Source organism: Methylobacterium sp. A49B, assembly GCF_053346215.1.
Genome location: NZ_JBKFBO010000008.1, coordinates 1 through 111,711, shown reverse-complemented (window position 1 = coordinate 111,711; position 111,711 = coordinate 1). Strand labels below are relative to the sequence as shown.

The window sequence follows — 111,711 nt, the reverse complement described above, 5'->3', positions numbered from 1 at the left end:
CTCCGGGCGCCCATGATCAGCGCCATCATGGCGCCGACCGACCCGGCGACCCGCGCCGCGTAGGCCTGGAGCGCCTCAAGATCGGCGTAGCGCCGCCCGTCCGCATCCCAGGCGAATCCCTCGATCAGGGCGCGCGGCAGGGCCTCGGGGATGGCGTGGGTGGTCACGACCTCCGCGAATGCGCGATCGGCCGGCGCGTCCACCGGCTGGCCGGCATAGGCGCGCCCGATCCGATCCGTCAGACGCGCCACCGCGTCATGCCGGTCGGCGGATCCCGCGGCCTCGTCGACGAGGTCGTCCGAGAGCCGGCAAAAGGCATAGAGACCATAGGCGGCCTCGCGCACGTCGCCCGGGAGCAGTTGCCCGGCCGCGAAAAAGCTCCGCGACCCGGCGCGGATCGCGGCGCGGCAGGCGGAGCGGTCCGCCGCGGCGGCGAATTCAGGCGGTAACGCGGGCATCGGGGACCACGCTGTCGAGGATGCGGGCGGACGAGAGCACGCCGGGAAGTCCGGCGCCCGGATGGGTGCCGGCACCGACCAGATAGAGGTTGCGCACGGCGCCCGACCGGTTGTGCGGGCGGAACCAAGCGGACTGGGTGAGGACCGGCTCCAGCCCGAAACCGGAGCCGCGATAGCTCCGGAAGTCGTCCTGGAAGTCCTGCGGCGTCGTCACGTGCGACGTGACGATGGCATCCGACAGGCCCGGCAGCACGCTGGTCTCCAGGATCCGCGCAATGCGGCGCCGGTACGGCTCGGCGAGCGCCTGCCAGTCTTGGCCGCCCGCGAGGTTCGGCACGGGTGCCAGCACGTAGAAGGCATCGCATCCCGGGGGCGCGAGGCTCGGATCGGTGGCGGTCGGCCGGTGGAGATAGAGGCTGGCATCCTCGGCAAGGACCTTGCGGTCGAAGATGTCGGTCAACAGTCCCCGGTAGCGGGGTCCCAGGAGGATCGTGTGGTGGTCCACCTGCGGGTAGCGGCGCTTCGTGCCGAAATACCAGACGAACAGACCCATGGACGAGCGGGCGCGGCGGAACCGGCCTGGGCTCCAGCGCTGGGCCTGCGGCAGGAGCTGCGCGTGGGTCACGGCGGAATCGGCGTTGGAAACCACGAGGTCGGCCGCGATGATCTCGCCGCTGGCGAGTTCGACCCCCGTGGCCGCCCCGCGCTCCACCCGGATTCGGGCGACGTCGACGCCCAAGCGCACCCGCCCGCGCTGTCCGCGGATCAGCCGCACCAGCCCGTCCACCAGCTGCCCCGTGCCGCCCAGAGCGAAGTGGACGCCCCAGCGCCGCTCCAGATCGGCGATCAGGCAGTAGATGGCGCTCGCCCGGAACGGGTTTCCGCCGATGAGCAGCGGGTGAAAACTGAAGACCGTGCGCAAGCGCTCGTCCCGAATGAACCGCGCCACCACGTCGTAGACCGAACGGTGCCCGGACAGGCGCAGCAAATCCGGAGCGATCTTCAGCATCGACGCGACGCTGCCGAAGGGGACGTGGCCCAGTTGCTCGAAGCCGATGCGGCAGACCGCCCGGCTGTGGGCCATGAAGCGCTCGTATCCGTCGACGTCCTCGGGCGCGAAGCGCGCCACCTCCGCGCGCATCCGCTCCAGATCGCCGCTGTAGGCGAACGACGTGCCGTCGGCAAAGCGGATCCGGTAGAACGGATCCATCGGCACCAGGGTCACGTCATCGGCCAGCCGGCGACCGGCCAGGGTCCAGAGTTCCTCGAACAGATGCGGTGCCGTGACGATGGTCGGCCCGGCATCGAAGATGAAGCCATCTTGGCGGTGAACCCGGGCGCGGCCGCCCGGCTGCTCCAGGCGCTCCAGAACTGTCACCCGGTAGCCGCGCGACCCGAGCCGGACGGCCGCGGCGAGGCCGCCGAAGCCGGACCCGATCACCACCGCATGGGGTCGCCGGTCCGTCTCCTGTGCTTCCCTCTGATCGACCGCGAGTGTCAGCATAACTTGACACTAGCGCGGCAAAATCCGGACACGCAAGTTCGAAATTGTCGACGTGGGCTCTCTCCGCCGCCGGTCCCACCCGCGGCGGGCGAACAGATCTCGCCGATCGGAGACTGCCCATCGGCATCGGCTGCCGCTCCCGCTCGACACCCTCCGCGGCAAGGCATAACGGGCACAGGAGCTTTCAGACCATCAATCGTCCGGATCGTTGCACCGCGCGCGTGCGAGCTCTCGATGGCGCTGCCGTTGCGCGGATGCCATGCGCCTCAGAAAACGCGTGATTGCGCGGCGATATCGCGCCCGGTGGAGGCTATAGAGCCTCGGCATGCTGCGCGCTCACGTGGGAACGGGAAGCAAAATGGACGGTCGGGGTCAGACCATCTTCGTGGCGGGCCATCGGGGGATGGTCGGTTCCGCGATCGTGCGTCGCCTGCGCGGGTCGGGCCATGAGCGGATCCTGACCGCAGACCGCAGCGCCCTTGACCTGCTCGACCAGGCGGCAGTCCACCGCTTCTTCGCCGAGCACCGGATCGATCAAGTCTATCTCGCCGCCGCCAAGGTCGGTGGAATCCACGCCAACAACACCTATCCGGCCGAGTTCATCCACGAAAATCTGCTGATCCAGTCGAACCTCATCCACGCGGCGCACGCGACGGATGTGGATCGGCTGCTGTTCCTCGGATCGTCCTGCATCTACCCCAAGCACGCCGCGCAGCCGATGCGCGAGGACGCGCTGCTCACGGGCGTGCTGGAGCCGACCAACGAGCCCTACGCCATCGCCAAGATCGCCGGCATCAAGATGTGCGAGAGCTACAACCGGCAATACGGGCGTCGCTACCGCAGCGTGATGCCCACCAACCTGTACGGCCCCAACGACAATTTCCATCCCGAGAATGCCCACGTCCTTCCGGCGCTGATGCGGCGCCTCCACGAGGCGAAGGAGGACGGGCGACCGACCGTCACCGTCTGGGGCACGGGCCGCGCCATGCGGGAGTTCCTGCACGTCGACGACATGGCCCGCGCCAGCGTCTTCGTCATGGAGATGGACGACGCCACGTACGCGGAGAACACGCGGCCGGACCTGTCGCATATCAACGTCGGCACGGGCGAGGACTGCACCATCCGCGAATTGGCCGAAGCCCTGGCCCGGGTGATCGGCTACGAGGGGACGCTGGCGTTCGACGCGAGCAAGCCCGACGGCACGCCCCGCAAGCTGATGGACGTGTCGCGCCTGAAGGCCATGGGCTGGCAGCCGGAGATCGGGCTGGAGAGCGGCCTGCGCCAGACCTACCGGTGGTTCCTGGAGAACCACGCGACGCTCCGGCGCTGACCGCGGCCTGATTGCGCTTGACCATCCGCCGGGGAGGAGACGGCTCATGGACCAGCAGCCGCCTGACGAGAGCGAGCGGGCGCGGCGGAAGTTCCTGAAGAACTTCCAGAGCTTCGACGCGAACATCCGCTTCCCCGCACCGTACGTGCAGTTCGCCGGGAAGCCGCTCGCGACCCTGGCCGAGACGGGCTGGCGCTACGACGCGCTCGGCTACCGCAACGACGTCCATGTGGAGGCGCGCAGCCCGGCGGAGACGCTGCGGGTGTTCGTGGTCGGCGACAGCACGCTGGTCGAGGGACAGGTCTTCGCCGACACGATTCCCGGTCGCCTGGAATCCGGCCTGAAGCGGGTCCACGGGCCCGGTGCCCGCGCCTATAATTTCGGCGTGACCTCAGCCTGCCTCAACCAGATGATCGCGCTGATCACCACCCGGCTGATGGATCTCGCGCCGGACGTGATCCTGATCGTCGGCGGCGGCACCGACATCTTCCAGCCCTGGAGCTTCGATCCGCGCGCGGGCTATCCCTACAATCACTTCGCCAACGAGTGCCTCTACGACTTCATCTTCGATCCCAGGAAGACCGGCGGCGACGCGCCCGAACTGTCCTACGAACGTCTGCAGGACATGATCTTCGGGCGGCTGGAGAACCTGCGGGCGTTGACCAACTGGCAGTCGGACATCTGGGAATGGGAGGTGGTGCGCCAGTTCGAGCTGGGGCTCAAGCGGCTCGCGCGCCTGGCGCCCGGGATCGGAGCCCCGATCCGCTTCCTGCTTCAACCCACCCTGATCCGGAAGACCGAGCGGGCGGGCGACGAGGCCGCGACCGCATCCGGTGAGTTCCTGGCCTATCTCGACCGGCAGTACACGCGCTTCGAGGGCGTCCTCGACCGGCTCGCCGCCGAGATCGGCCCGGAGACGCCGTTCGCGGTCCGCGACCTCAGCCGGATGTTCGCCGATGAGAGCCACGCCCTGTTCACCGATATCGTCCACCTGAACGGCGGAGGCCGGCAGAGAATGGCCGACCGGCTCCAGCAGGAAGTGGCCGACACCCTCGGCAAGCCGCTCGGGCCCGTCGCCTAGACCATGGATGGGCCGATCGTCTTCATCGGCGACTCGATAACCGAACTGTGGGGCTTCCATCGCGCCGCGACCTTCGAGGCGTATGACCTGATCCCCCGCGGCGGCTCCGGACAGACGGCGCGCTGGATCACCATGCGCTTCCGCCGCGACCTGGTGGAAACCGGCGCGCACGGCGTCCACCTCCTCTGCGGGGTCAACGATATCGGCCGCAACGAAGGGTTCTTCGTCTCCGCCGAGGAGATCGCACGGACGCTCGCCGGCATGCTGGACGAGGCGCGGGCCCTCGGGGTGAAGGCCTGGGTCGGCTCGATCATGCCGGCGGCGCGCATCCCCTGGAACCCGGAGGTCGAGAACGCACCGGCGATGATCGCCGCCGTCAACACGTGGCTGCGCGAGCACGCACACGAGCACGGCGCGACCTTCATCGACTATCACGCCGTGCTGGCGACGAAGGCCGGAGGGTTGCAGAAGCGGTACGGCACCGATGGCCTGCATCTCAGCCCGGCCGGCTACGCGGCAATCGAGACCCTGATGCTGTCGGCACTGGGCAAGGCGTCCGAAGCGGCACCCTCGCCCGCCGCGTCGTCGGGGCTCTGGCGGCGCGGTCTAGCACGCCTTGCGGCTGCGACCGCCGCTCTGGGTGTCCGCGTCCGGTGATCAGACCCGGCGCACGGCCCCGTGCGCCGCGCTGGTCGTCAGCATCGCGTAGGCGCGCAGGGCCGCGCTGACCTTGCGCTTGCGCGGGCTCGCCGGCTGCCATCCCGCCGCGTCCTGCGCGGCCCGGCGCCGCTCGAGCTCGTCCGGTTCAACCTCGAGGCGGATGCTGCGGTTCGGGATGTCGATGGCGATCGTGTCGCCGTCGCGCACGAGGCCGATCAGGCCGCCCTCTGCCGCCTCCGGCGAGACGTGGCCGATCGACAGGCCGGAGGAGCCACCCGAGAAGCGTCCGTCGGTGACGAGGGCGCAGGCCTTCCCGAGCCCCTTCGATTTCAGGTAGCTCGTCGGGTACAGCATCTCCTGCATGCCGGGCCCGCCGCGAGGGCCCTCGTAGCGGATCAGCACGATTTCGCCCGCCGTGACCTTGCCGTTCAGGATGCCGTCCACCGCCGCGTCCTGGCTCTCGAACACCCGGGCCGTCCCCGTGAAGGTCAGGATCGAGGCATCGACACCCGCGGTCTTCACGATGCAACCCTGCTCGGCAAGGTTGCCGAACAGTACGGCGAGACCGCCGTCCTGCGAGTAGGCGTGCGCCGCGTCGCGGATGACGCCGCCTTCGCGGTCGAGGTCGAGTTCGTCGAAGCGGGACTCCTGGCTAAAAGCCACCTGGGTCGGCACGCCGCCGGGGGCTGCCCGATAGAAGGTCTGCACCGACGCGCTGGGGGCCGCGCGCACGTCCCACCGCGCGAGAGCATTGCCCAATGTCCCGGCCGAGACGTTGCCGACCTCCGTGTCGATCAAGCCGGCCCGGTCGAGCTCGCCAAGGATGCCCATGATCCCGCCGGCGCGGTGGACGTCCTCCATGTGGACGTTGGCCACCGCCGGGGCGACCTTGCACAGCACCGGCACGCGGCGCGACAGGCGGTCGATATCGGCCATGGTGAACGGCACCTCGCCCTCGTGGGCGGCGGCCAGCAGGTGCAGCACCGTGTTGGTCGAGCCACCCATGGCGATGTCGAGGGTCATGGCGTTCTCGAACGCCTTGAAGTTCGCCACGGCGCGCGGCAGCACGCCCGCGTCGTCCTGCTCGTAGTGGCGCCGGGCCAGATCAACGATCAGGTGGCCGGCCTCGACGAACAAGCGCCGGCGGTCGGCGTGAGTCGCCAGCACCGAGCCGTTGCCCGGGAGCGCGAGGCCCAGCGCCTCGGTCAGGCAATTCATGGAATTCGCCGTGAACATGCCCGAACACGAGCCGCAGGTCGGGCAGGCCGAGCGCTCGATCACCGCGACGTCCTCGTCGGAGATCCGGTCGTCGGCCGCCGCGATCATCGCGTCGACGAGGTCGACCTTCCTGGCGATGCCTGGCAGCTGAACCTTGCCGGCCTCCATCGGGCCGCCCGAGACGAACACCGTCGGGATGTTGAGGCGCAGGGTCGCCATCAGCATGCCGGGGGTGATCTTGTCGCAATTCGAGATGCATACCATCGCGTCGGCGCAGTGCGCGTTGACCATGTACTCGACCGAATCGGCGATCAGTTCGCGAGACGGCAGCGAGTACAGCATCCCGTCATGACCCATGGCGATGCCGTCATCCACCGCGATGGTGTTGAACTCCTTGGCGACGCCGCCGGCCGCCTCGATCTCGCGGGCGACCAGCTGGCCGAGATCCTTGAGGTGGACGTGGCCCGGCACGAACTGCGTGAAGGAGTTCACCACGGCGATGATCGGCTTGCCGAAATCGGAATCCTTCATGCCGGTGGCGCGCCAGAGGCCGCGGGCACCGGCCATGTTGCGGCCGTGGGTCGTGGTGCGGGAGCGATAAGCGGGCATCGGAACGATTCGATCAGTTCGAAGGTGAGGCGGCTTCTGCGCCGGCACCGCCGCGGCTGCAAGCGTCGCCGAGGGGCACGCAGGCATGGCATGCTCCTGGCGGATGGCAGCTCCCGGCGGATGGCCGCCAATCAATGCGGGTGGCGCGATGACAGATGTGGATTTCCTCCGGCGCGCCATCGCGCAGGGGCAGGGCCGCGGCGAGGCCGACCTCGTGCTGAAGGGTTGCCGCTTCCTCGATCTCGTCACCGGCGACCTCGTGCCGTCGGACATCGCGATCTGCGGCGACCGGATCGTCGGCACCTTCGGCACTTATCGCGGGCGATGCGAGATCGACCTGACCGGGAAGGTCGTGGTGCCCGGTTTCATCGACACGCATTTCCACGTCGAATCCTCGTTGATGCCGCCGCAGGAATTCGAGCGCTGCGTCCTGCCGCACGGTGTCACCACGGGGATCTGCGATCCGCACGAGATGGCCAACGTCCTGGGGACCGAGGCCTTCGCGTGGTTCCTCGCGTCGTCCAGGACCCTGGCGATGGACCTGCGGGTTCAGCTCTCTTCCTGCGTTCCGGCGACCGACCATCTGGAGACCTCCGGCGCGCGGATCACGGCCGCCGACCTGATGCCCTTCGCCCAAGATCCGAAGGTGATCGGGCTCGCCGAGTTCATGAACTTTCCCGGCGTGCTGGCGGCTGATCCGGCCGTGCTGGCGAAGCTCGCGGCCTTCCAGGGCCGGCACATCGACGGCCACGCGCCGCTCCTGCGCGGCGAGGCGCTGAACGGCTACATCGCGGCCGGCATCCGCACGGAGCACGAGGCGACGACGCCCGCAGAAGCCCTCGAAAAACTGTCCAAGGGCATGACCGTGCTGATCCGGGAGGGCTCCGTCTGCAAGGATCTGCATGCCCTGGCGCCGATCCTAACCGAGCGCACGGCCCCGTTCCTCGCCTTCTGCACCGACGACCGGAACCCGCTCGACATCGCCGAGGAGGGCCACCTCGACTACGTCATCCGCACGGCCATCGCGCTGGGCGCGCCGCCGCTCGCCGCTTACCGGGCCGCGTCGTGGTCGGCGGCCCGCGCCTTCGGCCTGCACGACCGCGGCCTCGTGGCGCCCGGCCAGCGGGCCGACCTCGTGGTGCTCGACGATCTGGCCGCCTGCGCGGTCTCGCGGGTCATCAGTGCCGGGCGGCCAGTGGACGAAACCCTGTTTGCCGCCCGCACACCCGTGGCGCCGATCGGGCGCGGCAGCGTGCGGGCACGGCGCGTCGCGGCCGCGGATTTCGCCGCCCTGGGCTCCGGGCCGTCGACGCCCGTCATCGGCGTTGTCCCGGGGAAGATCATCACGCTCCGGTGCGACCTGACGCTGCCCTACTCCCACGGAGAGCGCCGTATCGATCTCGGCCAGGACGTCATCAAGGTCGCCGTGGTGGAGCGGCACGGCCGGACCGCACCCGGCGAACGCGGCATCGGGGTCGCCTTCGTGAAGGGTTTCGGGCTGCAGCGGGGCGCGATCGCCTCGTCGGTGGGGCATGACAGCCACAACATCACGGTGGTCGGCGCGGACGAAGTCGACATGGCCGTGGCGGTCAATCGCCTCGGCCAGATCGAGGGCGGTTTCGTGGTGGTCGCGGACGGTCAGGTCCTCGCCGAGATCGCCCTCCCGCTCGCCGGCCTGATGAGCCTGATGCCGTTCGACGTCATCCGGCGGGACCTCGTCACACTGAGGGCCGCCGCGCGCGGCCTCGGCGTCGTCCTGCCCGAGCCGTTCCTGCAGGTGGCCTTCCTGCCGCTGCCGGTCATACCCCATCTCAAGATCACCGACAGGGGGTTGGTCGATGTCGACCGGTTCACGCTGATCGATCCTTGAAATTAGATTGCGCGCAATTTAAATGGGGGTAGGCGGATGCCCGCCACACCCTAGATGCCGCCTACCAACCCGATACCGGAGTTCGCTATGTCCGTAGACGTAAAGTACCGCACAACTGCCACTGCCACCGGCGGCCGCGACGGCGCCGCGCGGACCGCGGACGGCAGCTTCGAGGTCAAGCTTTCGACCCCGAAGGAGCTGGGCGGTGCGGGCGGCCCGGGCGCGAACCCGGAGCAGCTCTTCGCCTCGGGCTACTCGGCTTGCTTCCTCGGCGCCATGAAGGCTGTTGCCCCTTCGCTGCAGCTCAAGGTCCCGGCTGATACCAGCGTCACCGCTGATGTCGGCATCGGCCCGCGCTCCGAGGGCGGTTTCGGCATCACCGCCGACCTCACGATCAGCCTGCCAGGCCTCGACCGGGCCGACGCGCAGAAGCTCGTGGACGCCGCTCATCAGGTGTGCCCGTACTCGAACGCCACCCGCGGCAACGTCAACGTCGGCCTGAAGCTCGCCTGAGATCAGGTCCTGCGGAGCCCGCCACTCGGGGGCTCCGCTCGACGACGCGGAGTTGCGCGTCGTCCCGCATGCCCCCGGCGGCGCATGCAGACCATCACCGTCATCGCGAGCGCAGCGAAGCAATCCAGTCGGCGCATCGTTCTCCCACGTGGCGCCGCTTTGGGTCGCTTCGCTGCGCTCGCCATGACGCCACGCGTCGTCGGCAGATCAGGCCGTCGTCTCTCCTTGCCGAGCTGCAGGGTATGTCCGGCATTCGCTAATCGGCCGACCGCCCCCGCATGCATACCCGGCCCGCCTCGTCGAGCGTGACGCCCTCGAAGCCCGCCCCGCTGAGCCGCCCGCAGACCCGGAAGGTCTGGTTGGCGGTCATCGGTGACACGCCGCGGTAACGGAAGATCCGTGGCACCCGACCCAGCAGCTTCGTCGCGAGGTTCATCAGCAGCGTCGCCTGCATCGGTCCGTGGACGACGAGGTCCGCGTAGCCCTCGACCTGCGTGGCGTAGGGCTGGTCGTAGTGGAAGCGGTGGCCGTTGAAGGTCATCGCCGAGTATCGGAACAGCAGCGTCGGTGTGGCCGGCACGGACCAGACCGCCGCGTAGGCTTCCGCGTCGTCGCGCTCGGCTTCGACGGCGCGACCGGTCTGCGCCGAGGCCGCCTCGCGGTAGACGATGTCCTGCCGCTCGCGAATCGCGATACCGCGCTCGGTCGCCACCGCGTGATCGACGGTGACGAAGCACAAAGCCCCGCTGCGCCCGTCCTTGAAGACGACGTCCCGCACGGTCTCGGTGCGCGTCACCAGTTCGCCCGCGCGCAGCTCCTGGACGGTCTCGATCTCCCCGCCGGCCCACATGCGCCGCGGCAGCGGGACAGGCGGCAGGAACCCGCCCTTCGCGGCGTGGCCGTCCGGTCCCAGGGAATCCGCGGGCGGTGTCTCGGGGGCGAGGCACCAGTGCAAGGCCGGCCAGGCATCGCCCTCGGCGACCGGCGCCAGATGCGGCGCGAGGGTCGCGCGGAACTCGGCCAGCAGGCGCGGCGTGACGAGGTCGGTTGCCGTGCGCGTCCGGCCGATCCAGGCGGCGAGATCCGTCATGATCAGTACGAGCGCGGCATGCCGAGCACGTGCTCGGACAGGTAGGCGAGGATGAGGTTCGTGGAGATCGGCGCAACCTGATACAGTCGGGTCTCGCGAAACTTGCGCTCGATGTCGTATTCCTCGGCGAAGCCGAAGCCGCCATGGGTCTGGATGCAGGCGTTGGCGGCCTCGAACGAGGCGTCGGCGGCGAGCATCTTGGCCATGTTGGCCTCCGCGCCCGGATTGGCGCCGCCCTCGTAGAGCGTCAGAGCCTCGCGGACCATCAGCTCCGCCGCCCGCATGTTGGCGTAGGCCTTGGCGATCGGGAACTGGACGCCCTGGTTGGCGCCGATCGGTCGGCCGAACACGGTGCGCTCGCCGGCGTAGGCCTTCGCCTTGTCGATGAACCACTTCGCGTCGCCGACGCACTCCGCGGCGATGAGGATCCGCTCGGCGTTCATGCCGGACAGGATGTAGCGGAAGCCCCTGCCCTCCTCGCCGATCAGGTTCTGCGCCGGAACCCGGAGGTTGTCGAAGAAGACCTCCGTGGTGGCGTGGTTCATCATCGTGCGGATCGGCCGGATGGTGAGGCCGCTGCCCTTCGCCTCGCGCATATCGACGAGGAGGACCGACAGGCCGTCGGTCCGCTTCATCCCGTCGGCGCGCGGGGTGGTACGGGCCAGCAGCAGCATGAGGTCCGAGTGCTCGGCGCGGCTCGTCCAGATCTTCTGGCCGTTGACGAGGAAGTGGTCGCCCTCGCGGCGCGCCGTCGTCTTCAGGCTGCTGGTGTCGGTGCCGGAGGTGGGCTCGGTGACACCGAAGGCCTGGAGCCGCAGGCGCCCCTCCGCGATCGCCGGCAGATATTCGGCCTTCTGAGCATCCGAGCCGTGCCGCAGGAGCGTGCCCATCGTATACATCTGCGCGTGGCAGGCGCCGCCGTTGCAGCCTGCCCGCTGCACCTCCTCCAGGATCGCCGCGGCGGCCGAGAGCGGCAGGCCGGAGCCGCCGTATTCCTCCGGTATCAGGACCGAGAGGTAGCCGCTCTCGGTGAGCGCGTTCACGAACTCCGTCGGGTAGGCCATCTCCCGGTCGAGGGCCCGCCAGTAGGAGCCCGGAAAGCCCGCGCAGAGCTTGGCCACAGCCTCGCGGATCTCGGTATACAACTCCATCGCGCGCTCCTCAGGCCGTGCGGCCACCGTCGACCGGCAGGTCGACCCCGGTGATGAACTCGGCCTCGTCGGAGGCGAGGAACAGGGCCGCCGCCGCGATGTCGCGCGCCTCCGACAGGCGCCCGAGCGGGATCGTGGCGATGAACCGCTCCCGGTTTTCCGGGGTGTCAGCCATGCCCATGAAGTGCTCGAGGAGGCCGGTGGCGCCCATCACCGGGCAGAGGGCGTTCACCCGGATCTTCCAGGGCGCAAGTTCGAGGGCCAGGGACTTCGAGGCGAGGCTCGCCGCTCCCTTGGAGGCATTGTACCACGTCAGCCCCGGCCGCGGACGCAGGGCCGCCGTCGAGCTGACGTTGAGGATGACGCCGCCGCCCGCGTCGCGCATCAGCGGCGCGATGGCGCGGACGTAGTGGAAGATCGACTTCACATTGACCCGGAACACGCGGTCGAAATCGTCTTCCGTCACCTCCATGAGCGGCTTGTTCCGGTGCGTCGTGCCGGCGTTGTTGACGAGGATGTGCGGCACCCCGAAGCGCTCGCGGGTGGCCGCGATGCTGGCTTCGACATCGGCGGCACTGCCGACATCCGCGCCGATGGCGAGGGCCTTGGCGCCGATCCCCGACGCGACACGCTCCGCCGCCGCCCGATCGATATCCACGCAGGCGACCGCGGCCCCCTCGGCCGCGAAACGCTCGGCGATGCCCGCCCCGAAGCCGCCACCGGCGCCCGTGACGATCGCGACCTTGCCGTCGAGCCTCATCGTCCCCTCCCGCTTTCTCTCGTGTCCCGAGTCTAGGTCTTCAGCGCGCGGAGGCGAACTCCGCGCGGATGCGCGCACTGTGCGCGCCGATGCCGGGCACCGGGCCCAGTGCCCGGACCTGCCCGTCGATCAGGACCGGCGGAGCCACGATGCTGGCCGGCCCGGCCGGGGTCTGGACTTCGGCGCGGATGAGGGCGGGATGGGTGGTGAGGTCGGCCAGCGTATTGACGAAACCGTAGGCGGTCCCCGCCGCCTTGAGCCGCGCGGCCGCCCCGTCGCGGGTCAGCCGCACCAGTGCCGAGCCGATGCGGAGGTCGACGGCCGCGCGATTCGCCACGCGGGCGTTGTTCGAGGCGAAGCCCTCGGCAGTCGCGAGGTCCGGCTCGTCCAGGACGCCGTCGCAGAAGCGCGCCCATTCCCGCTCGTTCTGGATCGAGATCAGCACGAGGCTGCCGTCGGCCGTCGGAAAGGCGCCGTACGGGCAGATCGTGGGATGGGCGAGCCCGACCCGCTGCGGGGCGCGTCCGGTCCCTTCGAAGTAGAGGAGCGGCACGTTCATCCAGTCGGCCGCGCCGCTGAACAGGCTGACCTCCAGGGCGCAGCCCTGGCCCGAGATCCCGCGGGCGATCAGCGCTTCCAGCACGGCCGCGTGCGCGTCCATCCCGCAGGCGACGTCGCAGACGGAAACGCCGACCCGCCCCGGACCCGCCGGGTGGCCGGTGATGCCGGCAAGCCCGCTCTCGGCTTGGACCAACAGGTCGTAGGCCTTCATGTCGCTGTAGGCATGCCCGGCGCCGTAGCCGGAGATGTCAACGGTGATCAGCCGCGGATGGCGTGCCCGCAGCTCGGCGGCGCCGAAACCGGCGCGGGCGGCTGCCCCGGGCGCGAGGTTCTGCACGAAGACATCGGCCTGCGCGAGGATCGCGTGGAGCAGCCGTGCGTCGGCCGGGTCCTTGATGTCGGCGACGAGGCTCTCCTTGCCGCGGTTGAGCCAGACGAAGTAGCTCGCCAGCCCGTTGACGGCCGCGTCGTAGCCACGGGCGAAATCCCCCTCCGGCCGCTCGATCTTGATGACCCGCGCGCCCGCATCGGCGAGCCGCGATGTGCAGTAGGGGGCGGCGACCGCCTGCTCCAGGGCGAGGACGGTCAGGCCTCGCAGCGGCAGGTTGTGGCTCATCCGCGTCCTCTGGCCGAATCCAAGCGCCGAATCCAAGCCCCACGGGGCCGGTGCGCGCTCAACTGGAACGCACTCGGCCCATGCCAAGCCGGACGCGATGACAGGGCGTCGCCGGCGTCGGCATCCGGAGAGCGACGACGGCCGTGCGGGCCGAAACCGGTAGGCCCGTTACTCCGCCGCGCGCAGCGCGGGCGGGCCGCGGACCTCCTCGACCGGCTCCGGATTGCCTCGGGTGGCATCCACCGCCTCGGGCTTGTCCCGGAAGGACAGGCGGTGCGCCAGACGATCGAGGTAGATGTAGATCACCGGTGTCGTGAACAGCGTCAGGATCTGGCTGACCGCGAGACCGCCGACCATGGCGTAGCCGAGCGGCTGGCGGATCTCCGAGCCGGTCCCGTGGGCGAACATCAGCGGGATGCCGCCGAGCAGCGCCGCCATGGTGGTCATCAGGATCGGGCGGAAGCGCAGCAGCGCCGCCTTCCGGATCGCCTCCTCGGGGCCGATGCCCTCTTCGCGCTCGGCCACGATGGCGAAGTCCACCAGCATGATGCCGTTCTTCTTCACGATGCCGATCAGCAGGATGATGCCGATCAGCGCGATCAGGCTGAAATCGAACCCCGCCGCCATCAGCACCGCCAGGGCGCCGACGCCCGCCGACGGCAGCGTCGACAGGATGGTGATCGGATGGATGAAGCTCTCGTAGAGGATGCCGAGGATCAGGTAGACGACGAACAAGGCCGCCAGGATCAGCAGCGGCACCGTCGAGAGCGACTGCTGGAACGCCTGGGCCGTGCCCTGGAAGCCGCTGACCACCGTCGGTGGTACCTGGAGGTCCCGCATCGCCCGGCCGATCGCCTCCGTGGCCTGCCCGAGGGCGACGTCGGGGGCGAGGTTGAAGCTGATCGTCACCGCCGGGAACTGGCCCTGGTGGTTCACCGAGAGCGGCGCGACCGGATCGGTGGTCCAGCGGGCGAAGGCAGCCAGCGGCACCTGCCCGCCGCCGTTCGGTGCCTTGATGTAGATCTTGTCGAGGCTGTCGACCCGGCCCTGAAGCACCGGCAGCACCTCCAGCACCACGTGGTAGCTGTTGAGCTGCGTGAAGTACTGAGCGATCTGCCGCTGCCCGAACGCGTCGTAGAGTGTGTCGTCGATGAGTTGCGGCGTGATGCCGTAGCGCGAGGCGGCGTCGCGATCGATCGCCATCGTCAGGGTGGTGCCCCGGGTCTGCTGGTCGGTCGCCACGTCGCGCAGCTCGGGCAACGTCTTCATCCGATCGAGGATGCGCGGCGCCCAGGTGTTGAGCTCGGTGAGATCCGGATCCTGCAGCGTGTACTCGAACTGCGTCCGCGAGGTGCGACCGCCGGTGCGCACATCCTGCGTGGCCTGGATGAAGGTGCGGATGCCCTCGACCCGCTCCAGCTTCGGTCGCAGCCGCGCGATGATCTGGAAGGCGTTGGCGTCGCGCTCATCCCGGGGCTTCAGCGTAATGTACATCCGGCCCGAGTTGAGCGCCTGGCCGTTGCCGCCCAGCGACATGCCGACGGTCGCGACGCCCGGATCGGCCTGGACGATCGCGCCGACCTTCTCCTGCAGCTCCTTCATCGCCGAGAAGGAGACGTCCTGCCCCGCCTCGGTGACGCCGATCATGAAGCCGGTGTCCTGCTGTGGGAAGAAGCCCTTCGGGATCGCCACGAACAGGTAGCCGGTGAGTCCGAGCGTCGCGAAGAAGGTGAGCAGCGTGATCCGGCGGTGGTGCAGGGCGACGTCGAGGGCGCTCTCGTAGACCGAGAGCAGCCAGTCGAACCCGGCCTCGCTCATCCGGTAGAGCCGGCCGTGGCGCTCGGCGCCGTGCGGCTTGAGCAGCCGTGCCGCCATCATCGGCGTCAGCGTCAGCGACACGAAGGCCGAGACCGCGATGGTCATCGACAGGACGACGGCGAACTCGCGGAACAGACGGCCGATGATCCCGCCCATCAGGAGCAGCGGGATCAGCACCGCGATCAGCGACACCGAGATCGACACGATGGTGAAGCCGATCTCGCCCGCACCCTTGAATGCGGCCTTCATGGGCCGCATCCCCTCCTCGACGTAGCGGCTGATGTTCTCCAGCACGACGATCGCGTCGTCGACCACGAAGCCGACCGCGATGGTGAGCGCCATCAGCGACAGGTTGTCGAGGGTGTAGCCCACCAACCACATCAGCGCGCAGGCGCCGAGCAGGGCGAGCGGCACTGTCACGCTCGGGATAACGGTCGCCCAGAAGCTCCTCAGGAAGACGAAGATCACCGCCACCACCAGCACGATGGTGAGCAGGAGGGTAAACTGCACATCCTCCACGGAGGCCCGGATCGTCTGCGTGCGGTCGCTGAGGAGATCGACCTTGATGCCGGCCGGGAGGGTCGCGGTCAGCCGTGGCAACTGCGCCTTGATGCTGTCGACGGTGTCGATGACGTTGGCGCCGGGCTGCTTGAAGATCACCAGGAAGACGCCGCGGCGCCCGTTCGTCCAGCCGGCCTGCTTCATGTCCTCGGGGCCGGCCACGGCTTTGCCGATGTCGCGCACGCGCAGGGGGGCGCCGTCTCGATAGGCGACGATGACGTCGTTCCAGTCCCGCGCCACCGTGAGCTGGTCGTTGGCGTAGATCGTGTAGCTGCGGCTCGTTCCGTCGATGCTCCCCTTCGGATTGTTGACCGTGGTGATGGCGAGCTGGTTGCGCACGTCCTCCAGGGACAGCCCCTTGGCGACGAGCTTGGCTGGATCGACCTGGATCCGCACCGCCGGCTTCTGCTGGCCGCCGATGAAGACCTGCGCGACTCCGGAGATCTGGCTGATCCGCTGGGCGAGCTGCACATCGACCGCATCGTCCACCTCGGTCAGCGGCAGGGTATCGGAGACCGCCGAGAGCAGCAGGATCGGCGAGTCCGCCGGGTTGACCTTGCGGTAGGTCGGCGGGCTGGGGAGGTTCTTGGGCAGCTGGCCGCCGGCGGCGTTGATTGCCGCTTGGATGTCGTTGGCCGCGCCGTCGATGTTGCGGTTCAGGTCGAACTGCACCGTGATGGTCGAGATCCCCAGGGAACTCGTGGACGTCATCTGCGACACGCCCGGGATCTGCGAGAATTGACGCTCGAGCGGCTGCGCCACGGACGATGCCATGGTCTCGGGGCTGGCGCCGGGGAGCTGCGCGGTCACCTGGATCGTGGGGAAATCCACCTGCGGCAGCGGCGCGACGCCGAGCAGCGGGTAGGCCACCAGTCCGAGGAACAGGATGCCGACCATGATCAGCGTGGTCGCCACCGGGAACCGGATGAACGGTGCGGAAATGCCGCCCTTCACGACCCGCCCCCGACCTGCCGCGACACGGCCATGCCTGCCTCCCGGCCCATCAGCGTTGCGCCTCCGCTTTCCGGCCGAGGTCCGGTTCGGCCGCCTGCGCGGTGTGCGCCGCGCGCGGATCGGCCACGAGGCTGCCGTCCTGAACCTTGTACTGTCCGGCCACGATGACGCGTTCGCCGGATTTCAAGTCGCCGCTCAGGATCTGGGTGCGGCCGGAATCCGAGCGGCCCGCTTTCAGGGCGACCTGATGCGCGCGGCCGGACTCGTCGACCACGAAGGCGAACAGGCCGGCAGGCCCGTGCTGCACGGCATCGTCAGGCACCGTCGTGGCCGTGGCGACCGTCCCGACCCGCATCTTGGTGGAGACGGATAGACCCGGCCACAGCGCGTGATTGCGGTTCTCGTACACGGCCTTGAGGCGGATCGTGCCCGTCGCCGTGTCGACTTGGTTGTTGAACAGGGCGAGCTTGCCGTCGGCGAGCTTGGCGAGCCCGTCCGAGCTCCAGGCTTCCACCGGCACGTCACCCGTCCGCAGGGCCGCGGTGATGGCGGGAAGCTGATCCTCGGGCGCGGTGAAGACGACGAAGATGGGCTCGACCTGCGTGATCGTCACGATCGCCGATTGTCCCGACGCGTTCACGATGTTGCCGATATCGACCTGCCGGAATCCCGTGACGCCGTCGATCGGCGCGCGGATCGTGGCGTAGCCGAGCTGCGTGGCCGCGTTGTCGATGGCGGCCTGATCGGAGGCGACCTGCGCAGTCAGCTGCGCGACCAAGGCCGTCTGCGTCTCGGTCTGCTGCCGCGACGCGTAGGCGCCGAGGCCCGTGTAGCGGGTCAGGTCGACCTTGGCGTTGTTGAGGTTGGCGGTGTCCTGCTCCTTCTTGGCCTTCGCCTGGTCCAGGGCTGCCTGATAGGGCCGCGGGTCGACCTGGACGAGGATATCGCCCTTGTGGACGGTCTGACCCTCCTTGAAGGCCACCTGCTGGATCTCGCCGTCGACCCGGGTGCGCACCTGGACGGTGTTGTACGCCTGCACCGTTCCGAGCCCGCTCGACACGAGGGCGAAGGGACCCTGTTCCACGGCTCCGAGCGTCACCGGGACGGGCAGCGGCGCCGCCGCCTTCGACTTCACCGCCGGCGCATTCAGCCGCGTATACCCGTAGGCGCCGCCGCCCGCGGCGCCGAGTAGGAGCAGAAGCAGGACCGATCCGCGGACGCGGCTCGGTTTCCGGCCTGCCTGAACCCGACGGGTGCCGCCCGCGTCCTGATACGCGGCGCTCTCGTCAAACCGAGACGTGCCGCGATGGTCCTCATCCTCGCTCAGCATGCGCCTGATTCCGCCCCCGTAACCGGCCGCTTCGCGATCCAGGATAATTTTGCATTCATTAGCATACAATCATCGGGACCGACACTGATCCGACCGGTCGCTTCGGTGGCGAGGCGCCGATGCGGGGCGTGCAACCGCGACCGTTGCGGGATAGCGTCCGCGCGATTGTGAACGGCCGACGGCCCCGCGCCGTGTCGGACGCGGGATGGATCTGAGACCTGGACGGCGCATGGCCCCGACGCTGGAAATCGACGGACTGAACGAACTGCGCGCTGCCCTCATCGAGGAACGGCAGATCATCGTCGCCTCGGTGCGCAAGCTGCGCGAGACGCGGCGGCAGAAGGGCACGTTCGTCATGGGAGACGGCTCGGAGGCCGGGCCCCGGATTTTGGCCGTGCAGCAGCAGATCGAAGTCGTCGAGTCCATCATCGCCAAACTGACGGGGTCACAGGGCTGACGCCGCCCGACCGGGCCGGCGCTTGGAATGACGCGCCGCCTCGGCACCCGAGCCGCTTCGGCAGCTTGGCACGGCTCGGTATCCGGGATGTTTCTGAGTTTCTCGAAGCTTAACGGCGTGCATGACGCCTGCTTCTGCCAATCAACTTCGATTCACTTCAATTCTCAACCCGAACTCAGTTGAGGAATATTGTTCTGGAGATACCTGAGGAAGTCCACGACGCGGAATGCCGCCAGTGCTGGATCGGTGCACCTGGAGTGTCGGCTGCTCGCGGACGGGGTCGCCGCGGCCGAATTCTTCAACCACTGGGTTCCGGCGCCAAAGCTCTCGGATGTCATGGGGCGCCTGCACGCCGCGCTCGTGCGTCTCGCACGAGACCTGACGAAACGGTGGCACACTGCTCGGGCCGAGCAACCGTCGAGCGCCCAGTTCCACAAGTCGCTCCAGCCCGCCGGCATCGTCGGCGTCATCGACGGCAAGACCCGCAAGAGGCCTGAGCGCCACCTGACCGGCCCTTGCCTCGACCCGAAGCGCTACCGTAGGCGCCATGGCCTGCCGGTCGACGACTTATCGGTCGCCCCCGCCACGCCGAGCAGCGCGCCGCCCTCGCCAAGGCGATGGGGCCGGGACAGACAGGCGAGAGGTCGCGATCGAGGTCAGGCGGGCGCCGCACGGCCGTCTGACCCATTCCGTGCGGTCGCGGCGTGACGATCCGTTCGAGATGTTCAGTCTCGGGCTGGACCGGATCGGGGATGTGCTGTTAGCGGACCGCAGCTCAGGGCGCGGGATCCCGAATATGGACGCCTTCGAACACGGCGAATCTTTTCGTGATGTCGCGGAGACCGACGACTTGCACCCGCGGGGCGAGTTGCTGGCGCTCTGGTCGGCCCTCGAGGCGGACCGCCGTGCCCGCGACGAGCGCACGGCGCGCCTGCGCGCCATGCGCCTGATCGGCGGCGACGACGAGGGCGGCTGATCAGTCCGCGGCGCTGCCGGCCAACGGCAGTTGCGCCGCCAGCGTGTAGCCGACCGCCATCGCCATGGCCTCCGCCTGCGCGATCAACGCCGGATCACCCGCATCCCGCGCCGCTTGGAGCAGGGCGATCGCGTGGCGACCGAGGCGCTGGAGCACCTCATCGTCGATGGCCGGCCGGTCGTGTTGGCCTCGGTCAGTCATTCGCGTGCGTCTGGTTCGATGCGACCGGTGCCGGCCTGAAAGGTGTGGAGCCGGAGATCCACGTCTCCGTGTCCATGACGTCCCCGAAGACGCGCATCACGGCGCTCACCGTGCGGTGAATGTCGCTGGCGGCGATGCCTTCGAGGTCGTGGCTCGCCGAGGCGTCGGAGAGGAACGTCACCTCCTGGCCGCGATGGAACCCGTCGACCGCCGTGGCCAGGCAGGCCGCCTCCCCGGCGAAACCCGCGATCACCAGCGGCGGAGAGCCGCGCTCCATGGCGTCGGCGAAGGCGGGACTCGCGTAGCAGGACGGCCGGTCCCGGTCGAAGATCATGTCGCAGCCGTGCGGCTCGAAACCCTCGATCCAGCGGGCGAACCGGGTGCCGGCCTGGAACAGCGGCGCGCCGATCCAGCGCACATATGCGACCTGGATGCCGGTCGCCCGGGCGTGGCTGAGGGCGCGCCGGCACTTGTCGAGGGCGGGCGCGATGCCCGGCAGAGCGAGCGGCCGTCCCGCGACCTCGTATTCCTGCTGCATGTCCACCAAGACCAGCACCGGCACGCTCCGCGGCCGCCGGTAGAGCGCCGGATTGAAGGTCCGGATCATCGCGCCGCCGCCTTCTGGTCGACGGAGGGGCGCGTGACCGCCCGCGCGCGGGACCGGTCGAGGGCTCCGGCGCGGTGCCAGCGACCCTCCGGCCGGATGATCACGTAAGGATCGACGCCGATGCCGATGGCCTGCGGATGCGGCTCGGCCTCCAGCAGCATCTCGATGTAGTCGAAATCCGAGAAGACGAGTTCCTGAGCGCCATCGAAGACGCGGAAGCCGAAGCGGCTCCAGAAACTGACGAGCCGCTTCTGCGCGTGGCCGTACAGGCGGCGGTAGCCCTTCACGCGGGCGAGCTCGATGCCGGCGCGGACCAGAGCGAACGCCATGCGGGTATTGCGATGCTCGGCCCGCACCGCGAGACGCTCGATTTTGGCGAAATCGGCGAAGAAACGGATGCGCAGGCAGCCAGCCGGCTCGTCGCCGACATAGCCGATCAGGTGCGTGGCCGAGAGATCGTTGCCGTCGAACTCTTCCTCGTAGGGGCAGGCCTGCTCGGCCATGTACACGGCGGCGCGGAGCGCGATGACCCGCGACAGATCCTCGAACGTCCGGGCGACGGCAACGCTGAGGCCGGTGGCCCCGGGCCGGTGACTGTCATAGAGCGGGAGGCGCTCGGCGGCCTCCGAGCGGTGGAACATGTGCAGCCCCGGGGCGCGCAGGCCCCGCCACGCGGCGCCCTGCGTGAAGCCGATTCCCTCCAGGTAGTCGGCGCCCTCGGCGGTGGCCGCACGGGCGAAGAGATCGACGTCGCGGCAGAGCGGCGTCGAGATCCGCTGCAGCATCAGGGCGACGGCGGCCGCGAGCCGTCTGCGGGCGTGAATTACCCACAGGTAGATGCCGGCCGGGCGCTCATGCTGCCGGGCGATGAAGTCCGTGTCCGGATCGCTCGCGTCGAAGGTACCGTTCAGCAGCGCCGTCATCCCGGCCTCGTTGAGGGGCAGGATCGCGGTCAGGCCCTCGCCGCGGGGGGCGAGCGCGTCGTAGGCGTCGCGCCGGGCGATCGCCAGGACGGTGTCGGGGTTGGCCGTCATCACGCGGCGGACCACGGCGATGTCGGCCACGCCCGGCAGAGCGGCCCGCGTCTCGTCGAGGAGCCGCTCCAGATCGCTCTGGGTCGGGGTGAACAGCACCAGATGACGCGCGAGGCGCGCCGATCTCAGGTCGATGATGTCGTGCCGCGCCTCCGGCGCCCCGTGCAGATGCGGCGGGTGATCGGGCGGGGATACGTGGACCGTCATCGCGTCGGCTACCGCAGATGATTGCGAACAGCCCCTGGCTTCGCATGGCCGAAGACCTGCGTCTGTGCAAAACTTGAAGTATGGGAGTCTCACAGATGGAACACGCGTCGGTCTTCGAGGCCGGAATGCCGGACTGGCAGGACCTGCGCCTGTTCCTGGAGCTGGATCGGCGCGGAAGCTTCCGGGCCGCCGCCGCCGTCGTCGGGCTCTCCATCAACACCCTGCGTCGGCGGATCGACGACCTGGAGGCGCAGCTCGGCGTGACTCTGCTGACCCGCCACGCCGCCGGAATCCGTCTCACGGCCGAGGGCGAGACAATACTGGCCGCGACGCGTTCCATGGAGAGCGCCGCCTACTCGGTCCTGCGCGCCCGGGACGCCGCCTCGGCCACGCCGGCCGGCGAGGTGCGGATCGCAGTCACCGAGGGTCTCGGGACGTTCTGGCTCGCGCCGCGCCTCGTCGAGTTCCAGCGCTCGAACCCGAGGCTCGTGGTCGATCTGCGCTGCACGATGGACCCGGCCGATGTCGCCCGCCTCGAGGCCGATGTGGCCGTTCAGCTGGTGAGGCCGGTCAATCCCGATCTGAAGGTGGTCAAGCTCGGTCGCCTGCACGCCATGGCCTTCGCGGCCCGCAGCTATCTGGACATCTACGGCGTTCCGGCGGGCGTCGAGGACGCGGCCCGGCACCGGATCGTCCTTCAGGTGTCGAGCCAGACCGTCAGCATGGCGGAGTACGACCGGCACACGCCGGGCATGCCGCAATCCGGCTACGTCACGCTCAAGACCAACGTGAGCAGCGCCCATTACTGGGCGGTGGCGAACGGCGCCGGAATCGGCTGGCTGCCCACTTACGCGGCGGCGATCGGCGCCCGGCTGGTCCCGCTGGACGGCCTCGTCCAGGTTGGCCTCGACATCTGGCTGACCTATCACCCCGATGCCGAGCGGATCGACCGCGTGCGTCGGGCGATCGACTGGATCCGCGCCAGCTTCGATCCGGCGCGCTATCCCTGGTTCCGCGACGCCTTCATCCATCCCCGGGACCTGCCGGCGACGCTCAAGGGCGCGCCCATGCCCGAGCTGTTCGCCGGTTTCGCCGGGATGGAGCGCTAGATCGGTGCGCGCGCATCCTTGACCGTGCCGCGCGCATGATCCTTGCTCCCGCGGCCGCAACGACGAGGTTTGCCGTGCTGCTGACGCCCCGTGAGAAGGACAAGCTGCTGATCGCCATGGCCGCGCAGGTGGCGCGCAACCGCCTCGCGCGGGGCGTGAAGCTCAACCATCCGGAGGCGGTGGCGCTGATCACCGATTTCGTGGTCGAGGGCGCCCGGGACGGGCGCACCGTCGCCGAGCTGATGCAGGCCGGCGGCACCGTGCTCACCGCCGAGCAGGTGATGGACGGGGTGGCCGAGATGATCCACGACATCCAGGTCGAGGCTACGTTTCCGGACGGCACGAAGCTCGTGACCGTGCATCATCCGATCCGCGGCGCGGCCTCTGCCGATATTCCGGGGGCGGTAACGACGCTGCCCGGCGAGATCGTCTTCAACGCGGATGCGGAGCGCACCGTCATCGAGGTCGCCAACACGGGCGACCGGCCGATCCAGGTCGGCTCGCACTACCACTTCTACGAGGTCAATCCGGGCTTGGTGTTCGCCCGCGAGCAGGCCCGCGGCAAGCGCCTCGACATCGCGCCCGGCACCGCCGTGCGCTTCGAGCCCGGCTCGACGCGGGAGGTCGCGCTTGTGCCGCTCTCGGGCGGCCGCACAGTCTACGGCTTCCGGGGTGACGTGATGGGCAAGCTTTGACCATGTCCAACACTCCGAAGCCCGCGAGCCTTCCCCGGTCCGCCTACGCCGACATGTTCGGCCCGACCGTCGGCGACCGCATCCGCCTCGCCGACACCAGCCTTGAGATCACGGTCGAGCGCGACCTGACCACCTACGGCGAGGAAGTGAAGTTCGGCGGCGGCAAGGTGATCCGCGACGGCATGGGCCAGAGCCAGGCGACGAACGCCGACGGGGCGGTCGACACGGTGATCACCAATGCCGTCGTGCTCGATCACTGGGGCATCGTGAAATGCGATGTCGGGATCGTTCGCGGGCGGATCTCCCGGCTGGGCAAGGCCGGCAACCCGGACGTGCAGCCGGGCGTCGACATCGTGGTCGGCCCCGGCACCGAAGTCATCGCCGGCGAGGGCAAGATCCTGACGGCCGGCGGCTTCGACAGCCACATCCACTTTATCTGCCCTCAGCAGATCGAGGAGGCGCTCTGCTCAGGCGTCACCACGATGCTCGGCGGCGGCACAGGCCCGGCGCACGGCACCTTCGCCACGACCTGCACGCCCGGCCCCTGGCACATCGCCCGGATGATCGAGGCGGCCGACGCCTTCCCGATGAACCTCGCCTTCGCCGGCAAGGGCAACGCGTCCCGGCCGGAGAGCCTCGTCGAGATGGTCCGGGCCGGCGCCTGCGCGCTGAAGCTGCACGAGGATTGGGGCACGACGCCCGCGGCGATCGACACCTGCCTGTCGGTGGCGGATTCCCACGACATCCAGGTCATGATCCACACCGACACGCTCAACGAATCGGGCTTCGTCGAGGACACAATCGCGGCCTTCAAGGGCCGGACCATCCACGCCTTCCACACCGAAGGCGCCGGCGGCGGCCACGCGCCGGACATCATCAAGGTGGCCGGGCTGCCGAACGTGCTGCCGTCCTCCACGAACCCGACGCGGCCCTACACGCGCAACACGATCGACGAGCATCTCGACATGCTCATGGTCTGCCACCACCTCGACCCGTCGATCCCCGAGGACCTCGCTTTCGCCGAGAGCCGGATCCGCCGCGAGACCATCGCGGCCGAGGACATCCTGCACGACATCGGCGCACTCTCGATGATGTCCTCCGACAGCCAGGCCATGGGTCGGGTCGGCGAGGTCATCATCCGCACGTGGCAGACCGCCGACAAGATGAAGCGCCAGCGGGGCGCCCTCCCCGGCGACGCCTCTGGCACCGACAACCTGCGCGCCCGCCGCTACGTCGCCAAGTACACGATCAACCCGGCCATCGCGCATGGGATCTCCCGGCATATCGGCTCTGTCGAGACTGGCAAGCTCGCCGACCTCGTGCTCTGGACGCCGGCCTTCTTCGGCGTGAAGCCCGACCTCGTGCTGAAGGGCGGCAGTATCGCGGCGGCGCCGATGGGCGACCCGAACGCCTCGATCCCGACGCCGCAGCCGGTCCACTACCGTCCGATGTTCGGCGCCTACGGCCGGACGCCCTTCGCCACCGCCGTCACCTTCGTCTCAGAGGCGGCCCTGGAGGACGGCCTGCGGAACCGACTCGGCGTCCGGAAGGAGCTTGTCGCCGTGGAGAACGTGCGCGGCGGCATCTCGAAGAAGAGCATGGTGCTCAACGACGCCACACCGGTGATCGAGGTCGATCCCGAGACCTACGACGTGCGTGCCGACGGCGAGCTTCTGGTCTGCGAGCCCGCCGAGGTGCTGCCGATGGCGCAGCGTTATTTCCTGTTCTGAGCGAAATGCGCACATGATCCGCGCCACCCGCATCCTTCGCCGCGAGACCCTGTCGGGCGGCGAGATCGTCGACAGGGTCGTCCTCGACCACGGTGACCGCCATCGCCGCCGCGTCGCCATGCGCGGTGCCGGCGGCTTGGGTTTCCTGCTCGACCTCCCGGAACCGACCGTGCTGGAAGACGGCGACGCCCTGGTCCTCCAGGATGGCCGCCTCGTCTGGGTCGAGGCGGCGCCGGAGCGGCTTCTGGAGATCCGCGCACCGAGCGACCACACGCTCAAGCGCCTGATCTGGCATATCGGCAATCGGCACATCCCGGCCGAGATCGGCGGGGACGCGGTGTGGATCGCCTACGACCACGTGCTCGCCGAGATGGTTCAGGGGCTCGGCGGAAGCGTGGAGACGGTGGAGCGGCCGTTTCGGCCGGAGGGCGGCGCCTATTCCGGCGGCCACGCGCACGATCACGATCATCCGCACGGCGGCCACCATCATCACCATGCCGCCGGCTGAGACGCTCGACGCGCTTCGCCTGATGGCGTGGCTGTCACCGGGCTATCCGGTGGGTGCCTATGCCTACTCGCACGGACTGGAATGGGCGGTCGAAGCGGGCGACGTGCGTGACGAGGCGAGCCTCATGGGCTGGATGGAAGACGTCTGCACCCACGGCGCCCTGCGCAACGACCTGATCCTCGCCGCGCAGGCCCACCGGCTCGCGCAGGCGGACGATGGGCCTGCCCTCGCCGATCTCAACGCGCTCGCCCTGGCCCTGGCGCCATCGCGCGAGTTGCATCTGGAGACCAGCCAGCAAGGCCGCAGCTTCCTCGACGCCACCCTCGGTGCGTGGCCGTGCGCACGGCTCAACCGGCTCGCGGCCTCTGTATCGGGCCCGATCGCCTATCCGGTGGCCGTGGGGATTGCAGCGGGCGCGCACGACATGGAGCGACCGGGCGCCCTGTCGGCCTACGGGCTCGCCTTCGTTCAGAACCTCGTCTCGGCGGCCCTCCGGGCAGCGCCCGTGGGTCAGGCGGCGGGCACGCGGGTGGTCGCCGCCCTCGTCCCGCGCATCGCCCGCATCGCCGCAGAAGCCGGGTGCGCGGAGCTCGACGCCCTCGGCGCCGCCACGTTTCGCCTGGACCTCGGTTCCTTCCGGCACGAGACCCAGTATTCCCGCATCTTCCGATCCTGAGCGCGCAGCATGACCTCCACGAACGGCCCCCTCCGCGTCGGCATCGGCGGCCCCGTCGGATCCGGCAAGACCGCCCTGATGGAGCAGCTCTGCAAGCGCTTCCGCGACCGCTACGAGATCTGCGCGATCACGAACGACATCTACACCAAGGAGGACGCCCGCATCCTGACCGTGGCGGGCGCGCTGCCGGAGGAGCGCATCCTGGGCGTCGAGACCGGCGGCTGTCCGCACACCGCAATCCGCGAGGATGCCTCGATCAACCTCGCCGCCGTCGCCGAGATGAACCGCCGCTTCCCCCGGCTCGACCTCGTGCTGATCGAATCCGGCGGTGACAACCTGGCGGCGACGTTCTCGCCGGAACTCGCCGACATCACCCTCTACGTCATCGACGTGGCAGGCGGGGAGAAGATCCCGCGCAAGGGCGGCCCGGGCATCACCCGGTCCGATCTGCTCATCGTCAACAAGACCGACCTCGCGCCGCTCGTCGGCGCCGACCTGTCGGTGATGGAAGCGGACACGCGCCGGATGCGCGGGGCACGCCCCTACGTCTTCGCGTCCCTGCGCGACGGCGCCGGCGCGGACGAAGTCGCGCGCTTCGTCGAAGAGGCCGGCGGCCTCGGCCGCTGATCCGGCCGCCTGAAATGCGCCTCAGCGCCCAGCCTCGGCGGACCGCGACCGCGCGCCGGTGGCCGACGGAACGCCCATCAACCGGTCGAGGCGGCTCATCCGCGCGCTGAAATCGTCCATGGCGACTTGGCGCGTCTTGATCGCGGCGTTCGGCGGCGCCTTGGCGTGCGCCCGGATCCCGCGCGCCTGTGCCGCCGGGGCGACGAGGAGCGCGGCCAGAGCCGCAATGGTCAGAGTGCGTGTCACGGGGCATGTCCCTCATGCGCCCGCCCGGACGGAGGGCGGCTGCCTCACGAGGATATGTTCGCATCAAGCTTGACTGCGTGCGCCAGCGCACAGCCCGCTCAGATGACCAATGGCCGGGTCCGTAACGGGATGCTGGATTGACAGCCGAGAACGACTGATCCAACCCGCGGTATTGGTGGCTTTTGACCAGTATCGCTCATGCGACATCTGCGGTGGCTCGCCACCCTGCCCTTCTTCGGCATCCTGATCGGCCCGTACTTCCTGAACCGGGTCGAACCATTCGTCCTGGGACTGCCGCTGCTCCTGGCATGGCTGGTGTTCTGCGTCATCGGAACTTCGGCAGTGATGGGCATCATCTACCTGACCGATCCCGAGCGGCGCGCGCCGGAGGATCCGCGATGAGCATCGCGCTCGTCATCGTCGCGGCCGGCTTCGCCCTGGCCATCGGCCTCGGCCTCTATGCCCGCCACGGCCGCGAAATGGGCCTGGAGCAGTGGACCGTCGGCGGCCGCGGCTTCGGCACGGCCCTCGTCTTCCTGCTGATGGCCGGTGAGATCTACACGACCTTCACGTTCCTCGGCGGATCGGGGATCGCCTACGGCAAGGGCGGTCCCGCCTACTACATCCTGTGCTACCTGACGTTGGCCTACGTCACCTCCTACTGGCTGCTGCCGCCGGTCTGGGCCTACGCGAAGCGGCACGGGCTCTACACGCAGCCCGACTTCTTCGCGCGCAAGTACCAGAGCCGAGGGCTCGGCATCCTCGTGGCGCTCGTCGGGATCGTGGCGCTGGTCCCCTACCTCGTGCTCCAGTTCAAGGGGCTCGGGATCATCGTCTCCACGACCTCCTACGGAGCGATCTCGTCGACGGCGGCGGTGTGGATCGGCGCGGCGGCGCTCACCGCCTACGTGATCGTGTCCGGCGTCCACGGCTCGGCCTGGACCGCGGTGATCAAGGACACCAGCATCCTCGCTCTGGTGATCTTCCTCGGAATCTACCTGCCCCTGCACTATTACGGCAGCTACGAGGGTCTCTTCCGCGCCATCGAGTCCGCGAAGCCGGGCTTCCTGGCCCTGCCGGAACGCGGGCAGAGCACGACCTGGTTCTCGACCACGGTCCTGCTCACGGCGCTGGGCGGCTACATGTGGCCGCACACCTTCGCATCCCTCTACACGGCGCGGGAGCCGAGCGCCTTCCGGCGCAACGCCGTAATCCTGCCGATCTACCAGTTGATCAACCTGTTCGTCTTCATGATCGGCTTCACCGCCGTGCTGCAGGTCCCGGGTCTCACGGGCCCCGATGTCGACCTGTCGCTGTTCAAGCTGTCGCTGCAAAGCTTCCCACCGTGGTTCATCGGGATCATCGGTGCCACCGGCGTGCTCACCGCCCTGGTGCCGGGCTCGATGATCCTGATCGCCGGCGCGACGCTGGTGGCCAACAACCTCGTCCGGCCGCTGCGGCCGGGCATGGACGACGCCGCGACGGCGCGGCTGTGCAAGGTCCTCGTCCCGGTCCTGGCTCTGGTCTGCGTCGGCTTCACGCTGTCGGGCGGCGACACCATCGTCCAGTTGCTGCTCATGGGCTACAACTTCGTCACCCAGCTGTTTCCCTGCTTCATCACCAGCCTGCTGCGGCGCAATCCGCTCGACTGGCGCGCCGCGATGGCCGGCATCGTGGCGGGCGTCGCCACCGTGGCGGCGACGGTGCTGAGCGGGTTCAGCCTCACGGCCTTCCCGTCCCTCGGGCCCCTGCAGGACGTCAACGTCGGCGTCGCGGCTCTGGTGGTGAACATCGTGGTCACGGCCGCGGCGGCGCAGCTGTATCGAAGGGACGCGGCGGCCCGAACCCAGGCCGCGGAATGAGCTGCTTCAAGCCGGGCCGCGCCGGGCTGTCAGCCAGGAAGCCAGCAGCACCGCCGCGCTGACGAACCCGACCAGCAGCGTCGAGGCGGCATTGATCTCGGGGTTCACGCCGAGACGGACCTGACTGTAGAGACGCATCGGAAGGGTGGTCGAGCCCGGACCCGAGACGAAACTCGCGATGACCAGATCGTCGAGCGACAGGCTGAAGGCGAGGAGCGCGCCGGCTACGACCGCCGGTGCCAGCAGCGGCAGGGTCACGGTGGTGAGCACGCGCCACGGCGTCGCGCCGAGATCCGCCGCTGCCTCCTCCAGGGAGCGATCCAGGCCGCGCAGGCGCGCCGCGACGACGACGGCGACGAAGCCGGTGCAGAAGGTGGCGTGCGCGATGACGATCGTGGCGAGGCCGCGATCGAAGCCGATGCCGATGAACATCAGGAGGAGCGAGAGGCCAATCATCACCTCCGGCATCACCATCGGCCCGAGGACGAGCCCGGTGAACAGCGCGCGCCCGCGAAACCGACCATGGCGCTCCAGCACTAGCGCCGCCGCCGTGCCGAGGACCGTGGCGACGAGGCTCGAGAGAACCGCCACCTTCAGCGACACCCAGGCAGCGGCCAGCAGGGGCGCGTCCGAGAAGAGCGCCTCGTACCACCGTGTCGAGATCCCGCCCCAGACCGTCACAAGGGGCGACGCGTTGAACGAGTAGGCGATCAGCACGAGGATCGGCGCGTAGAGGAAGCCGAGCCCGGCCACCAGGGCGGTGCGGGTCACCCAGGTCATGGCCGCCCGTCCTCGGTCTCGCCCGCGCGCAGGCTGTCGCGGAACAGCACCACGGGCCCGATCACGATGGCGAGGATGAGGACCGCGACCGCTGAGGCCAGGGGCCAGTCGCGGTTCGAGAAGAACTCGGTCCAGAGTACTCGGCCGAGCATCAGCGTCTCCGAGCCGCCGAGGAGGTCGGGAATGACGAACTCGCCCACCATGGGAATGAAGCACAGTCCGGCGCCCGCCAGGATCCCCGGCAGGCTGAGCGGCAGGGTCACGCTCCAGAACACCCGGGCTGGCGACGCGCCAAGGTCGGCCGCGGCCTCCCGCAGCGCGGGATCGAGCCGGTTCATCACCGCGTAGAGCGGCAGCACCATGAATGGCAGGTAGGCGTAGACGAGGCCGATCAGGATGGCGGCGTCGGTATTGAGGATCGTGAGCGGCGCGGAGATCAGGCCAAGCCGGAGCAGCACCAGATTGAGCAGCCCCTCGGGCTTCAGGATCGCGATCCAGGCGTAGATGCGGATCAGGAAGCTCGTCCAGAACGGCACGACGACGAGGGCGACGAGGAGCGGCTGCCAACGGGCGGGCGAGCGGGCCAGGGCGTAGGCGAGCGGGATGCCGAGGGCGACGAGGATCAGGCTCGCTACCGCGGCGTAGGTCAGGGAGCCGAGGGCAGCGTCGCGGTAGAGCGGATCGGCGTAGAGGGTCGCGTAGTTGTCGAAGTCCAGAGCTTCGAGGTTCGACGACCAGCCCTCAAGGCCGGCGCGCCAGTCGAGCACCGGCAGATAGGGCGGGATCGCCGTGGCCGGCTCCGACAGACTGATCTTCAGCGTGATCGCGAAGGGCACGAGGAAGAAGACCGACAGCCACGCGAAGGGCGGGAGCCGCACCAGCCGGGCGAAGCCGCGGCCGGATCTCGGGCGGGTCATGGGTGGCGGTTCGGGTTGCGCGGGCCGGTTCGTGGCCGCTGGTGCGGTCCGGACTTTCGCATGATCGGGCGCCGTCATGCCGGGAGGATCACCGCGGCCTGGGGATCGAAATTGACGCGCGATTCCGAGCCTGAGGCCCCATCCACGGCGTCGGGGCGCCCGCTCGCCCGCAGGGCGGTGCCGTCCGGCAGACGCAGCGTCCGGCGCACGCGGTCGCCCAGAAACAGGGCGTCGGCGATGACCACGGGAAGCCCATCGGACCCGAGGACAAGATCCTCCGGCCGGACCGCCACGACGACCGGCGCCCCCTCCCCCAGGGTCGTCGTCGCCACGCCGCGCACCGTGCCGTGCACGGTCTGGACCGCTCGGACGCCCCCCGGCTCCTCCGGCCCGAGGTGTCCCCGGATCAGGTTCACGTCCCCGAGCAGGCCCGCCACGAAGCGGCTCGCCGGTCGGCGATAGAGGTCAGCCGGCTTTCCGACCTGAACGAGGCGGCCCTTCTCCATCACGCCGATCCGGTCGGCGAGCATCATCGCCTCCTCCGGATCATGGGTGACGACCACGAAGGCGGTGCCGAGCCGGCGCTGCACGGCGCGCAGTTCGCCCTGGGTCTCCTCCCGCAGGCCACGGTCCAGCGCGCCGAGCGGCTCGTCGAGGAGCAGCAGCTTGGGCTCGCGGGCGAGGGCACGGGCGAGGGCAACCCGCTGACGCTGACCGCCCGAGAGCGTCTCGGGCCGTCGGTCGCCGAAACCGTCCAGACGGACCAGCCGGAGGAGATCGCCGACCCGCTCGGCCGCGGCCGTCCGGCCTAGGCCCTTGAGTCCGTAACCAACATTGCCCGCCACGCTCATGTGCGGGAACAGGGCGTAGGATTGAAACATCATGTTCACCGGCCGCCGGTGCGGCGGGAGCCCGGTCAGGTCTGCACTGCCCAGAAGGATGCGCCCCGCGCTCGGAATGTCGAACCCGGCGATCATGCGCAGCAAGGTGCTCTTGCCGCAGCCGGACGGTCCGAGGAGGCAGAAGAACTCCGCGGGCTCGAGATCCAGCGTGACGGCATCGACGGCCGTGTGCGTGCCGAACTGCTTGGTCAGATCCTGAAGCCGCAGGCGCGGCGGCGGCGCGCCGGTCAAGGGATCAGGAATCCTCGCGCAACGCCTCGGCGACGCGCGCTTCCAGAAGGTCGGGCCGGCGCAGCACGAGTGCGCCGCGGGTGCGGTCGACCAGCCCCTCCGCGGCCATCGCGGTAAACTCCCGCGTGACCTGCTCGCGGCGGCAGCCGATCCGGGCGGCGAGCACGTGATGGTAGGGCGGAGGCGACACGACCCGTTCACCCGAGGCGCCGGCGCGTGGAACCGACAGGCGCAGCAGCTCGGCGTAGAGGCGGTGCTTCAGGTCGAGCAGCGCGTGCTCCATCAGCCGGGTGTTCAGCTCGCGCACGCGCTTGGCGAGCAGCCTGAACAGCCGGTCGGCGATCACCTCGGACGCGAAGACCATCTGACGGAACACGGCGGCGGGTACCACGCACACTTCGCCGCGGGTGAGCGCCGTGACGTTGGCCGAGCGGCCGATCCCGTCGATCGCCGCCAGCTCGCCGAAAAAGGCGCCGCCGCGCATCTCCCCGAGGATCACCTCCTTGCCCGACTGCGTGCGGTTCAGGATGCGGACCTCGCCGGAGGCAATGAAGTAGACGTCCGTGGAAATGTCGTCGAAGTCGACTAGGACCTCGTTCTCGTCGAACCGCCGCCAGTGGCAGCGGGGTTCGAAGGTGCTGAGCTCGATGCCCGGGTCCTTGAAGAAGGGTATCGTGCCCAGCCGCGCCATCAGTCGTGTCCCCTCAACTCCGGCCTCCGTCCCTGCCCTGACGGGTGCCGGCCAGCAGATGGGGGACGGGAGCAGCCCGCACTGGAAATCCGAGCATCGCCGCTGCGCTGCTCGATCGGCCGGGCGGCCGCGATCGTGACGGGCGCAGGCAGAGCGGTCAAGCCGCGCTTGGCTGAACAGGAGTTTATTAGCGTGGATCTGGAATCGGCGATAAGCCCAAGCGCCGCGTGGGGGCGCGGCCATGATGGCAGACGAGATCACCTTCGCGGGGCACGCACCCTGTAAAACGATAGCATCGCCGCGGCGGCAGGCCACGCTCGCGGCGCCGTTCGAACGGTCCGGGCGCAGCCTGCATTCCGGACGTTACGCCACCGTGCGGGTCAGCCCGGCGCCGGCGGATCACGGCATCGTCTTCCGTCGCCACCTCGAGGACGGCCGCGTCGTCGACGTGCCCGCACGCTGGCATCACCGAGAATCGCAGCCGCTCTCGTCGGCGATCCGGCGCGAGGGCGTGCTCGTCCGGACGATCGAGCACCTGATGGCGTCCCTGAGCGCTCTGCAGGTCGACAACGTCCTGGCCGAGATCGACGCGGACGAGTTGCCGATCTTCGATGGCAGCGCTGCGCCCTGGTGCCAAGCGATCCAGGCGGCGGGTCGGAGCGAGCAGGCGCCGACCTGCCGCGTGATCAAGGTCCGCCGTGCCGTCTCGGTGGAGCGGGGGCAGCGCCTCCTTCGGATCGAGCCCGGTCCGGGCTTCCACGTGACAGGTCACATCGCCCTCGCCCATTTCGGTGCGATCGACTGGTCGGGCGCCATAACCCCGGAGAGCTTCGAGCGAGAGATCGCCCCGGCACGCAGCTTCGGCCGCTACGTCCGGGCGATGGCCGGACGCGCCTACGGATACTTCGCGCGCAGGGACTTCCTGCAGGGCGTCTCTCCCCGCTCGGCGGCGCTGCTCGTCCGGGGGCGCGTGCTTGGCGGGATGCAGGTGCCGGGTGAGCCGGTGCGGCACCGTATCCTCGACCTGATCGGTGATTTCGCTTTGACGGGACACCCCATCGAAGGGCGGGTGACCGCCCTGCACACCGGGCACGAACTGAATCACGCCCTCGTGGCCGCCCTGATGGAGGACGAAGGAGCGTGGGAGCTGATCTGAACGCCGGCGAACGGATCCTTCAGGCCGAAACCCGGAGTGGCGTCTCGCAGGCGAGCGCGACGCCCCCGAATGCGCGCACGAGGTCGCCGTCGAGCTTGGCTTCCATGGTCTTCAGGATCGCGTAGGCCTCGCCAGCGGCTTTCGGCGCCTTGTAGGGTCGGGCCTCGATGAGCGCCGCGAAGATGTCGCAGATCGTGATCAGCCGGACGAGATCCGGGATCTCCTTGCCGCAGAGCTTATCCGGATAGCCGGTGCCATCGAGGTACTCATGGTGCGAGCGGACCACCGCCAGGGTCAGCGCATCGTAACCCCCTCCGAGGAGCATGCCGTGTCCGAGAACCGGATGGCGGGCCATCTCGACCCGTTCCTCCGGCGTCAGTGGGGCCGGCTTGTTCAGGATGGCGAGTGGGATCTTGGCCTTGCCGATGTCGTGAAGCAGCGCGCCCTTGATCAGAAAGTTCGAGTCGGATTCGTTGAGCCCGAGTTGGCGCGCGAAGGCCGCCGCCAAACCGGCGACGCTCAGGCAATGGCGGTGGGTCACGTCATCGAACTTCGCCACCACGGCAAGCCAATCCCGGATCTTGGCCTCGCGGACCGCGCGATTGACCAGGACAGCCCCGGACTCGACGATCGCCGGCTCAGGGCAGCGATCGGCACGGAAGATGGCGGCGAAGGCTGTCCGCGCGCCTTCGATTCCTTCCCGCGGGATGGCGGCCGTCCGACCCGACGGCTCGCCGGTCAGGGACGCGACGGCGTTGAGCAGCATGGCCCCGGCCACAGAGGCCGGCAGGGCCCGGGTCGCCCCCAGGGCCGTGGCCTGGATCTCGCCGCGCTCTAGGTTGCCGTGGACCAGATGCAGGAAGGGCGTGCCGGTGCCGCGCGCCACCGCGAGGGCTTGGCGCAGACGGCGCACGGACTCGGACGTCAGCGCACTGACGTCGCTGATGATCAGCGTGGCGCCTGCGGGCGGCGCGGTATCGCCGTAGAGGTCGTGGAGCGTCGCTGACCCGACCGCGCCGAGGCTGCGGGCGAGCCGCTCGCCGCGGCTGAGGTCGTCGGTGAGGATCAGGGTCCGGCCCAAGATTTCGCTCCCGTCGTCCGCCCCCCCGAGCGCACGATACCGCAGGCTGCGGCGCGCCCACCCGACGGCGCGCCGAGACGCAATACTGATCCGCCTGCGTCCGCATTCGTACCCAGGGGACGACCACCGCGGTTGGACCGCAGGCTTGATGCGCGATACTGAAGCGGCTTTGATGCCATTCCGTTAAAATGCCGGCTTTTGCATCGCTTTTAGATCGATCAACAGAGACCGATCCCCTACGACTGCTTGTTGATCGGCGCAGATGGCCGGCACGCAGGCCGCGCTTGCCTCGCCGCGTCCGGACGGCCAGAACGCCGCCATGCTGCGCGTCAACGACCTTTCCTACCGCATCGGCGACCGTCTGATCCTCGACTCGGCGAGCTTTACGATCCCGGAGGGCGCCCGCGTGGGGCTCGTCGGGCGCAACGGCGCCGGCAAGACCACGCTGTTCAAGGCCATCCTGGGCGACCTTCCGGTGGATGCGAAATCCGTATCCCTGCCCCGGGGCATGCGGATCGGTGCCGTTGCGCAGGAGGCGCCGGCCGGTCCCGAGACGCTGCACGCCGTCGTCCTCGCCGCCGACACGGAACGCGCCCGGCTGATGGCGGAGGCTGAGCACGCCGACGGACTGCGCCGGGCCGAGATCGAGACGCGGCTTGTCGATATCGACGCGCACTCGGCGCCGGCGCGTGCGGCCGCGATCCTGCACGGTCTCGGCTTCGATGCGGCCGCCCAGGGCCGCCCCTGCTCGGACTTTTCCGGCGGTTGGCGAATGCGCGTGGCGCTCGCCGCCGTGCTGTTTTCCGAACCGGACCTGCTGCTCCTCGACGAGCCGACCAACTACCTCGACATCGAGGGCACCCTCTGGCTCTACGACTACCTGGAACGCTACCCGCGTACGGCGATCATCATCAGCCACGACCGCGACCTGCTCGACACCAGCGTCGACCACATCCTCCATCTCGATCGCGGCAAGCTGACGATTTACCGCGGCGGCTATACGAGCTTCGCCAAACAGCTGTCCGAGAAGCGGGTCCTGCAGGCCAAGGCCAAGGCCAAGCAGGATGCCGAGCGGGCGCATCTGCAGAGCTTCATCGACCGCTTCAAGGCCAAGGCCACCAAGGCGCGGCAGGCCCAGTCACGGATGAAGCGGCTCGCCAAGATGGAGCCGATCGCGGCGCTCCTCGAGGACGACGTGCCGGTGATCCATCTGCCGAGCCCGGAGAAGCCGCTGTCGCCGCCGATCGTCGCCATGGAGCGGGTAAAGGCCGGCTACGGCGACCGCATCGTGCTCACCGGGCTCGATCTCAGTCTCGCGCCTGACGACCGGGTGGCGCTGCTGGGCGCCAACGGCAACGGCAAGTCCACCTTCTGCAAGCTGATCGGCGGTCGGCTGGGGCCGCTTGCCGGCGAGGTCAAGCGCTCCTCCAAGATGGAGGTGGCCTATTTCGCCCAGCACCAGCTCGACGAGTTGCGCCCCGCCGAGAGCGCTTACGCGCATGTCCGGACCCTGATGCCGGACGTGCCGGAGGCGAAGGTGCGCTCAGCGACAGCCCGCCTCGGTTTCGGCGCCAACAAGGCCGACACGCCGGTGGAGAAGCTCTCGGGCGGCGAGAAGGCGCGCCTGCTGATGGGACTCGCCGCCTTTCACGGGCCTCACCTCCTGATCCTCGACGAGCCGACCAACCATCTCGACATCGAGAGCCGTCAGGCCCTGGTCGAGGCGATCAACGACTACGAGGGTGCTGTCATCCTGGTCTCCCACGATCGGTTCCTGGTCGAGGCCTGCGCCGACCGGCTCTGGCTCGTCTCGGATGGCACCGTGAAGACCTTCGACGGCGACATGGACGATTACCGCCGCCTCGTTCTGTCGGGCCCGGAGCGGGACGCGGAGCGCGACGCCGAGCCGTCCGGCGGTCAGAAGGCCGAGGCGCGGCGCGCGGGCGTCGAGCGCCGCGCCGCGCTGGCGCCGTTGCGCAAGCGACTCGACGCCATCGAGGCGCGGATGGCGAAGCTGACGGCGGCGATTCAGAAGATCGACGCGGCCCTGGAGGACGGCTCGGCCTTCCGCGAGAACGCCGCCAAGGCCGGCGAGATCGCCAAGATGCGGGCGGACGCGGCCAGCGCGCTCGCAGCCGCCGAGGAGGAGTGGCTGACCGTGAGCGCTGAGATTGAGGCGGCCTGAGCGCTTGAGGACGCGCCAGGGAAGCCTTGCGGAAGCCTTTTGGAAGCCGCCTATACGGCACTCTCGATCGCCTGCTCAAGGATGTCGACACCGAGGTCGAGTTCCGCGTCCGTGGCCGTCAGCGGCGGCGCGATGCGAAACACGCCGCCCATGCCCGGCAGCTGGACGATGTTCATGCTCAGCCCGAGTTCGAGGCAGCGCCGGGTGATCGCGTCGCCCAGTTCCGGCGCCGACACCTTGGAGGCCCGGTCGGCGATGATTTCCACGCCCTGCAGCAGCCCCCGCCCGCGCACGTCGCCGATGCAGGCAAAGCGTTGCTGGAGCGCGCGCAACCGGGCGGCCAGATGGGCGCCGGCCGCCGCGGCCCGCCCGACGAGCCCGTCGCGCTGAACGATCTCCAAGACCTTCAGGCCGACCGCCGCCGGGAGCGGATCGGAGACATGGGTCGTGTAGAACAGGAAGCCGCGGGCGTGGCAGAGATCCTCGATCTCCGGCGTGGTCATCACCGCGGCGAGCGGCAGGCCGGCGCCCAGCGTCTTCGACAGGGTGAGGATATCCGGCACCACCCCGTCGCGCTCGCACGCGAACATCAGCCCGGTGCGGCCGATACCAGTCTGGGCCTCGTCAAGGATCAGCAGCATGCCGCGCTCGGTGCATTTCTGCTTGAGCGCCGCGAGGTAGCCGGGCGGAAGCTCGATGATCCCGCCGGAGCTGAGGATCGGTTCGGCTAGGAACGCCGCGAGATTGCCGGTGGATTGACGGTCGACCAGCGCGAAGGCGTAGTCCAGCTCGGCCTGCCAATCGGGAGCGCCCCCCGTCTCGAAGATGGGGCGGTAGGCATTCGGCGCCGGAATCGCGAACGATCCGACCGGCGCCGGGCCGTAGCCCTTGCGACCCGCGCTGTAGGTCGCCGAAGCGGCCCCGGCCGTCATGCCGTGCCAGGACTGGGCGAAGCTCACCACCTCCCAGCCGCCGGTTGCGAGCTTGGCCATGCGCAGCGCGGCCTCATTGGCCTCCGCCCCGGTCGTCAACAGCATGGAGCGGTCGAGTTGCCCAGGCGCGAGCCGGGCGAGTTCGGTGGCGAGATCGACCACGGGTCGGCTCAGCATGCCGCTGAACAGATGGTCGAGGGTCCTCACGTGATCCGCCACCACCGCGGCGATTTCCGGATGGCCGTGGCCCAGGATCGCGCTCATCTGACCGGAGGTAAAATCGAGGATTTTCCTGCCGTCGGCGTCGATGACGAAGCTGCCTTCCGCCCGCTCGACGATGACGGGGGCGAACGCGCCGCCGTACCGCACCAAGTGGCGCCGGGCGCGATCCCAGAAATCTTCGTCGGCATTCTGCGTCATCGTCGCTCGTGCTCCGCGTCTGCCCAGCATGCTAAGGGGCGACCGGACCCACGCACCAGCTTATAGTTCTGAAACGAGAATTCAGAGATCCTGATGGGACGGACCCTCGATATCGACCTCCTGCGCAGCTTCGCCGCCGTGGCGGAGACCGGTGCACTCAGCCGGGCGGCCGAGCGGGTCGGCCGAAGCCAAGCCGCGCTGAGCATGCAGATGAAGCGACTGGAGGAACTCATCGACCGACCGTTGCTGACGCGGACGGGCCGGGGTGTTCTGCTCACCGTCCAGGGCGAGCGACTTCTCGTCCATGGCCGACGCATCCTCGCGTCGCACGACGATGCCCTCGCCGAATTCTCAGGCCGGAGCCTCAGCGGATCCCTGCGCTTCGGATGCCCGGATGATTATGCCCAAGCATTCCTGCCCGCGCTCCTGCGCGGCTTCGCTCAGCATCATCCGGCGGCGGCGATCGAAGTGGTCTGCGCCGCGACGCCCCGGCTCGAAGAACGGCTCGAACGCGGCGGCCTCGACCTTGCCCTGGTCTCCGTTCCCCGCGCGGCCGAGCGCGCCATCCTGAGGCGGGAAGAACTCGTCTGGGTGACGGCGAAGGATGCCACCGCACCGTGGCCGGACCCGCTGCCGCTCGCCCTCGGCGATCCCGACACCCTCGATCATCGGGCGGCGCGAACCGCCTTGGAACGGGCCGGGCGCGCCTACCGGATCGCCTACGCCAGCGGTAGCCTGTCGGGGCTGCTGGCGGTCGCGCGGTCGGGCCAAGCCGTTGCAGTGCTGACCCGGTCGGCGGTTCCGGCCGATCTGCGCGTCGAGTCGCGGGGGAACGGACTGCCGCCGCTTCCACGGATCGGCCTCACGCTCCGTCTGGAGGAGCAGCACGCCTCGCCGCTGACGCGCGCCTTTGCCGCGCACGTCCGGGCGGTGCTGCCGGGTCTCTAAGGGCGTGTGGGCGGAGGGGCGGCGTCTCAGACGCGCACGGCGTCCGTATCCGAGCCCGGTTCCTTCGGCCAGAACAGAAGGACATCGTCGTTATCGACGTAGATCCAGTTCACCTTCGTTTCCGGATGTTCCGCGCTGAAGATCCTGAACTTCTCGTCGTTGCACAGAAGGTAGATGTCCCTCTCCAGCCCACTGAAGCCGATGTTTTCCGCGGCCAGTTTGGCGAGCGAAGATCTGAGGTGCGTGTCCGACAGCTGGAGACCGCGGAACTTGCGGCCTGCGATATCGGGGAACGCCGCGCTCCAGGCCGCCATGACGCGCGGGTTGTCGTACTGGACGCTGAGGTCGGCGCCGACCTTCCTGGACGGGATGGCCTCCAGCCGCACATCCTCGGTCCAAGTCCGGTTGGCGGCACTCACCGTTTTGGAGGCTTCAGGGATAACGACCGACGTTGTCGCCATGGCCGTGACGATCGCGGCGCCGACGGCCGGGGAGCCATGGCCGGGACGGTTGTCGGACTCCGCAACTTGGATCGGCTGGATTCGGATCTGAGCCAGCGTCAGCACGACGTCGGCGGCTTCGGGGGACAGCGCGAAGATCGAGCGCGGGTCGAGAGCCGCGGTCGCTGTGGTCGCGACCGTAGCCGCCGCGGTGATTGTACCGGTTTCGGGCGTCTGACCCCTCTGTGTGGCCGCAACGACGGCGGCCATCGATGGTACGTAGTCCATTCCGCACTCTCCCCCGTCAAAGCCAAGCTTCCGATCGACCCGGGTCTAGACCTGCCTTTCACCGCGGATGCATGTCTGGCCGGATCGGTCCGGCTCAGAACGTCGCCCTCCGAGGAAGGCATGGCGGTTCCGGTTCGACGCCATTCCAACGGCACGGCCGCCCGCGCTTGCCGATCAGGCGATGCCGCGATCCGATGGTCGCACGCCTCCGATATTGACGCGGTTCCTCGACAAAGGGGTCGTGCACCCGCGCTGCGTAGCGGACCCGCCGAATTCCTTCGTCACGAAGCCACGGGTCTCGAAAGTGGCGTCATCAAAGCCGCGGGTACCATCCGGGGGTGACCTCGCGCCGAGCGCTGTCAGGAAGGCGTTCGCCTGCCTCAGACATCGGCCATCCGACGGTCGTCATGCCCGCCGATGCACCAGCGTTGAGCTTCATGCTCTACGCCGTCGACTGTGACCACCGAATAGCAGATCTGTCAACGACGCAAATACGGGCATCAACAATCTTATCGCCAATCATATCTTGGCGGCATCGATACTCAATTAAGTGCCAGATATTCTTTTCTATCCTCGATCATTGAAGCAAAAGTCCATTCCCGATCTTTGTGACAATCAAAGCGGGCCTTCAGCCCGGCAGTCAGGCCGCCGCTGAGCGCACCGCCTGGCCGCGACCGCGCCCGAGTCCGAGGACCAGCAGACACCCTGCACCGGAGAGAATGACCAGCGGCAGCAGACCAAGCGGATAGCTGCCCGTAACATCCTTGATCACGCCCAGCAGGTAGGTGCCCACGAAGCCGCCGATGTTGCCGATCGCGTTGATCTGCGCGATGCCGGCTGCCGCGGCGCCGGCCGACAACCACTCGGTGGAGAGCGCCCAGAACGGTCCCTTCACCATGTAGGTCGCGGTTACCGCGAGACACAGGATCAGGATCGTCGGCAGAAGTTGCGCCGTCGCGATCGACGCGGCGAGACTCACCGCCAGAAGGCCCAGCGGCAAAGCCGTGTGCCAGACCCGCTCCCGCTTCCGGTCGGATGACCGGCCCCAAAGGATCATCAGCACGGAGGCGACCCCGAAAGGAATCGAGTTGAGCAGCCCGGTCTCAAGATTGGTCAGACCGAAAGACTTGATGATCTGCGGTTGCCACAGGGACAGACACTGGCTCGCGCCCGAGGCTCCCGCGTAGATCAGCGATGCGGCCAGCACGTAGCGGTTGCGCAGGACTTCCCAGACGGTGAGGTGTCTGGCCGGCGCCGCCGCGCCTTCGACCACCGAAGCGCGCTCGGCGGCAAGGCGGTCCTGGAGCCACGCGCTCTGCTGGGGTGTGAGCCAGCGCGCCTCGCCCGGCCCGTCCGGCAGGAGCATGAAGGCGAGCAGGCCGAGGAGCACGGCCGGCGCCGCCTCCAAGATGAACAACCATTGCCAGCCGCGCAGGCCAAGCAGGCCGTCGGTGTTGAGGATCGCCGCGGAGATCGGCGAGCCGAGGAAGCTCGAGATCGGGATCGCCACCATGAAAACGGCCACGATCCGGCCGCGATAGGCGCGCGGGAACCAGTAGGTCAGATAGAGTATCACGCCTGGGAAGAATCCGGCCTCGGAGGCGCCCAGCAGCAGCCGCACCGCATAGAAGGATACGGGCCCGACGACGAAGGCCATGGCGGCGGAGACGAGCCCCCAGGTGATCATGATCCGGGCGATCCAGATCCGGGCTCCGAAGCGCTCCATGGCGAGATTGCTGGGCACCTCGCACAGCACGTAAGACACGTAGAACAGGCCACCGCCGAGGCCGAACTGCGCGGCCGAGAGGCCGATGTCGTGGTTCATCTGCAGAGCGGCGAAGCCGGCATTCACCCGGTCGACGAAGGCCACGAAATACGCGAGCATCAGGAACGGCAGGATCCGCCAGGTGACCCGGCGCAGGGTCGCCCGCTCGATCTCCGGAACCGCGTCCGGCGCTTGCGTCGGGGCCATGCCTGTCCTCCTGGATTATTCGGCTCGGCAGAACGTGGGCATGGAACAAGCCTGCGGGACAGGCCAGACGGTGCCGGAGACAGCCCCGGCCATCTGTCACGACGCGGGGTCCGCAACGCCACGCCGGGGCGATTACCGGTCAAGCGTCCCGGCGACCCATGGAGCTGTTTGCCCGCCGCCCGCGGACATGCGATTGAAGCCGGATGTTGACCGTCGATAGCCTCTGGCGCGCGCGGCACCGGCTCGCGCAGTTCGGGAAGAAGCGGACCGGGTCTCCGCGCATCCTCGTGATCGGCGTGTGCCAAGCCGGATCCATCGCCAAGGCGATGCGGTACCTCCTGCCCGGCGCGCAGGTGGATTTCGTCTCAGCCTTCACGGCGGCCCGCCGCTTCCCGCGCCTCGCCGACCTGATGGCGCATGCGGACGGCTACGATCACGTCTTCTCCAGCATCTACCTGCCGCGCTTCAAGGGCGGCGGTACGATCGACACCCTGCGCACGCATCCCAAGGTGCGGCTGATCCCGACGATCGTGTTCGGCGCCTACCATCCCGACCTCGTCCATGTCGGCGTGCAGGACCACAATACGCTCAACGGCCTGATCTCGGGGCCGATGGGGCATTCGCATTCCGCTGTGACACTCTTCGCGTATCTCGCGGGCTTCTCGCAGGGGCAGGCCCTGCGGCTGTTCGCCGAGCCGGTGTTCGAGCGCCTCGGCTACTACAATCTCTGGGACGAATCGGTCTCCTACCTGCGCGGATTGGGCGTCCAGGCCGGCTACGACCTCGACACGCATCTGACGCGCTGGGTGCGGCGCGGCTGCTTCATGCACTCGATCAACCACACGAAGCTCTATGTCGTGGCCGACCTCGCGCGGGGTCTGCTGACGAAGGCCGGTGTGCCATTCGAGGAATGCGATCTCGACGCGTTCCTGCCGGATGACCTGGGCGGTCAGGGCAGCTGGCCCGTCTATCCGGAGATCGGCCAGCATTACGGCATTCCGGGCAGCGCCCTTTTCTTCAAGGCGGAGACGCGCCGGTCGGGTCCGGCGCGGACCATGAGCCGGACGGAGTTCGTGGCGGCCTCCTACGCCAACTACGACCGGCGGGAGCGCAATCTCCTGATTTCCCAGCGCGTCCAGGGATGGCGCAACGATCCGCCGACGGTGGACTTCCTGCGCGAGGCGGCGGGCCGGAGCGATGCTCCCCTGCGGTCGATGGCCCAGGTGCCGGCGCTCAAGGCCGGCAGCTTCGCCGGGCACGCCTCTTAGGGATCCCGACCTCAGGCCCGATCGCCCGGGCACTTCCCGGCGCGACCGGCGTTGTCGCGCACCGCCCGCGGCCGCGGGATCGACCGCGAGGTGTTCCGATGTCTTCCCCTACCCGGCACAGGGCCGTCCGACCGGCGGTGGCTGCGGCCCTGACAGTCGTCGGCACGGCGGCCGGCCTCGTCGGCTGGAGCCGGCTGGCCGTAGATCGGCGCATGCCTCTGCCGCCCGCCCTGCCCGGCCGGCACGAGCGGCTCGGCACGAGGCGCGCCGGAGAGCTCTCACTGTACGGGACGGCCGACGTGCCGGGCGTTCCGCTGCTGCTGATCCACTCCATCAACGCGGCCGCGAACGCCTACGAGGTCCGTCCGCTCTACCTGCACTACCGTGGCCAGCGGCCAGTCTATGCCCTCGACCTGCCCGGTTTCGGCTTCTCCGAGCGGACACGCCGCCGCTACACGCCCCGGCTCATGGTGGAGGCGATCCACGCGGCCACCGAAGAGATCCGGGCCCGCCACGACGGCCTACCGATCGACGCCCTGGCGCTGTCGCTGTCCGCCTCTTTTCTCGCCCGGGCGAGTCTCGAGCGGTCCGATGCCTACCGCAGCCTCGCCCTGATCAGCCCGACGGGCTTCGACGCGCAGCTCTCCGGCGAAGGGCCGCCGGACGGGCATCGCGGGCGCGACTGGCTGCGGGACGCCCTGGACCGGCCGCCCCTGGGGCGCCCCCTCTACGATGCCCTCGTGACCCGGCCGAGCATGCGCTTCTTCCTGCGCAAGACCTTCGGCTCCTCGCGGATCGACGAAGGTCTGCTCGCCTACGACTACGCCTCGGCGCACCAGCCGGGCGCCGAGCACGCGCCGTGGTGCTTCATCGCGGGCCACCTGTTCCCGACCGATGCGACACGCCTCTACGAACGTCTGCGCCTGCCGGTCTGGATGGTTCACGGCGTGCGCGGCGACTTCGTCGATTACCGGCTCGTGCCCCGCGTGGCCGGTCGGCCCAACTGGCGGGTCGAGACGCTCCAGACCGGCGCCTTCCCGCATTTCGAGCGACTCGAGGCGGTGACGGCCGGTTACGACGCGTTCCTGGCGAGCATCACGCGCCTGCCGGCCGCTCGACCGGTTTGACCCGGAAGCGTCGCCAGACCACGCCCCCGGTCGTGGTTCGCAACCGGTGAGGTCGAGCCTGCGACTGGACAGGCGCGTTGCTCTGCAGCCGCGCTATGCGCTTCTTGGCGTCGCCGCTTGCGACAGGCTGGGCGATTCCGCTGACGCCACAGCCCGACGCGATCCGTGGCGCATCTTCGCCCCCGGCAGTGGACCGGTCGCGACCCGATCCATAAGGTCGCGACGGCCGCCCGGAGCGGTGCCGCGTTGGTATCCCATGATCGACCTGACTCTCGAGACCGCCCGCATCATCGTGGAGACCGCCCTGCGCGAGGCGCGGACCCGCGCGCTGAAGCCTCTCGCCGTGGTGGTCTACGACGCCCGCGGCGCGTTGAAGTTCGTCTCCGTCGAGGATGGCACGTCCCTGCGCCGGGCCGAGATCGCGTGCGGGAAGGCCAACGGCGCGCTGGCGCTGGGCCTCGGCTCCCGGGCGATCCACGCTCGGGCGGAGCAGCAGCCCTACTTCGTGGCGGCCGTGACCCACATTGCCGGCCCCGCCGCCCTAGTGCCGGTGCCGGGCGGCGTGCTGATCCGGTCCGGCGAGGGCCGGCTGCTCGGTGCCATCGGCATTTCCGGAGATACCTCCGACAACGACGAGATCTGTGCGGTGGCGGGCATCGAGGCGGCCGGCCTCGTGCCGGAGACCGGCGCCTGACCATGCGCCTTCGCCGGCGCGACTGGCTGGCCGGCGCGGCAGCCCTGGCCGCCGTGCGGCCAGCCGAAGCGGACGCCGCGGCCGAGCCGCTGTACCGGCGCGGCAACGACGCCGATCCCGAGACCCTCGACCCGCACCGGTCGTCGACGGTCGCGGAGGCGCACATCCTGCGCGACCTCTGCGACGGCCTCCTCACCTACGACAACCGGGGCGCCATCATTCCGGGCGCCGCCCGGGCCTGGTCTATCGGAGAGGACGGCCTGACCCTGCATTTCGACCTGCGGCCTGACGGTCGCTGGTCGAACGGCGAACCGGTGACCGCAGCGGATTTCGTCTACTCGCTCCGCCGCATCCTCGACCCGGCTACGGGCGCGAAATACGCCGAGGTGCTGTTCCCGATCCAAAATGCCGCCGCGGTGAACCGCGGAGAGAGGCCGCCTCATGCCCTCGGAGTCGTCGCGGAGGAACCTCTACGACTCACAATCACTCTGGAGCAGCCGACGCCGTACATCCTGGAGCTCCTGACCCATCAGACCGCCCTGCCGGTCCACCGAGCCTCGGTGGACCGGCACGGCGAAGCCTTCACCCGTCCCGGCAACTATGTAACCAACGGCGCCTACCGGCTCCGCGACCGGGTCCCGGGGGGCGCGATCAGCCTTGAGCCCAACCCGCACCATCCCGACGCGGCGAGCCTCGCGATCAGGCGGGTCGACTTCCTGCCGACCCCCGACATGGCCTCGGCCGTGCGCCGCTACGCGGCCGGGGAGATCGATTCGCTCGCCGACCTGCCGGTCGATCAGATCGCCGACCTGCGCCAACGCTTCGGCCAACAGGTGGTGCTCGGGCCGTCCCTCGGGCTGGCGGCGCTGGTGATCAACACCCGCAAGGCGCCGTTCTCGGACCGGCGCGTGCGGCAGGCGCTGTCGCTGGTCATCGACCGGGAGTACCTCGCCGACGGGTTGAACAGTGGCACCATGAGCCCGGCCTATTCCCTATGCCCGCCCGGCCTCGACAACTACCGCACGCCGCCCGAGGTCGAGGGGCGGCTGGGGCTCCCGATCGACCACGAGGCGGAAGCGCGCCGGCTCCTTGCCGAGGCGGGTTTCGGGCCGGATCGTCCGCTTACGGTGGAGTATCGGTTCAACGTCAGCGACAACAGCCGGATGATCGCGGTGGCGATCGGCGAGATGTGGCGCGACCTTGGAATCGTGACTCGCTACGTCTACACGGACGCGAAGACTCACTTTGCCTACTTGCGCGACGGCGGCGACTTCGACGTCGCGCGCTACAGCTGGATCGCCGACTATTCCGATCCGCAAAATTTCTTATTTCTGCTGCAGAGCGGCAATGACGGCATGAATGCCGGCCACTGGTCGGATCCCGCCTACGACGCGCTGATGGCGAAGGCCGCCGCCGAGCGCGACCTCGCCCGCCGCGCTGGCCTCCTCTACGACGCCGAGGCCATCGCCCTGCGCGAGCTGCCCTGGATCCCGCTGATGCATTACCGCTCCAAGGCGCTGATCGCACCGCGGCTGCACGGCTACCACCCGAACCTGCGCAACGCGGCGCCCACGCGGTTCCTGAGGCTGGACGCGTGATTCGCTTCATCCTGCGCCGCTTCGCGCAGTCGGTCCCCACGCTGCTCGCCGTCGTCACCGTCAGCTTCTTCCTGATGCGGCTCGCCCCCGGCGGCCCCTTCGACTTGGAACGGCCGCTGACGCCCGCCGCCATGGAAAACCTGCGCCGGGTCTACGGCCTCGACCGTCCGCTGATCGCGCAGTTCGGGAGCTATCTGGCGGCGCTGATGCGGGGCGACCTCGGGCCGTCCTTCTCGTTCCGCGACCAGAGCGTCCTGGACCTGATAGCCCGGGGCCTTCCGGTCTCCGCCACCCTAGGCATTCTCGCCCTGGCCCTGGCGGTGGCATTGGGCGTCGGCTTGGGCATCGCGGCGGCGCTCCGGCGCGGAGGCGCCGTCGACCGGTTGCTCGGGGTCGGGGCGGCGCTGACGCTCTCGCTGCCGAGCTTCGTCGTCGCGCCTCTCCTCCAGATCGCCTTCGGGTTGACGCTGCGCTGGCTGCCGCTGGGCGGCTGGGAGGGTGGCGCGCCGAGCCACCTCGTCCTTCCGATGGTGACGCTCGCCCTGCCGCAGGTCGGCGCCCTCGCCCGGCTCACCCGGACCTCGCTGGGAGAGATCCTGCGCACGCAGCCGATCCGCACCATGCGCAGCCTCGGCCTCCCGCCGTCCCGCATCACCCGCCATGCCCTCCGCGGGGCACTGCTGCCGGTAGTGGCCTATCTCGGGCCGCTCGCTGCGTCACTGCTCACGGGATCGGTGGTGGTCGAGACGATCTTCGGCTTGCCGGGCATCGGCCGCTACTTCGTCGAGGGCGCGCTCAACCGGGACTACACGCTGGTGATGGGCACGGTGCTGCTGGTCGCCAGTCTGGTGATCGCCCTCAACCTCGCGGCCGATCTCGCCTGCGCGTGGCTCGACCCGCGCCTGCGGGTCGCCACGTGAGCGCGGACTCCGCCGCGACGCGGTCGGCCCGACGCACGCTCGGCCGGCTCGCCCGGGAACGCGGCGCCCTGACGGCGCTGGCCGTGCTGATCCTGATCGCGCTGGCCTGCCTGATTGGCCCGGCGCTGACCGGACACGATCCCGAGCGCGCCTATCCGGATCTCCGTCAACTGCCGGCGGGCTTCGGCGCGCAACCGGATCCCGCTCATCTCGAGCCGGCTTTGCAGAGGCTCGCCTTCCGGATGCGCGCCAAGCTCGACGCGGTCACCCGCGAGGGTGACACGCTGCACCTGATCCTCGGATCCGACACGGGGGTCGACCGCCGCAGCCTCGTCTACCTGCCCCGCTCGGCGCTGTTCGGCACACCCAACGTCGTCGAGGATCGGGACGGCGGCCGGAGCCTCGTCGTGGCGGTTCCGGTCCGGCGCCTGCACTTCCTCCTCGGCACCGACGTACAGGGCCGCGATCTGCTCACCCGCTGCCTGGTCGCCGGCCGGATCTCCCTGGCGATCGGTCTCGCCGCGAGCCTCGTGGCACTGCTCATCGGCGTCGCCTACGGCGCCACGGCGGGGTTCGTGGGCGGGGCCTTCGATGCTGTGATGATGCGCTTCGTCGACGTGCTGTACGCGCTGCCCTTCGTATTCTTCGTCATCCTCCTGCTGGTGTTCTTCCGCCCGAGCCTGCTGCTCATGCTGGTGGCGATCGCCGCCGTGGAGTGGCTCGACATGGCCCGCGTGGTGCGGGCGCAGACCCTGTCGCTGCGCGAGCGCGACTTCGTCCGCGCCGCCCGCGCCCTGGGCATCGGCACGCCGCGGATCATCCTCCGGCACATCGTGCCCAACACCCTCGGTCCGGTGGTGGTGACCGCCACGCTCCTCGTCCCGCAGGTGATCCTCCTGGAGAGCTTCCTGTCGTTCCTGGGGCTCGGCGTGCAGGAGCCGCAGACGAGCTGGGGGGTCCTCATCGCAGAGGGCTCCCGCGCCATCGAGGCGGCCCCGCACATGTTGGCGGCTCCGGCGCTCTTCCTGATCGCGACCCTGGTGGCGCTCAACCTGCTGGGCGACGGCCTCGCTGACGCCCTGGACACACGCGCCGGCTAATCTCAGCTCAGCTCCCGGATGGGAGCGCCGGCGAGCCAAGCCTCGATGTCCTCCACCGCCTCGGTGAAGAAGGTCCGGTAGTTGTCGCGCGAGACGTAGCCGAGATGCGGCAGCGCCAGGACGTTCGGCAGGCGGCGGAACGGGCTGTCGGCGGGCAGCGGCTCGGTCTCGAACACGTCGAGGCCGGCGCCGCGGATCCAGTTCTCTTCAAGGGCGCGGACCAGGGCGGCCTGATCGACGATCGGCGCCCGGGAGGTGTTCACCAGGATGGCCTCCCGCCGCATCCGACGCAGCTCCGCCTCACCGAGGAGGCCGCGCGTCCGGTCGCCCAGGACCAGATGGATCGTGACGACGTCGCTCGCTTCCAGCAGCGCTTCCTTGGAGGCCGCGCGCTCGGCGCCGGCCGCGGCCGCGCGGGCGTCATCGAGGTTCGGACTCCACGCGATGACCCGCATGCCGAAGGCCCGTCCGATCGCGGCGACCCGGGCGCCGATCTTGCCGAGACCGAGGATGCCCAGGGTGGCGCCGGCCAGATCGGTCCCGATCGTGCTCTGCCAGGGACCGCCGTCGCGCAGGGTCCGGTTCTCCGGCACGACGTGGCGGGCGAGGCCGAGGATCAGCGCCCAGGTTAGCTCCGTCGGCGGCGTCGGGCTCGAGGCGGTCCCGCAGACCGTCACGCCGCGGGCCCGGGCGGCCGCGACGTCGATGGCGAGGTTGCGCATGCCGCTGGTGACCAGCAGCTTGAGGCGCGGCAGGCGCTCCAGGAGGGCGGCCGGGAACGGCGTGCGCTCTCGCATGATCACCAGGATCTCGGCCTGCTCGATCCGGCCGATCAGGTACTCACCGTCCGCGATGTGCTCGGAGATGGCCGCGACGGCGACGTGATCCGAGAGACGGGTCCAGTCGGCGAGCGCGAGGGCCGCATTCTGGTAGTCGTCGAGGATCAGGCAGGTCTGCATGTGATTGGGGTAGGCTTCACGCCGCGGAGCGTCAATCGAGGGTTGCTGCCGCGCCGCAACCGTCAATGCAGCGACCCGAAGATTCCGTTTTCCACGACGCTGCGCATGACAGTCCCGTCGTTCCCGGGCGCCGCAGGCGAGCCCGGAACCCAGAACCGCAGCGATGCCAGGATTGTGCGCGCCGGCGGCTCTGAATCCCAGGCTCCGCTCCGCAGCCCCGGGATGACGTCCTGATCGTCCGGATGCGCGCTGTCGGACGCAGCCTACGCCTCGGCCAGCGCCGCGAAGGCTATGGCGACCCCGGCGGCGCCCGGATCCTGCACGCCTGTGAGATCGCCGGCGGACAGATAGCTGGAGCGGCCGGCGCCGGCGCGCTCCATCTCCGCCGTGGCCTCGGCGCCCGTGCGGGCCGCCGACGCCGCGCCGGCGAGATCGCCGCCCTTCAGGGCGTCCACGGCCGGGACCAGGGCGTCGAGGAGCGTCCGCTCACCCGGGCGGGCACCGCCATAATCCTGCACTCGCGCCACGCCCTGGCTCAGGGCCTCGGGCCAGCCGGCACCGCCGATCAAGGACGACCCCGCCGCGGCGAAGAAGATCGAGCCGAGCACGCCGCTGGAGCCGCCCACGGCCCGGCCGATCCGCTCGGCGAGCGCACGGCACAGCGCCGCGTGATCGGCCTGCGGCAGCCGGTCGAGGCCGGCCAGGACGGCGCGGGCCGCTCCCGCGAAGGTCGTGCCGGCATCGCCGTCGCCGACCTTGGCGTCGAGGGCATTGAGCGTGTCCTCGGCTGCGACGAGCGCCTGCGCGACGGCGGTGATCCGCGCTGCCGCCACCGCATCGTGCGACGGGGTGAAGGCCTCGCCGGTCAAGCCCTCGGGCACCGGGCGCAGCGCCGGCGGCACGATCCGCACGGCCCCGGGCCAGGCCGGCACCGGCACGGGCTCCGCGAGTGCCGCCTCAAGCTCGTCGTCGAGCGGCAGGACCGACAGCGAAGCGCCGTGCATGTCGAGGGCCGTCATCAGCGGAGCGGGGCCGATCAGCAGGCGAACGCGCCGGCCGAGTTCGGTGGCAAGCACAGCCCGCGTTAGGACCTGCATCTCCAGGGCCGAGGCGGCGCCCAGATTATTCACCAGCAAGGCCAGCCGGCCGGCAGCGGCCACGGCGTCGGAGAGCCGGCCAGCCATCATGCGGGCGAGTTCGCCAGCCGGGGGCAGCGCGATTCGCTCGATGCCAGGCTCGCCGTGGATACCGAGGCCGAGCTCGGCTTGCCCCTCGGCGAGGCGCTCGCTGCGCGGCGAGCCTGGGATCGTGCAGGTCGAGACCGCGATGCCCAGGGACTTGGCGCCCGCGGCGCGGCGCGCGAGGGCGGCCACGCGCTCCAGGGGCGCCCCCATCTCGGCGGCATGGCCCGCGACCTTGTGGACAAACAGGGTACCGGCGACGCCGCGCGGCTGCTTCGCGTCCGGCAGGGCGATGTCGTCGGAGACGACGACGGTCTCGATCCGGCGGCCGAGCGCCCGGGCGCGCTCGGCGGCGAGGCCGAAATTCAGCCGATCGCCCGCGTAGTTCTTGATGACGAGGAGGCAGCCGGCCGGCCCGGTCACGGCCAGGATGCCGGCGAGGACCGCATCGACGCTCGGCGAGGCGAAGACGTCGCCGCAGACGGCGGCACTCAGCAGGCCCGGCCCGACGAAGCCCGCATGCGCCGGCTCATGGCCGGAGCCGCCGCCCGACACCACCGCCACCTTGCCCGTGTCGAGTGAAGCGCGCAGCACCACGCGGATGTCGGGGTCCCCGTCGAGCCGGGCGAGGCGGCCGCCGCTCGCCGCGACCAGCCCGTCGACGGCGTCGTTGACCAGGGTGGCACGGGTGTCGATGAAGTGGGCCATGGCGTGACCTTCGGTGGGGCCGGTCCGCGATTCACCGTCGGCGGCGGCGCTGGCATTGCCGCACACTCGGAGCACACGGGCAACGGCGGCCGATGGTGCGCCCGAGCGAACCGATGCCGCAGTGCCCCGCCCTGCGATGTCGGTTCATAGGCGGTCGCTAACCCTGCGCCCGCATTTACGCCAAGGTCGAGCCCGTCTCCGTCACTCCTTCACGGCGCCGGTCAGCGCGGAGACGTAGTACTCGACGAAGAACGAGTAGAGGATCACGAGCGGCAGCGAGCCGAGGAGCGCCCCCGCCATCAGCGAGCCCCACTTGTAGACGTCGCCGTCCACGAATTCGCTGACCACGGCGATCGGCACCGTCTTGTTCTGCGTCGAGGACAGGAAGGTCAGCGCGTAGATGAACTCGTTCCAGCAGAGCGTCAGCGAGAAAATCCCCGCCGAGATCAGGCCCGGGAAGGCGAGCGGCAGGATGATCTTGGTGAGGATCTGCCAGCGGCTCGCGCCGTCCATCAGCGCGCATTCCTCCAGCTCGTAGGGAATGGTCTTGAAGTAGCCCATCAGGAGCCAGGTCGAGAACGGGATCAGGATGGTCGGGTAGGCGAGGATCAGCGCGATCGGCGAGTCGAACAGGCCGTAGGCCTGCACGATCGTGGCAAGCGGGATGAACAGGATCGAGGGGGGCACAAGATAGGCTAGGAAGATCGCCGCGCCGACCCAGCCGGCGCCACGGTAGCGCACCCGCACGCAGGCGTACGCGGCGAGCACGCTGGCGAACAGCGACAGGACGGTCGCGGCCACCGACACGTACATCGTGTTCCAGAGCCAACGCGGATACTGCGTCTCGAACAGCAGCTTGTGGATGTGCTTGAATGTCGGATCCACGACCCAGAACGGGTTGAACCGCTCCATGTCGATCAGTTGCTCGTCAGGTTTGATGGCGGTGAGCGCCATCCAGTAGAACGGGAACAGCAGGACCGCGAGGATCACGAGCAGCGGCAGGTAGGTGGTCACCAGCCGCCGCGGCAGGCGCTCGAGATAGGCCATGCCCTCGGAATTGTCGGTGATCCCTGCCGGCTGCGCCGCCATGACCGGCGTGTGCAAGGGATCGGCGTGGGCGGGCGGTGCGGGGGCGCTCATCGGTCGGACTCCCCGGCCTGCCAGGCGCGGCGCTGCAGGCCAAACCACGAGATGCCGATGGCGGCGAGCAGGAACGGCACCATGGCGGTGGCGATGGCGGCGCCCTCCCCCAGCGTCCCGGAAAGGATGCCGCGCTGATACGAGAGAGTCGCCATCAAGTGGGTGGCGTTCACAGGGCCGCCCCGGGTCATGGCCCAGATCAGCTGGAAATCCGTGAAGGTGAACAGCACCGAGAAGGTCATCACCACGGCGATGATCGGCGTCAGCAGCGGCAGGGTGATCCGCGAGAAGATCTGCCAGTTGGAGGCACCATCGAGCGTCGCCGCTTCGTAGAGGGAGGGCGAGACCGTCTGGAGGCCGGCGAGCAGCGTGATGGCGATGAACGGCACGCCGCGCCAGATATTGGCGAAGATCACGCAGGCCCGGGCCATCGCCGGTTCGCCCAGGAAGTCGATGTTGCCGTCGATGATCCCGAGATGGCGCAACGACCACGAGATGATCGAGAACTGGCTGTCGAAGATCCACCAGAAGGCGATTGCCGAGAGCACGGTCGGCACCACGAACGGAATCAGCACGATCGACCGGATGATCGACTTGAACGGCATGTTCTTGTTGAGCAACAGCGCGAGGTAGAGGCCGACCCCGAACTTCACCACGGAGGCGACCACCGTGTACAGGCAGGTGTTGAACACCGAGAGCCAGAAGACGTCGTCGTCCCACAGCCACTCGTAGTTCTCCAGGCCGATGAACACGCCCTCGCGCCCGATCCGCGCGTTGGTGAAGGACAGCCAGATGCCCTTCAGCAGCGGGTAGGCCAGGAACAGGCCGAGGATCAGCGCGGTGGGCAGCATGAACCAGAAGCCCGCCCAACCGCGGCTCGCGCGCATGCGCTGCCAGGCCGAGCGGGTCGGAACCGCGACCGGGGCGGGCTGTGTCAGGGCCGTGTGCGCCATGGTCTCGGCTCCGCTTCCGGCTCAGGTGTTCCTGAAGATGCGCGTGGCGGCGCGCTCGGCGTTCTTGATCGCGCCCTTCACGTCCTCGCGCCCCGTGCAGTGGCTCGCGAACATGTCGACGATCACGAAGTCGGCCAGCACCGCGGCGATGCGCTCGCTGACCGGCGCCAGTCCGCCGGCCGCGAGGGAGCGCCGGCCTGCCTCGGCGAAGACCGCGTTCTTCGGGTCGCTCGTCCAGATCGGGTTCTTGGGATAGTTCGACAGCGGCTCGCACAGGTAGCCCTGCGCCGCCTCGAGCCACGGATTGTAGTTGGCCGCCTCCATCATGAAGGCGATGAACGCCTTACAGGCGTTGGGCGCCTTCGAGTATTTGAAGGCCAGGATCGGGAAGGCGAGCTGGAACTCGGTGGGCTTGCCGGCCGGGCCGATCGGCCAGACGGCGTGATCCATGTCCTCGGCGAGCTTCGGGTTGTCCTTCTTGGCCGCCGCGTAGATCGAGATGCCGTTGTTGGTGAGGTACAGGTCGCCCGCCAGGAAGGCCTTGTTGTTCGACGAGTCGTTCCACGAGACCGTGCCGGGCACGAAGGTCTCGTAGAGGGACTTGACGTATTCGAGCGCCTTGGCCGTCTCCGGCGAGTTGATAACGATCTTCTCGTTGGCATCCACGAGGTTGCCGCCGTGGGACCAGAGCGCCCAGTGGCACCACGTGTTGCCGTCGCCCGTGGCGTGGCCGAGGGCGAAGCCGGCGGGCGTGTTGTTCTTCTTCAGGCCCCGGCAGAGTTCGAGGAAGCCCGCCGTGTCGGTCGGAAACTTGTCGAAACCCGCCTTCTTCATGGCCGAGATGCGGTAGTTCGGGTAACCGCCGTTGAAGGCGACCGGAATCGCGATCCACTTGCCCTTGACCTTGCCGTAGGCCTCGGCGGACGGGAACCACGGCCCGTACTTCTTGCCGAGTGACTCCGCCACGTCCTCCAGCGGCAGGCACTTGTCGGGGAACAGCGCCGGGAACGAGAACAGGCCCCAGACCATGTCGGGGCCCTGGCCCGTATTGGCCGCCACCGAGGCCTTGGGCTGGATGTCGTCGAACGATTCGTTGCTCACCGTCACCTTGACGCCGGTCGCCTTGGTGAAGGCCTCGACCATCTTCATGAACGCGTCGTCCTCGCTCGGGACGAAGCGCTTCCAGCGCAGCAGCGACAGGCTCGCTCCCGGCTCGGGCTTCCACTCGGTGCTCTGCGCCCAAGCCTTGGCGAAGCCCAGGAGGTCGCCGCCGGCCGCGAGGCCGGTCGCGGCGGCACCCGCCAGGAGGGAACGGCGGTCGAGTACGGACATCGTAGGCTACTCCCTCGGTGATTCTCGTTCGTGGGCGCGGGCGTACCGCGCGGATGCGGATCAGCTCGGCAGGCGACGGCCGGACTCGGCGTCGAAGAAGTGGACGCGGTTCGGCCGCAGCGAGATCGTCTCGCCCGGCCGCTCGCGCACGCGCTCGCGCAGCACGCAGGTGAGGTCCTGGCCCACCGCCCGCACCGCCAGCATGGTCTCGGATCCGGTCGGCTCCACGACCACGACCTCGGCGGCGATCCCGTCGGGCGCGACGTCGAAATGCTCGGGCCGGACCCCCAGGATGAGGGGCCGCCCCTCGACGGAGGCCGGCGCCTCGGCCAGCGGGATCGTCAGGCCGGTCTCGGTGACGAAGGCAAGGCGCCCGTTCGCCCTGATCTTGCCGGGTATGAAGTTCATGGCCGGCGAGCCGATGAAGCCCGCGACGAACAGGTTGTCCGGCCGGTCGTAGAGTTCGAGCGGCGGCCCGATCTGCTCGACGATGCCATCGTGCATCACCACGATCCGGTCGGCCATGGTCATGGCCTCGATCTGGTCGTGGGTCACGTAGATCGTCGTGGTCTTCAGTCGCTGGTGCAGTTCCTTGATCTCGGTGCGCATGGCCACGCGCAGCTTGGCGTCGAGGTTCGACAGCGGCTCGTCGAACAGGAAGACCTGCGGATCGCGCACGATCGCCCGGCCCATGGCGACGCGCTGACGCTGGCCGCCGGAGAGCTGGCGCGGGTAGCGGTCGAGGAGATGGGTCAGGCCGAGGATTTGCGCGGCCTTGTTGACGCGCAGGTCGATCTCAGAGGCCGGCGCCTTCCGGATTCGCATCGAGAAGGCCATGTTCTCGCGGACCGTCAGGTGCGGGTAGAGCGCGTAATTCTGGAACACCATCGCGATGTCCCGCTCCTTCGGCGGCACATCGTTCACGACTCGCTCGCCGATGCGGATCTCGCCGCCGGAGATGTTTTCCAGGCCGGCGATCATCCGCAAAAGTGTCGACTTCCCGCAGCCCGATGGGCCGACCAGGATCACGAACTCGCCGTCCCGTATGTCCACGGACACGCCGTGCAGGACGTTCGTCGATCCGAAAGCCTTGCGAACCTCGCGGATTCCCACCGAGGCCATGCTTCCTCCCGAACAAGGCCGCTCTGTCGGCGGCTCTAGACGATGAGTACAAAGGAGCGTGTGGTAGAAAGCAAGCGGCCGCCACGGCAAAGCTGCAGATAATCTACCATCTGTCAGGCTATGCGTGACGGGCGGGTGACGAGGCCGTTCCGGTGAAACAAGCTGGTGGGATTAAGGACGACGCGCGATGCTAAGGGACCGCGCTCCGGTCGCGAGGCCGGAGGGACGATTCGCGGGCTTATGTTCGAGGGAAGTGAGCGCATGTCGTCATCGGGCCTGACCGCGCGGGACATCCTGCCCGCCGATGGATGCCGGGGAGCTCTCGCAGGAAGGCTGTGGCGGCCGGACGTGTCCGGCCCGAGCGTCGTGGCGATCCGGGACGATGCGGCAGGCGAGGCCCGGGTCGTCGACGTCACCGCCACCTTTCCCACGGTGAGTGACCTCTGCGAGTCGCGCGATCCCGGAGCCGCCCTGCGCGGCGCGGACGGCGTGGATCTCGGAAGCCTCGACGCGATCCTGGCCAACACGCCGCCCGACGGACGTGACGCAGGCCGCCCGTGGCTCCTCGCGCCGGTCGACCTCCAGGCTCTCAAGGCGGCGGGCGTCACCTTCGCCACCTCCATGCTGGAGCGCGTGATCGAGGAGCGCGCCCGGGGCGACCTCGCCGCCGCGGCGGCGATCCGCGCGGAGGTCGAGCGCCTCGTCGGCCGCGACCTGCGCCGGCTGAAGCCCGGCTCGCCCGAGGCGATGGCCCTGAAGGAGGTGCTGGTCGCGCAGGGGGCCTGGAGCCAGTACCTGGAGGTCGGCATTGGCCCGGATGCCGAGATCTTCACCAAGGCGCAGCCGCTCTCCGCGGTGGGCTGCGGGGCGGATGCGGGCCTCCATCCGGATTCGCACTGGAACAACCCGGAGCCCGAGGTGGCGCTCGCCGTCGCCTCCGACCAGCGCATCGTCGGCGCGACGCTCGCCAACGACGTGAACCTGCGGGATTTCGAGGGCCGCTCGGCGCTGCTGCTCGGCAAGGCCAAGGACAACAACGCCTCCTGCGCCCTCGGGCCGTTCCTGCGCCTGTTCGACGACACGTTCGGCCTCGACGATGTCCGTCGCACGACCGTCACCCTCGAGGTGACCGGGACGGACGGCTTCCGGCTCGAGGGCACATCGCCGCTCGCCGAGATCAGCCGCGACCCGGAGGAGCTTGCCGACGCGCTGATGGGGCGCACGCACAATTATCCGGACGGCGCTCTCCTTCTCCTCGGCACGATGTTCGCGCCGATCCAGGACCGCCACGGGCCGGGCCTCGGCTTCACCCATGCCGAGAATGACCGGGTCGTGGTGGCGAGCCCGGAACTCGGAAGCCTCGTCAACCGCATGCGTCCGTGCGACGCCTGCGAGCCCTGGACGTTCGGTGCGCGCGCACTGATGCGCAACCTCGCGGCGCGCGGACTTCTGTGACAGAGCGTCGGGTCGAGAGTTGCTCGACTCGAAGACCCACGGTCCATGACATCCGGGTGCCGCGGTTGGGATGCCCTGCGTCTCAGCAGAGGACACGCTGATCTTCCATCCCCCGCACCGTCATCCCGGGCCACAGCGGAGCCTGGATCCAGAGCCGCCGATGCGCCAAGCCTTGCACCGGCCGCGGCTCCAGATTCCGGGTTCGCCTTCGGCGCCCTGGAATGACGGTGCGAGCACGGGCGGAGCAGCACACTGCCGCCGACGGTGTGAGCACGTCTTGTTCCGCGAAGGTGGAGATGCTGTCGTATACCGTGACAATGCCTGATCCCTCCGAGATGATGCCGATGACCTCTGCCGCCCTCCTCGACCGCCTGACCGCGATCGTCGGACCGACCGGCCTCGTCACCGGCGACGAGCTGCGCGGCCGGTCGGCGAACTGGACCCGCCCGACCGAGCCCTGCGCCGCCCTGGCACTGGTCCGCCCGCGCAGCACCGCAGAAACGAGCGCCGTGATGACGGCCTGCCACGCGGCCGGCGTCGCGGTGGTGCCGCGGGGCGGCGCCACCGGCCTCGTCGACGGCACGCTCTGCGCGCCGGACGAGATCACCCTGTCCACGGAGCGCATGACCGGCATCGAGCCGGTGGATCCGCTCGGCATGACGGTGGTGGTCGGCACGGGCGCCACCCTCGAGAGCGTGCAGGACGCGGCCGCCGCAAGCGGCCTGTTCTTCCCCCTCGACCTCGGCGCCCGCGGCTCCGCGACGATCGGCGGCGCGATCTCCACCAACGCCGGCGGCCTTCGGGTGCTCCGCTACGGCATGATGCGCGAGATGGTGCTGGGCCTGGAGGCGGTACTCGCCGACGGCACGGTGGTGTCGTCCATGCGCCCGCTGATCAAGAACAACACCGGCCTCGACCTGAAGCAGCTCTTCGTCGGCACCGAGGGCACGCTGGGCATCGTCACGCGGGCGGTTCTGCGCCTACGCCCGGAGCCCGCGGGTTACGCCACCGCGCTGATCGCCTGCCCGGGGGTGGATGACGGGGCGCGGGTGCTGCGGGCGGCGCAGAGCGCCTTCCAGGGGCGCGTCTCTTCCTTCGAAGGGCTGTGGCCCGATTTCTACCGGCTCATGACGGCGCCGGGGCGCGCCACCCGGCCGCTCGGCCCCGATTACCCGTTCTACGCCATCATCGAGGTCGAGTGCGTAACCGAGGAGTCGGACCGCTTCCTCGGCCTGCTGGAGGGCCTGATGGGCGACGGCACGATCCTCGACGCCGCCGTGGCCTCCTCGGAGGAGCAGCGCCGGGGCATGTGGCGGATCCGCGACCGGGTCGAGCACCTCAACGCCGACGGGATCGAGCGGGCCTTCGACGTCAGCGTGCCGCTGTCGCGCATGGACGGCTATGTCCGCGGGGCCCTGGACCGGCTCGCCGCGATCCCTGACTGCCGCGCCGTCGTGTACGGACATATCGGCGACAACAACCTGCACTGGAACACCACCCGCCTCGACGCGGCCGGCAATGCCGCGATCGATGCGGCGATCTACGAGCCCCTGGCGGCGCTGAACGGCTCGGTCTCGGCCGAGCACGGGATCGGCCTGGAGAAGCGTGCCAAGCTGAAGCTGTCGCGCTCGCCGGAGGAGATCGCCGCGATGCGGCTGGTCAAGCGGGCGCTCGATCCGGAGAACCGGCTGAACCCCGGCAAGATCTTTTGACGGTCTCGCCGTGGCGATCCGGCTGGCGGTGCGCCTGACGCCGCGCGGCGGCCGCGACGCCGTGGAGGGCTGGGCGCGGGACGAGAAGGGCCAGCCCTTCTTGAAGGCTCGCGTCTCCGCGGCGCCGGTGGATGGGGCGGCAAACGCGGCGCTCGTGGTGCTGATCGCCAAGGCGTTGAAGGTAAGCCGCGGGTCGGTCCGGATCGTGTCGGGGGACCAGAGCCGGCTGAAGATCTTGGAGATCGATGGGCTCGGGCTGGCAGATCTGGAGCACGTCTTCGGCCAGCCGTGAGGGGCATGCCGGACGGCCCATCCGTCTTTGCGAGCGTCGCGAAGCAATCCAGAAGCGCCACGCTCACGAAAGTCCCGCTGCCCTGGGTTGCTTCGCTGCGCTCGCATAGAGGCGCGCTTTCCAGGGTCCGCCGCAACCGATCCGTCGGCCGGACCCGGCCGACGCGTGCGGGGCGGGTCAGTCCTCGGCGCACGATGTCGCGGAACGCCGGGCTTCGCTTAGAACGCGACCTTGTCGCCACCTTTCAACGCCAGCATCTCGCGCGCTTCGTCAGGCGAGGCGACCGACAGCCCCAGCCCCTCGATGATCGACCGAACGCGGCGCACCTGCGCGGCGTTGGTCTCGGCCAACTTGCCGGGCCCGTCCCACAGGCTGTCCTCCAGCCCGACCCGGACGTTGCCGCCCATCGCGGCCGCCATGGCGGCGATATTCATCTGATTGCGGCCCGCCCCCAGCACGGACCAGCGGTACTGGTCGCCGAACAGCCGGTCGGCGGTGCGCTTCATGTGCATCACGTCGTCGGGATGCGCGCCGATGCCGCCCTGCAGGCCGAAGACCGTCTGGATGAACAGCGGTGCCTGAACGAGGCCGCGGTCGAAAAAGTATTTCAGGTTGTAGAGATGGGCAGTGTCATAGCACTCGAACTCGAACCTCGTGCCGTTCGGCCCGCAGGTAGTCAGGATGTGCTCGATCTGCCCGAAAGTGTTGCGGAAGATGATGTCCTTGTTGCCGAGGTAGTCGCGCTCCCACTGGTGCTTCAGGTCCTTGAAGCGGTCGAGCATGCCGAACAGGCCGAAATTCATCGAGCCGAGGTTCAGCGAGGCCACCTCCGGCTGGAAGGTCGCGGCCGGGCGGACCCGCTCCTCGATCGACATGGTCGGAGCGCCGCCGGTGGTGAGGTTCACCACGCAGGACGAGCGCTGCTTGATCACCGGCAGGAATTTCGCGAACGCCTCCGGCGATTGGTCCGGCTGGCCGGTCTCGGGGTTGCGGGCGTGCAGGTGCACGATGGCCGCGCCCGCCTCCGCCGCGCCGATGGCGGCATCGGCGATCTCTTCCGGCGTCACGGGCAGATGCGGTGACATGCTCGGCGTGTGGATCGCGCCGGTGACCGCGCAGGTGATGATGACTTTCCGCTGGGAGGCCATGCTCAATCCTTGTGTGAAGCCTTGTGGGCCCGCAGCGCGGCGAGCCGCGCGTCGCGGCGGTTCATGCGGGCGGGCAGGTCGTCGGGCGCCGGCCATTGCGCCAGGATCATCTCGACGGCCGGCGCCTCGTAGACCGCAGGTGATGGGGGATCGGCCGCGAGGCGCTTGTAGAAGGCGGTGTAGCGCGCGCAGTAATCGGCGATGCCCCCCGGCGCGTTCAGCGCGATGGTCTCGAACGGCCCCATGAAGCTCCAGCGCAGGCCGAGGCCGTCGGAGACGGTCCTGTCGAGATCCTGCGGGGTCACGTAGCCCTCGGACGCCAGGCGGAATGCCTCCGCCAGCAGCGCCCCCTGCAGCCGGTTGAGGATGAAGCCCTCGACCTCCTTCAGCACCGTGATCGGCACTTGGCCGATCTGCTCGTAGACCGCCCGCGCCCGGGCGAGAGCCTCCGGCGTGCTCCAGGGCGCACCGGAAATCTCCACCAGCGGGATCAGGTGTGGCGGATTCACCGGATGGCCGATCAGGCAGCGGCTGCGGCCCGGCAGATCTTCCGTGAACAGGGAGCAGCGGATCGCCGACGAGGACGAGGCGATCACGGCATTCCGCGGGGCATGGGCGTCGAGCTGGGCGAAGAGGGCCCGCTTGATGTCGAGCCGCTCCGGTCCGTTCTCCTGGACGAAGGTGACGCCGTCGAGGCATGTGCCGAGGCTCCCCACGGCCTCGATCCGGCCCGCGGCGCTCTCCGGATCAGGACAGAGACCATGCTCCGCCAGGGTCCGCAGCCCCGCGTCGCAGAGCGGGATCGCGGCCTCGGCGACACCCGCGTTGGCATCGAACAGCCGGACGGTCCAGCCCGCGCGGGCGAAGATCATCGCCCAGGCCCGGCCGATCAGACCGGCGCCAATGACCGCGACGCTCTCGGTCAAGATCGCCCTCCCACGATTCCGCCGGCCGGTCCGCCTCGCATCGGCGGCCGGTCTCGCCAGCTGTGATCACAGATCACTAGCGTCTGGGACCCGGTTGCGTCTAGTCTGGCGCATGACCGTCGTGCCGGCCCTCGCCGACCTTCCGCAGCTGGAGAGGCACACCCTGTCGGGCACCGCCTACGCGGCGCTCGCGGATCTTCTTGCCTCCGGGCGGCTGGCGCCGGGCGACCGGCTGTCGCTGCGGCGGAGCGCGGCGGCGTTCGGCGTATCCGTCATGCCGGTCCGCGAGGCCGTGAGCCGGCTCGTGGCCGAGGGCGTGCTGGAAGTCGCCCCGGCGCGGATCATCCGCGTGCCGATCATGTCCGCCGCGGCCTTCCGGGCGCTCGCCGAGACTCGCATCGCGGTCGAGGGTATCGCCGCTGCCCGCGCAGCGGAACGCAGGACCGCCGACGATCTGGGGGCGATCCGGAGGGCCGAAGCGGCTTTCCGGACCGAGGCCGGGACCGTCCAGCCCGACCTGGCCCGCGCAGTTCAGCTCAACCGCGATCTGCACTTCGCGATCTACGGCGCCTGCGGGCTCGCCCCCCTCCTGGAGATCATCGCCCGGCTGTGGCTGAAGGCGGGCCCGGTGATCAACTTGGACCTGCGCGCCTGCCCGAAGCGGCTACGCCAGGGCTTCGCCCTGCGTCGGCACGCCGAGGCCCTGGCGGCCATCGAGGCCCGCGACAGTCCGGCGGCCGCGGCCGCCATCGCAGCCGACATCCGCGAGGCTGCGGACTTCATCGTGTCCCGCGGCGACCTGCACGACACAAACGGGGAGGAGTGAGCATGGATCTCGGGATTGCCGGCCTGCGGGTGCTGGTGACGGCAGGGGCCGCGGGCATCGGGCGCAGCATCGTCGACGCGTTCCTTGAGGAAGGCGCGCAGGTCTTCGCCTGCGACATCGACGCGGAGGCGCTCAACGCTCTGCCGGCCGCCGTGGGGCGCAGCCGGACTGACGTGGCCAATCGCGACGCGGTGACGGCGATGATGACTCAGGCGGTCGACGCCCTCGGCGGCCTCGACGTGCTGGTCAACAACGCCGGCATCGCCGGGCCGACCGGCCGGGTCGAGGAGATCGCCCCCGAAGAGTGGGATCGATGCCTGACCGTCTGCCTGACGAGCCAGTTCAACTGCGCGCGGCTGGCCGTGCCGCACCTGCGCCAGAGCGCGAACGCCTCGATCGTCAACCTGTCGTCGGCCGCCGGCAAGTTCGGCTTCGCCCTGCGCAGCCCCTACGCGGCGGCCAAATGGGGGGTGATCGGCTTCACCAAATCCCTGGCGATCGAGCTCGGCGGGGCCGGCATCCGGGTGAACGCCATCCTGCCAGGGCTCGTCGCCGGCGACCGCCAGCGGCGGGTGCTCGAATCCAAGGCGCAGCAGCAGGGCACCAGCTTCGCCGAGATGGAGGCGCGCGCCTTCTCGTTCGTGTCGGTCAAGGAATACGTGACCGCCCGGCAGCTCGCCGACCAGATCCTGCTGCTCTGCTCGCCCCGGGGCCGGACCATCTCGGGGCAGGCCATCTCCATCGACGGTGACACCCGGATGCTGTCCTGAACGCAACCGCGCGTGGATTATGCTGCGGAGCAGATCGCGGCAGGGTAGGTATCAGGCAGAGCAAGAAGGTGCTGCGCCCAGCGTGACCGGCTGGCGCGCGGGCCTCGAGGGCCAGAGCAACGGCCCGAGGATGTGAGGAAGCGACCATGAGCGACAAACGCCGCGTCTCGCCTGCCGACCTGCGCTCAAAGGCGTGGTTCGACAACCCGCACAATCCGGGCATGACCGCGCTCTACCTGGAGCGCTACCTCAACTACGGGCTGACGCCGGAGGAGCTGCGCTCGGGTAAGCCGCTGATCGGCATCGCGCAGACCGGCTCCGACCTCTCGCCCTGCAACCGCCACCACATCGAGCTCGCCAAGCGGGTCCGGGAGGGGATCACGGCGGCCGGCGGCGTCGCCTTCGAATTCCCGTGCCATCCGATCCAGGAGACCGGCAAGCGCCCGACCGCGTCGCTCGACCGCAACCTCGCCTACCTGTCGCTGGTGGAGGTGCTGTACGGCTACCCGCTCGACGGCGTCGTGCTCCTGACCGGTTGCGACAAGACCATGCCGGCCTGCCTGATGGCGGCCGCGACCGTGAACATCCCGGCGATCTCGCTCAATGTCGGTCCGATGCTCAACGGCTACTTCCACAAGGAGCTGACCGGCTCGGGCACGATCGTCTGGAAGGCCCGCGAGCGCCACGCCGCCGGCGACATCGACTTCCAGCAGTTCATGGACATCGTCGGCTCGTCGGCCCCCTCCACCGGCCATTGCAACACGATGGGCACGGCCTCCACGATGAACGCGCTGGCCGAGGCGCTGGGCCTCGCGCTGCCGGGCTCGGCCGCGATCCCCGCGCCTTACCGCGAGCGCGGGCAGGCGGCCTACGCCACCGGCCAGCGGATCGTCGAGATGGTCTGGGAGGATCTGAAGCCGTCCGACATCCTCACCCGCGAAGCCTTCGAGAACGCCATCGTGGCCAACGCCGCCATCGGCGGCTCGACCAACGCGCCGATCCACATCAACGCCATCGCCAAGCATATCGGTGTGCCGCTCAACTGCGACGACTGGGAGCAGGTCGGGTTCGAGATTCCGCTGCTCGTCGACATGCAGCCCGCCGGCCGCTGGCTCGGGGAGGAGTATTTCCGCGCGGGCGGCCTCCCAGCCGTGTTCGCCGAGCTGATCGAGGCCGGAAAGGTCCATACCGGCGCGCTGACCTGCAACGGACGCACGGTGGGCGAGAACTACAGCGGCCGGCACAGCTGGAACCGCGACGTGATCCGCGCCTACGCGGAGCCGCTGCTGGAGCGCGCAGGCTTCCTCAACCTCAAGGGCAGCCTGTTCGACTCGGCGATCATGAAGACCTGCGTGATCTCCGAGGAGTTCGCCGCCCGCTACCTGCGCAATCCCGCCGACCCGATGGCGTTCGAGGGTCGCGTGGTCGTGTTCGACGGGCCGGAAGACTACCACACCCGCATCGACGATCCGGCCCTCGACATCGACGAGACCACCATCCTGATCATGCGGGGCGCCGGGCCGATCGGCTATCCGGGCGCCGCCGAGGTGGTGAACATGCAGCCGCCCGGCGCGCTGATCCGGCGCGGCGTGACCTCGCTGCCCTGCGTCGGCGACGGCCGGCAATCCGGCACCTCCGGCACGCCCGCCATCCTCAACGCCTCGCCGGAGGCGGCGGCGGGCGGCGGCTTGGCGCTGCTGCAGACCGGCGACCGGATCCGCATCGACCTGAATCGGCGCAGCGCCGACATCCTGCTGCCGCCCGAGGAGCTGGAGCGGCGGCGGGAGGATCTGGCCGGTCGGGGCGGCTTCCCCTACCCGGCCACACAGACGCCCTGGCAGGAGATCTACCGCGATCAGGTGGATCAGCTTGATCAGGGGATGGTGCTCAAGGGCGCGGTCAAGTTCCAGAAGGTCGCGCAAACCTCGGGCGTGCCGCGGGACAACCACTGAGCGCGCTCGGTCCCGCGCCTCAAGCGCACAGATCGCCGAGGGCGATTTCCGTTTCAATGAATTTTGAATACAATCCCCATCCGGTGGTCTCGGATCACCGGGGGAGGATGCGGACGTGAACGGAACGAGGGCGCAGATCGCACCGGCGCCGCGCGCAGCGGCGCGTCTTGACGCCGGCTTGGCGCGCCGGCTGGCGGAGCAGCTCCAGGGAGAAGCGCGCTTCGACGCTTTCACGCGTGGACGCTACAGCACCGATGCGTCGATCTACCAGATCATGCCGGCCGGCGTGGTTCTGCCGCGCTCGGCCGCCGACATCGCCGCGACCCTCCGGATCGCCGCCGAGCACGGCGCGCCGGTGATCCTGCGCGGCGGCGGCACCTCGCAGAACGGCCAGCCGATCGGCTCCGGCCTCGTGGTCGACTGCTCGCGCCACTTCAACGGTGTGCTCGCCTACGACCCGGAGGCCGGCACGATCACGGTCGAGCCCGGCATGGTGCTGGAGCGGCTGAACGCCCGGGTGAAGGCGGACGGCTGGTTCTTCCCCGTCGAGCCCTCGACGGCGACGCGCTGCACCATCGGCGGCATGGCGGGCAACAATTCCTGCGGCGCCCGCTCCCTGCGCTACGGCAAGATGAGCGACAACGTCGTGGCGATGGAGGCGCTCCTGCCCGACGGCGAGGCCTTCGCGTTCGGCTTCGTCGGCAGGGACGCGTCAGGCGTCACGGGCTACAGCCGCGCCGAGGCCCTGGCGGAGCGCATGCGCGCCCTCGCCCACACCCATCGCGACGAGATCGCGGCGCGCTATCCGAAGGTGCAGCGGCGGGTGGGCGGCTACAATCTCGACGCCCTGATCGAGGATCGGCCGAACCTCGCCCATCTGCTGGTCGGTTCCGAGGGGACGCTCGCCGCAACGACCTCGGTCACCCTGAAGCTGTCGCGGCTGCCGAAGCACCGGGTGATGGGCGTCTGCCATTTCCCGTCCTTCCGGGCCGCCATGGAGACGACGCAGCACATCGTCGCGCTGGACCCGGTGGCGGTCGAACTGGTGGACAACAACGTGCTGGTTCTCGGGGCCGATATCCCGCTGTTCCGCACGACCCTGGCGGACATCACCCGCGGCAAGCCGAACTGCTTGCTGCTGACCGAATTCGCCGGCGACGACCTCGAAGCCCTGAAGCGCGACCTGAAGCGCCTCGACGCCTGCATGGCCGACCACGGCTACCCGAATGCCGTCGTCGAGGTGGTGGAGCCACCCCGGCAGAAGTCGGTCTGGGAGGTGCGCGAGGCCTGCCTCAACATCATGATGTCGATGAAGGGCGACGCGAAACCCGTCTCGTTCATCGAGGATTGCGCGGTGCCGCTGGAGCACCTCGCCGACTACACCGACGCGGTCACCGAGGTCTTCACCAAGCACGGCACCCGCGGCACGTGGTACGCCCACGCGTCGGTCGGCTGCCTCCATGTCCGGCCGATCCTGAACATGAAGGTGGGCGACGACGTCCGCCGCATGCGCGCGATCGCGGAGGAGACCTCCGAGCTGGTCCGCCGCTACGAGGGCTCCTATTCCGGCGAGCACGGCGACGGGATCTCCCGCTCGGAATACATCGAACCTCTGTTCGGCCCGATCCTGACCCGCGCCTTCGAGACGGTGAAGGACGAGTTCGATCCCGAGAACCGGCTCAATCCCAACAAGATCGTCCGCCCGCTCCGGATGGACGACCGCGAGCTGTTCCGGTTCAAGCCGGACTACGCCGCGTCGCAGCCGCTGAAAACCGCCCTCGACTGGTCGGATTGGGGTGGCTTCGGCGCGGCCGTGGAGATGTGCAACAACAACGGCACCTGCCGGAAGCTCGCGGGCGGGGCGATGTGCCCGTCCTATCGCGCCACCCGCGAGGAGCAGCACCTCACCCGAGGCCGGGCCAACTCCCTGCGGCTCGCCATCTCGGGTCAGCTCGGTGCCGACGCCTTCACCAGCCCGGAGATGAAGCGGACCCTCGACCTCTGCGTGTCCTGCAAGGCCTGCCGCCGCGAGTGCCCGACGGGCGTCGACATGGCCAAGATGAAGATCGAGTTTCTGCACCATTATCACGCCCGGCACGGCCTGCCGCTGCGGGAGCGGCTGATCGCGCTGATGCCGCTCTATGCCGGCGCAGCCGCGAAGCTCGCGCCGCTCCTCAACCTGCGCGACCGGTATCCTGCCCTCGCCGCCCTGTCGGAGCGGATGGCCGGGCTCTCCGCGCGGCGCTCCCTGCCGCGCTGGGGGCGCCCTTGGCGGGAGCAGGGCGAGGCCGCCCATCCCGGCGACGTCGCGGGGGATTTTCGCGACGTCATCCTGTTCGGCGACACCTTCAACCGCGCCTTCGAGCGCGAGAACTTGGAGGCGGCCGAGCGCGTGTTACGGGCCGCCGGCTACCGCCTGCACCGGGTCGATCCGCCCCGCGGCCGCCGGCCGCTCTGCTGCGGCCGGACATGGCTCGCCTCCGGGCAGACCGACCGGGCGCGCCGGGAGGCGCAGCGCACCCTCGACACGCTGCTGCCGTTCGTCCGCGCCGGGGCGCGGGTGGTCGGCCTGGAGCCGTCCTGCCTGCTCACCTTCCGCGACGAGTTCGTCGCCCTGCTCCCGGGTGAGGACGCCGCCCTGCTCGCCCGGCAATCGGTCCTGTTCGAGGAACTCTTGGCCAACGATCTCTCCGCAGGGCGCATCGAGCTTCCCCTGGCACACCAGGAAGGACGCGTCGCCCACCTGCACGGCCATTGCCACCAGAAATCCTTCGGCCTGATGGGATCGGTGGAGACCGTGCTGCGGGCGGTCCCGGGCCTCGACCTCCGCGTGATCGAATCGAGTTGCTGCGGGATGGCGGGCGCCTTCGGGTATCGGCCGGAATCGATCGACACCTCCTTCGCCATGGCGGAGCTGTCTCTGTTCCCGGCGCTTCGGGCCGCTGGCCCGGACGATCTCGTGGTGGCCGACGGGACAAGCTGCCGTCATCAGATTCATGACGGGCTCGGCCTCCGCGCAGAACATGTGGCTCGCGTTCTGGATCAAGCTCTCGTGCCTCGACACTGAATTGCCGGACACCTACACAAGGGACACAGGTCATTTCGACCTGCCGTGTGTCGGGGGACCATGAACAAGATCGAGCCCGGGATCGGTATCAGCCGCCGCTACCTGCACGACGAGGTGGCGGAGCGGATGCGTGACCTGATCCGGTCCGGCGAGATGGAACCGAAGGCCCGGATCAACGAGAGTGAGCTGACGGAGCGGTTCGGCATCTCGCGTACGCCGCTGCGCGAGGCGATCAAGATCCTCGCCACGGAGGGCCTGCTCGAACTGCTCCCGAACCGGGGCGCGCGCGTCGCCAGCATCTCGGACACCGAGCTTGAGGAGATGATGGAGGTGATTGCCGGTCTCGAGGCAACCGCCGGAGATCTCGCCTGCCGGACCATCAGCGACGCCGAGATCGACGCACTCCTCGTCGATCACGAGGCGATGGTGCGCGCGTGGAAGGCGGGCGACGAGGCCGGCTACTTCAGCCACAACCGCCGGATCCACGAAGGCATCATGGCGGCGAGCCGCAACACGATCCTGGCGAACATCTACGAGAGCCTGTCGGGCCGCATCCAACGCTCGCGCTACTCCGCCCACCAGACGCCGGAACAATGGGCCCGCGCGGTCGCCGAGCACGAGCGGATGATCGAACTGCTGCGCGCCCGCGACGGCGCGGCCCTGGCCGTGCTGATGCGCGAGCACATCCGCGGGAAGAAATCGGTGATCGCGGCGAATTACGGAGACGCGGAGAACGCCTGAGACGCGGCTCGCGCTTCCCGTCTGCCAGACTGCAGGATCTCCCAAGCCTGCCCGGATCGGACGGCGTGACGCTCAGGCCGCGCTCGGTGCGCGCAGGCCGGCCACGAGGTCGGTGAAGCGGTCGCCCTGCACGACCACGTGGCTGCGCAGCGCGTCGGCGGCCCGGGTCTCGTCCCCGGCGAGGATGGCGTCGACGATCGCCTCGTGCTCGGCCAGCGACTGGGGGAGGCGCTGCCGGACGCGCAGCTGCAGGCGGCGGTAGGGCGCCAGCCGGCGATGCAGCGAGAGGGCCTGTTCCGCCAGGAACGCGTTGTGGCTCGCCCGGTACACCACCCGGTGGAACACGTAGTTCTCGGCGTAGTAGGCCTCGGTGTCGGACGTCGCGAGGGCGCTCCGGCAGCCATCGAGGGCCGAACGCAGTGCCGCGGCGTCGTCGGTCCCGAAGCGTCGCGCCGCGAGCCGGCCGCAGGCCGCCTCGATCTCCGCCATGGTCTCGAACATGGCGAGCAGAAGATGAGGCTCGGGCGCGCTGACGATCGCACCCCGCCGGGGCTTGGTCTGCACGAGGCCGGTAACGGCCAGTTGCAGCAGCGCTTCCCGGATCGGAGTACGGGAAACCCCGAACCGCGCCGCGAGCTGGTTCTCGTCGAGGCGCGAACCGAGCGCAAGCTCGCCGGAGACGATCTCGTCTTCGATCCGTTGTCTCAAACGCTGGGCGTGGCTCATTCTGCGATGACCTTTCCCAGGGTCCGGGGCTGCGCACCTCCTCGCGCCGCCCCGCTGTCAGACGGCTGACACGCGGCGACATTATGCAGGCGCGTTGACAAAATATACAAGACGCTCTTTCATGCATACAACGAAGCGGCGCAATATTGCATCGCACAATATTCGGCCGCTTTGTTTGCGGCGCGGGAGAGTATCATGACGCCAACTCGTCGCGCGTTCGTTGGGACCGCCCTCGCGGCACCGATGGTCCTGAAATTCGGCCTCGGATCGGCGCGTGCGGCCACGACGCTGAAGCTGTCCCACCAGTTCCCCGGCGGGACGATCGACGAAGGCGATTTCCGGGACCGCATGTGCCGGAAGTTCGCCAAGGCCGTGAGCGAGCGCTCGAAGGGCGCGCTTGAGGTCCAGGTCTATCCCGGCTCCTCGCTGATGAAGACGAACGCGCAGTTCGGCGCCATGCGCAAGGGCGCGCTGGACATGTCGCTCTACCCGAGCCCGTATGCGGGCGGCGAGGTGCCTGAGCTCAACATCGGCCTGATGCCGGCCCTAGTGACTTCCTACGCCCAGGCCGTGGCGTGGAAGGGCGCCCCGGTGGGCCGCAAGCTCGCCGAGATCCTCGATTCCAAGGGCATCATCCTTGTCTCCTGGGTCTGGCAGGCCGGCGGCGTCGCCAGCCGCGAGCGTCCGCTCGTCGCTCCGGCCGACGCCAAGGGCATGAAGGTCCGCGGCGGCTCCCGCGAGATGGACATGATGATGAAGGAGGCGGGCGCCGCCACCCTCTCGATCCCGTCGAACGAATCCTACGCGGCGATGCAGACGGGCGCCTGCGACGCGGTCATCACCTCGTCCACCAGCCTGATCTCCTTCCGCCTGGAAGAGTTGGCCAAGGCGCTCACCTCCGGCCGGGAGCGGTCCTACTGGTTCATGCTCGAGCCGATCATGATGTCCAAGACCGTGTTCTCCGGCCTGCCGAAAGATCAGCAGGACCTGATCATGGCGGTCGGCACCGAGCTCGAAGCCTTCGGGCAGGCCGGCGCCAAGGAGGACGACACGCGCGTCGAGGAGATTTTCACCAAGGCGGGCGCCAAGGTCTCGCAACTCGACGAGAAGTCGCTCGGTCAGTGGCGCGACCTCGCGCGGAGCACCGCCTGGAAGGACTACGCCGGCAAGAACGCGAACTGCGCGGAGCTGCTCAAGCTCGCGGAGCAGGTCGCGTGAGCCACGGCTTCGACGCGGCGACCGCGGCTCCGGACGCCCGGGCCGCGGACGAGCCCCGGCTGCCGGGGCTGCTTGGCGTCCTGGACCGGACGATGCGGCTCCTGAACCGGGTGATCCTGGGGCTCGGCGGCCTGTGCCTCGTGGCGGCTTGCCTCGTCCTGACCCACAGCGTGGTCGTCCGCTACCTGCTGAAGGAGCCGACCGAGTGGCAGGACGAGATGGCGGTGTTCCTGATCATCGGCGCGACCTTCCTGTCCGCGGCCGGCGTCCAGGCCAAGCGCGGCCACGTGGCGATCGAGGCGTTGACGGGTTTGCTGCCCCCGGCCGCCAACCGGGTGCGGCTGCTGCTGGCCGATTGCGTCAGCCTCGCCTTCTGCTTGTTCTTCGCCTGGAAGAGCTGGTCACTCGACCATGAGGCCTGGGTCGACGGCCAAGTGTCGCAATCGACCTGGGGACCGCCGCTGTGGATCCCCTACACGCTCATGTCGGTCGGCATGAGCCTGCTCTGCCTGCAATTCGCCCTCCAGATCGCGGAGGCGCTGGCCTACGGTCCCCGCGCGGCCGGTTGGGCCAAGCCGAAGATCGGGCTCGGCGCCGATCTGAACCAGACCCTGGCTCCGGAAGGTCCGGATCCGATGGGCCAAACGGTCACCGCGAAGGGTAAACGATGAGCACGGCCGCGATCGGCTTCCTGTACGCGGGCGCCACGCTCGGCGCGATGCTGTCGGGCATCCCCATCGCGTTCGCGCTGGGCTTCGTGGCCTTGGCCTTCATGGTGGCGTTCATGCCGGGCGCCTCCCTCGATACGGTGGCGCAGAACGTCTACGAAGAGATGGCCTCGATCACACTGCTGTCGATCCCGCTCTTCATCCTGAAGGGCGCGGCGATCGGGCGGTCCCGGGCGGGCCAGGATCTCTACTCGGCCATGCATGCCTGGATGCACCGCATCCCCGGTGGCCTCGGCATCGCCAACGTCTTCGCCTGCGCGCTGTTCGCCGCCATGGCGGGATCGAGCCCTGCGACCTGCTCGGCCATCGGCTCGGCCGGCATCCCCGAGATGCGCAAGCGCGGCTACTCGCCGGGCTTCGCGGCCGGGATCATCGCGGCCGGCGGCACTTTGGGTATCCTGCTGCCGCCCTCGATCACCATGATCCTCTACGCGGTTGCGGCCGAGCAGTCGCTGGGCCGGCTGTTCCTCGCGGGGATCGGCCCGGGGCTGCTGCTGGTCGGGCTGTTCGCAGCGTGGTCGATGATCCGCTTCCGCTCGGAATACGCGACCGCGAAGGCGGCCCTGGAGCGCGGCGGCCCGGCCTCGCCGATCCTGGCGGACGAGCAGTACAGCATGGCGCAGCGCTTCTCGACGCTGCCGAGGGTGCTGCCCTTCGTGGTCCTGCTGACCGGCGTGATGGTGGCGCTGTACGGCGGCTACGCCACGCCGTCCGAGACGGCGGGCCTCGGCGGCCTCATGGCGCTGGCGCTGATCGCCGCGATCTACGGCGTCTGGCGGTTCCGAGACGTCAGCCCGATCCTGACCGCCACGCTGCGGGAATCGACGATGCTGATGCTGATCATCGGCATGTCGCTGCTCTACGCCTACGTGATGAGCTACCTGCACATCTCGCAATCGGCCGCGCAGGCGATCGTGGCGATGCAGCTCTCGCCGTGGGTGCTGCTGGTCACGATCCTGTCGCTGGTGATCGTGCTGGGCTTCTTCCTGCCGCCGGTGTCGATCATCCTGATGACGGCGCCGATCATCCTGCCGCCGCTCAAGGCCGCGGGCTTCGATCTCGTGTGGTTCGGCGTGGTGATGACCATCACGATGGAGATGGGGCTGATCCACCCGCCGGTGGGCCTCAACATCTTCGTCATCAAGAACATCGCGCCGGACATCCCGCTGTCCGACATCATCTGGGGCACGCTGCCGTTCGTGCTGCTGATGGCGGTGGCGATTCTGATCCTCTGTCTCGTGCCGGGGATCGCCATGTGGCTGCCGGATCTGCTGCTGACGTCGACGCGGTAGGCATTTTGCGCGGTGGCCGTCTGAAGGCGGAGGCCGCCGCGCACCCCCTCCCCCCCTTCGCGGGAGAGGGAGAGAGGCGGCGCGGGTTGCACTCCGCTTAGCAAGAGGGCGTGCAACTCCGCTGCCCCGCCATGCGCGAAGCGAAGCCAGACTTCGGTCGCGACTCGAACGGCCCCAGCTTAGGTGAACGCCCACACCGTTCGGCGTCCCAGGATCCGCCATGTGTCTCGCCTCAGTCCGGGCATTCTTCGCCGAGAAGGCGCCCGATATCGCGGTCCTTGAACTCGAAACCCGCACCGCAACCGTGGCGGAGGCCGCCGCAGCCCACGGCGTCGCCCCGGCGCAGATCGCCAAGACCCTCTCGCTAAGGGTCGGCGATCAGGTCGTCCTGGTGGTGACCCGCGGTGACGCGCAGCTCGACAACAAGAAAGCCAAGGCAGTCCTCGGCGGCAAGGTGCGGATGCTCGATCTGGCAGAGGTCGAGGCCATCACCGGCCACCCCGTCGGCGGCGTGTGCCCGTTCGGGCTCGTCGCGCCGCTGCCAGTCTATTGCGACGTCTCGCTCAAGGCGTTCGACGAGGTCGTGCCGGCCGCCGGCAGCACGCACAGCGCGGTCCGGATCGCGCCGGAGCGGATGGCCGCGCTCACCGCCGCCACCTGGGTCGATGTCTGCCAGGAAACCGGCTGAAGGCGGCGCCTAGCGGCCGGTCCAGTTCGGAGGCCGCTTGCCCAGGAAGGCCTCCATGCCCTCGCGGAAATCCTGGCTCATGTAGCACATGAGGATCAGGTCATCACCCGGATGCGGCGCGCCATCGGCGGGCGCCTCCTCCTCGGCGAGGCGCCGCAGCCCTTCCTTGGTCGCCTGCATGGTGAGCGGTGCGTGTCCGGCCAGCAGCTGCGCCAGGGTATCGACCCGCTCGGTGAGCGCGTCGCGGTCATCGACGACCTCGCCCACGAGCCCGATGGCCAGCGCCTCCTCGGCGCCGACGAGGCGTGCCGTGAAGATGATGTCCTTGACCCGCGCCGCGCCGATGAGACCGGAGAGCCGTTTGAGGTTGCCCTGGCTCAGACAGTTGCCCAGCGTCCGCGCGATCGGGAAGCCGAAGCGCGCATCACGGGTGGCGATGCGCAGGTCGCAGGCCGCCGCGATCGCCGCGCCGCCGCCCGTGCAGGCGCCGGCGATCGCCGCGATGGTCGGCACGCGCAGCCGCTCCAGAGTGCCGAGCACGCGATCCATGAACCGCTCGTAGCCCAGCGCGTCCTCGGCGGTGCTGAAGCTGCGGAACTGGCCGATGTCGGTGCCGGCCGCGAAGGCCTTGTCGCCGGCCCCGGTGATGATCAGCGCCTTGACATTCGGGTCGTCGGTGATCGCGTCGCAGCAGGTGATGAGGCCCTGGTACATCGCGAAGGTCATCGCGTTGCGGGCCTGCGGCCGGTTGAGGACGATGCGGGCGATGCCGCCCTCGTCCGTGGTGAACAGCAGCTCGTCGGTCGCGGGCGCGGCTTTCATGGCACGGTCTCCGTTCGGCGGGGTCAGGCCGCGGTCTCGCGGACCACTCCCCGCGCGATCAGGCCGTCGATCTCGGCGGCCGAATAGCCAGCCTCCGCCAGGATCGCCCGGGAATGCTCGCCGAGCAACGGGGCCGGCCCGTGCACGCGCCCGGGCGTGTCGGAGAACTTCACCGGCAGGCCGAGGGTCTTCATCGGCCCGACGCGCGGGTGATTGACCTCCACAACCATCTCCCGGGCCAGCGTCTGCGGGTCCCGATGCATGGCGTTCACGTCCAGCACCGGGCCGGCCGGGACGCCCCCCGCCTCCAGGCGCGCGAGCCATTCCGCCGAGCCGTGCTCCCGGAACACCGGCGCCAGGGTCGCGGCGAGCTCGTGCCGGTTCGCCATCCGGTCCCGATTATGGGCGAAGCGCTCATCCTCGGCGAGCGCGTCCGCCCCGATCGCCTTCAGAAGCCGCAGCCAGTTGGTCTGGTTGGCGGCCCCGATGGTGATCCAGCCATCGGCGGTCTCGAATGCCTCGTAGGGTGCGTTCAGCGGATGGGCCGAGCCCATCGGGCCGGGGGCGGTGCCGGTCGCCATGGCGATGGCCGACTGCCAGTAGGTGTGGGTGATCCCCGCCTCGAACAGGGACGTGTCGACCGCCTGCCCCTTTCCGGTCCGGAGGCGGTTGGAATAGGCCGCCAGCACGCCCATGGCGGCTAGGATGCCGGCGGTGATGTCGGTCACCGGCGGCCCACATTTCATCGGCGGACGGCCGGCCCCCTCGCCCGTCACCGACATGAGCCCGCTCATGCCCTGCGCCACGAGGTCGAACCCGGCGCGGTCGGCGTAGGGCCCGGTGCGACCGAAGCCCGAGAGCGAGCAGTAGACAAGCGCCGGAAATTCCTGCCGCAGGGTCTCGTATCCGATCCCCAGGCGCTCCATCGTGCCGCCGCGGTAGTTCTCGATCAGCGCGTCGGCGCCCTTGAGCAGGCGGCGCAGGACGCCCACCCCGTCCGGATCCTTCAGGTCGAGGCTGATGCCGCGCTTGCCGCGGTTCATCATCATGTAGGCGGCGCTCTCGCCCTCGAGAGCCGGCGGCACCGTGCGGCGGGTGTCGTCGCCGTCCATCTTCTCGACCTTGATTACCTCCGCGCCCATGTCGGCGAGCATCAGCCCGCAGACTGGGCCGGCCATGATGTGCGCGAGTTCGATCACCCGCATTCCGGCGAGGGGACCGGACCGTCCACTGGATGCTGCCATCCTCCGCTACTCTCCTGCCGTCACGGTCGCGGCCGGGGCGACGGGTCCCGTCGCGGGCTCCACGAACTCCCGCTCGGGATGCATCGTGAAGGCGAGGCCGGCGCCGAGCAAGCAGAGGCCGATCGAGCCGACGAACGGCAGGGTCCAGCTTCCCGTCATGTCCACGATGACGCCGAAGACGATCGGCGAGACAATCGCCGCGATGGCCGAGCCGGTGTTCATCAGGCCGCTCGCCGTCCCGGCATATTTCGGCGCGATGTCCATCGGCACCGACCAGATCGGCCCGATCACGAGCTCGGCGAAGAAGAAGCCGGACGACAGGAGGAGCGCCACCAGCGTCAGATCGCGCGTCATGAACACGCCGGCGAGGCTCGCGGCCGCGCCGAGGAACCCGACCACGATGACCGAGAGACGCGCGAGCTTCACCTTGCCGGTCCGATGCAGGATGGAGTCGCTCAGCATCCCGCCGACCGTGTCGCCGACCACGCCAGCGAAGAACACGCCGGAGGCGAACAGCGCCGAGTTCTTCAGGTCGAGGCCGTAATTCTCCTTGAAGAAGCTCGGAAGCCAGCCGAGAAACAGCCACAGCGTCCAGCCGTAGCAGAAATACGTGACGGTGACAGGAAGCATCCGCCGGGTCAGGGCGCCCCACGGCACGCTCTGCTTCGCGCCGACCTTGCGGGGTGGGGGCAGCGTCTCCAGCTCCGCGCGGGTGATCGCCGGGTGCTCGGAAGGATCGTCGCGGAAGTAGAGCCACCAGATCGCGACCCAGATGAAGCTCACGGCACCGAGGATCACGAAGCTGGTCCGCCACCCGAAATGGTAGATCAGGAACGCGACGATCGGCGGGGCCACGGCGTTGCCGAGGCGGGCGAAGGCGTGGGTGATGCCCTGCGCGAAGCCGCGCCGGCCGGGCGCGGTCCAATTCTGCATGGCACGCGTCGCGGTCGGGAAGGTCGCGCCCTCGCCGAAGCCGAGGAGCACCCGCGCCAGAAACAAGCTCACCAGCCCACCGACCATGCCGGTGAGGATCGTGGCCGCGGCCCAGATCACGCCGCAGGCGAGCAGCGTGCGCCGTGCGCCGAACTTGTCGCCCACCGAGCCGCCGATCACCTGGAAGATCGCGTAGGGATAGGCGAAAGCCGACAGGATCAGGCCGAAATCGGTCTTGGACATGCCAAAGTCGCGCATGATCTCTGCGCCGGCCGTGGCGATGTTCACCCGGTCCAGATAGGTGATGAAATACATCACGCAGAGCAGGCCGAGCACGCCATTCGTGGCGCTGATGCGCTTCGACATCGACCGTTCCTCCACCTGTGGACGCCGCCGCGCGCGGTCGTCGGGCGCCTCGACCGCAGGGTCGGGCGCTCTCTCGTAATGCATTATTCAAACGGTTCCGGAGCCGGAAGGCAACCGCTGAACTGCATCCTTCAGGTGAAACGTGCGGATTGCCTGCAAGCGAGAGCGGGGACCGCCGGGGTCCCCGCGTCCAATGCCGCGCTGCTGCGGCCTGGAGGATGTGGTCAGGCGGTGGCGGGCCGGAGCTGACCCTGTTCCGCCTCCGCGGCGGTCCCGAGAGCTTTGCCGCGCGGCCCGACCCAGCTCCCGACCCATTTGCGCTGCCATAGGGCGAGGCAACCGAGCACCAGGGCGGTGAAGGCGGCGTAGCCGATGAAGCCCATCGAGAACGAGCCGGTATACTGCTTGGACAGGCCCATCACGTTCGGCAGGATCGCGCCGCCGAGGGCGCCGACTTCGCCGATCATCGAGCCGGCCACCGCGGTGTTGGTGGGCCAGCGCAGGGGCACGAGCTGGAACAGCGCGCCGTTGCCGGCGCCGAGCGCCGCGAAGCACAGCATGAACAGGATCGTGGTGAGGGCGAGCGACGGGGTCGCGGTCAGCGACAGGAACGTGGCGATCGCCGCGAGCAACACGACGGAGAGGACCGCGATCCCGCCCATCCGGTCGGCGAAGTACCCGCCGACGATCCGGATGCCCGAGCCCATGAAGGCCGCCAGCATGGTCAGACGCCCGGCCTCGACCTTCGTGACGGCGAACTGCTCATAGAAGAAGGTGGGCAGGAAGTTCGACAGGCCGACGAAGCCGCCGAAGGTGATCACGTAGATCAGCGAGAAGGCCCAGCCGTCCTTCGTGAACAGGCAGGAGACATGCTCCTTGAAGGACTGGTGCTCGCAATCCGGCGGCTCCTTGGCCAGCACGATCATGACCGCGAGCGGCAGCAGCATGACCACGCCGGCGAAGGCGTAGGTGGCCTGCCAGCCGTAGGCCTGCGCCAGCGGCGGCGCGAACAAAACCGCCAGCACGGTTCCGGAATTGCCGGCACCCGCGATCCCCATGGCCAGGCCCTTGTGCTCCGGCGGGAACCAGCCCGAGCCCAGCGACAGCGCCACGCCGAACGAGGCGCCCGCGATGCCAAGCAGGACTCCCATGGCGAGCACGTCGTTGTACGAGGAGACGAACAGGTATCCGTAGGCCATCGCCAGCATGATCACGGTCATCTCGGTGATCGCGGCGTTCTTGCGGCCGATATATTGGGCCAGAACCCCGAGCGGGAAGCGCATGAGCGCGCCCGCCAGGATCGGCAGGGAGATCATGAAACCGGTCTGAGCCGGGGTCAGCTTGTAAGTCTCGGTGATGAACGGGCCCATGGCGCCGTTCAGGACCCAGATCGCGAAGCAGAAATCGAAATACAGGAAGGCGGCGAACAGCGTCGGGGGGTGACCCGACTTCATCACGGTCTTGAAGCTGGCCATAGAGGTGCTCGTCTTGAAAGGGCGAACCGTCACGCGGTCGCTCATGCCGGGGATCCGGACTCACACCGTCCGCTGTTTGGAGCGCCGTTGCTCCGCCGCCGCAGCAGGCGCGGCCAGTGCGGCAATGCAGCGAGCGTGCCAAGCTTCGGACCTCGCGCGATTGAGCGATGGCGGTATGGCCTCTTGCCGGAGCCGGCCCGGATCACGTCCTTCGAGTGCCTCGGTTCAAGGCAGGTCGTGCCGAGCAAACGGGCGTCGGCCCGCCGGCCGGGGCGGCGCACCGTTGAGGCACAGCCGCAACACCCGTTGGGAGAAAGTGGTCGCCAGACCCTCGAGACGGCCCGACAACGCTTGCGGCAACTTGGCGGCGATGCGCGATATTTGCTAAGCCGCGGATTGAGCTGCCCAACGACTTCGTGCCGGCCGGCTCGATCGCGCACCGTCGCACAGCCCGGTGACGCCATCCAGGGAAATTCGTACCATGTCCGCCCCAATCCGCGGCCTTCTGCTGGCCGGCTTCACACTTCTCGCGCTGGCTTCGACTGCTGAAGCCCAGGGCCGGGGCCCGGTCGCGGAGTCCGGGATCGACGGCTTCGGCGACGACGGGCAGCTCTACCAGGACCAGAACGGCGCGTATTACGTGCGGCGGGGCGACCGCTACCTGCCTTATACGGGTCGCACCGACTTCGTCCGCCCCGGCCCGCGGGCGCCGGCCGCTCCTCCGCCGGCCGCGGCCGACTTCGACGCGCCGCCGGCCGTGCCGGCCCGCCCGGGCACCGCACCGGCCGCCGAAGGCCTGTCGCCGATCGAGGCCGCGAAGGCCAAGGCCGTGCTCCGTGCGCCCGACAACGAGCCGATCGACTACGCGAAGGCCTACGGACCGGTCGCCGACGACGTCTTCCCGATCCAGGCCTTCAATTACAAGAAGATGAACCCCGCGTTCCTGCGGCAGGAGATCGCCTATCACGGGCCCTACGAGCCCGGGACGATCATCGTCGATCCCCGGGCGCACCAGCTGACGCTGGTGGAACAGAACGGCCGGGCACGGCGCTACGGAGTGGGCGTGGGCAAGCAGGGCTTCTCCTGGTCCGGCACCGCCACGGTCAACTCCAAGCAGGCATGGCCGGATTGGTATCCGCCCAAGGAGATGATCGCCCGCAGCCCGAAGCTCGCGAGCGAGGTCGACAAGCTGCAGAGCGGGCTCGGCGTGGCGGGCGGCCTGCGCAATCCGCTCGGCGCCCGGGCCATGTACCTCTGGCAGGGCAACAAGGACACGCTGTTCCGCATCCACGGCACGCTGGAGCCGTTCTCCATCGGGAAGAGCGTGTCCTCGGGCTGCATCCGGATGATCAATCAGGACGCGATCGACCTGTTCAGCCGCGTCAACGTCGGCACCAAGGTGGTCGTCCTGAACTGAGCCCAGGCGAACCGGCGCGGGCTGCGTCTAACTCAGCCCGCGCCGGTGCTCGCCGAGAATACGGCGGACGGTGCCCGCCTCGGAGCGATAGACCAGCGTCTCCGTCTGGATCCGGTCTGTCTTGAACCGCACGCCGCGCAGGAGCGCGCCGTCCGTTACGCCGGTCGCGGCAACGATGACGTCGCCGCTGGCAAGGTCGGTGAGGTCGTATTTCCGGTCGAGATCCGCGATCCCCATCTCGCTGGCCCGACGGCGCCGGTCCGGCGTGTCGAGGATCAGCCGGCCCTGCATCTGGCCGCCGATGCACCGCATGGCGGCGGCCGCGAGGACGCCCTCGGGCGCCGCGCCGGTACCGAGATACAGGTCGATCCCGGTCTCCTCGGGACTGGCGGTGAAGATGATGCCGGCGATATCGCCGTCCGAGATCAGGCGCACGGCGGCGCCGGCGGCCCGGACCTCCGCGACCAGCGCCGCGTGCCGGGGCCGGTCGAGGATCAGCGCGGTGATCTGCTGCGGATCGACGCCCTTCGCGTGGGCCAGCGCCGCGATGTTCTCCGTGGGGGTGGCGTCGAGGTCGACGATACCCGGCCGATAGCCCGGGCCGACGGCGATCTTCTGCATGTACACGTCCGGCGCGGCGAGCAGCGAGCCGCGCTCGGCCATCGCCATCACCGCGATGGCCCCGGGCATGTCCTTCGCGCAGAGCGTCGTGCCTTCCAGCGGATCGACCGCGATGTCGACCTCGGGCCCATCGCCGCGTCCGAGCTTCTCCCCGATGAACAGCATCGGCGCCTGGTCGCGCTCGCCCTCCCCGATCACCACGGTTCCCTGGATTGGGAGAGTGTTGAGTTCGTCGCGCATCGCGTCGACCGCGGCTTGGTCGGCGGCCTTCTCGTCGCCCTTGCCGCGCAGTCGGGCGGCCGCGATCGCGGCGCGCTCCGTCACGCGCGCGAGTTCGAGGGCAAGCGTGCGTGGAACGCCGCGTTGCGCGGACCTGGGGGCGTCAGCCATCGTTTCCTGCCTTTGTCCGGGCCCGATCTTGAAGTCGGGTCCCGTTTTGAACGCCGTCGAGCGGCGGACGTTCAGCCTAAGCCCCGCTTACCGGGGCCCAATATCATGCATTAAGTCCGGGACGGCGCCCACAGGTGGGCGAATCCCCGATCGTTACTCCCGCTCGATCCGGATGACCTGCGGGGGCTCGGCGAGCAGGCCGTCGGCACCGATGGCGTCCAGGGCCGCACGGATGCTGCCCTCCGTCGCCGCATAGGTGATCAGCACGAGGGGCACCGGTCGGCCGGAGCGGCCGCGGGGATCGGTCTCAGCCCCCTCCGTGCGGCGCTGCAGGATACTCTCCAGCGAGATCTCGCGCTCGGCCATGCGCTGCGCGACGCCCGCCGCGACCCCGGGACGGTCATGAACCGTGAGGCGGATGTAGTAGCCGCCCTCATGACGTTGCATCTCGACGCGCTCGCTGGCGCGCATTGCGGCGGCCGGTATGCCGAAGGTCGCCCGCACGATGCCGCGTGCGACGTCGGCAATGTCGGCCACCACAGCCGAGGCCGTCGCTTCACCGCCGGCACCGGGCCCGATCAGGGTCAGCTCGCCGACGGCGTCGGCGTCGATGGTCACGGCGTTGGTCACGCCCATCACCTGGGCGATGGCCGAGGATTTCGGCACCATGGTCGGGTGGACCCGCTGCTCGATCCCGGCCTCGGCGGCCTGCGCGACGCCCAGCAGCTTGATCCGGTAGCCGAGTTCGTCCGCCATGCGCAGGTCGAGGGGCTGCACCCGGGAGATGCCCTCCACCGAGACCCCCTCGGCGTCGACCGCGGTGCCGAAGGCGAGGCTCGTGAGAAGCGCAAGCTTGTGGGCCGTATCGAATCCCTCGACGTCGAAGGTCGGATCCGCCTCGGCGTAGCCCAGCGCCTGCGCGTCCTTGAGGCAGGCCTCGAACGTCAGGCCTTCGCGCTCCATGCGGCTGAGGATGTAATTGCAGGTGCCGTTGAGGATCCCGTAGACGCGCGAAATCGTGTTGCCGGGGAGCCCTTCGCGCAAGGTCTTGATCACCGGGATCCCGCCGGCCACCGCCGCCTCGAAGGCGAGTGCGATGCCCTTCTCCTCGGCACGGGCCGCCAGCGCCGCACCGTGGCGCGCGAGGAGCGCCTTGTTGGCCGTGACCACCGGCTTGCCGGCATCGAGGGCCGCCTCGACCACGGCCTTCGCGGCGCCCTCGGCCCCGCCGATCAGCTCGACGACGCAGTCGACGTCGCCCGAGCGCGCCAGGGCCACCGGATCGTCGAACCACGCGACGCCCGAGAGGTCGAGGCCCCGGTCGCGGCTGCGGTCGCGCGAGGAGACCGCGGCGACGCGGATGTCGAGGCCGGCCGCAGCGAGGGCCGCGCGGCGGCGCTCGACCATCCGGACCACCGACGCACCGACGGTGCCGAGCCCGGCGATCCCGAGGCGAAAGCTCACTGTCATGACCCCTTCCATGCCCGGGCGACCGCGATGGGACGGGCGCCCGATGCGGCGCACTTCTGCAAGAAATCCGGGCCGCCCGCAAGGAAACCGCCCGCCGCCGATGGCCCGCTCATCCGGCAATCTCCCGATGCCGGATCGCCGTCGCCACGAGGGCGTAGAGTACGAGGGCATTCAGGACGTGCCAGAGGGGATGCGTGCCCGTAGCGACCACGACGCAGGCGGCCTGATCGGCGGTGCGGGCGGCGAGCGAGATCAGGAAGAGCACACCAATGCCGCCAAGCCGACGGCCGGTGCGCAACAGGCGCTCCTCCGGCCGGCCTGTCGCGGCCCAGGCCGTGCCGAACAGGGCCAGCAGCGCCGGGAGGTAGTCGATCGAGCCGTTGGTCAGACGGGAGACGTCGGTTCCGGTCAGCCCGTCGAGTGTCGGTGCCAGCGCGAAGCCGAACAGGGCAAATCCGGCGATTGCGGCGGCGACCCGTAGCGGGGCCAACCTCAGGAAGCGGCGCAGGGCGAGCGCCAAGTAGGCGTAGATGAACAGCGCGATCGGGATCACGTCGGCGAGCATCGACCAGTAAACCGCCAGCGTATGGAACAGGAACGAGCCGACACCGACCACCGCGATCAGCCCGGCGAGGCCGAGGCAGATCCGGTCCGGCGGTTCGGCCTTGAACGCGCGCCACGCCGCCGCCGCGGCGGCCAGCAGGAAAGCCCCGTTAGACAACGCGTTCGCGGGCTCGGCCCAGAATCCGGCGCTGCCCCGTTCGCAATAGGCCCTGATCGGCTCGTACCAATCCATCCGGTCTCCCTAGATCCGTGACCTTGCGCCGGGATGGCGCCGGGATGGCCTTGTCAGCGCGGCGCGAAGCGCGGATGACGACCCTGCGGCGAGCGGAAGCGAGGCGATGCGGATCACCACCTGGAACGTTAATTCGATCAAGCAGCGGCTTCCGCATCTGCTCGGCTTCCTGGACGAGGCGCGGCCCGACGTCGTCTGCCTGCAGGAACTGAAATGCCAGGATGAGGCCTTCCCGCGCGCCGAGGTCGAGGCGGCGGGCTACGCGGTGGAGACGCTGGGACAGAAGGCCTATAACGGCGTGGCGCTGCTGGTGCGCAAGCCGTTGGCCGTGGCCGAGGTCCGGCGCGGCCTGCCGGGCGATTCCGAGGACGAGCAGGCCCGCTACATCGAGGCTCTCGTCTCCGGACCCGAGACGCAGCCGGTGCGAGTGGCGTCGATCTATCTGCCGAACGGCAATCCGGTGGCCAGCCCGAAGTACCCCTACAAGCTGGCTTTTCTGGAGCGGCTGCGGCTGCATGCGCGCGGGCTGCTGGACGACGAGACCGCGGTGGTGCTGGCCGGCGACTACAACGTCATCCCCGAGCCGGCGGACGCGGCCGACCCCGAGGCGTGGCGCTCGGACGCCCTGTTCCTGCCGCAGAGCCGCGCGGCGTTCCGGGCCCTGCTGGCCGAAGGTTACACCGACGGCCTGCGCGCCTGCGATCCGCGGGATGGGCTCTACACGTTCTGGGACTATCAGGCCGGTTGCTGGCAGCGGAATGCCGGCATCCGCATCGACCACCTTCTCCTGTCGCCCCAGGCGGCGGATCGTCTGGTCGCGGCCTCCGTGCAGAAGCACCTGCGCGGCCTCGACAAGCCGTCCGATCATGTTCCAGTCACGGTTGAGCTATCGGCGGGCTGAGACGCCGGATCCAGGGGGGCCCACACGATGATCGTCTACGGCAGCAGCGTTTCGCCTTACGTGCGCAAAGTTCTCGTTGCATTGATCGAGAAGGGCATCCCGTTCGAGCATCGGCCGGTCGGCTTCCACTCAAGCGATCCGGGCTTCAGGGCGGCGAGCCCCCTCGGCAAGATCCCGGCCCTCGAGGAAGACGGCTTCCGCTTGGCCGATTCGAGCGCGATCATCGATTATGTCGAATGCCGGCATCCGCAACCGGCGCTCATCCCGACGGACGCGCAGAGCCTCGCCCGCGCCCGCTGGTTCGAGAAGTTCGGGGAATGCGAGCTGACCCGGCAGGTGCTGATCCCGTTCGTCGAGCGCTTCCTCAAGCCTCGCCTGTTCAAGACGGAGGGCGACGAGGCGCTGGCGCAGCGGACCGTCGACACGGCGCTGCCGCCGCTGTTCGATTACCTGGAGTCGCAGATCGAGGGGCCCTGCCTCGTCGCCGGCACGTTCAGCATCGCCGACATCGCCGTGGCGGCACCGTTCCACAACCTCCGCCTGGCGAAGGTCACGGTCGACGACGCGCGCTGGCCGAAGCTCGCCGCATGGGTCTCGGCGACCCTGGAGCGGCCGTCCTTCGTCGCAGCGATCGCGGCGGCGAAGGCTTGAGCGGCGGTCAGCGCCGCCGCTTGATCGAGCCCACCGTCTGGAGCTGCGTCTGGGCCTCGGCGCGGTCGTCCTCGTTGGCGGCCGCCCAGTTCTTCTCGTAGAGGGCCACGATCCAATCGTCCTTGCGGCCTTCCGCGCCCTCGCGGGCGAGGGACAGCCACATCAGACCCTTCACGCGCTGCACGGGAATGCCGCCGAGACCGTTGACCAGCATGTCGCCCAGCAGCGCCTGCGCGGGGTGATGGCCCTTCTCGGCGGCGAGGTTGAACCAGCGCGCGGCCTGCCGCGGATCGGCCTCGACTCCGGTGCCGTCGAGATAGAGCCGGGCGAGGTTGTACTGCGCGTTGGGGTCGCCGTAGTAGGACGCCGCGTAGTTGAACATGTCGTAGGCGCGCTCGGGGTTCGGGCGCACGTAGCTGCCTTTGATCCCCTCGAGGAAGTAGGTGCCCAGCGCCGTGAACGCGCTGCCAAGCACGGCGGAGTTCTGCGGATCGGGCCCGTCGTCAGTGCTGGCATCGGCGATCCGGGAGAAGAATTCGAACGCCTTCAGGTCGTCATGCGGCACGCCGTCGCCGTCGGCATACATGCGGCCGAGCTTCCACAACGCCAGGGCGTGACCCTGCCCGGCCGCGTATTCGAGCGCCCGGGCGGCGCCCTGCTTGTCGCCGGCATTGTACTCGCGCATCCCGGCCCGGAGCGCGTCCTTGGCCGAGCGGTAGCTCTTGTCCGCGACGGGCACCTGGACGGGCGTGCGCACGTTTGCGTCGAGGGCGTGGGGCGCACCGGCCGGCAGCGCGATCGCAGCGAATGCCCAGGCGGCGACGGCGATCATCCTGGCAGACCGGAACCGACCGGGATCGGCCCCGGCCGGCGCCCTGCGCCGGCTGAGGTCAGTCCTAGACGTCCGCATAGGTCTGCGTCTCCTTGGCACCTCCCGGATGGGTGACGGCGCCGTACAGGGCGGGCCCGACGCCCTGGGCGTATTTCCAGAGATAGCCCGAGGTCGCCGTGTTGGTCCGCGGCGTCCAGGCCTTGCGCCGTTCGGCGAGCTCGTCGTCCGACAGGGCGACGCTGAGCGTGCCCTGGATGGCGTCGAGGGTGATCACGTCGCCGTCGCGGATCAGGCCGATCGGTCCGCCCACGGCCGCCTCGGGCCCGACATGGCCGACGCAGAAGCCGCGCGTGGCGCCGGAGAAACGCCCGTCGGTGATGAGGGCGACCTTGTCGCCCATCCCCTGCCCGTAGAGGGCCGCGGTGGTGGACAGCATCTCGCGCATGCCGGGGCCGCCGCGGGGCCCCTCGTAGCGGATGACGAGCACGTCGCCTTCCTTGTAGGCGCGTGTCTGCACGGCCTCGAAGCAGGCTTCCTCGCCGTCGAACACGCGGGCCGGGCCGGTGAAGACCTGCTTCTCGGCCGGGATGCCGGCGACCTTCACGATCGCGCCCTCGGGGGCGAGGTTGCCCTTCAGGCCGACGACGCCGCCGGTCGGGGTGATCGGCTTGTTGGCCGGGTAGACGACGTCCTGGTCCGGGTTCCAGGTCACCCGGTCCATGTTCTCCGCGATGGTGCGGCCGGTGACCGTCAGGCAGTCGCCGTGCATGAAGCCGTGGTCGAGGAGCGTCTTCATCAGCAGCGGGATGCCGCCAACCTCGAACATGTCCTTGGCGACGTACCGCCCGCCGGGCTTCAGATCGGCGATGTAAGGGGTGCGCCGGAAGATCTCAGCCACGTCGAACAGCGTGAACTCGATTCCGCACTCGTGGGCGATGGCCGGCAGGTGCAGGGCCGCGTTGGTCGAGCCGCCCGAGGCGGCGACCACCGTGGCGGCGTTCTCCAGGGCCTTGCGGGTGACGATGTCGCGCGGGCGGATCTGCTTGGCGAGCAGCTCCATCACCTTCTCGCCGGCGGTGGCGCAGAACTTGTCGCGGATCTCGTAGGGGGCCGGGGCGCCGGCCGAGTAGGGCAGCGCCAGGCCGATCGCCTCGGACACGGTCGCCATGGTGTTGGCGGTGAACTGCGCGCCGCAGGCGCCGGCCGAGGGGCAGGCGACCTGCTCCAGCTCGTCGAGATCCTCCAGGCTCATGTCGCCGACCGCGACCTTGCCGACCGCCTCGAACAGGTCCTGCACGGTCACCGGCTTGCCGCGGAACGAGCCGGGCAGGATCGAGCCGCCGTAGATGAAGATCGACGGGACGTTGAGGCGCACCATCGCCATCATCATGCCGGGCAGCGACTTGTCGCAGCCGGCGAGGCCGACGAGGGCGTCGTAGGCGTGCCCGCGCATGGTCAGCTCGACCGAGTCGGCGATGACCTCCCGGGACGGCAGGGAGGCGCGCATCCCGCCATGGCCCATGGCAATGCCGTCGGTGACCGTGATGGTGCAGAACTCGCGCGGCGTGCCGTTGGCCGCAGCGACGCCCTTCTTCACCGCCTGCGCTTGGCGCATCAGCGAGATGTTGCAGGGCGCAGCCTCGTTCCAGCAGGAGGCGACGCCGACCAGCGGCTGGTGGATCTGCTCGCGGGTCAGACCCATGGCGTAGAGATAGGAACGGTGCGGGGCGCGGTCCGGCCCCTCCGTGACGTGGCGGCTCGGCAGCTTCGACTTGTCGTTCAAACGCGTCACCATGACCTCAGACAAAGCCTTCGCGCAGCCAATCCCGAGGGTGCGAGAGACCGCGGCACACCGCCGTTCGCGATGTGCCGGAAAAGCCGTCCGCGTCTCGGGAAGTCCCCGTTTCCGATCGGTAAATCGTTGTCGAAATTGTCGTTTACCGCGGTTGTTGAGGTGGGCCCCGACTATGGCGGGATCGCGGCGTTTACGGGCAGGTCTGAGGGCGGAGCCGGGATCGTTTTACGGTGTTGCGACCTCGCCACAGCCACGCTTACGGTGTTTTCGCCGCGTTGGAGAAGGTTAAGGATAATTCCGCCGCGATCGCCGATGGCGTCGAGATACCAAGACTTCTCTGACGATGCCGCGCGCTTCCCAGCCGCAAAGCGCGGCGGACGCGACGCAGTCGCTCCCCGGCGATGCTGGGACGCGACTACTTGAGGCGTCCGGGCGGCCGGACCTGATTTGTGCCGAAGCTTCCACCGCGCCGTCGGACCGGCACGGAGTTCGCGACGACATCTATGCCGATGGGTGCGCCGGACCGGGCAGAACCGAGGCGGCGGTCGCGTCAATCAGGGCGCGGTCGCTCTCGTCCTTGAGCGTCACCCCGGTGAGGCAGACAGCCAGCGCGCGATCGAGCAGCCAGTGAAGCTTGAACGCCGCGCGATCGTGCGTCAGCCCGGCTGGCCGCACGTTCGAGATGCAGTTGCGCTCGGCATCCGAGCGGCCCGCCCGGGGACCGAAGGTGAGATAGATGCCGAGGCTGTCGGGGGACGAGAGGCCCGGGCGCTCGCCGATCAGCACGGCGACTGCGCGGGCGCCAAGGGCGTGGCCGATCTCGTCGCCGAGAGCGACCCGCGCCTGCCGGGCGATGACGACCGGTGCCAGCGTCCATCCGGCCTTGTCGACGAGCGGCTTGAACGCCGAAACCAGCTGCGCGGCGTTCTCATGCACCGCCCGAGCCGAGAGGCCGTCCGCGACCACGATGGCGAGGTCGGCCTTGGCAGCCCGGGCCTCGAGCACGGCGCGATCCTCGGTGGCGAGCCTGCGGCCGAGATCAGGCCGGCGCAGATAGGTCGCCCGATCGGGCGCCTGCGAACCGACCGTCAGCGGAGCGAGACCGAGATCCGTGAGGGCGCGGGTGAGCGCCGGCTCGTCGAGAGGCGCATGGACCGCGTCGCGGGCCTGCGCGTGGTCGAGTCCGAAGCGCAGCACCTCCCGAGTCGGCAGGCCGCTGCCGGCGCGGCCGAGGCCGATCCGGGCGGGCGTCAGGCCGGCGAGCCGACTCCAGATCGCGGCCGGGTCGCTCATGCCGCGAGGTCCGGCGCGGATGTCAGGAGCGGCGCTTCGGCACCCGGGACCAAGGCACCGGTCCCGTCCGTGAGGCCGAGCGCGTGCAGCCAAGCCTCGAATTCGGGCGCGCGCTTCAGGCCGAGCACCTCGCGCAGGTAGAGGGAGTCGTGGAACGATGTGGATTGGTAGTTCAGCATCACGTCGTCGGCCCCCGGCACGCCCATGATGTAGGTGCAGCCGGCCGCCCCGAGGAGCGTCAGCAGCGTGTCCATGTCGTCCTGATCGGCCTCGGCGTGGTTCGTGTAGCAGACGTCGACGCCGAGGGGCACGCCCATGAGCTTGCCGCAGAAGTGATCCTCCAGGCCCGCCCGAATGATCTCCTTGCCGTCGTAGAGGTATTCCGGGCCGATGAAGCCCACGACGGTGTTGACCAGAAGCGGCCGGAACGCCCGTGCCACCGCGTAGGCCCGCGCCTCCAGCGTCTGCTGGTCGATGCCGTGATGGGCGTCCGCCGAGAGCGCCGAGCCCTGGCCGGTCTCGAAGTACATGCAGTTGTCGCCGAGCGCCCCCCGTCTGAGCGCGAGCGCGGCCTCGTGCGCCTCCTTCAGGATGGGCAGCGTGACGCCGAAGCTGGCGTTGGCCTTCTCGGTTCCGGCGATCGACTGGAAGACGAGGTCGACCGGCAGGCCCTGCTCCATGGCGGCGAGCGTCGTGGTGACGTGCGTCAACACGCAGGATTGGGTCGGGATCGCGTGCCGGCGGATCAGCGTATCCAGAAGCTGGAGCAGATCGCCGATCGCCTGCACGGAATCGGAGGCCGGGTTGATGCCGATCACGGCATCGCCGCAGCCGAGCGCCAGACCATCGAGGACCGCGGCCGTGATCCCCTTCGGATCGTCGGTCGGATGGTTCGGCTGCAGGCGTACCGCCAGGGTGCCGGGCAGGCCGATCGTGTTGCGGAAGCGGGTCACCACCCGGCATTTCCGCGCCACCGAGATCAGATCCTGATTGCGCATGATCTTGGAGACCGCGGCGGCGATCTCGGGGGTGATCCCCGGGGCGATCCGGGTCAGCGTCTCCGTCGAAGCGGTGAGCAGGAATTCCCGGAAGTCACCCACGGTGAGGTGTGCGATCTCCTGGAACGACGTGGCGTCGTGCCCGTCCAGAATGAGCCGGGTGACGTCGTCGCTCTCGTAGGGGATCAGCGGCCGCGCCAGGATGTCGGCGACCGGAACCTCCGCGAGGCACCAGCGTGCAGCGGCGTTCTCCTCCGCGGACTCGGCCGCGATCCCGGCGAGGCGATCACCGGATCGGACCGGGGTCGCCTTGGCCATGAGCGCCGCGAGGTCCGCGAAGGCGTGGGTGCGGGGGCCGACGACGTGACGATAGGCCATGCGGTTCGCTCCCGGGCAGGATCACCGGATCACAGGATAGGGCGATCCGGGGCCGATGTCCGCTCAGGCCGCGCCGGCATGGGGCGCCGGGATCTCGGTCGAAATCGCATCCACCGTCCGGGGCATCGGGCTGCCCTGCCCGTCCGTGCGCTGGATGCGGACCTGCTGGTTGACCGGCTGCATGTTGCCGAAGGGCGTGGAGAAGGCGATCTCGGCGGCATCCCGCCCGACGCCGATGCGGACCAGACCGTCGAGATCGGCCTGGCGGGTGGCGTCGAACAGCCACCAGCGGCCGTCGAGATAGGCCTCGAACACCGCGTGGAAGTCGCTGGGGACGAGGCCGTGGGCGTAGCAGCTCACGAAGCGCGCCGGGATGCCCAGTGCCCGGCAGAAGGCCGTGCCGATATGCGCGAAGTCCCGGCAGACGCCGGCCCGCTTCAGCAGCGATTCGTCCGCGGTGGTCTCACCGTCGCTGGTGCCGGGCTGATAGGTGATGTGGTCGTGGATCCAGTTGCAGATCTGGTTGACCCGGGCATGCCCCTTCGGCAGGGCGCCGAACTCGGCCTGCGCGAACGGGGTCAGCCGGTCGGAGGAGACGAAGCGGCTCGGCAGCAGGAACGGCAGGATATCGAGCGGCAATTGCCCGATCGGCGTCTCGTTGATGGTCGCCGGATCAGCCCGGTGCACCGTGAGGTCGACCTCGGCATTGTACTCCAGCGCGAACTGGCCGGTCGGCACGTTGACGCCGAGATAGCGGTTCTGCAGGTCGGGCGTGACGTAGAGATCGCGCTTCAGATTCGGCGTCAGGACCAAGCTCTCGCTCAGGATCTCGACGCTCTTCAGCTTGGCCACCTCCAGGTTGAAGATGAAGGTGGTGTCCGAGAGGATGTTGTAGGACAGGCTGCAACCAAGCGTGTAGCGCATCGGATCTCCTTGCCGGACGACGGCCTCTCCATCGTCCAAGCAAGGGACGCGCCTGAAGCGAAGTTCCGGCGCGCGGATCCTCTTTCGGAGCCGATCCGCGCGCGATTCGAAATCCAGGCCGCGCTCTCATCCTGAGGTGCCTGCGTCAGCGGGCCTCGAAGGAGCCTCCAGGGATCGCATGGCGGGCTGGAAAGCTCCATCGACGCCTGCGCTGCGCTCCGGCACCCCAGGATGAGGGCGTGGGGTGGGACACCGGATCAGACGTGTTCTCAGGCGCCTCTCGGCAGCAACAGAACCGTCAGCGACCGCACGCCCTGCGCGCCGTGGATTAGCACGCCCTCGATGTCGGCGGTCGCGGAGGGGCCGGTGTGCAGCACCGCGTAGGCCGAATTGCCGAATTCGGGTCGGCGATAGGCCGCCTGGACGTTCGGCAGGATGTCGGCGGGATCGAGCAGCACGACGAGGTGCTGGGCGAGGTAGGCCACCGCGTTCACGATGAGCTGGTCCTGGGTGAACAGGACCGAGCCGGTTTCGGCGATTCCGAAGACCGCGCGGACCACCGCGATGTCGACGTCCTCGACCTCCTGCGGGGCACGAATGCCGCGCAGGTCGCGGTTTCCGGCGAGTTCCGGCACCGCCGAGGCGACGACCTTGGCGGCGTCGAGCCGCTCGCGCACGGCCGCGAAGACGTCGTCGGCGCCGGGCTCGGCCATCCGGCCGCCCATGCGCTTCAGCCGCTCACCGAACTCCGCCACGCGATCGTCACCGATCAGCGGCGCGAAGATCGGAACCTCGGGCAGCGGGAAATCGCCCGCCGGCCGGTTCCTGCGGATGTCGGCCAGGATGGCGTCGCGGGCGCTCATCGACCCGTGTCCTTCATGCGGTTCTGCTTGTACCACGCGTGGAAGGTCTGGCGCGGGGCGTCGGGCATCTCGCGCTTCTTCCCCCAGGTGTTGAGCGGGTTGTAGACGGCGAAGCGCGGCAGCACCTTGAGGGCGGAATCCGCCGCGCCGATCGCCGCCCGGTAGGCCGCCGGGCGCGACAGCACCGCGCCTGCAGCCTTCATCATGCCTTGCTTGAGCGCCGGGATCTGGTGCTCCTCGACCAAGACCTTGCGCCACGCGAAGATCTGCTCGTGGATGTTGATCTTCACCGGGCAGACGTTGGTGCAGGACCCGTTCATCGTCGAGGAGAACGGCAGCGTCGAGTACTTCCGCTTGTTGAAGGTCGGATCGATGATCAGGCCGATCGGCCCCGAATACGTCGCCCCGTACGACAGACCGCCCGAGCGGCGGTAGACCGGGCAGGTGTTCATGCAGGCGCCGCAGCGGATGCATTTCAAGGAAGTCCAGAATTCCTCCATGCCGAGCCTCTCGGAGCGGCCGTTATCGACCAGCACCATGTGCATCTCGGTGCCCGCCCGCGGCGCGCGGAAATGCGAGGTGTACTGGGTGATGGGCGAGCCGAGCGCCGAGCGCGACAGCAGGCGGATGAAGACACCGAGGTGCTCGACCTTCGGGATGATCTTCTCGATGCCGATCGAGTGGATCTGCAGCGGCGGCACGTTGCCGGACAGGTCGGCATTGCCCTCGTTCGTGCAGGTGACCACCGAGCCGGTCTCCGCGATGGCGAAGTTGCACCCGGTCATGCCGGCATCGGCCTTCAGGATGTAGGGCCGGGTCGTCTCCCGCTGACTCTCGGCGAGATAGTGGGCGTCGTCGTTGTCGGGGTCGGTGCCCAGCGTCTTGGCGAAGACCTCTGCCACGTCCATCCGGGTCTTGTGGACCGCCGGAGCCACGACGTGGCTGGGCTCCTCGTTGTCGAGCTGCTGGATCCGCTCGCCGAGATCCGTCTCGATCACCTCGATCCCGTTGGCCGCCATGTGGTGGCGGAAGCCGCACTCCTCGGTGAGCATCGACTTCGACTTGACCAGCGTCCGGGCGCCGTGGCTGCGCAGGATCTCCAGGACGATCCGGTTGTGATCGGCGCCGTCCTTCGCCCAGTGGACGTGGACGCCGTTGGCCTTCGCGGCCGCCTCGAACTGCTCGAGGTAGCGGTCGAGGTGGCTGAGCGTGTGGGTCTTGATCTGCGAGGCGAGCTCGCGCAGCTCCTCCCACTCGGGGATGCCGTGCGCGGAGGCGTCGCGCTTCTTGCGCAGATCCCACAGGCGCTCGTCGTGGGCGGCCTGGTGCAGGGGCGCGGCGAGGAAGCGCTCGGCGGCCTCGGCCTGGTTGATCGGGCGATCGCCGCGGATCTTGGCGCCGCGGGGCTGCGGCTCGCGGACCTTAGGGGCGCGGATCGGCTTCGAGGCGGCCTCGGCGTGCTGGAGCCGGGCTCCGTCCTGGGAGCGCTCGCTCTCGTCGTGGCGGGCGCGCACCTCTGGATGGATGACGCCCTCGCGCTCGCGCGGGTTGAGATCCTCGGCGCTCATGCGGCGGCTCCGTTCAGCACCTGCGCGATGTGAATGTACTTGAGCGGCAGACCCAGGCGCTCGGCGCAGCCCTTCTGGTGCATCAGGCACGAGGAATCCGCCGACACGACGTACTGGGCGCCGGCCCGGTTCTGATCGGCGACCTTGTCGTAGCCCATCTTGGCCGAGACCGCGGGCTCGAACACCGAGAAGGTGCCGCCGAAGCCGCAGCATTCGTCGGGCCGGGCGAGGTCGACCAGTTCGACACCGTCGACGAGGCGCAGAAGGTCCAGGGGCTTCGAATAATAGGGCTTCACCAGTTCGGACGGACGCGCGTGATGGATGCCGCGCAGGGCGTTGCAGTTGGTGTGGTAGGCGACCTTGTGGGGAAAGCGCGCCCAGGGGAGCGACTCCACCTCGAGGACGTCGTGCAGGAACTCCACCAGCTCATAGGTGCTGGCACGAACGTGGCGGACTTCGTCGGTCTGCGGGATCGCCGTCAGGTGCTCGCGGACCTGATGGACACAGGATCCGGAAGGCGCCACGACGTAGTCGAAGCCGGAGAAGTTCTTCACGAACAGCGCTTCGGTGGCGGCCGCCTCGGCATGGCAGCCGGTGTTGGTCATGGGCTGTCCGCAGCAGGTCTGGTCGAACGGGTATTCGACCGTGCAACCGAGCCGCTCCAGCAGCTCCAGCGTGGCAATCCCGACCTCCGGTTCGAAGGCGTCGACGTAGCACGGCACGAACAGGCCGACCCGCATGGTCCGGCACCTCCCTGGATCGCCATTCCACTGGTCTGGAACGGTTCGAGACTGATCCAGAGGGTCTACCGGATGAGGTTGGTCTTGGCGAGGTCGAGGACCGCGTCACCGCGTCCGTCCATGACGGCGCGCAGGACATAGAGGCTGAAGCCCTTCACCTGCTGCCCGTCGATCTTCGGCGGCATCGAAAGCTCGTTCCGCGCGGTGCGCACATCGAGGAGTGACGGACCGTCGAAAGCCAGGAATTCGCGCATCGCGTTCGGCAACTCCGCCGGATCCTCGACCCGGATGGCGAAGATGCCGGCCGCCCGCGACATCGCGGCAAAGTCCGGGTTGTCGAGGGCGACCCCGGTCTCGAGGTAGCCCGCGGCCTTCATCTCCAATTCGACGAAGCCGAGGGTGCCGTTGTTGAACACGACGACCTTCAGCGGCAGGCGGTGCTGCCGCAGGGTGAGGAAGTCGCCCATCAGCATGGCGAAGCCACCGTCGCCGCAGAGGGCGATCACCTGCCGGTCCCGCTGGCAGGCCTGCGCGCCGATGCCCTGCGACAGGGCGTTGGCCATGGAGCCGTGCACCCAGGAGCCGAGGAGCCTGCGCCGCCCGTTCATGGCGAGGTAGCGCGCCGCCCAGATGGTCGGCGTGCCGACATCGGCGGTGAAGACGGCGTCGTCCGCCGCCGCCTCGCTGATCGTGCGGGCGAGGTATTGCGGGTGCAGGGGACCGCTGGGCTTGCCGGTGGCGAGTTCGTCGAGGTCCGCGCGCGCCTTGGCGTAATGCTTGAGGCTGGCGTCGAGGAACGACCGGTCGGTCTTGGCCTTGAGCCGCGGCAGCAGCGTCCGGAGCGTCGCGCCGACATCGCCCACGAGACCGAGCTCGATCCGGCAGCGGCGCCCGAGTTCGGACGGGCGCAGATCGACCTGCGCCACCTTGGCATCCTGCGGGTAGAACTGCTTGTAGGGGAAGCCGGTGCCGAGCATCAGGAGCGTGTCGCAGGCCATCATGGCCGCGTAGCCCGACGAGAAGCCGATCAGACCCGTCATGCCGACGTCGTAGGGGTTGTCGAACTCGACGAACTCCTTGCCGCCCAGCGCGTGGACGATCGGGCTCTTCAGCGCGTCGGCGAGCTGGAGAAGCTCGCTATGGGCGCCCGCGCAGCCGCGCCCGCAGAGCAGCGTCACCCGCTTGCCGGCGTTGAGCATGGCGGCGAGGGCGTCGAGCTCCGCGTCCGCCGGGCGCACCACCGGCTTGGCAGGGACGAGGCCCGCGCGGGGCGCCAGGGGCCGCTTGGGCGCGTCGCGCAGGGCGACGTCGCCCGGAATGACGATGACCGCGACGCCCCCCTCCCCCACTGCGGCGCGGATCGCGTTCTCGAGGACGAACGGCATCTGCGCCGGATCGGAAACCATCTCGCAGTAATGGCTGCAGTCGCGGAACAGCGCGATGGGATTCGTCTCCTGGAAATAGCCGGAGCCGATCTCCGCCGAGGGGATATGGGCCGCGATCGCCAGGACCGGGCTCCGGCTGCGATGGGCGTCGTAGAGGCCGTTGATCAGGTGCAGGTTGCCCGGCCCGCACGATCCCGCGCAGACGGCGAGGCGACCGGTGACCTGCGCCTCCCCTGCCGCCGCGAAGGCCGCGGATTCCTCGTGGCGGGTGTGGATCCAGTCGATGCGTCCGCGGGCCCGCAGCGCCTCGGTTATGCCGTTCAGGCTGTCGCCGACGACGCCGTAGACGCGGGAAACGCCGGCCTCCTGCAGGGTCTCGGCGACGACGTCGGCCACGTTGGTGATGCGCATGGTCGGGCTCCGCGTTCGGCTTCCTGCCGACAAGTGGAACCCGCCGCCCGGAAGTCACGATCCCGGACTGTCGGCCGAACCTGCCGGCTCAGCGCTTGGTCAGCCCGCCGAGCACGTTGCGCAGGATGGCGTTGCCCACCTCCCGCCCGACGCTGCGGGCCATCGACCGCGCGGCGTTGCCGATCACCTGCTCGGCGAGGCTCTGCGGCGGCCGGCGGCCGGCCTTGCCCTTGGCAGGTGTCCCGAAGACGCTGCCGAAGACGCCGCCCAGCATCCCCCCGAGCCCGCCCTCGGAGGCGCCCTCCTCGGGCGCCGCGTCGAGGTTCTTGCGCTTGGCGAGCATCTCGTAGGCGCTCTCGTTGTCGACGCTGGCGTCGTACTTGCCCCGCAGCGGGCTCTGCGCGATCAGCGCCGCCCGCTCCTGCTGGGTCAGGGGCCCGACGCGCCCCTGCGGCGGCGCGACCAGCGCCCGCTCCACCAGGGACGGTGTGCCCTTCGGCTCCAGGAAACTCATCAGCGCCTCGCCGACGCCGAGTTCGGTGATGGCCGTCGCCACGTCGAAGGCCGGGTTCTGCCGGAAGGTCTCGGCTGCCGCCCGGACGGCCCGCTGGTCCCGTGGCGTGAAGGCCCGCAACGCGTGCTGGACGCGGTTTCCGAGCTGGCCCAGCACGGTCTCGGGCACGTCGAGGGGATTCTGCGTCACGAAGTAGACGCCGACCCCCTTCGAGCGGATCAGGCGCACGACCTGCTCGACCGCGTCGAGCAGCGATTTCGGCGCGTCGTTGAAGAGCAGATGCGCCTCGTCGAAGAAGAATACGAGCTTCGGTTTGTCGAGGTCGCCGACCTCCGGCAACTGCTCGAACAGCTCGGAGAGCATCCAGAGCAGGAACGAGGCGTAGAGCTTCGGCCGCTGCATCAGCTTGTCGGCCGCGAGGATGTTGACGAAGCCGCGCCCGTCGCGGTCCGTGCGCATGAAGTCCGTGAGGTCGAGCGCGGGCTCGCCGAAGAATTTGTCGGCGCCCTGGTTCTCGAGGACCAGCAGTTGCCGCTGGATCGCGCCCACCGACGCCGACGAGACGTTGCCGTACCGGCCCGAAATGTCCTTCAGGTTCTCGGAGCAGAAGGCCAGCAGGGCGCGCAGGTCCTTCAGGTCGATCACCGGCCACTGGTTCTCGTCCGCGACCCGGAACGCGATGTTGAGCACGCCCTCCTGCGTGTCGTTGAGCTCCAGCAGGCGGCCGAGCAGCAGGGGACCCATCTCGGTGACGGTGCAGCGGATCGGATGGCCCTGCTCGCCGAACAGGTCCCAGAACACCGTAGGGAAACGGTCGGGCTCGTAGGTGAGGCCGAGTTCCTCGGCGCGCTTCACGAAGGCAGGCTTGGCTTCCCCGGCAGCGGCGATGCCCGACAGGTCGCCCTTGATGTCGGCCGCGAAGACCGGCACCCCGGCATTGGAGAAACCCTCGGCCAGCACCTGGAGGGTTACGGTCTTGCCGGTGCCCGTCGCGCCGGCGACGAGCCCGTGCCGGTTGGCGAGCCGCAGGGCCAGCACCTCCGGCTTGCCCGGCCCCGAGGCCTGGACGCTCTTGCCGACCAGGATCGTACCGTCGCCCATCGTCGTTGCCCCCCGGCGCATCTGGGTACTGTTATGGACGGGGCGCCCGGACTTTTCCAGCGAGCGGGCCACCGGCTTGATTTCCGGCGCCTCAGAGTCGAAGGACGTCTGGAAGCATTCCGAAGAGATCATCACCATGGAAGAATTGCTCGCCCGCGTCACCGCCCGCACCGGGCTCGACGCCGCGACCGCACAGACCGCCATCGGGCACATCCTCGCCTTCCTGCAGAAGGAAGGGCCTGCGACGGAGGTCGGTCAGTTGCTGGCGGCTCTGCCGGGCTCCGAGACGCTGATCGCCGAAGCGAATGCCGGTGACGCCGGTGGGGGCGGCCTGATGGGCATGCTCGGCGGCATGATGGGTGGCGGCGGCGTGATGGCGCTCGGCCAGAAGCTCATGTCGGCCGGCGTGCCCATGGGCGAGATGCAGCCCCTGGGTCAGGAGCTTTTCGCCTTCGGCCGCGAGAAAGTCGGCGAGGACGCGATGGGCCCGATCATCGGCTCGATCCCCGGCCTCAACCAGTTCGTCTGAGGATCCCGGCGGTGTGCGCCGGCGCACCGCATTCGGGCGTCGTCTGGACAATCGTAAAAAAGAGGTTGCGCAGCGAAAGCTTGGCGGAACCTGTCCACGCGATGCCCGTTATTCCGGGTGTGGTACGAAACGCTGCTTCGGGCGGCAGTTTCGACCGCAAGCAAGCAGGCCGGCCATGCCCGTCTTCGAATCGAAAAACCTGGATAGCGAGTTCGAGGGCCAGGCGCTCCTCGCGTCGATACTTCACCCGACGCGTGCCGCTCAGACCCGGGCTTTGCGACACGGGCGGCGCCGCGCGGAACGCGCGGCCGCCCTGGCGGACCCGATGACGATCGAGCCGCGCTTCCCCCTCACCAACGACGTGCTCGTTCCGACAGCCTGCACGAGTCGCTGAGGGCAGTCACCAAGCCTGCGGCGTGACGAGGCCCTGGCGCGTCACCACCACCCAGTCCCGACCCCGGCGCTCGACGGCCTCGACCCGGCCAACGCCCGGCACGATGTCGCCTGGGCCCACCTCCACAAGCCGGTGACGCCGGTTCTCAAGGATCGCCGCGCCCTCGAAGATGTCTCGCAGGGCCCATCCGTCGATGACCGGCGGCTTCTCCGGCGTGGCGGCCTTCGGCTTCAGGTCTATCGCCTTGGCATCGGCCAGATTCGTCTCGGGGGCCCTGGGCTCCGAGCTTCTGGGCTCCGAGCTTCTTGGCTCCGGAACTTTGGCTTCGACACTCTTCGTCTCAACGCTCCGCGGTGCCTCGGCGAGGCTGCCGGTCTGGGTTGGCTCCGTGCGTGCAGCGGGCATCACGGCGGCCGTGGCGCGCCGCTCGAGCTGAGTCGCGAGGGCGGCAATCCGCGCGTTCTGCTCGCGCTCCACCTGCTCGAAGCGCTCGCTCAGGGCCGCTGTCTTGGCATTCAAGGTCTTGTCGAGCTGCGCGAGGCGGTCGCCGAGGGTGCTGCTACGGCTCCCGGCCTCCTTGCGCGCCGTGTCGGTGGATGCCCTCAGATCGGCGAGCACTTGATGAAGCTGCGCGATGTCGCTGCCGAGCCGGGCCGTCTCGGTCCGGCCCGCATCGAGCGTGGTGCTGAGTGCCATCACGGCATCGTTGGACGGCGCCGACCGAGTCATCGCTATGACGCCGCCGCCCAGGAGGGCACCCACGGCCAGCGCCGCGCCCGGTACGGCGAGGCGGTGCAGGTCGATCGGCGGCAGCGGCGGCAGCGCGAAGCGCTTGGGGGCCGAGACTTCCTTGACCTCGACCTTCGTCTCGGGCTTCGGATCCGTCGTTCCGCCCACCGCAGCCTTAAGCAGGTCGACCGGGGATACCGCCTGCTTGGCTTCGCTCTTCGTCATCGCCCCGAACTCCGCTCGCAGGATGTCGCTGCAAGCGTTCGTTAAGGACGTTTGTTTACGAAACGCTTACCGCGGGCGCGCGGATCAGGCCGCCAGCCCCCGCTTCTTGAGGAGCGGCGCGATACTGGGCATCCGGCCGCGGAAAGCCGTGTAGGCCTCGCGGGCGTCGCGCAGATTCCCGGCGCCGTACACGAAGGTGCGCAGGCGCTTGGCCGTCTCCGGGTCGAAGATATCGCCTGCCTCGCGGAAGGCATCGAACGCGTCCGCGTCGAGCACCTCCGACCAGAGATAGCTGTAGTAGCCGGCCGCGTAGCCGTCGCCCGAGAAGATGTGGGCGAAGTGCGGCGTCCGGTGCCGCATGGTGATCTCGGCCGGCATGCTGATCCGCCGCAGGGCCTCCGCTTCGAAGGCGGGCACGTCGAGGCCGGCCTCGCCCTCGGCGGAGAGGTGCAGCGTCATGTCGACGATGGCCGAGGCGGTGTACTCCACCGTGGCGAAACCCTGGTTGAAGGTGCGCGCCGCCAGCAGCTTCCGCAGGAGCGCGTCGGGCATCGGCTCCCCGGTCTGGTGGTGGCGCGCGTGCGTCCGGAGCACCTCCGGCTGCTCAAGCCAGTGCTCGTAGAGCTGCGACGGGAGTTCGACGAAGTCGCGCGAGACGGCCGTGCCGGACAGGATCGGGTAGGTCACATCGGACAGGAGGCCGTGCAGGGCGTGGCCGAACTCGTGGAACAGGGTCCGGGCATCGTCGAACGACAGCAGCGTGCTCTCGCCGGCGGGTGCCGTGGCGAAATTCATCACGTTGACGATGATCGGGGTGATCGGCCCGTTCAGGCGCTCCTGGGAGCGGAACGCGCTCATCCAGGCACCCGACCGCTTCGAGGCGCGGGCGAAATAATCGCCGAGGAACAGCCCGACCTCGGAGCCGTCCGGATTGCCCACTCGCCAGACCCGCACGTCGGCGTGGTAGCGGGGAACGTCGGACAGCTCCTCGAAGGTCAGGCCGAACAACCGCGCGGCCGTGTCGAAGGCCGCCTGGATCATGCGGTCGAGGGGCAGGTAGGCCTTGATCTCGCTCTCATCGAGATCGTGCTCGGCGCGGCGCACCTTCTCGGCGTAATGGCGCCAATCGTGGGCCTGGAGGGTGAAGTTGTGGCCCTCATCCTGGACCGCCCCCTGGAGGCGGTCGCGCTCCTCGGCGGCCCGGGCCCGGGCCGGCGTCCAGACGTCGCGCAGCAGGCCCGTGGCGGCCTCGGGACTCGCCGCCATCGTGTCGTCGAGGGCGAAATGCGCGAAGCTCTCGAAGCCGAGGAGCCGCGCCCGCTCGGCCCGGAGACTGACGATCTCGGCGCTCACCGCCCGGTTATCGGTCTCGCCGCCGTTCTCCCCGCGCCGAGTCCAGGCGGCGTAGGCGCGCTCGCGCAGATCACGGCGGGTGGAGAAGACCAGGAATGGCTCAATGAGGGAGCGCGACAGGGTGATGACGTGGCCGTCGTGCCCGCGCTCCTTCGCCGCGCTGGCGGCCGCAGCGCGCAGGAACGGCGGCAGGCCGGCGAGGTCGTCCTCCGATTTTAGGGCCAGCGTGAAGCTGCTCTCGTCGGCCAGCAGATTCTGGCTGAACCGCGTCCCGAGCTCCGACATGCGCGCGGCGATCTCGGCGATGCGCGCCTTGTCGTCTGGACCGAGCTCCGCGCCCGAGCGCCGGAAGCGGACGCGGTAGCGGTCGAGGACGCGGCGCTCCTCCGGGTCGAGCCCCTCGGCACCGACGGCCGAAATGCGGGCCCAGAGCTGCGGGTTAAGGTAGATGGCGCTGCCGTGCCGGGCGAGCTTCGGACCGATCTCCCGCTCGATCGCCTGCAGATCCGGATTCGTATGGCTGCCGGTCAAATTGTAGAAGACGCCGGCGACCCGATCGAGGGCGAGGCCGGCCCGTTCCATCGCCGCCACCGTATTGGCGAAGGTCGCCGGAGCCGTGTCGGCCGCGATGGCCCGGATCTCGGCATCGTGGGCCGCCAGCGCCGCCTCGAAGGCCGGCCGGTAATGGTCCGGATGGATCCGTTCGAAGGGTGGCAGGCCGAACGGCGTCGTCCAGTGCGCCTCCTGGAAGGGATTGTCCTGCGGCAGGCTCGGCAGCCCGGCATCAGCGGAGTCCAGCATACGGTCCTCGAAGTCATCCCTACGGCGACCATTGCCGTCGCCGTGCGGTCCGGCGACATGGGGTCGACGGGCGTCCTGCGGAAGACAGTGACCTGATCGCCGCATCCGTCAACCGCGCAGGCGATCCGAACGACGTCTCGCCCGTTACCATCGGCCAACGCCTAAGCTTCGAGGCCTCATGCCAGGACGTCTGCCGCCGATCCGTCGCACCGCGCCACCGCTCGCGCGCGGTCTCCTCGTCCTCGGTCTGGCCATCTTTCCGGCCGCGTCGGGCCGGACCGCCGAGGCCCCGGCTGCCACCGTGCCGGTCCCCCCACCGAAGCCGCCCGAGCGGCCGGACGCACTGAAGCCGCCGGCTGCCCCGGAGACTGCCCTTCCGGCGCCGCCGGCCCGACCGGCGGAACTGACACCACCCACGACGGTCTCGCCCAAGGAAAGCGGCAAACCCGCGGTCGAGGCGGGCACGGAGGCCGGCAAACCCGAGATGCCGTCGCCGCCGCCCACGCCGCCCGGCCGGCCGCCGGAACTCTCCGGCGAGGCGGCGCTCGCCCTGAAGGTCTCGCCCCCGGACGACACCGCCTGTCGGACGCGTCTCAAGCGCCTCGGAGTGGAGTTCGAGCCGCTGCCGCCGATCGCCGAGGGCCAGTGCACGGCGCCGCTTCCGCTGAAGGTCACCAAGTTCGCCGACGGCGTGACGCTTCCGCAGGGCGCGACACTGACCTGCCGGTCGGCCGAGGCGCTGGCGCGCTGGGTCACGGAAGTCCAGGTCGAGGCCGAGCGGACCCTCAAGCACCCACTCGCCACGCTCGAACTCGGTGGATCCTACGTGTGCCGGGGGCAGAACCACGATTTCGATGCAAAGCTCAGCGAGCACGCCTTCGCCAATGCCGCCGACGTGATGGGCTTCAGTTTTGCGGGGCGCCCGAGCATTCCGGTCAAGGCGATGCCTGAGGGATCCGAGGAGGCGCGGTTCCTGGTGGCCGTGCGCGGCAAGGCCTGCGAGTTCTTCCGAACGGTCCTGGGGCCGGGGTCGAACGCGGCCCATTCGAACCACTTCCATCTCGATGAGCGCGAGCGCAACGCGGGCCACCGCCTCTGCGAATAGGGCTCATGGAACGTTCCCGCCGGCTCGGCGCTTGTGGCACCGGAACGCGTCTGTTCCCGGAGATTGCGACGTCGATGTTCCCGACCCCTCGGCGGCCGGTCTGGGCGGCCCTCCTGGCGAGTTGCCTCATCGTGCAGGGTGCGGAGGCCAGACCGAGGGAATCCGCCAGGAAGGAGACCGGCAGGGGGGACACGACGCCCGCGCTGACGGCGGACGCGGTGAACGCGGCGACCCTGTCGCCGCAGGGCGGCGCGGCGGGGGGGTCAAAGCCCGAGGCGAAGAAGTCCGCCGGGCAGAGGCGCAAGTCGCGGGCGGCCGACGACAAGCCCGATCCGCTGATCGTCAAGGCGCAGGTTCTCCTCGACCGAGCCCATTTCTACCCGGGCGCCATCGACGGCCGGAAGGGCGAGAATTACCAGCATGCCCTCTCGGCCTTCGCGGTGGCGCAGGGCCTGCCCGCCACCCAGGACCTGACGCCGGAGGTCTGGGACAAGCTTCAGGGCACGAGCGACAAGCCGGCGGTTACGGATTACACGCTGACCGAGGCGGACGCGTCGGGCCCCTACGTCGACAAGATTCCGCCGAAGATGGAGGAGCAGGCCGACCTGAAGGATCTCGGCTACACCAATCCGCGGGAGATGCTGGCCGAACGCTTTCACATGAGCCGGGATCTCGTCAGCGCACTCAATCCGGGCAAGCCGCTCGACAAGGCCGGGACCACCATCGCGATTGCAGCCGTCGATCCGATGACCCTCGACAAGCCCAAGGGAAAGGATCTGCCGAAGGATCCGAAGGTCGACCGTATAGAAGTCGACAAGAGCAGCCGCGACGTACGCGCCTTCGGTGAGGATGGAAAGCTGGTCGCCTACTACCCCGCCTCGATCGGCAGCACGGAGAAGCCGGCCCCGAGCGGAGACACCAAGGTGAAGGGCGTGGCGTTCGATCCGGACTACACCTACAATCCGAAATATGCGTTCAAAGGTGTGAAGGCGAAGCACAAGTTCACCATCCAGGCTGGCCCCAACAACCCTGTCGGTCTTGTCTGGATCGATCTTGCCATCCCGAGCTACGGGATCCACGGCACGCCGGAGCCCGAGAAGGTCGGAAAGACCGAGTCGCACGGCTGCATCCGACTGACCAACTGGAATGCGCGCGATCTCGCGGCCCATGTGACCCGGGGCGCCAAGGTCAGCTTCAAGGATGACTAGGTCGCCGCACCGATCCGGCGTCGCCCCTGGTCAAAAATGTATCACCGGTTAACATACTAGGCGCTATTGGCGCCGGAACGACCCGGGAACGCTTGACACGTTGCGCATTACGGGCGACGCCAAAGGCCATCTTGTGGCCTGCCCGCCGAAGCTGCGCCGTATTACGGACCGTTGCTCGCGTGGTTCGCGAGATGAGACCTACTGCACGGCAAGATCCCCGGTGGCGGGGGCGTTCGAAGGGAAGACGGCCCGGCGTGACTGCTGACCCCAACGATGACGTCCTCAACGGCGTCCGCGTGCTCGTCGTCGAGGACGAGGCTGCCATCTCGATGCTGCTCGAGGACATGCTCCTCGATTTCGGTTGTTCGGTCGTCGGCCCGGCCGCGCGCCTGTCGTCGGCCCTCGAGATGGCGTCGCAGGAGACCTTCGAGGTTGCGATCCTGGACGTGAACGTCGCGGGCGAGCCGATCTACCCGGTGGCCGAGGCCATCGCGAAGCGCGATCTGCCGCTGGTGTTCTCCACGGGTTACGGCGGGGCGGGTATCCGCGAGCCCTTCCGGGACAGGCCCGTAGTGCAGAAGCCGTTCAGCCAAGCGGACCTGAAGCGGACGCTGATCGGCGCGATCCGCGCCGTCCGGGACTGACGGCGGCGCCTACAAGCCTTCGATCGTGAAGGCGTCGGCCACGTGGGCCGGCCATTCCCGCGCGCCGACGAACACCGCATCCGCCCGGAAGGTCATGCCGGCGCTCCAGGTATTGCGGCCGATCCAGGCCCGGACCGCGCGGGAAAAGCGGCGGCGCTTGGCCGCATCGATCGCCTCGCGGGCGTCCTCGCGCCGGGACCGGGCCTTCACCTCGACGAACGCGACGGTGTTCCAGCGCTGGACGATCAGGTCGATCTCGCCCCCCGCGACGCTCACGCGCCGGCCGACCGGCCAGTAGCCCTTGAGCATCAGGACCGCCAGCGCCAGCCACTCGGCCCGATGGCCGCGCCGATAGGCGGCGCGGTGCCGCTGCGCCCGGTCGGGGAGCGCGCCGTTCAAGGTTCGCCCCGCGCCAAAACCAGCGCCCGCGCGTAGACGAGACGACGCGGCTGCCCGGTATCGTCGGCGACGAGGCTCGCGGCATCCTTGATCGAGTGCCGCTCGAGCGCCGCACGCAGCAGCGCGTCGAGGGCGGCATCGCTGTCGGCCGTGCGCTCGGGCGCCGTGGCGGCGCCGATGATGACGACGATCTCGCCCTTCGGCGGCCCATCCTCGGCGAAGCGCGCGCTGAGGGAGCCCAATGTGTCGCGTCGGACGGTCTCATAGAGCTTGGTGAGTTCGCGGGTCACCGCGGCGGGCCGGTCGGGACCCAGCATCGCGGCGGCGTCCGCCAGCATTTCGGGGAGGCGGTGCGGCGATTCGAACAGGACCAGAGTCCCGGGGACCGGGACGAGCGCCTCCAGCCGGTTGCGCCGGGCGCCGGCCTTCTGAGGAAGGAAGCCCTCGAAGAAGAAGCGGTCCGTCGGCAGGCCGGCGGCAACCAGGGCGGTCATCACCGCCGAAGGACCCGGGACGGGCGTGATCCCGATCCCGGCCTCGATGGCGGCTTGGACGAGCTTGTAACCGGGGTCGGAGACCAGCGGCGTACCCGCATCCGACACCAGGGCCAGGGCCTCGCCGGCGCGCAGGCGGGCGACCATGCGTTCGCGCACCGCCTCGTTGGAATGCTCATGGTAGGCGAGGAGCGGGGTTGTGATGCCGTAATGAGCGAGCAGCGTCCGGGTGACCCGCGTGTCCTCGGCGAGGACCGCGTCCGCCGCCGCGAGCGTCGCCAGGGCGCGGATCGTTATGTCGCGGAGGTTGCCGATGGGCGTCGCCACGATGTGAAGGCCGGGCGCCAGGGTTTCGGCCTCGCTCGCCAGCCCGAAAGCCGTGAAGGTCGGGGTCCGCGGCCGATCCGCTCCGGGTTTGTGGGACGGGACTCTCATGTGAGGAGCAGTCCCCGGGGCGTCGAATCGGCGGGTCATCGTTGACCATGTTGCCACACCTGCCGGCTCTCGTCGCGGCAGCGGCCACCTCCAGGGGGCAAGTCCGCTGCGGCGCGTTTACATTTCCAAAGCCGATCGTCAGGCTATCCCCGCCTGCTTGAGGGAGTCCGCGCGATGGCGCGTCCGATAGGGGTGCGGGAGGGTCTTCCGCGCGCCGCCGCCCTGATCGCCGCGCTCTGCGCCGCGCTGCCGCTCCTCGGCGGTTGCCTCGCCACCGACGGCGGGCGGCGCCGGCCCTCGGCTCAGGCCGAGCTGTCACCGCCCGCGGCGGTGCCGCAGGCGCCCGCCGCAGACGCCCCGCCGACACTCGCTGCGGTGGGCGGGCAACGCATCGGCTCAGGCGCCGTGAAGGTCGCCCTGGTGCTGCCGCTCAGCGGACAAGGCGCCGCGGTGGGCGCGGCCATGCGCAACGCCGCCCAGCTCGCCTTCGACGAAGGACAACAGCCGGACCTGACGATCCTCGTGGAGGATGACCGGGGCAATCCCGACGGAGCGCGGGACGCGACGCAGGACGCCCTCCGGCAGGGCGCCGAGATCGTCCTCGGTCCTCTGTTCGCGGGGAGCGTACAGGCCGCGGCCGCAGTGGCGCGCGCCGCGGGCAAGCCGGTGATCGGATTCTCCACGGACGCCACCGTGGCGGCCCGGGGCGTCTACCTCCTGAGCTTCCTGCCCCAGCCGGAGGTGGACCGGGCGGTGGAGGACTCCGTGGCGGGAGGCAAGCGTTCCTTCGCGGCGTTGATCCCCGAGACCGCCTATGGCAACGCTGTCGAGGCCGAATTCCGCGAGGTCGTGGCGCGCCAGGGCGCCCGGGTCGCGGCCATCGAGCGATACCCCGCGGGTGCGCCCGGCCCCGCCGTGGAGCGGCTGGCGCGCGTCATCACCGGTCCCGGCGCGACGGCCGACGCCCTGTTCATCCCGGAGACCCCCGAGGGCCTGCCGGGCGTCGCGGCGGCCCTGACCAAGGCCGGCTTCTCGCCGGCCCGCGTCCGCCCGATCGGCACGGCTCTCTGGAACGAGCCGGCCCTGTTCACCCTGCCGGCCCTTCAGGGCGGCCGCTTCGCGGCCGCGGACCGGAGCGGGTTCTCCAATTTCAGCGGACGCTACCAAGCCAAGTTCGGCACCGTTCCGCCGCGCGTCGCCTCCCTCGCCTACGACGCCGTGATGCTGACCGCGGCACTGTCGCGGCAATACGGATCGCAGCGCTTCGCCGAACCCACTCTGACGAGCGGAGCGGGCTTCGCCGGAGTGGACGGCACCTTCCGGTTCCGGCCGGACGGGCAGAGCGAGCGGAGCTTGGCGGTCTACGAGATCCGCAACAACGCCACGACGACCGTGAGCCCGGCACCGCGGCTGCTGGCCAAGCCGGCGATCTGATCAGGCTGCCAATTCGGCGACCAGGGCGTTGAGGACCGGCGCGCCCCGTGCGGTCGCGGCGATGCGGCCGCCCGGCCGCCGCTCCAGCAGACCATCGCCCACCAGCATGCCGACGCGGTTGCCGTTCAGCGGCCTGCCCTTCAGGGCCGCGTACCGTGCCGGATCGATGCCTTCGGCGAGGCGCAGTCCCATGACCAGAAACTCATCGGCCTGATCGGCGGCCGAAAGCATCTCGGTCTCGACGATGCCGTGGCCGTCGCGCTCGACCCGGGCGAGCCACGCCTCCGGCGATCGCTCCGTGATGGTGCCGACCCGCCCATGGGCCGTGACGAGTCGCCCATGGGCGCCCGGACCGATCCCGGCATACTCGCCGTAGCGCCAGTACAGCAGGTTGTGGCGCGATTCCGCGCCGGGCCGGGCGTGGTTGGAGATCTCGTAGGCGGGCAGCCCGGCCCCTGCGCACAGTTCCTGCGTCACGTCGTAGAGGGCCCGCCCGGTGTCGTCGTCGGGGATCACCAGCTTGCCGGCGGCGGCGAGGCCGTGGAACGGCGTGCCGGGCTCGATCGTGAGCTGGTAGAGAGAGAGATGCTCGGCGGCCCGGTCCAGCGCTTCGCGGAGTTCGGCGCGCCACAGCTCGGGGGTCTGATCGGAGCGGGCGTAGATCAGGTCGAACGACGTGCGGTCGAAGACGGCCTGCGCGACGCGGATGGCGTCGAGCGCCTGCGCCACGTCGTGAAGGCGGCCGAGTGCCTTCAGGGCCGTATCGTCCAGCGCCTGGACGCCGAGGGAGACGCGGTTGATTCCCGCGGCCCGGTAGCCGCGGAAGCGCCCGGCCTCGACGCTCGACGGGTTGGCCTCCAGGGTGATCTCGGCGTCCGACGCCACGGTCCAGTGCGCGGCCACCGCATCGAGGAGGCCCGCGACGGTCGCGGGCTGCATCAGCGAGGGCGTGCCGCCACCGAGGAAGACGCTGGTGACGGCCCGGCCGGGCGTCCGGCCCGCGGCGTTGGCGATCTCGGCCCGGAAGGCGTCGAGGAACCGCGACTCGTCGACGCCGCCGTGCCGGACATGGCTGTTGAAGTCGCAGTACGGGCACTTCGCGGCGCAGAAGGGCCAGTGCAGGTAGATCCCGAAACCCGCATCGCGGGTAAGATGGTCCGGGCCGGTCAAGGTCATGATGGACCTGGATGTGAGGGCAGGCGGCCGGTTTGGCAATCAGGAGGCTGGGGCGAGGCAGGCCCGGCTCAGCTCCACGAAGGCCCGCGCCCGGTGCGACAGCCCCTCGCCCTTCTGCCAGTCGACGCCGTGCTTCTCGTCGGCGCTCATCTCCCCGAACGTGCGATCGTGTCCCTCGGGACGGAAGATCGGGTCGTAGCCGAATCCGGCCGTGCCTTTCGCCGCCACGAGGTCGCCGAACACCCGACCTTCGAAAAGTTCGGTGTGTCCGTCGGGCCAGGCGAGCACCAGCGCCGACACGAAATGGGCGCGGCGGGACTGCGCCCCGCGCTGATCCAACTCCGCGAAGATCCGCGCCATGGCACCGGCGAAGTCCTTGGTCGGCCCGGCCCAGCGCGCCGAGAAGATGCCGGGCGCGCCGTCGAGCGCGTCCACGCAGAGGCCGGAATCGTCGGCGAAGGCCGGGAGCCCGGTCGCGTCCGCGGCGGCCTTGGCCTTGATGAACGCGTTCTCGGCGAACATCGTGCCGGTCTCGTCCGGCTCCGGCAGCCCCAGCTCTCCGGCCGACACCGCTTCGACGCCGAACGGCGCCAGAAGCTCGCGCATCTCGGTGAGCTTGCCGGCGTTGTGGGTGGCGATCACCACCTTGCCGGTCAGCCTCCGGCCATGGCGGGGCGCGGGGCTCACGCGATCGCCTCCTTCTGGAGGGCGACCAGCCGGTCGGTCCCGGCGCGGGCGAGCCGCAGCAACTCGAGGAGCTGGTCCTCCGAGAACGGCTCCATCTCGGCGGTGCCCTGCACCTCGACGATGCCGCCCCGGCCTGTCAGCACGAAATTGGCGTCGGTCTCGGCCGCGGAATCCTCGGCGTAGTCGAGGTCGAGGACGGGCGTGCCCTTGTACAGTCCGCACGACACGGCCGCGACGTGGTCGCGCAGCGGATCGACCGAGATGATCGAGCGGGCCCGCATCCAGGTGAAGCAATCGTGGAGCGCCACCCAGGCGCCGGTGATGGCGGCTGTGCGGGTGCCGCCGTCGGCCTGGATCACGTCGCAATCTATCGTGATCTGGCGCTCGCCGATCGCCGGCAGGTTGGTGACCGCGCGGAGCGAGCGGCCGATCAGCCGCTGGATCTCCTGGGTCCGCCCCGAGGGCTTGCCGGAACCGACCTCGCGGCGGGTGCGTTCGTGCGTCGCACGCGGCAGCATGGCGTACTCGGCCGTGACCCATCCCTTGCCGGAACCGCGGAGCCACGGCGGGCCCCGCTCTTCCAGGGAGGCGGTGCAGAGCACCCGGGTGTTGCCGAAGCTGACCAGGCAGGAGCCCTCGGCGTAGCGCGAGACCGCGCGCTCCAGGCTGACGGACCGCAACTCGTCGGCGGCACGCTTGGAAGGCCGCATTGCAGGCCCTTTCTGTCGAGGAGATCGAGGGCCGGGCTCATAGGCCGAGCCGTCACCGCGGGCAAGCAGCGCCCGGCTGATCGATCCCGGCGGATTGATCCTTGCCGGCCGTCCGGACATGATCGGACCACAGGATGACCGCGTGACAGATCCGACCTTCAGAGTGACGAACGGCCAGTCCATGCAGGCGCTTGCCGCGCTCAACGAGCGTGCCCGCGAGATCTTTCGCCAGATCGTCGAGAGTTATCTGACGACGGGGGAGCCAGTGGGATCGCGCAATCTGGCGCGAATCCTTCCGATGACTCTGTCACCGGCCTCGATCCGCAATGTGATGGCGGATCTGGAGCATTCCGGTCTGATCTTCGCGCCCCACACGTCGGCCGGCCGCCTGCCGACAGAGCTGGGTCTGCGGTTCTTCGTGGACGCCATGCTCGAACTGGGCGACGTCAGCCAGGACGAGCAGGCCCGGATCGAGGCGCAGATGCGGGCGGCCGCGTCCGGCCACACCTTTGACTCGGCGCTCGCCGAGGCATCGACGATGCTGTCGGGGGTGTCGCGCGGCGCCGGCGTGGTCCTGACCACCAAGGCGAACGTGAACCTCAAGCACATCGAGTTCGTCCGCCTCGATCCCGCCCGCGCCCTGGTGATCCTGGTCTCGGACGACGGCTCCGTGGAGAACCGCCTCGTGGACCTGCCCCCGGGCCTGCCGGCAGGCGCGCTTCAGGAGGCGACCAACTTCCTCAATGCCCGGCTGCAGGGCCGCACCCTGGGATCGCTGCGCGCCGAGATCGAGGCCGGACGCAAGGCCATGAAACGTGAGCTCGACGCCATCACCGAGCGCCTCGTGGATGCCGGGCTCGCCACGCCGGTCGGCCCGTCAGAGGCGCGCCAGCTGATCGTGCGCGGACAGGCGAACCTGCTCGACGACCTGCGCGCGGTCGAGGATCTCGAGCGCATCCGGCTGCTGTTCAACGACCTCGAGACCCAGAAGGACGTCATCGACCTCCTGGCCCGTGCCGAGGGTGGCGAGGGCGTGCGGATCTTCATCGGTTCGGAGAACAAGCTGTTCTCGCTGTCCGGGTCGTCGCTGATCGCGGCGCCGTTCCGCGACGGATCGCAGAAGATCGTGGGCGTGGTCGGGGTGATCGGCCCGACGCGACTGAACTACGCCCGGATCGTGCCGATGGTCGACTATACGGCGCGGGTGGTGTCGAAATTATTGGATGGCGGACGGTAGCAGGAGCCGAACGGGCGCATCGCCCGCCCGGCCCCGGGGATCGTATGCGTCAGGCCGGGATCACGTCCACGATCTCATACGTATCGGGATCGATGATCACGATATCGTCGCGCACCAGGATGAACTCGTAGCCCTCGTATTCCGGCACCAGGGTGACGATCGCCGGCGGCAGCCGGTGCAGCGTGACCGAGCGCGGGATCGCCGTCCCAACCGCCAGCCCGAACGCCACGTCCCGGAGGGGCGAAACGCCCAGGCGGGTGATCGAGCTGCGGAACTCGGTGCGCTGCCGCGTGTCGAGACGGCCGACCGCGCCGCGAGCGGAACCGCCCTCGCGGACGCCCCCACGACCACCCCGCTCACCGGCCGCGCCGCGGCCGCCCTGGTTCGGTCCGGCACCGTCCCGGCCGCCGCGCTCGCCCGCAGCGCCGGGCTCGCGCCCGCCACGGTCTCCGCGTTCCTCGCGGTTGCCGCGATCACCACGATCGCCGCGGTCGCCGGCGCCGGGGTTGGCGCCCGGACCAGCGCGCTCGGAGGGACCGTTGCGCTCGGCGGCTCCGCCGGGCCGGCCGGGTCCCTCGGCGCCGCGACCGGCAGGTCCGCCCGGCTCGGCTCCGCGCGCACCGCCCTCGGCGCCGCCAGGCCCGCGCGTCGCGCCACC

Annotated in this window: 102 protein-coding genes (1 of these 102 only partly in view); 47 read left to right on the top strand and 55 right to left on the bottom strand. The window is 69.4% G+C overall.

What is annotated here, in order from left to right; translation table 11 throughout:
- Window positions 1-458, bottom strand: the 5' end (the start) of a protein-coding gene (locus ACLBX9_RS00985) for a phytoene/squalene synthase family protein (protein ID WP_447717592.1). 613 nt of this gene lie to the left of the window's left edge; 458 of the gene's 1,071 nt are visible here — the first part of the coding sequence; the start codon lies at window positions 456-458; the stop codon falls past the left edge of the window.
- Window positions 439-1,962 (bottom strand): phytoene desaturase, encoded by a 1,524-nt coding sequence (locus tag ACLBX9_RS00980; RefSeq protein ID WP_447717591.1) that lies wholly within the window; start codon window positions 1,960-1,962, stop codon window positions 439-441. Before ACLBX9_RS00980 ends, ACLBX9_RS00985 begins: the two co-directional genes overlap by 20 nt.
- A 358-nt stretch (window positions 1,963-2,320) precedes the next feature.
- Between ACLBX9_RS00980 and fcl the strand changes: the two genes are divergently transcribed.
- Genes fcl through ACLBX9_RS00965 form a run of 3 tightly spaced genes read left to right on the top strand, consistent with a single transcriptional unit; the run spans window position 2,321 to window position 5,030 of the window.
- The gene (gene fcl / locus ACLBX9_RS00975) at window positions 2,321-3,292 is read left to right on the top strand and encodes a GDP-L-fucose synthase (RefSeq protein WP_447717590.1); all 972 of its coding nucleotides are present in this window, start codon (window positions 2,321-2,323) and stop codon (window positions 3,290-3,292) included.
- Window positions 3,293-3,338: 46 nt separating this feature from the next.
- Window positions 3,339-4,373 carry an SGNH/GDSL hydrolase family protein gene (locus ACLBX9_RS00970; RefSeq protein ID WP_447717589.1) on the top strand — a complete coding sequence of 345 codons (1,035 nt, stop codon included), beginning with the start codon at window positions 3,339-3,341 and terminating at the stop codon, window positions 4,371-4,373.
- A gap of 3 nt (window positions 4,374-4,376) precedes the next feature.
- Window positions 4,377-5,030 (top strand): GDSL-type esterase/lipase family protein, encoded by a 654-nt coding sequence (locus ACLBX9_RS00965; protein ID WP_447717588.1) that lies wholly within the window; start codon window positions 4,377-4,379, stop codon window positions 5,028-5,030.
- Here the strand turns inward: ACLBX9_RS00965 and ilvD (ACLBX9_RS00960) are convergent, their stop codons facing one another.
- Entirely contained in the window at window positions 5,031-6,860 is a 1,830-nt protein-coding gene (gene ilvD / locus ACLBX9_RS00960; RefSeq protein ID WP_447717587.1) for a dihydroxy-acid dehydratase, read from the bottom strand. It lies immediately after the preceding gene.
- Window positions 6,861-7,008: 148 nt separating this feature from the next.
- Here ilvD (ACLBX9_RS00960) and ade point away from each other — a divergent pair, with 148 nt between their 5' ends.
- Both ade and ACLBX9_RS00950 read left to right on the top strand, forming a co-directional pair.
- Window positions 7,009-8,730 carry an adenine deaminase gene (gene ade, locus ACLBX9_RS00955; protein WP_039892335.1) on the top strand — a complete coding sequence of 574 codons (1,722 nt, stop codon included), beginning with the start codon at window positions 7,009-7,011 and terminating at the stop codon, window positions 8,728-8,730.
- Window positions 8,731-8,817: 87 nt separating this feature from the next.
- Window positions 8,818-9,243, top strand: coding sequence for an organic hydroperoxide resistance protein (locus ACLBX9_RS00950; protein WP_043357630.1), 426 nt, complete (start codon window positions 8,818-8,820; stop codon window positions 9,241-9,243).
- Window positions 9,244-9,499: 256 nt separating this feature from the next.
- On the opposite strand, the gene ACLBX9_RS00945 is transcribed toward ACLBX9_RS00950, so the two are convergent.
- From ACLBX9_RS00945 to ACLBX9_RS00920, 6 genes are all read right to left on the bottom strand, one after another.
- Window positions 9,500-10,333 carry an FAS1-like dehydratase domain-containing protein gene (locus ACLBX9_RS00945; protein ID WP_447717586.1) on the bottom strand — a complete coding sequence of 278 codons (834 nt, stop codon included), beginning with the start codon at window positions 10,331-10,333 and terminating at the stop codon, window positions 9,500-9,502.
- A gap of 2 nt (window positions 10,334-10,335) precedes the next feature.
- Window positions 10,336-11,484, bottom strand: coding sequence for an acyl-CoA dehydrogenase family protein (locus ACLBX9_RS00940; RefSeq protein ID WP_447717585.1), 1,149 nt, complete (start codon window positions 11,482-11,484; stop codon window positions 10,336-10,338).
- A gap of 10 nt (window positions 11,485-11,494) precedes the next feature.
- Window positions 11,495-12,244 carry an SDR family oxidoreductase gene (locus ACLBX9_RS00935; protein ID WP_447717584.1) on the bottom strand — a complete coding sequence of 250 codons (750 nt, stop codon included), beginning with the start codon at window positions 12,242-12,244 and terminating at the stop codon, window positions 11,495-11,497.
- 40 nt (window positions 12,245-12,284) lie between these two features.
- Window positions 12,285-13,421, bottom strand: coding sequence for a CaiB/BaiF CoA transferase family protein (locus tag ACLBX9_RS00930; RefSeq protein ID WP_447717583.1), 1,137 nt, complete (start codon window positions 13,419-13,421; stop codon window positions 12,285-12,287).
- 168 nt (window positions 13,422-13,589) lie between these two features.
- Complete coding sequence (locus ACLBX9_RS00925) at window positions 13,590-16,754, bottom strand: efflux RND transporter permease subunit (RefSeq protein ID WP_447717582.1); 3,165 nt, start codon at window positions 16,752-16,754, stop codon at window positions 13,590-13,592.
- A gap of 49 nt (window positions 16,755-16,803) precedes the next feature.
- Window positions 16,804-18,084, bottom strand: a complete 1,281-nt coding sequence (locus ACLBX9_RS00920; RefSeq protein WP_010682657.1) for an efflux RND transporter periplasmic adaptor subunit — start codon at window positions 18,082-18,084, stop codon at window positions 16,804-16,806.
- A 229-nt stretch (window positions 18,085-18,313) separates the two neighbouring features.
- On the opposite strand from ACLBX9_RS00920, the gene ACLBX9_RS00915 reads away from it, so the two are divergent.
- From ACLBX9_RS00915 to ACLBX9_RS00905, 3 genes are all read left to right on the top strand, one after another.
- A complete protein-coding gene (locus ACLBX9_RS00915; protein WP_010682658.1) occupies window positions 18,314-18,541 on the top strand; it encodes a hypothetical protein in 228 nt (75 codons plus the stop codon).
- 246 nt (window positions 18,542-18,787) lie between these two features.
- Window positions 18,788-19,249 (top strand): MucR family transcriptional regulator, encoded by a 462-nt coding sequence (locus tag ACLBX9_RS00910; RefSeq protein WP_447717686.1) that lies wholly within the window; start codon window positions 18,788-18,790, stop codon window positions 19,247-19,249.
- Window positions 19,250-19,337: 88 nt separating this feature from the next.
- On the top strand, window positions 19,338-19,517 hold the full coding sequence (locus tag ACLBX9_RS00905; protein WP_447717581.1) for a hypothetical protein: 180 nt from the start codon (window positions 19,338-19,340) through the stop codon (window positions 19,515-19,517).
- Here the strand turns inward: ACLBX9_RS00905 and ACLBX9_RS00900 are convergent, their stop codons facing one another.
- Genes ACLBX9_RS00900 through ACLBX9_RS00890 form a run of 3 tightly spaced genes read right to left on the bottom strand, consistent with a single transcriptional unit; the run spans window position 19,518 to window position 21,566 of the window.
- Window positions 19,518-19,718: a hypothetical protein gene (locus tag ACLBX9_RS00900; RefSeq protein ID WP_447717580.1), complete on the bottom strand. Its 201-nt coding sequence runs from the start codon at window positions 19,716-19,718 to the stop codon at window positions 19,518-19,520.
- Window positions 19,711-20,325 (bottom strand): cysteine hydrolase family protein, encoded by a 615-nt coding sequence (locus tag ACLBX9_RS00895; RefSeq protein ID WP_010682662.1) that lies wholly within the window; start codon window positions 20,323-20,325, stop codon window positions 19,711-19,713. Before ACLBX9_RS00895 ends, ACLBX9_RS00900 begins: the two co-directional genes overlap by 8 nt.
- Entirely contained in the window at window positions 20,322-21,566 is a 1,245-nt protein-coding gene (locus tag ACLBX9_RS00890) for a GNAT family N-acetyltransferase (protein ID WP_447717579.1), read from the bottom strand. The genes ACLBX9_RS00895 and ACLBX9_RS00890 overlap by 4 nt, the downstream gene beginning before the upstream one ends.
- Before the next feature lie 95 nt (window positions 21,567-21,661).
- Here ACLBX9_RS00890 and ACLBX9_RS00885 point away from each other — a divergent pair, with 95 nt between their 5' ends.
- The 6 genes from ACLBX9_RS00885 to ureG all read left to right on the top strand — a co-directional run bounded on the left by ACLBX9_RS00885 (window position 21,662) and on the right by ureG (window position 26,911).
- Complete coding sequence (locus ACLBX9_RS00885; RefSeq protein ID WP_447717578.1) at window positions 21,662-22,675, top strand: LysR family transcriptional regulator; 1,014 nt, start codon at window positions 21,662-21,664, stop codon at window positions 22,673-22,675.
- Between the two features lie 74 nt (window positions 22,676-22,749).
- Window positions 22,750-23,370 (top strand): urease subunit gamma, encoded by a 621-nt coding sequence (locus ACLBX9_RS00880; RefSeq protein WP_447717577.1) that lies wholly within the window; start codon window positions 22,750-22,752, stop codon window positions 23,368-23,370.
- 2 nt (window positions 23,371-23,372) lie between these two features.
- Window positions 23,373-25,100 (top strand): urease subunit alpha, encoded by a 1,728-nt coding sequence (gene ureC, locus ACLBX9_RS00875; protein ID WP_447717576.1) that lies wholly within the window; start codon window positions 23,373-23,375, stop codon window positions 25,098-25,100.
- Window positions 25,101-25,113: 13 nt separating this feature from the next.
- Entirely contained in the window at window positions 25,114-25,608 is a 495-nt protein-coding gene (locus ACLBX9_RS00870) for an urease accessory protein UreE (protein ID WP_447717575.1), read from the top strand.
- Entirely contained in the window at window positions 25,595-26,284 is a 690-nt protein-coding gene (locus tag ACLBX9_RS00865) for an urease accessory protein UreF (protein WP_447717574.1), read from the top strand. Before ACLBX9_RS00870 ends, ACLBX9_RS00865 begins: the two co-directional genes overlap by 14 nt.
- A gap of 9 nt (window positions 26,285-26,293) precedes the next feature.
- Window positions 26,294-26,911: an urease accessory protein UreG gene (gene ureG, locus ACLBX9_RS00860; RefSeq protein WP_447717573.1), complete on the top strand. Its 618-nt coding sequence runs from the start codon at window positions 26,294-26,296 to the stop codon at window positions 26,909-26,911.
- A 21-nt stretch (window positions 26,912-26,932) separates the two neighbouring features.
- Here ureG and ACLBX9_RS00855 read toward each other — a convergent pair whose 3' ends face one another.
- The gene (locus ACLBX9_RS00855; RefSeq protein ID WP_010682670.1) at window positions 26,933-27,157 is read right to left on the bottom strand and encodes a hypothetical protein; all 225 of its coding nucleotides are present in this window, start codon (window positions 27,155-27,157) and stop codon (window positions 26,933-26,935) included.
- 198 nt (window positions 27,158-27,355) lie between these two features.
- Here ACLBX9_RS00855 and ACLBX9_RS00850 point away from each other — a divergent pair, with 198 nt between their 5' ends.
- Window positions 27,356-27,559, top strand: coding sequence for a DUF3311 domain-containing protein (locus ACLBX9_RS00850; RefSeq protein WP_447717572.1), 204 nt, complete (start codon window positions 27,356-27,358; stop codon window positions 27,557-27,559).
- On the top strand, window positions 27,556-29,019 hold the full coding sequence (locus ACLBX9_RS00845) for a sodium:solute symporter family protein (protein WP_447717571.1): 1,464 nt from the start codon (window positions 27,556-27,558) through the stop codon (window positions 29,017-29,019). Before ACLBX9_RS00850 ends, ACLBX9_RS00845 begins: the two co-directional genes overlap by 4 nt.
- Window positions 29,020-29,025: 6 nt before the next feature.
- Here the strand turns inward: ACLBX9_RS00845 and ACLBX9_RS00840 are convergent, their stop codons facing one another.
- The 4 genes from ACLBX9_RS00840 to ACLBX9_RS00825 form a co-directional block, all read right to left on the bottom strand.
- The gene (locus tag ACLBX9_RS00840; protein WP_447717570.1) at window positions 29,026-29,799 is read right to left on the bottom strand and encodes an ABC transporter permease; all 774 of its coding nucleotides are present in this window, start codon (window positions 29,797-29,799) and stop codon (window positions 29,026-29,028) included.
- The gene (locus ACLBX9_RS00835; RefSeq protein WP_447717569.1) at window positions 29,796-30,716 is read right to left on the bottom strand and encodes an ABC transporter permease; all 921 of its coding nucleotides are present in this window, start codon (window positions 30,714-30,716) and stop codon (window positions 29,796-29,798) included. The genes ACLBX9_RS00840 and ACLBX9_RS00835 overlap by 4 nt, the downstream gene beginning before the upstream one ends.
- A 74-nt stretch (window positions 30,717-30,790) precedes the next feature.
- Window positions 30,791-31,849 (bottom strand): ABC transporter ATP-binding protein, encoded by a 1,059-nt coding sequence (locus tag ACLBX9_RS00830; protein WP_447717568.1) that lies wholly within the window; start codon window positions 31,847-31,849, stop codon window positions 30,791-30,793.
- Window positions 31,850-31,853: 4 nt separating this feature from the next.
- The gene (locus ACLBX9_RS00825; protein WP_447717567.1) at window positions 31,854-32,540 is read right to left on the bottom strand and encodes a Crp/Fnr family transcriptional regulator; all 687 of its coding nucleotides are present in this window, start codon (window positions 32,538-32,540) and stop codon (window positions 31,854-31,856) included.
- 241 nt (window positions 32,541-32,781) lie between these two features.
- Between ACLBX9_RS00825 and ACLBX9_RS00820 the strand changes: the two genes are divergently transcribed.
- The gene (locus ACLBX9_RS00820) at window positions 32,782-33,696 is read left to right on the top strand and encodes a UDP-3-O-acyl-N-acetylglucosamine deacetylase (RefSeq protein WP_447717566.1); all 915 of its coding nucleotides are present in this window, start codon (window positions 32,782-32,784) and stop codon (window positions 33,694-33,696) included.
- Between the two features lie 19 nt (window positions 33,697-33,715).
- Here the strand turns inward: ACLBX9_RS00820 and ACLBX9_RS00815 are convergent, their stop codons facing one another.
- Window positions 33,716-34,777, bottom strand: coding sequence for an HD-GYP domain-containing protein (locus ACLBX9_RS00815; RefSeq protein WP_447717565.1), 1,062 nt, complete (start codon window positions 34,775-34,777; stop codon window positions 33,716-33,718).
- Between the two features lie 319 nt (window positions 34,778-35,096).
- Here ACLBX9_RS00815 and ACLBX9_RS00810 point away from each other — a divergent pair, with 319 nt between their 5' ends.
- Complete coding sequence (locus ACLBX9_RS00810; protein WP_039892607.1) at window positions 35,097-36,962, top strand: ABC-F family ATP-binding cassette domain-containing protein; 1,866 nt, start codon at window positions 35,097-35,099, stop codon at window positions 36,960-36,962.
- Between the two features lie 50 nt (window positions 36,963-37,012).
- Here ACLBX9_RS00810 and ACLBX9_RS00805 read toward each other — a convergent pair whose 3' ends face one another.
- Window positions 37,013-38,314 (bottom strand): aspartate aminotransferase family protein, encoded by a 1,302-nt coding sequence (locus tag ACLBX9_RS00805; protein WP_447717564.1) that lies wholly within the window; start codon window positions 38,312-38,314, stop codon window positions 37,013-37,015.
- Window positions 38,315-38,407: 93 nt separating this feature from the next.
- Here ACLBX9_RS00805 and ACLBX9_RS00800 point away from each other — a divergent pair, with 93 nt between their 5' ends.
- Entirely contained in the window at window positions 38,408-39,262 is an 855-nt protein-coding gene (locus ACLBX9_RS00800) for a LysR substrate-binding domain-containing protein (protein ID WP_447717563.1), read from the top strand.
- Between the two features lie 26 nt (window positions 39,263-39,288).
- Here the strand turns inward: ACLBX9_RS00800 and ACLBX9_RS00795 are convergent, their stop codons facing one another.
- Both ACLBX9_RS00795 and ACLBX9_RS00790 read right to left on the bottom strand, forming a co-directional pair.
- Entirely contained in the window at window positions 39,289-39,990 is a 702-nt protein-coding gene (locus ACLBX9_RS00795; protein ID WP_447717562.1) for a hypothetical protein, read from the bottom strand.
- Window positions 39,991-40,630: 640 nt separating this feature from the next.
- Window positions 40,631-41,962 carry an MFS transporter gene (locus tag ACLBX9_RS00790; RefSeq protein ID WP_447717561.1) on the bottom strand — a complete coding sequence of 444 codons (1,332 nt, stop codon included), beginning with the start codon at window positions 41,960-41,962 and terminating at the stop codon, window positions 40,631-40,633.
- Between the two features lie 203 nt (window positions 41,963-42,165).
- Between ACLBX9_RS00790 and ACLBX9_RS00785 the strand changes: the two genes are divergently transcribed.
- The 6 genes from ACLBX9_RS00785 (at window position 42,166) to ACLBX9_RS00760 (ending at window position 48,669) form a co-directional block, all read left to right on the top strand.
- Window positions 42,166-43,230, top strand: coding sequence for a WcbI family polysaccharide biosynthesis putative acetyltransferase (locus ACLBX9_RS00785; protein ID WP_158168372.1), 1,065 nt, complete (start codon window positions 42,166-42,168; stop codon window positions 43,228-43,230).
- Between the two features lie 98 nt (window positions 43,231-43,328).
- Window positions 43,329-44,357 (top strand): alpha/beta fold hydrolase, encoded by a 1,029-nt coding sequence (locus ACLBX9_RS00780; protein WP_447717560.1) that lies wholly within the window; start codon window positions 43,329-43,331, stop codon window positions 44,355-44,357.
- Between the two features lie 256 nt (window positions 44,358-44,613).
- Window positions 44,614-45,051 (top strand): GlcG/HbpS family heme-binding protein, encoded by a 438-nt coding sequence (locus ACLBX9_RS00775; protein ID WP_158168377.1) that lies wholly within the window; start codon window positions 44,614-44,616, stop codon window positions 45,049-45,051.
- Window positions 45,052-45,053: 2 nt separating this feature from the next.
- Window positions 45,054-46,649 (top strand): peptide ABC transporter substrate-binding protein, encoded by a 1,596-nt coding sequence (locus ACLBX9_RS00770; RefSeq protein WP_447717559.1) that lies wholly within the window; start codon window positions 45,054-45,056, stop codon window positions 46,647-46,649.
- Window positions 46,646-47,569 carry an ABC transporter permease gene (locus ACLBX9_RS00765; RefSeq protein WP_447717558.1) on the top strand — a complete coding sequence of 308 codons (924 nt, stop codon included), beginning with the start codon at window positions 46,646-46,648 and terminating at the stop codon, window positions 47,567-47,569. The genes ACLBX9_RS00770 and ACLBX9_RS00765 overlap by 4 nt, the downstream gene beginning before the upstream one ends.
- A complete protein-coding gene (locus tag ACLBX9_RS00760; RefSeq protein WP_447717557.1) occupies window positions 47,566-48,669 on the top strand; it encodes an ABC transporter permease in 1,104 nt (367 codons plus the stop codon). Before ACLBX9_RS00765 ends, ACLBX9_RS00760 begins: the two co-directional genes overlap by 4 nt.
- Before the next feature lie 2 nt (window positions 48,670-48,671).
- Here ACLBX9_RS00760 and ACLBX9_RS00755 read toward each other — a convergent pair whose 3' ends face one another.
- The 6 genes from ACLBX9_RS00755 to ACLBX9_RS00730 form a co-directional block, all read right to left on the bottom strand.
- Window positions 48,672-49,628: a D-2-hydroxyacid dehydrogenase family protein gene (locus ACLBX9_RS00755; protein ID WP_447717556.1), complete on the bottom strand. Its 957-nt coding sequence runs from the start codon at window positions 49,626-49,628 to the stop codon at window positions 48,672-48,674.
- A 263-nt stretch (window positions 49,629-49,891) separates the two neighbouring features.
- A complete protein-coding gene (locus ACLBX9_RS00750; RefSeq protein WP_158168382.1) occupies window positions 49,892-51,517 on the bottom strand; it encodes a dihydroxyacetone kinase subunit DhaK in 1,626 nt (541 codons plus the stop codon).
- A 201-nt stretch (window positions 51,518-51,718) separates the two neighbouring features.
- A complete protein-coding gene (locus ACLBX9_RS00745) occupies window positions 51,719-52,606 on the bottom strand; it encodes a carbohydrate ABC transporter permease (protein ID WP_158169364.1) in 888 nt (295 codons plus the stop codon).
- 47 nt (window positions 52,607-52,653) lie between these two features.
- A complete protein-coding gene (locus tag ACLBX9_RS00740) occupies window positions 52,654-53,610 on the bottom strand; it encodes a carbohydrate ABC transporter permease (RefSeq protein WP_158168384.1) in 957 nt (318 codons plus the stop codon).
- Between the two features lie 21 nt (window positions 53,611-53,631).
- The gene (locus ACLBX9_RS00735; protein WP_158168386.1) at window positions 53,632-54,942 is read right to left on the bottom strand and encodes an ABC transporter substrate-binding protein; all 1,311 of its coding nucleotides are present in this window, start codon (window positions 54,940-54,942) and stop codon (window positions 53,632-53,634) included.
- Between the two features lie 60 nt (window positions 54,943-55,002).
- Window positions 55,003-56,064, bottom strand: a complete 1,062-nt coding sequence (locus tag ACLBX9_RS00730) for an ABC transporter ATP-binding protein (RefSeq protein ID WP_158168388.1) — start codon at window positions 56,062-56,064, stop codon at window positions 55,003-55,005.
- A gap of 261 nt (window positions 56,065-56,325) precedes the next feature.
- Here ACLBX9_RS00730 and ACLBX9_RS00725 point away from each other — a divergent pair, with 261 nt between their 5' ends.
- The 3 genes from ACLBX9_RS00725 to ACLBX9_RS00715 all read left to right on the top strand — a co-directional run bounded on the left by ACLBX9_RS00725 (window position 56,326) and on the right by ACLBX9_RS00715 (window position 59,523).
- Window positions 56,326-57,519: a fumarylacetoacetate hydrolase family protein gene (locus ACLBX9_RS00725; RefSeq protein WP_447717555.1), complete on the top strand. Its 1,194-nt coding sequence runs from the start codon at window positions 56,326-56,328 to the stop codon at window positions 57,517-57,519.
- Between the two features lie 344 nt (window positions 57,520-57,863).
- Window positions 57,864-59,231, top strand: coding sequence for an FAD-binding oxidoreductase (locus tag ACLBX9_RS00720; protein WP_447717554.1), 1,368 nt, complete (start codon window positions 57,864-57,866; stop codon window positions 59,229-59,231).
- Between the two features lie 10 nt (window positions 59,232-59,241).
- Window positions 59,242-59,523 carry a DUF167 family protein gene (locus ACLBX9_RS00715; RefSeq protein ID WP_447717553.1) on the top strand — a complete coding sequence of 94 codons (282 nt, stop codon included), beginning with the start codon at window positions 59,242-59,244 and terminating at the stop codon, window positions 59,521-59,523.
- 218 nt (window positions 59,524-59,741) lie between these two features.
- On the opposite strand, the gene ACLBX9_RS00710 is transcribed toward ACLBX9_RS00715, so the two are convergent.
- Both ACLBX9_RS00710 and ACLBX9_RS00705 read right to left on the bottom strand, forming a co-directional pair.
- Window positions 59,742-60,671: a BKACE family enzyme gene (locus ACLBX9_RS00710; protein ID WP_158168394.1), complete on the bottom strand. Its 930-nt coding sequence runs from the start codon at window positions 60,669-60,671 to the stop codon at window positions 59,742-59,744.
- A gap of 2 nt (window positions 60,672-60,673) precedes the next feature.
- Window positions 60,674-61,597 (bottom strand): 3-hydroxyacyl-CoA dehydrogenase, encoded by a 924-nt coding sequence (locus tag ACLBX9_RS00705; protein ID WP_447717552.1) that lies wholly within the window; start codon window positions 61,595-61,597, stop codon window positions 60,674-60,676.
- A gap of 112 nt (window positions 61,598-61,709) precedes the next feature.
- On the opposite strand from ACLBX9_RS00705, the gene ACLBX9_RS00700 reads away from it, so the two are divergent.
- From ACLBX9_RS00700 to ACLBX9_RS00680, 5 genes are all read left to right on the top strand, one after another.
- Window positions 61,710-62,423 carry a GntR family transcriptional regulator gene (locus ACLBX9_RS00700; protein WP_447717551.1) on the top strand — a complete coding sequence of 238 codons (714 nt, stop codon included), beginning with the start codon at window positions 61,710-61,712 and terminating at the stop codon, window positions 62,421-62,423.
- A 2-nt stretch (window positions 62,424-62,425) separates the two neighbouring features.
- On the top strand, window positions 62,426-63,193 hold the full coding sequence (locus ACLBX9_RS00695) for an SDR family oxidoreductase (protein ID WP_447717550.1): 768 nt from the start codon (window positions 62,426-62,428) through the stop codon (window positions 63,191-63,193).
- Between the two features lie 146 nt (window positions 63,194-63,339).
- Window positions 63,340-65,145 (top strand): IlvD/Edd family dehydratase, encoded by a 1,806-nt coding sequence (locus ACLBX9_RS00690; RefSeq protein WP_447717549.1) that lies wholly within the window; start codon window positions 63,340-63,342, stop codon window positions 65,143-65,145.
- 115 nt (window positions 65,146-65,260) lie between these two features.
- Window positions 65,261-68,212, top strand: a complete 2,952-nt coding sequence (locus ACLBX9_RS00685) for an FAD-binding and (Fe-S)-binding domain-containing protein (RefSeq protein WP_447717548.1) — start codon at window positions 65,261-65,263, stop codon at window positions 68,210-68,212.
- A gap of 60 nt (window positions 68,213-68,272) precedes the next feature.
- Window positions 68,273-68,953: a GntR family transcriptional regulator gene (locus ACLBX9_RS00680; RefSeq protein WP_158168406.1), complete on the top strand. Its 681-nt coding sequence runs from the start codon at window positions 68,273-68,275 to the stop codon at window positions 68,951-68,953.
- Between the two features lie 72 nt (window positions 68,954-69,025).
- Here the strand turns inward: ACLBX9_RS00680 and ACLBX9_RS00675 are convergent, their stop codons facing one another.
- Entirely contained in the window at window positions 69,026-69,679 is a 654-nt protein-coding gene (locus ACLBX9_RS00675) for a GntR family transcriptional regulator (protein ID WP_158168408.1), read from the bottom strand.
- Between the two features lie 195 nt (window positions 69,680-69,874).
- On the opposite strand from ACLBX9_RS00675, the gene dctP reads away from it, so the two are divergent.
- The 4 genes from dctP to ACLBX9_RS00655 all read left to right on the top strand — a co-directional run bounded on the left by dctP (window position 69,875) and on the right by ACLBX9_RS00655 (window position 73,605).
- Window positions 69,875-70,897, top strand: coding sequence for a TRAP transporter substrate-binding protein DctP (dctP, locus tag ACLBX9_RS00670; protein WP_158168410.1), 1,023 nt, complete (start codon window positions 69,875-69,877; stop codon window positions 70,895-70,897).
- The gene (locus tag ACLBX9_RS00665) at window positions 70,894-71,568 is read left to right on the top strand and encodes a TRAP transporter small permease (RefSeq protein WP_158168412.1); all 675 of its coding nucleotides are present in this window, start codon (window positions 70,894-70,896) and stop codon (window positions 71,566-71,568) included. The genes dctP and ACLBX9_RS00665 overlap by 4 nt, the downstream gene beginning before the upstream one ends.
- A complete protein-coding gene (locus tag ACLBX9_RS00660; protein ID WP_447717547.1) occupies window positions 71,565-72,917 on the top strand; it encodes a TRAP transporter large permease in 1,353 nt (450 codons plus the stop codon). The genes ACLBX9_RS00665 and ACLBX9_RS00660 overlap by 4 nt, the downstream gene beginning before the upstream one ends.
- A 220-nt stretch (window positions 72,918-73,137) precedes the next feature.
- Complete coding sequence (locus ACLBX9_RS00655) at window positions 73,138-73,605, top strand: YbaK/EbsC family protein (protein ID WP_447717546.1); 468 nt, start codon at window positions 73,138-73,140, stop codon at window positions 73,603-73,605.
- Between the two features lie 9 nt (window positions 73,606-73,614).
- Here ACLBX9_RS00655 and ACLBX9_RS00650 read toward each other — a convergent pair whose 3' ends face one another.
- From ACLBX9_RS00650 to ACLBX9_RS00635, 4 genes are all read right to left on the bottom strand, one after another.
- The gene (locus ACLBX9_RS00650) at window positions 73,615-74,427 is read right to left on the bottom strand and encodes an enoyl-CoA hydratase/isomerase family protein (protein ID WP_158168418.1); all 813 of its coding nucleotides are present in this window, start codon (window positions 74,425-74,427) and stop codon (window positions 73,615-73,617) included.
- A gap of 23 nt (window positions 74,428-74,450) precedes the next feature.
- The gene (locus ACLBX9_RS00645; protein ID WP_447717545.1) at window positions 74,451-75,671 is read right to left on the bottom strand and encodes a CaiB/BaiF CoA transferase family protein; all 1,221 of its coding nucleotides are present in this window, start codon (window positions 75,669-75,671) and stop codon (window positions 74,451-74,453) included.
- Between the two features lie 6 nt (window positions 75,672-75,677).
- On the bottom strand, window positions 75,678-76,970 hold the full coding sequence (locus ACLBX9_RS00640; protein WP_158168422.1) for an MFS transporter: 1,293 nt from the start codon (window positions 76,968-76,970) through the stop codon (window positions 75,678-75,680).
- Window positions 76,971-77,194: 224 nt separating this feature from the next.
- Window positions 77,195-78,445 (bottom strand): MFS transporter, encoded by a 1,251-nt coding sequence (locus ACLBX9_RS00635; protein WP_447717544.1) that lies wholly within the window; start codon window positions 78,443-78,445, stop codon window positions 77,195-77,197.
- A 481-nt stretch (window positions 78,446-78,926) separates the two neighbouring features.
- Here ACLBX9_RS00635 and ACLBX9_RS00630 point away from each other — a divergent pair, with 481 nt between their 5' ends.
- Window positions 78,927-79,862, top strand: a complete 936-nt coding sequence (locus ACLBX9_RS00630) for a L,D-transpeptidase (RefSeq protein ID WP_158168426.1) — start codon at window positions 78,927-78,929, stop codon at window positions 79,860-79,862.
- Between the two features lie 27 nt (window positions 79,863-79,889).
- Here ACLBX9_RS00630 and glpX read toward each other — a convergent pair whose 3' ends face one another.
- From glpX to ACLBX9_RS00615, 3 genes are all read right to left on the bottom strand, one after another.
- Entirely contained in the window at window positions 79,890-80,873 is a 984-nt protein-coding gene (gene glpX / locus ACLBX9_RS00625; RefSeq protein WP_447717543.1) for a class II fructose-bisphosphatase, read from the bottom strand.
- Between the two features lie 153 nt (window positions 80,874-81,026).
- Window positions 81,027-82,343 (bottom strand): homoserine dehydrogenase, encoded by a 1,317-nt coding sequence (locus tag ACLBX9_RS00620; protein WP_447717542.1) that lies wholly within the window; start codon window positions 82,341-82,343, stop codon window positions 81,027-81,029.
- A gap of 109 nt (window positions 82,344-82,452) precedes the next feature.
- Window positions 82,453-83,139 (bottom strand): ceramidase domain-containing protein, encoded by a 687-nt coding sequence (locus tag ACLBX9_RS00615; protein WP_447717541.1) that lies wholly within the window; start codon window positions 83,137-83,139, stop codon window positions 82,453-82,455.
- A gap of 106 nt (window positions 83,140-83,245) precedes the next feature.
- On the opposite strand from ACLBX9_RS00615, the gene xth reads away from it, so the two are divergent.
- Both xth and ACLBX9_RS00605 read left to right on the top strand, forming a co-directional pair.
- A complete protein-coding gene (xth, locus tag ACLBX9_RS00610) occupies window positions 83,246-84,040 on the top strand; it encodes an exodeoxyribonuclease III (protein WP_447717540.1) in 795 nt (264 codons plus the stop codon).
- Window positions 84,041-84,067: 27 nt separating this feature from the next.
- Window positions 84,068-84,691, top strand: coding sequence for a glutathione S-transferase family protein (locus ACLBX9_RS00605; RefSeq protein ID WP_447717539.1), 624 nt, complete (start codon window positions 84,068-84,070; stop codon window positions 84,689-84,691).
- A 7-nt stretch (window positions 84,692-84,698) separates the two neighbouring features.
- On the opposite strand, the gene ACLBX9_RS00600 is transcribed toward ACLBX9_RS00605, so the two are convergent.
- The 10 genes from ACLBX9_RS00600 to ACLBX9_RS00555 form a co-directional block, all read right to left on the bottom strand.
- On the bottom strand, window positions 84,699-85,601 hold the full coding sequence (locus tag ACLBX9_RS00600) for a tetratricopeptide repeat protein (RefSeq protein WP_447717538.1): 903 nt from the start codon (window positions 85,599-85,601) through the stop codon (window positions 84,699-84,701).
- Window positions 85,588-87,318 carry a dihydroxy-acid dehydratase gene (gene ilvD / locus ACLBX9_RS00595; protein WP_447717537.1) on the bottom strand — a complete coding sequence of 577 codons (1,731 nt, stop codon included), beginning with the start codon at window positions 87,316-87,318 and terminating at the stop codon, window positions 85,588-85,590. The genes ACLBX9_RS00600 and ilvD (ACLBX9_RS00595) overlap by 14 nt, the downstream gene beginning before the upstream one ends.
- Window positions 87,319-87,819: 501 nt before the next feature.
- Window positions 87,820-88,611: an ethanolamine ammonia-lyase subunit EutC gene (gene eutC, locus ACLBX9_RS00590; RefSeq protein WP_447717536.1), complete on the bottom strand. Its 792-nt coding sequence runs from the start codon at window positions 88,609-88,611 to the stop codon at window positions 87,820-87,822.
- Window positions 88,608-89,987, bottom strand: coding sequence for an ethanolamine ammonia-lyase subunit EutB (locus ACLBX9_RS00585; protein ID WP_447717535.1), 1,380 nt, complete (start codon window positions 89,985-89,987; stop codon window positions 88,608-88,610). The genes eutC and ACLBX9_RS00585 overlap by 4 nt, the downstream gene beginning before the upstream one ends.
- A 63-nt stretch (window positions 89,988-90,050) precedes the next feature.
- The gene (locus ACLBX9_RS00580; protein WP_158168444.1) at window positions 90,051-90,911 is read right to left on the bottom strand and encodes a transglutaminase-like domain-containing protein; all 861 of its coding nucleotides are present in this window, start codon (window positions 90,909-90,911) and stop codon (window positions 90,051-90,053) included.
- Between the two features lie 269 nt (window positions 90,912-91,180).
- Window positions 91,181-91,774: a LutC/YkgG family protein gene (locus ACLBX9_RS00575; RefSeq protein WP_447717534.1), complete on the bottom strand. Its 594-nt coding sequence runs from the start codon at window positions 91,772-91,774 to the stop codon at window positions 91,181-91,183.
- A complete protein-coding gene (locus tag ACLBX9_RS00570; protein ID WP_158168448.1) occupies window positions 91,771-93,342 on the bottom strand; it encodes a lactate utilization protein B in 1,572 nt (523 codons plus the stop codon). The genes ACLBX9_RS00575 and ACLBX9_RS00570 overlap by 4 nt, the downstream gene beginning before the upstream one ends.
- Complete coding sequence (locus tag ACLBX9_RS00565) at window positions 93,339-94,082, bottom strand: (Fe-S)-binding protein (protein WP_158168450.1); 744 nt, start codon at window positions 94,080-94,082, stop codon at window positions 93,339-93,341. Before ACLBX9_RS00565 ends, ACLBX9_RS00570 begins: the two co-directional genes overlap by 4 nt.
- Before the next feature lie 65 nt (window positions 94,083-94,147).
- Window positions 94,148-95,878 carry a ubiquinone-dependent pyruvate dehydrogenase gene (gene poxB / locus ACLBX9_RS00560; protein WP_447717533.1) on the bottom strand — a complete coding sequence of 577 codons (1,731 nt, stop codon included), beginning with the start codon at window positions 95,876-95,878 and terminating at the stop codon, window positions 94,148-94,150.
- Window positions 95,879-95,966: 88 nt separating this feature from the next.
- Window positions 95,967-97,514, bottom strand: coding sequence for a helicase HerA-like domain-containing protein (locus ACLBX9_RS00555; RefSeq protein ID WP_447717532.1), 1,548 nt, complete (start codon window positions 97,512-97,514; stop codon window positions 95,967-95,969).
- Between the two features lie 115 nt (window positions 97,515-97,629).
- On the opposite strand from ACLBX9_RS00555, the gene ACLBX9_RS00550 reads away from it, so the two are divergent.
- Window positions 97,630-98,022 (top strand): DUF2267 domain-containing protein, encoded by a 393-nt coding sequence (locus ACLBX9_RS00550; protein WP_158168454.1) that lies wholly within the window; start codon window positions 97,630-97,632, stop codon window positions 98,020-98,022.
- Between the two features lie 175 nt (window positions 98,023-98,197).
- Entirely contained in the window at window positions 98,198-98,416 is a 219-nt protein-coding gene (locus ACLBX9_RS00545) for a hypothetical protein (RefSeq protein ID WP_158168456.1), read from the top strand.
- A 6-nt stretch (window positions 98,417-98,422) separates the two neighbouring features.
- Here ACLBX9_RS00545 and ACLBX9_RS00540 read toward each other — a convergent pair whose 3' ends face one another.
- Together ACLBX9_RS00540 and ACLBX9_RS00535 are read right to left on the bottom strand one after the other, a co-directional pair.
- Complete coding sequence (locus ACLBX9_RS00540; RefSeq protein ID WP_447717531.1) at window positions 98,423-99,370, bottom strand: hypothetical protein; 948 nt, start codon at window positions 99,368-99,370, stop codon at window positions 98,423-98,425.
- Between the two features lie 84 nt (window positions 99,371-99,454).
- Entirely contained in the window at window positions 99,455-101,524 is a 2,070-nt protein-coding gene (locus ACLBX9_RS00535) for a M3 family metallopeptidase (protein ID WP_447717530.1), read from the bottom strand.
- Window positions 101,525-101,702: 178 nt separating this feature from the next.
- Here ACLBX9_RS00535 and ACLBX9_RS00530 point away from each other — a divergent pair, with 178 nt between their 5' ends.
- From ACLBX9_RS00530 to ACLBX9_RS00520, 3 genes are all read left to right on the top strand, one after another.
- A complete protein-coding gene (locus tag ACLBX9_RS00530) occupies window positions 101,703-102,629 on the top strand; it encodes an extensin family protein (protein WP_447717529.1) in 927 nt (308 codons plus the stop codon).
- A gap of 74 nt (window positions 102,630-102,703) precedes the next feature.
- Complete coding sequence (locus tag ACLBX9_RS00525) at window positions 102,704-103,837, top strand: L,D-transpeptidase family protein (RefSeq protein WP_447717528.1); 1,134 nt, start codon at window positions 102,704-102,706, stop codon at window positions 103,835-103,837.
- A 254-nt stretch (window positions 103,838-104,091) separates the two neighbouring features.
- A complete protein-coding gene (locus tag ACLBX9_RS00520) occupies window positions 104,092-104,481 on the top strand; it encodes a response regulator (protein WP_158168463.1) in 390 nt (129 codons plus the stop codon).
- 9 nt (window positions 104,482-104,490) lie between these two features.
- Here ACLBX9_RS00520 and ACLBX9_RS00515 read toward each other — a convergent pair whose 3' ends face one another.
- A complete protein-coding gene (locus ACLBX9_RS00515) occupies window positions 104,491-104,880 on the bottom strand; it encodes a YraN family protein (RefSeq protein ID WP_158168465.1) in 390 nt (129 codons plus the stop codon).
- On the bottom strand, window positions 104,877-105,809 hold the full coding sequence (gene rsmI, locus ACLBX9_RS00510) for a 16S rRNA (cytidine(1402)-2'-O)-methyltransferase (protein ID WP_447717527.1): 933 nt from the start codon (window positions 105,807-105,809) through the stop codon (window positions 104,877-104,879). The genes ACLBX9_RS00515 and rsmI overlap by 4 nt, the downstream gene beginning before the upstream one ends.
- Window positions 105,810-105,983: 174 nt before the next feature.
- On the opposite strand from rsmI, the gene ACLBX9_RS00505 reads away from it, so the two are divergent.
- A complete protein-coding gene (locus tag ACLBX9_RS00505; RefSeq protein WP_447717526.1) occupies window positions 105,984-107,243 on the top strand; it encodes a penicillin-binding protein activator in 1,260 nt (419 codons plus the stop codon).
- Here the strand turns inward: ACLBX9_RS00505 and hemW are convergent, their stop codons facing one another.
- Genes hemW through rph form a run of 3 tightly spaced genes read right to left on the bottom strand, consistent with a single transcriptional unit; the run spans window position 107,244 to window position 109,816 of the window.
- Window positions 107,244-108,419, bottom strand: a complete 1,176-nt coding sequence (gene hemW, locus ACLBX9_RS00500; RefSeq protein WP_447717525.1) for a radical SAM family heme chaperone HemW — start codon at window positions 108,417-108,419, stop codon at window positions 107,244-107,246.
- Window positions 108,420-108,458: 39 nt separating this feature from the next.
- On the bottom strand, window positions 108,459-109,106 hold the full coding sequence (gene rdgB, locus ACLBX9_RS00495; protein ID WP_447717524.1) for an RdgB/HAM1 family non-canonical purine NTP pyrophosphatase: 648 nt from the start codon (window positions 109,104-109,106) through the stop codon (window positions 108,459-108,461).
- On the bottom strand, window positions 109,103-109,816 hold the full coding sequence (gene rph, locus ACLBX9_RS00490) for a ribonuclease PH (protein ID WP_158168473.1): 714 nt from the start codon (window positions 109,814-109,816) through the stop codon (window positions 109,103-109,105). Before rph ends, rdgB begins: the two co-directional genes overlap by 4 nt.
- A gap of 181 nt (window positions 109,817-109,997) precedes the next feature.
- On the opposite strand from rph, the gene hrcA reads away from it, so the two are divergent.
- Window positions 109,998-111,053: a heat-inducible transcriptional repressor HrcA gene (gene hrcA / locus ACLBX9_RS00485; protein WP_158169374.1), complete on the top strand. Its 1,056-nt coding sequence runs from the start codon at window positions 109,998-110,000 to the stop codon at window positions 111,051-111,053.
- A gap of 49 nt (window positions 111,054-111,102) precedes the next feature.
- Here hrcA and ACLBX9_RS00480 read toward each other — a convergent pair.
- Window positions 111,103-111,711 (bottom strand): DUF1236 domain-containing protein (locus ACLBX9_RS00480; protein WP_447717523.1); only part of this gene is annotated, 609 nt, incomplete at its 5' end.

Bases quoted from the DNA above. Each gene is read 5' to 3' on its own strand.
- ACLBX9_RS00750 (WP_158168382.1), bottom strand. From the start codon at position 51,517: ATGGCCCACTTCATCGACACCCGTGCCACCCTGGTCAACGACGCCGTC.
- ACLBX9_RS00735 (WP_158168386.1), bottom strand. From the start codon at position 54,942: ATGTCCGTACTCGACCGCCGTTCCCTCCTGGCGGGTGCCGCCGCGACC.
- xth (WP_447717540.1), top strand. From the start codon at position 83,246: ATGCGGATCACCACCTGGAACGTTAATTCGATCAAGCAGCGGCTTCCG.
- ureC (WP_447717576.1), top strand. From the start codon at position 23,373: ATGTCCAACACTCCGAAGCCCGCGAGCCTTCCCCGGTCCGCCTACGCC.
- ACLBX9_RS00745 (WP_158169364.1), bottom strand. From the start codon at position 52,606: ATGGCGGCGCAGCCGGCAGGGATCACCGACAATTCCGAGGGCATGGCC.
- ACLBX9_RS00700 (WP_447717551.1), top strand. From the start codon at position 61,710: ATGACCGTCGTGCCGGCCCTCGCCGACCTTCCGCAGCTGGAGAGGCAC.
- ACLBX9_RS00525 (WP_447717528.1), top strand. From the start codon at position 102,704: ATGTTCCCGACCCCTCGGCGGCCGGTCTGGGCGGCCCTCCTGGCGAGT.
- ACLBX9_RS00835 (WP_447717569.1), bottom strand. From the start codon at position 30,716: ATGACCCGCCCGAGATCCGGCCGCGGCTTCGCCCGGCTGGTGCGGCTC.
- rph (WP_158168473.1), bottom strand. From the start codon at position 109,816: ATGCGGCCTTCCAAGCGTGCCGCCGACGAGTTGCGGTCCGTCAGCCTG.
- ACLBX9_RS00575 (WP_447717534.1), bottom strand. From the start codon at position 91,774: ATGAGCGCCCGCGACGCCATCCTGGCCGACATCCGCAGGAACCGGCCG.
- ACLBX9_RS00845 (WP_447717571.1), top strand. From the start codon at position 27,556: ATGAGCATCGCGCTCGTCATCGTCGCGGCCGGCTTCGCCCTGGCCATC.
- ACLBX9_RS00970 (WP_447717589.1), top strand. From the start codon at position 3,339: ATGGACCAGCAGCCGCCTGACGAGAGCGAGCGGGCGCGGCGGAAGTTC.
- ACLBX9_RS00870 (WP_447717575.1), top strand. From the start codon at position 25,114: ATGATCCGCGCCACCCGCATCCTTCGCCGCGAGACCCTGTCGGGCGGC.
- ACLBX9_RS00530 (WP_447717529.1), top strand. From the start codon at position 101,703: ATGCCAGGACGTCTGCCGCCGATCCGTCGCACCGCGCCACCGCTCGCG.
- hrcA (WP_158169374.1), top strand. From the start codon at position 109,998: ATGCAGGCGCTTGCCGCGCTCAACGAGCGTGCCCGCGAGATCTTTCGC.
- ACLBX9_RS00850 (WP_447717572.1), top strand. From the start codon at position 27,356: ATGCGACATCTGCGGTGGCTCGCCACCCTGCCCTTCTTCGGCATCCTG.
- ACLBX9_RS00895 (WP_010682662.1), bottom strand. From the start codon at position 20,325: ATGATCCGGACCTTCAATCCGGCGCTCTACCGGCGGCCGCGGAGCGTG.
- ACLBX9_RS00810 (WP_039892607.1), top strand. From the start codon at position 35,097: ATGCTGCGCGTCAACGACCTTTCCTACCGCATCGGCGACCGTCTGATC.
- ACLBX9_RS00650 (WP_158168418.1), bottom strand. From the start codon at position 74,427: ATGAAAGCCGCGCCCGCGACCGACGAGCTGCTGTTCACCACGGACGAG.
- ACLBX9_RS00725 (WP_447717555.1), top strand. From the start codon at position 56,326: ATGTCGTCATCGGGCCTGACCGCGCGGGACATCCTGCCCGCCGATGGA.
- ACLBX9_RS00920 (WP_010682657.1), bottom strand. From the start codon at position 18,084: ATGCTGAGCGAGGATGAGGACCATCGCGGCACGTCTCGGTTTGACGAG.
- ACLBX9_RS00615 (WP_447717541.1), bottom strand. From the start codon at position 83,139: ATGGATTGGTACGAGCCGATCAGGGCCTATTGCGAACGGGGCAGCGCC.
- ACLBX9_RS00825 (WP_447717567.1), bottom strand. From the start codon at position 32,540: ATGGCGCGGCTGGGCACGATACCCTTCTTCAAGGACCCGGGCATCGAG.
- poxB (WP_447717533.1), bottom strand. From the start codon at position 95,878: ATGCGCATCACCAACGTGGCCGACGTCGTCGCCGAGACCCTGCAGGAG.
- eutC (WP_447717536.1), bottom strand. From the start codon at position 88,611: ATGAGCGACCCGGCCGCGATCTGGAGTCGGCTCGCCGGCCTGACGCCC.
- ACLBX9_RS00660 (WP_447717547.1), top strand. From the start codon at position 71,565: ATGAGCACGGCCGCGATCGGCTTCCTGTACGCGGGCGCCACGCTCGGC.
- ACLBX9_RS00965 (WP_447717588.1), top strand. From the start codon at position 4,377: ATGGATGGGCCGATCGTCTTCATCGGCGACTCGATAACCGAACTGTGG.
- ACLBX9_RS00570 (WP_158168448.1), bottom strand. From the start codon at position 93,342: ATGAGCGCCGAGGATCTCAACCCGCGCGAGCGCGAGGGCGTCATCCAT.
- ACLBX9_RS00555 (WP_447717532.1), bottom strand. From the start codon at position 97,514: ATGCGCCGGGGGGCAACGACGATGGGCGACGGTACGATCCTGGTCGGC.
- ACLBX9_RS00890 (WP_447717579.1), bottom strand. From the start codon at position 21,566: ATGACGGTCCACGTATCCCCGCCCGATCACCCGCCGCATCTGCACGGG.
- ACLBX9_RS00770 (WP_447717559.1), top strand. From the start codon at position 45,054: ATGCGCCTTCGCCGGCGCGACTGGCTGGCCGGCGCGGCAGCCCTGGCC.
- ACLBX9_RS00780 (WP_447717560.1), top strand. From the start codon at position 43,329: ATGTCTTCCCCTACCCGGCACAGGGCCGTCCGACCGGCGGTGGCTGCG.
- ACLBX9_RS00940 (WP_447717585.1), bottom strand. From the start codon at position 11,484: ATGGAGTTGTATACCGAGATCCGCGAGGCTGTGGCCAAGCTCTGCGCG.
- ACLBX9_RS00785 (WP_158168372.1), top strand. From the start codon at position 42,166: ATGTTGACCGTCGATAGCCTCTGGCGCGCGCGGCACCGGCTCGCGCAG.
- ACLBX9_RS00755 (WP_447717556.1), bottom strand. From the start codon at position 49,628: ATGCAGACCTGCCTGATCCTCGACGACTACCAGAATGCGGCCCTCGCG.
- ACLBX9_RS00605 (WP_447717539.1), top strand. From the start codon at position 84,068: ATGATCGTCTACGGCAGCAGCGTTTCGCCTTACGTGCGCAAAGTTCTC.
- ACLBX9_RS00585 (WP_447717535.1), bottom strand. From the start codon at position 89,987: ATGGCCTATCGTCACGTCGTCGGCCCCCGCACCCACGCCTTCGCGGAC.
- ACLBX9_RS00655 (WP_447717546.1), top strand. From the start codon at position 73,138: ATGTGTCTCGCCTCAGTCCGGGCATTCTTCGCCGAGAAGGCGCCCGAT.
- fcl (WP_447717590.1), top strand. From the start codon at position 2,321: ATGGACGGTCGGGGTCAGACCATCTTCGTGGCGGGCCATCGGGGGATG.
- ACLBX9_RS00905 (WP_447717581.1), top strand. From the start codon at position 19,338: ATGGACGCCTTCGAACACGGCGAATCTTTTCGTGATGTCGCGGAGACC.
- ilvD (WP_447717537.1), bottom strand. From the start codon at position 87,318: ATGGTGACGCGTTTGAACGACAAGTCGAAGCTGCCGAGCCGCCACGTC.
- ACLBX9_RS00720 (WP_447717554.1), top strand. From the start codon at position 57,864: ATGACCTCTGCCGCCCTCCTCGACCGCCTGACCGCGATCGTCGGACCG.
- ACLBX9_RS00505 (WP_447717526.1), top strand. From the start codon at position 105,984: ATGGCGCGTCCGATAGGGGTGCGGGAGGGTCTTCCGCGCGCCGCCGCC.
- ACLBX9_RS00740 (WP_158168384.1), bottom strand. From the start codon at position 53,610: ATGGCGCACACGGCCCTGACACAGCCCGCCCCGGTCGCGGTTCCGACC.
- ACLBX9_RS00775 (WP_158168377.1), top strand. From the start codon at position 44,614: ATGATCGACCTGACTCTCGAGACCGCCCGCATCATCGTGGAGACCGCC.
- ACLBX9_RS00935 (WP_447717584.1), bottom strand. From the start codon at position 12,244: ATGAGGCTCGACGGCAAGGTCGCGATCGTCACGGGCGCCGGTGGCGGC.
- ACLBX9_RS00580 (WP_158168444.1), bottom strand. From the start codon at position 90,911: ATGCGCTACACGCTTGGTTGCAGCCTGTCCTACAACATCCTCTCGGAC.
- ACLBX9_RS00710 (WP_158168394.1), bottom strand. From the start codon at position 60,671: ATGGCCTCCCAGCGGAAAGTCATCATCACCTGCGCGGTCACCGGCGCG.
- ACLBX9_RS00945 (WP_447717586.1), bottom strand. From the start codon at position 10,333: ATGACGGATCTCGCCGCCTGGATCGGCCGGACGCGCACGGCAACCGAC.
- ilvD (WP_447717587.1), bottom strand. From the start codon at position 6,860: ATGCCCGCTTATCGCTCCCGCACCACGACCCACGGCCGCAACATGGCC.
- ACLBX9_RS00795 (WP_447717562.1), bottom strand. From the start codon at position 39,990: ATGGACTACGTACCATCGATGGCCGCCGTCGTTGCGGCCACACAGAGG.
- ACLBX9_RS00885 (WP_447717578.1), top strand. From the start codon at position 21,662: ATGGAACACGCGTCGGTCTTCGAGGCCGGAATGCCGGACTGGCAGGAC.
- ACLBX9_RS00900 (WP_447717580.1), bottom strand. From the start codon at position 19,718: ATGACTGACCGAGGCCAACACGACCGGCCGGCCATCGACGATGAGGTG.
- rsmI (WP_447717527.1), bottom strand. From the start codon at position 105,809: ATGAGAGTCCCGTCCCACAAACCCGGAGCGGATCGGCCGCGGACCCCG.
- ACLBX9_RS00540 (WP_447717531.1), bottom strand. From the start codon at position 99,370: ATGACGAAGAGCGAAGCCAAGCAGGCGGTATCCCCGGTCGACCTGCTT.
- ACLBX9_RS00545 (WP_158168456.1), top strand. From the start codon at position 98,198: ATGCCCGTCTTCGAATCGAAAAACCTGGATAGCGAGTTCGAGGGCCAG.
- ACLBX9_RS00565 (WP_158168450.1), bottom strand. From the start codon at position 94,082: ATGCGGGTCGGCCTGTTCGTGCCGTGCTACGTCGACGCCTTCGAACCG.
- ACLBX9_RS00820 (WP_447717566.1), top strand. From the start codon at position 32,782: ATGATGGCAGACGAGATCACCTTCGCGGGGCACGCACCCTGTAAAACG.
- ACLBX9_RS00630 (WP_158168426.1), top strand. From the start codon at position 78,927: ATGTCCGCCCCAATCCGCGGCCTTCTGCTGGCCGGCTTCACACTTCTC.
- ACLBX9_RS00635 (WP_447717544.1), bottom strand. From the start codon at position 78,445: ATGGCCAGCTTCAAGACCGTGATGAAGTCGGGTCACCCCCCGACGCTG.
- ACLBX9_RS00550 (WP_158168454.1), top strand. From the start codon at position 97,630: ATGGAAGAATTGCTCGCCCGCGTCACCGCCCGCACCGGGCTCGACGCC.
- ACLBX9_RS00915 (WP_010682658.1), top strand. From the start codon at position 18,314: ATGGCCCCGACGCTGGAAATCGACGGACTGAACGAACTGCGCGCTGCC.
- ACLBX9_RS00930 (WP_447717583.1), bottom strand. From the start codon at position 13,421: ATGAGCCACAACCTGCCGCTGCGAGGCCTGACCGTCCTCGCCCTGGAG.
- ACLBX9_RS00675 (WP_158168408.1), bottom strand. From the start codon at position 69,679: ATGAGCCACGCCCAGCGTTTGAGACAACGGATCGAAGACGAGATCGTC.
- ade (WP_039892335.1), top strand. From the start codon at position 7,009: ATGACAGATGTGGATTTCCTCCGGCGCGCCATCGCGCAGGGGCAGGGC.
- ureG (WP_447717573.1), top strand. From the start codon at position 26,294: ATGACCTCCACGAACGGCCCCCTCCGCGTCGGCATCGGCGGCCCCGTC.
- ACLBX9_RS00865 (WP_447717574.1), top strand. From the start codon at position 25,595: ATGCCGCCGGCTGAGACGCTCGACGCGCTTCGCCTGATGGCGTGGCTG.
- ACLBX9_RS00840 (WP_447717570.1), bottom strand. From the start codon at position 29,799: ATGACCTGGGTGACCCGCACCGCCCTGGTGGCCGGGCTCGGCTTCCTC.
- ACLBX9_RS00950 (WP_043357630.1), top strand. From the start codon at position 8,818: ATGTCCGTAGACGTAAAGTACCGCACAACTGCCACTGCCACCGGCGGC.
- ACLBX9_RS00790 (WP_447717561.1), bottom strand. From the start codon at position 41,962: ATGGCCCCGACGCAAGCGCCGGACGCGGTTCCGGAGATCGAGCGGGCG.
- ACLBX9_RS00695 (WP_447717550.1), top strand. From the start codon at position 62,426: ATGGATCTCGGGATTGCCGGCCTGCGGGTGCTGGTGACGGCAGGGGCC.
- ACLBX9_RS00645 (WP_447717545.1), bottom strand. From the start codon at position 75,671: ATGGCAGCATCCAGTGGACGGTCCGGTCCCCTCGCCGGAATGCGGGTG.
- ACLBX9_RS00640 (WP_158168422.1), bottom strand. From the start codon at position 76,970: ATGTCGAAGCGCATCAGCGCCACGAATGGCGTGCTCGGCCTGCTCTGC.
- ACLBX9_RS00730 (WP_158168388.1), bottom strand. From the start codon at position 56,064: ATGGCCTCGGTGGGAATCCGCGAGGTTCGCAAGGCTTTCGGATCGACG.
- ACLBX9_RS00690 (WP_447717549.1), top strand. From the start codon at position 63,340: ATGAGCGACAAACGCCGCGTCTCGCCTGCCGACCTGCGCTCAAAGGCG.
- ACLBX9_RS00600 (WP_447717538.1), bottom strand. From the start codon at position 85,601: ATGCGGACGTCTAGGACTGACCTCAGCCGGCGCAGGGCGCCGGCCGGG.
- ACLBX9_RS00680 (WP_158168406.1), top strand. From the start codon at position 68,273: ATGAACAAGATCGAGCCCGGGATCGGTATCAGCCGCCGCTACCTGCAC.
- ACLBX9_RS00800 (WP_447717563.1), top strand. From the start codon at position 38,408: ATGGGACGGACCCTCGATATCGACCTCCTGCGCAGCTTCGCCGCCGTG.
- ACLBX9_RS00620 (WP_447717542.1), bottom strand. From the start codon at position 82,343: ATGACAGTGAGCTTTCGCCTCGGGATCGCCGGGCTCGGCACCGTCGGT.
- glpX (WP_447717543.1), bottom strand. From the start codon at position 80,873: ATGGCTGACGCCCCCAGGTCCGCGCAACGCGGCGTTCCACGCACGCTT.
- ACLBX9_RS00980 (WP_447717591.1), bottom strand. From the start codon at position 1,962: ATGCTGACACTCGCGGTCGATCAGAGGGAAGCACAGGAGACGGACCGG.
- hemW (WP_447717525.1), bottom strand. From the start codon at position 108,419: ATGACCTTGACCGGCCCGGACCATCTTACCCGCGATGCGGGTTTCGGG.
- ACLBX9_RS00805 (WP_447717564.1), bottom strand. From the start codon at position 38,314: ATGACGCAGAATGCCGACGAAGATTTCTGGGATCGCGCCCGGCGCCAC.
- ACLBX9_RS00535 (WP_447717530.1), bottom strand. From the start codon at position 101,524: ATGCTGGACTCCGCTGATGCCGGGCTGCCGAGCCTGCCGCAGGACAAT.
- dctP (WP_158168410.1), top strand. From the start codon at position 69,875: ATGACGCCAACTCGTCGCGCGTTCGTTGGGACCGCCCTCGCGGCACCG.